At 68.1% G+C, this 113,663-nt stretch carries 111 protein-coding genes and 1 tRNA gene (1 of these 112 running past the window's edge); 43 read left to right on the forward strand and 69 right to left on the reverse strand.

Translation table 11 applies throughout. From position 1 onward, the window contains the following. The 4 genes from M1M07_RS04305 to M1M07_RS04320 form a co-directional block, all read right to left on the reverse strand. Positions 1-973, reverse strand: a 973-nt coding sequence (locus tag M1M07_RS04305) for an AMP-binding protein (protein ID WP_248673382.1), incomplete at its 3' end; no start/stop codon positions are given. A 2-nt stretch (positions 974-975) separates the two neighbouring features. Next, entirely contained in the window at positions 976-2,133 is a 1,158-nt protein-coding gene (locus M1M07_RS04310) for an acyl-CoA dehydrogenase family protein (protein WP_197252234.1), read from the reverse strand. Positions 2,134-2,170: 37 nt separating this feature from the next. After that, entirely contained in the window at positions 2,171-2,980 is an 810-nt protein-coding gene (locus tag M1M07_RS04315) for a crotonase/enoyl-CoA hydratase family protein (RefSeq protein WP_197252233.1), read from the reverse strand. Between the two features lie 93 nt (positions 2,981-3,073). Continuing rightward, the gene (locus M1M07_RS04320) at positions 3,074-4,408 is read right to left on the reverse strand and encodes an AarF/ABC1/UbiB kinase family protein (RefSeq protein ID WP_248673479.1); all 1,335 of its coding nucleotides are present in this window, start codon (positions 4,406-4,408) and stop codon (positions 3,074-3,076) included. 325 nt (positions 4,409-4,733) lie between these two features. Here M1M07_RS04320 and M1M07_RS04325 point away from each other — a divergent pair, with 325 nt between their 5' ends. Continuing rightward, positions 4,734-5,702, forward strand: a complete 969-nt coding sequence (locus M1M07_RS04325; protein WP_231610533.1) for a sigma-70 family RNA polymerase sigma factor — start codon at positions 4,734-4,736, stop codon at positions 5,700-5,702. 4 nt (positions 5,703-5,706) lie between these two features. Here the strand turns inward: M1M07_RS04325 and nrfD are convergent, their stop codons facing one another. The 4 genes from nrfD to selD form a co-directional block, all read right to left on the reverse strand. After that, positions 5,707-6,726 (reverse strand): NrfD/PsrC family molybdoenzyme membrane anchor subunit, encoded by a 1,020-nt coding sequence (nrfD, locus tag M1M07_RS04330; RefSeq protein WP_197252231.1) that lies wholly within the window; start codon positions 6,724-6,726, stop codon positions 5,707-5,709. Next, complete coding sequence (locus M1M07_RS04335; protein WP_197252230.1) at positions 6,723-7,637, reverse strand: 4Fe-4S dicluster domain-containing protein; 915 nt, start codon at positions 7,635-7,637, stop codon at positions 6,723-6,725. Before M1M07_RS04335 ends, nrfD begins: the two co-directional genes overlap by 4 nt. Continuing rightward, entirely contained in the window at positions 7,634-10,939 is a 3,306-nt protein-coding gene (gene fdh / locus M1M07_RS04340) for a formate dehydrogenase (protein ID WP_248673383.1), read from the reverse strand. Before fdh ends, M1M07_RS04335 begins: the two co-directional genes overlap by 4 nt. A gap of 100 nt (positions 10,940-11,039) precedes the next feature. Beyond that, positions 11,040-12,062 carry a selenide, water dikinase SelD gene (gene selD / locus M1M07_RS04345; RefSeq protein ID WP_197252227.1) on the reverse strand — a complete coding sequence of 341 codons (1,023 nt, stop codon included), beginning with the start codon at positions 12,060-12,062 and terminating at the stop codon, positions 11,040-11,042. A 58-nt stretch (positions 12,063-12,120) separates the two neighbouring features. On the opposite strand from selD, the gene M1M07_RS04350 reads away from it, so the two are divergent. The 3 genes from M1M07_RS04350 to M1M07_RS04360 all read left to right on the forward strand — a co-directional run bounded on the left by M1M07_RS04350 (position 12,121) and on the right by M1M07_RS04360 (position 15,291). Then, positions 12,121-12,215: transfer RNA gene (locus tag M1M07_RS04350), tRNA-Sec, on the forward strand. 29 nt (positions 12,216-12,244) lie between these two features. Then, a complete protein-coding gene (gene selA, locus M1M07_RS04355; protein WP_248673384.1) occupies positions 12,245-13,549 on the forward strand; it encodes an L-seryl-tRNA(Sec) selenium transferase in 1,305 nt (434 codons plus the stop codon). Next, a complete protein-coding gene (locus tag M1M07_RS04360; RefSeq protein WP_197252225.1) occupies positions 13,549-15,291 on the forward strand; it encodes a SelB C-terminal domain-containing protein in 1,743 nt (580 codons plus the stop codon). Before selA ends, M1M07_RS04360 begins: the two co-directional genes overlap by 1 nt. 39 nt (positions 15,292-15,330) lie before the next feature. Here the strand turns inward: M1M07_RS04360 and M1M07_RS04365 are convergent, their stop codons facing one another. From M1M07_RS04365 to M1M07_RS04380, 4 genes are all read right to left on the reverse strand, one after another. Beyond that, on the reverse strand, positions 15,331-15,468 hold the full coding sequence (locus M1M07_RS04365) for a hypothetical protein (protein ID WP_197252224.1): 138 nt from the start codon (positions 15,466-15,468) through the stop codon (positions 15,331-15,333). A gap of 54 nt (positions 15,469-15,522) precedes the next feature. Beyond that, a complete protein-coding gene (locus M1M07_RS04370) occupies positions 15,523-15,687 on the reverse strand; it encodes a hypothetical protein (RefSeq protein ID WP_248673385.1) in 165 nt (54 codons plus the stop codon). 60 nt (positions 15,688-15,747) lie between these two features. Beyond that, positions 15,748-15,978, reverse strand: coding sequence for a hypothetical protein (locus tag M1M07_RS04375; protein ID WP_248673386.1), 231 nt, complete (start codon positions 15,976-15,978; stop codon positions 15,748-15,750). Positions 15,979-16,536: 558 nt separating this feature from the next. After that, entirely contained in the window at positions 16,537-16,989 is a 453-nt protein-coding gene (locus M1M07_RS04380; RefSeq protein ID WP_197257616.1) for a VOC family protein, read from the reverse strand. 160 nt (positions 16,990-17,149) lie between these two features. Between M1M07_RS04380 and M1M07_RS04385 the strand changes: the two genes are divergently transcribed. The 4 genes from M1M07_RS04385 (at position 17,150) to M1M07_RS04400 (ending at position 21,033) form a co-directional block, all read left to right on the forward strand. Beyond that, positions 17,150-18,115 (forward strand): pirin family protein, encoded by a 966-nt coding sequence (locus M1M07_RS04385; RefSeq protein WP_248673387.1) that lies wholly within the window; start codon positions 17,150-17,152, stop codon positions 18,113-18,115. A 36-nt stretch (positions 18,116-18,151) separates the two neighbouring features. Further along, on the forward strand, positions 18,152-18,928 hold the full coding sequence (locus tag M1M07_RS04390; protein ID WP_248673388.1) for a pirin-like bicupin family protein: 777 nt from the start codon (positions 18,152-18,154) through the stop codon (positions 18,926-18,928). Between the two features lie 46 nt (positions 18,929-18,974). Continuing rightward, positions 18,975-19,907: a PaaI family thioesterase gene (locus M1M07_RS04395; protein ID WP_248673389.1), complete on the forward strand. Its 933-nt coding sequence runs from the start codon at positions 18,975-18,977 to the stop codon at positions 19,905-19,907. 91 nt (positions 19,908-19,998) lie between these two features. After that, positions 19,999-21,033, forward strand: coding sequence for a protocatechuate dioxygenase (locus M1M07_RS04400; protein ID WP_248673390.1), 1,035 nt, complete (start codon positions 19,999-20,001; stop codon positions 21,031-21,033). 28 nt (positions 21,034-21,061) lie between these two features. Here M1M07_RS04400 and M1M07_RS04405 read toward each other — a convergent pair whose 3' ends face one another. Next, complete coding sequence (locus M1M07_RS04405; RefSeq protein WP_248673391.1) at positions 21,062-22,249, reverse strand: serine hydrolase; 1,188 nt, start codon at positions 22,247-22,249, stop codon at positions 21,062-21,064. Positions 22,250-22,403: 154 nt separating this feature from the next. Here M1M07_RS04405 and M1M07_RS04410 point away from each other — a divergent pair, with 154 nt between their 5' ends. Next, entirely contained in the window at positions 22,404-24,377 is a 1,974-nt protein-coding gene (locus M1M07_RS04410; RefSeq protein WP_248673392.1) for a M13 family metallopeptidase, read from the forward strand. Between the two features lie 100 nt (positions 24,378-24,477). On the opposite strand, the gene M1M07_RS04415 is transcribed toward M1M07_RS04410, so the two are convergent. Beyond that, the gene (locus M1M07_RS04415; RefSeq protein ID WP_248673393.1) at positions 24,478-25,269 is read right to left on the reverse strand and encodes a M23 family metallopeptidase; all 792 of its coding nucleotides are present in this window, start codon (positions 25,267-25,269) and stop codon (positions 24,478-24,480) included. Between the two features lie 266 nt (positions 25,270-25,535). Next, positions 25,536-26,252 (reverse strand): enoyl-CoA hydratase/isomerase family protein, encoded by a 717-nt coding sequence (locus tag M1M07_RS04420; protein ID WP_197257602.1) that lies wholly within the window; start codon positions 26,250-26,252, stop codon positions 25,536-25,538. A gap of 142 nt (positions 26,253-26,394) precedes the next feature. Between M1M07_RS04420 and M1M07_RS04425 the strand changes: the two genes are divergently transcribed. The 4 genes from M1M07_RS04425 to M1M07_RS04440 all read left to right on the forward strand — a co-directional run bounded on the left by M1M07_RS04425 (position 26,395) and on the right by M1M07_RS04440 (position 30,929). Next, complete coding sequence (locus M1M07_RS04425; RefSeq protein WP_248673394.1) at positions 26,395-27,927, forward strand: AMP-binding protein; 1,533 nt, start codon at positions 26,395-26,397, stop codon at positions 27,925-27,927. A 78-nt stretch (positions 27,928-28,005) separates the two neighbouring features. Further along, a complete protein-coding gene (locus M1M07_RS04430) occupies positions 28,006-29,187 on the forward strand; it encodes an amidohydrolase family protein (RefSeq protein WP_248673395.1) in 1,182 nt (393 codons plus the stop codon). Beyond that, positions 29,184-30,611 carry a FadD3 family acyl-CoA ligase gene (locus M1M07_RS04435; protein WP_248673396.1) on the forward strand — a complete coding sequence of 476 codons (1,428 nt, stop codon included), beginning with the start codon at positions 29,184-29,186 and terminating at the stop codon, positions 30,609-30,611. The genes M1M07_RS04430 and M1M07_RS04435 overlap by 4 nt, the downstream gene beginning before the upstream one ends. A gap of 87 nt (positions 30,612-30,698) precedes the next feature. Continuing rightward, complete coding sequence (locus M1M07_RS04440; RefSeq protein WP_248673397.1) at positions 30,699-30,929, forward strand: DUF3263 domain-containing protein; 231 nt, start codon at positions 30,699-30,701, stop codon at positions 30,927-30,929. Between the two features lie 55 nt (positions 30,930-30,984). Here M1M07_RS04440 and M1M07_RS04445 read toward each other — a convergent pair whose 3' ends face one another. The 10 genes from M1M07_RS04445 to M1M07_RS04490 all read right to left on the reverse strand — a co-directional run bounded on the left by M1M07_RS04445 (position 30,985) and on the right by M1M07_RS04490 (position 42,716). Beyond that, entirely contained in the window at positions 30,985-31,803 is an 819-nt protein-coding gene (locus M1M07_RS04445) for a mycofactocin-coupled SDR family oxidoreductase (protein ID WP_248673398.1), read from the reverse strand. After that, positions 31,800-32,819 carry an ABC transporter ATP-binding protein gene (locus tag M1M07_RS04450; protein ID WP_248673399.1) on the reverse strand — a complete coding sequence of 340 codons (1,020 nt, stop codon included), beginning with the start codon at positions 32,817-32,819 and terminating at the stop codon, positions 31,800-31,802. The genes M1M07_RS04445 and M1M07_RS04450 overlap by 4 nt, the downstream gene beginning before the upstream one ends. Before the next feature lies 1 nt (position 32,820). After that, positions 32,821-33,822, reverse strand: coding sequence for an ABC transporter ATP-binding protein (locus M1M07_RS04455; protein ID WP_248673400.1), 1,002 nt, complete (start codon positions 33,820-33,822; stop codon positions 32,821-32,823). 58 nt (positions 33,823-33,880) lie between these two features. Continuing rightward, on the reverse strand, positions 33,881-35,422 hold the full coding sequence (locus M1M07_RS04460; RefSeq protein WP_308200766.1) for an ABC transporter substrate-binding protein: 1,542 nt from the start codon (positions 35,420-35,422) through the stop codon (positions 33,881-33,883). Positions 35,423-35,487: 65 nt separating this feature from the next. Continuing rightward, positions 35,488-36,393: an ABC transporter permease gene (locus M1M07_RS04465; RefSeq protein WP_197257584.1), complete on the reverse strand. Its 906-nt coding sequence runs from the start codon at positions 36,391-36,393 to the stop codon at positions 35,488-35,490. Further along, complete coding sequence (locus M1M07_RS04470) at positions 36,390-37,343, reverse strand: ABC transporter permease (RefSeq protein ID WP_282581809.1); 954 nt, start codon at positions 37,341-37,343, stop codon at positions 36,390-36,392. The genes M1M07_RS04465 and M1M07_RS04470 overlap by 4 nt, the downstream gene beginning before the upstream one ends. Before the next feature lie 326 nt (positions 37,344-37,669). Beyond that, positions 37,670-38,827 carry a thiolase family protein gene (locus M1M07_RS04475; protein WP_248673403.1) on the reverse strand — a complete coding sequence of 386 codons (1,158 nt, stop codon included), beginning with the start codon at positions 38,825-38,827 and terminating at the stop codon, positions 37,670-37,672. Continuing rightward, entirely contained in the window at positions 38,824-39,999 is a 1,176-nt protein-coding gene (locus M1M07_RS04480; protein WP_248673404.1) for an OB-fold domain-containing protein, read from the reverse strand. The genes M1M07_RS04475 and M1M07_RS04480 overlap by 4 nt, the downstream gene beginning before the upstream one ends. A 33-nt stretch (positions 40,000-40,032) precedes the next feature. Then, positions 40,033-41,238 (reverse strand): CoA transferase, encoded by a 1,206-nt coding sequence (locus M1M07_RS04485; protein ID WP_197257571.1) that lies wholly within the window; start codon positions 41,236-41,238, stop codon positions 40,033-40,035. Continuing rightward, complete coding sequence (locus tag M1M07_RS04490) at positions 41,235-42,716, reverse strand: aldehyde dehydrogenase family protein (protein WP_197257569.1); 1,482 nt, start codon at positions 42,714-42,716, stop codon at positions 41,235-41,237. Before M1M07_RS04490 ends, M1M07_RS04485 begins: the two co-directional genes overlap by 4 nt. A gap of 197 nt (positions 42,717-42,913) precedes the next feature. On the opposite strand from M1M07_RS04490, the gene M1M07_RS04495 reads away from it, so the two are divergent. From M1M07_RS04495 to M1M07_RS04540, 10 genes are all read left to right on the forward strand, one after another. Then, positions 42,914-43,723, forward strand: a complete 810-nt coding sequence (locus M1M07_RS04495; protein WP_197257567.1) for a TauD/TfdA family dioxygenase — start codon at positions 42,914-42,916, stop codon at positions 43,721-43,723. Beyond that, complete coding sequence (locus tag M1M07_RS04500) at positions 43,720-44,451, forward strand: 3-oxoacyl-ACP reductase FabG (RefSeq protein WP_197257637.1); 732 nt, start codon at positions 43,720-43,722, stop codon at positions 44,449-44,451. Before M1M07_RS04495 ends, M1M07_RS04500 begins: the two co-directional genes overlap by 4 nt. A gap of 52 nt (positions 44,452-44,503) precedes the next feature. Continuing rightward, the gene (locus M1M07_RS04505) at positions 44,504-45,364 is read left to right on the forward strand and encodes a mycofactocin-coupled SDR family oxidoreductase (protein WP_197257565.1); all 861 of its coding nucleotides are present in this window, start codon (positions 44,504-44,506) and stop codon (positions 45,362-45,364) included. A gap of 91 nt (positions 45,365-45,455) precedes the next feature. Next, complete coding sequence (locus tag M1M07_RS04510; RefSeq protein ID WP_197257563.1) at positions 45,456-45,647, forward strand: ferredoxin; 192 nt, start codon at positions 45,456-45,458, stop codon at positions 45,645-45,647. A 53-nt stretch (positions 45,648-45,700) separates the two neighbouring features. After that, entirely contained in the window at positions 45,701-47,068 is a 1,368-nt protein-coding gene (locus M1M07_RS04515) for a cytochrome P450 (protein WP_197257561.1), read from the forward strand. Then, on the forward strand, positions 47,061-48,764 hold the full coding sequence (locus M1M07_RS04520; RefSeq protein WP_197257559.1) for an OB-fold domain-containing protein: 1,704 nt from the start codon (positions 47,061-47,063) through the stop codon (positions 48,762-48,764). The genes M1M07_RS04515 and M1M07_RS04520 overlap by 8 nt, the downstream gene beginning before the upstream one ends. Continuing rightward, on the forward strand, positions 48,761-49,684 hold the full coding sequence (locus tag M1M07_RS04525; protein WP_248673405.1) for an alpha/beta hydrolase: 924 nt from the start codon (positions 48,761-48,763) through the stop codon (positions 49,682-49,684). Before M1M07_RS04520 ends, M1M07_RS04525 begins: the two co-directional genes overlap by 4 nt. Before the next feature lie 36 nt (positions 49,685-49,720). Continuing rightward, positions 49,721-50,227, forward strand: coding sequence for a DoxX family protein (locus M1M07_RS04530; RefSeq protein ID WP_248673406.1), 507 nt, complete (start codon positions 49,721-49,723; stop codon positions 50,225-50,227). A gap of 46 nt (positions 50,228-50,273) precedes the next feature. After that, positions 50,274-51,092 (forward strand): NAD(P)-dependent oxidoreductase, encoded by an 819-nt coding sequence (locus tag M1M07_RS04535; protein WP_248673407.1) that lies wholly within the window; start codon positions 50,274-50,276, stop codon positions 51,090-51,092. Then, the gene (locus M1M07_RS04540; protein ID WP_248673408.1) at positions 51,089-51,880 is read left to right on the forward strand and encodes an NAD(P)-dependent oxidoreductase; all 792 of its coding nucleotides are present in this window, start codon (positions 51,089-51,091) and stop codon (positions 51,878-51,880) included. The genes M1M07_RS04535 and M1M07_RS04540 overlap by 4 nt, the downstream gene beginning before the upstream one ends. Positions 51,881-51,944: 64 nt before the next feature. Here the strand turns inward: M1M07_RS04540 and M1M07_RS04545 are convergent, their stop codons facing one another. From M1M07_RS04545 to M1M07_RS04575, 7 genes are read right to left on the reverse strand one after another with little or no spacing between them, the layout of a single operon-like run. Continuing rightward, positions 51,945-53,495 carry an acyl-CoA synthetase gene (locus tag M1M07_RS04545; protein WP_308200767.1) on the reverse strand — a complete coding sequence of 517 codons (1,551 nt, stop codon included), beginning with the start codon at positions 53,493-53,495 and terminating at the stop codon, positions 51,945-51,947. 43 nt (positions 53,496-53,538) lie between these two features. After that, positions 53,539-54,447 (reverse strand): NAD(P)-dependent oxidoreductase, encoded by a 909-nt coding sequence (locus M1M07_RS04550; protein ID WP_248673409.1) that lies wholly within the window; start codon positions 54,445-54,447, stop codon positions 53,539-53,541. After that, entirely contained in the window at positions 54,444-54,884 is a 441-nt protein-coding gene (locus tag M1M07_RS04555) for a carboxymuconolactone decarboxylase family protein (protein WP_248673410.1), read from the reverse strand. The genes M1M07_RS04550 and M1M07_RS04555 overlap by 4 nt, the downstream gene beginning before the upstream one ends. A 14-nt stretch (positions 54,885-54,898) precedes the next feature. Then, a complete protein-coding gene (locus M1M07_RS04560; RefSeq protein WP_248673411.1) occupies positions 54,899-56,338 on the reverse strand; it encodes an aldehyde dehydrogenase in 1,440 nt (479 codons plus the stop codon). A 23-nt stretch (positions 56,339-56,361) separates the two neighbouring features. Further along, positions 56,362-57,396, reverse strand: a complete 1,035-nt coding sequence (locus M1M07_RS04565) for an aldo/keto reductase (RefSeq protein ID WP_248673412.1) — start codon at positions 57,394-57,396, stop codon at positions 56,362-56,364. Next, positions 57,389-58,798 (reverse strand): acyl-CoA reductase, encoded by a 1,410-nt coding sequence (locus M1M07_RS04570; RefSeq protein WP_248673413.1) that lies wholly within the window; start codon positions 58,796-58,798, stop codon positions 57,389-57,391. Before M1M07_RS04570 ends, M1M07_RS04565 begins: the two co-directional genes overlap by 8 nt. A 7-nt stretch (positions 58,799-58,805) precedes the next feature. Beyond that, positions 58,806-60,101 carry a hypothetical protein gene (locus tag M1M07_RS04575; RefSeq protein WP_248673414.1) on the reverse strand — a complete coding sequence of 432 codons (1,296 nt, stop codon included), beginning with the start codon at positions 60,099-60,101 and terminating at the stop codon, positions 58,806-58,808. 94 nt (positions 60,102-60,195) lie between these two features. Here M1M07_RS04575 and M1M07_RS04580 point away from each other — a divergent pair, with 94 nt between their 5' ends. Then, entirely contained in the window at positions 60,196-60,870 is a 675-nt protein-coding gene (locus M1M07_RS04580; RefSeq protein WP_248673415.1) for a TetR/AcrR family transcriptional regulator, read from the forward strand. Between the two features lie 24 nt (positions 60,871-60,894). Here the strand turns inward: M1M07_RS04580 and M1M07_RS04585 are convergent, their stop codons facing one another. Genes M1M07_RS04585 through M1M07_RS04595 form a run of 3 tightly spaced genes read right to left on the reverse strand, consistent with a single transcriptional unit; the run spans position 60,895 to position 62,790 of the window. After that, positions 60,895-61,524: a TetR/AcrR family transcriptional regulator gene (locus M1M07_RS04585; protein WP_197257536.1), complete on the reverse strand. Its 630-nt coding sequence runs from the start codon at positions 61,522-61,524 to the stop codon at positions 60,895-60,897. Positions 61,525-61,537: 13 nt separating this feature from the next. Further along, the gene (locus M1M07_RS04590) at positions 61,538-62,350 is read right to left on the reverse strand and encodes an SDR family oxidoreductase (protein WP_248673416.1); all 813 of its coding nucleotides are present in this window, start codon (positions 62,348-62,350) and stop codon (positions 61,538-61,540) included. After that, positions 62,347-62,790, reverse strand: coding sequence for a VOC family protein (locus M1M07_RS04595; RefSeq protein ID WP_197257532.1), 444 nt, complete (start codon positions 62,788-62,790; stop codon positions 62,347-62,349). Before M1M07_RS04595 ends, M1M07_RS04590 begins: the two co-directional genes overlap by 4 nt. 100 nt (positions 62,791-62,890) lie before the next feature. Here M1M07_RS04595 and M1M07_RS04600 point away from each other — a divergent pair, with 100 nt between their 5' ends. Genes M1M07_RS04600 through M1M07_RS04615 form a run of 4 tightly spaced genes read left to right on the forward strand, consistent with a single transcriptional unit; the run spans position 62,891 to position 66,961 of the window. Then, entirely contained in the window at positions 62,891-64,192 is a 1,302-nt protein-coding gene (locus M1M07_RS04600) for an acyl-CoA dehydrogenase family protein (protein ID WP_248673417.1), read from the forward strand. Continuing rightward, a complete protein-coding gene (locus M1M07_RS04605) occupies positions 64,189-65,211 on the forward strand; it encodes a phosphotransferase family protein (protein WP_248673418.1) in 1,023 nt (340 codons plus the stop codon). Before M1M07_RS04600 ends, M1M07_RS04605 begins: the two co-directional genes overlap by 4 nt. Then, on the forward strand, positions 65,208-65,990 hold the full coding sequence (locus M1M07_RS04610; protein WP_248673419.1) for an enoyl-CoA hydratase/isomerase family protein: 783 nt from the start codon (positions 65,208-65,210) through the stop codon (positions 65,988-65,990). The genes M1M07_RS04605 and M1M07_RS04610 overlap by 4 nt, the downstream gene beginning before the upstream one ends. A 5-nt stretch (positions 65,991-65,995) precedes the next feature. Continuing rightward, positions 65,996-66,961, forward strand: coding sequence for an NADPH:quinone oxidoreductase family protein (locus M1M07_RS04615; protein WP_248673420.1), 966 nt, complete (start codon positions 65,996-65,998; stop codon positions 66,959-66,961). Between the two features lie 71 nt (positions 66,962-67,032). Here the strand turns inward: M1M07_RS04615 and M1M07_RS04620 are convergent, their stop codons facing one another. The 13 genes from M1M07_RS04620 to M1M07_RS04680 all read right to left on the reverse strand — a co-directional run bounded on the left by M1M07_RS04620 (position 67,033) and on the right by M1M07_RS04680 (position 79,059). Beyond that, on the reverse strand, positions 67,033-67,617 hold the full coding sequence (locus tag M1M07_RS04620; protein ID WP_308200768.1) for a hypothetical protein: 585 nt from the start codon (positions 67,615-67,617) through the stop codon (positions 67,033-67,035). Continuing rightward, a complete protein-coding gene (locus M1M07_RS04625) occupies positions 67,524-68,129 on the reverse strand; it encodes a TetR/AcrR family transcriptional regulator (RefSeq protein WP_248673421.1) in 606 nt (201 codons plus the stop codon). Before M1M07_RS04625 ends, M1M07_RS04620 begins: the two co-directional genes overlap by 94 nt. A gap of 135 nt (positions 68,130-68,264) precedes the next feature. Beyond that, positions 68,265-69,410, reverse strand: coding sequence for a thiolase family protein (locus M1M07_RS04630; protein WP_248673422.1), 1,146 nt, complete (start codon positions 69,408-69,410; stop codon positions 68,265-68,267). A 42-nt stretch (positions 69,411-69,452) separates the two neighbouring features. Further along, positions 69,453-70,262 carry an enoyl-CoA hydratase gene (locus M1M07_RS04635; RefSeq protein WP_248673423.1) on the reverse strand — a complete coding sequence of 270 codons (810 nt, stop codon included), beginning with the start codon at positions 70,260-70,262 and terminating at the stop codon, positions 69,453-69,455. Beyond that, positions 70,259-71,500 carry a CaiB/BaiF CoA-transferase family protein gene (locus tag M1M07_RS04640; protein WP_248673424.1) on the reverse strand — a complete coding sequence of 414 codons (1,242 nt, stop codon included), beginning with the start codon at positions 71,498-71,500 and terminating at the stop codon, positions 70,259-70,261. Before M1M07_RS04640 ends, M1M07_RS04635 begins: the two co-directional genes overlap by 4 nt. Next, a complete protein-coding gene (locus tag M1M07_RS04645; RefSeq protein ID WP_197257518.1) occupies positions 71,500-72,267 on the reverse strand; it encodes an SDR family NAD(P)-dependent oxidoreductase in 768 nt (255 codons plus the stop codon). The genes M1M07_RS04640 and M1M07_RS04645 overlap by 1 nt, the downstream gene beginning before the upstream one ends. After that, on the reverse strand, positions 72,267-73,433 hold the full coding sequence (locus M1M07_RS04650) for an acyl-CoA dehydrogenase family protein (RefSeq protein ID WP_197257624.1): 1,167 nt from the start codon (positions 73,431-73,433) through the stop codon (positions 72,267-72,269). The genes M1M07_RS04645 and M1M07_RS04650 overlap by 1 nt, the downstream gene beginning before the upstream one ends. A gap of 97 nt (positions 73,434-73,530) precedes the next feature. Next, positions 73,531-73,845: a hypothetical protein gene (locus tag M1M07_RS04655; protein WP_248673425.1), complete on the reverse strand. Its 315-nt coding sequence runs from the start codon at positions 73,843-73,845 to the stop codon at positions 73,531-73,533. Then, positions 73,842-74,195, reverse strand: a complete 354-nt coding sequence (locus M1M07_RS04660) for a hypothetical protein (RefSeq protein ID WP_197257516.1) — start codon at positions 74,193-74,195, stop codon at positions 73,842-73,844. Before M1M07_RS04660 ends, M1M07_RS04655 begins: the two co-directional genes overlap by 4 nt. After that, positions 74,192-74,899 (reverse strand): ABC transporter ATP-binding protein, encoded by a 708-nt coding sequence (locus M1M07_RS04665; protein WP_197257514.1) that lies wholly within the window; start codon positions 74,897-74,899, stop codon positions 74,192-74,194. Before M1M07_RS04665 ends, M1M07_RS04660 begins: the two co-directional genes overlap by 4 nt. Further along, a complete protein-coding gene (locus M1M07_RS04670) occupies positions 74,896-75,609 on the reverse strand; it encodes an ABC transporter ATP-binding protein (RefSeq protein ID WP_197257512.1) in 714 nt (237 codons plus the stop codon). Before M1M07_RS04670 ends, M1M07_RS04665 begins: the two co-directional genes overlap by 4 nt. Beyond that, positions 75,587-77,722: an ABC transporter permease gene (locus M1M07_RS04675; protein WP_248673426.1), complete on the reverse strand. Its 2,136-nt coding sequence runs from the start codon at positions 77,720-77,722 to the stop codon at positions 75,587-75,589. The genes M1M07_RS04670 and M1M07_RS04675 overlap by 23 nt, the downstream gene beginning before the upstream one ends. Continuing rightward, entirely contained in the window at positions 77,722-79,059 is a 1,338-nt protein-coding gene (locus tag M1M07_RS04680) for an ABC transporter substrate-binding protein (RefSeq protein WP_248673482.1), read from the reverse strand. The genes M1M07_RS04675 and M1M07_RS04680 overlap by 1 nt, the downstream gene beginning before the upstream one ends. A 437-nt stretch (positions 79,060-79,496) precedes the next feature. Between M1M07_RS04680 and M1M07_RS04685 the strand changes: the two genes are divergently transcribed. From M1M07_RS04685 to M1M07_RS04715, 7 genes are all read left to right on the forward strand, one after another. Next, the gene (locus tag M1M07_RS04685; RefSeq protein ID WP_197257506.1) at positions 79,497-80,048 is read left to right on the forward strand and encodes a carboxymuconolactone decarboxylase family protein; all 552 of its coding nucleotides are present in this window, start codon (positions 79,497-79,499) and stop codon (positions 80,046-80,048) included. Positions 80,049-80,052: 4 nt separating this feature from the next. Continuing rightward, on the forward strand, positions 80,053-81,336 hold the full coding sequence (locus M1M07_RS04690; protein WP_197257504.1) for an aromatic ring-hydroxylating dioxygenase subunit alpha: 1,284 nt from the start codon (positions 80,053-80,055) through the stop codon (positions 81,334-81,336). Next, the gene (locus tag M1M07_RS04695) at positions 81,317-81,646 is read left to right on the forward strand and encodes a hypothetical protein (protein WP_197257502.1); all 330 of its coding nucleotides are present in this window, start codon (positions 81,317-81,319) and stop codon (positions 81,644-81,646) included. The genes M1M07_RS04690 and M1M07_RS04695 overlap by 20 nt, the downstream gene beginning before the upstream one ends. A 299-nt stretch (positions 81,647-81,945) precedes the next feature. After that, complete coding sequence (locus M1M07_RS04700; protein ID WP_248673427.1) at positions 81,946-83,157, forward strand: amidohydrolase family protein; 1,212 nt, start codon at positions 81,946-81,948, stop codon at positions 83,155-83,157. After that, positions 83,144-83,557, forward strand: coding sequence for a nuclear transport factor 2 family protein (locus M1M07_RS04705; RefSeq protein WP_248673428.1), 414 nt, complete (start codon positions 83,144-83,146; stop codon positions 83,555-83,557). Before M1M07_RS04700 ends, M1M07_RS04705 begins: the two co-directional genes overlap by 14 nt. Further along, positions 83,554-84,645 (forward strand): acyl-CoA dehydrogenase family protein, encoded by a 1,092-nt coding sequence (locus M1M07_RS04710; RefSeq protein WP_248673429.1) that lies wholly within the window; start codon positions 83,554-83,556, stop codon positions 84,643-84,645. Before M1M07_RS04705 ends, M1M07_RS04710 begins: the two co-directional genes overlap by 4 nt. Then, positions 84,642-85,463 carry an acyl-CoA dehydrogenase family protein gene (locus tag M1M07_RS04715; RefSeq protein WP_248673430.1) on the forward strand — a complete coding sequence of 274 codons (822 nt, stop codon included), beginning with the start codon at positions 84,642-84,644 and terminating at the stop codon, positions 85,461-85,463. Before M1M07_RS04710 ends, M1M07_RS04715 begins: the two co-directional genes overlap by 4 nt. Positions 85,464-85,525: 62 nt before the next feature. Here the strand turns inward: M1M07_RS04715 and M1M07_RS04720 are convergent, their stop codons facing one another. The 4 genes from M1M07_RS04720 to M1M07_RS04735 all read right to left on the reverse strand — a co-directional run bounded on the left by M1M07_RS04720 (position 85,526) and on the right by M1M07_RS04735 (position 89,186). Then, positions 85,526-86,074 (reverse strand): hypothetical protein, encoded by a 549-nt coding sequence (locus M1M07_RS04720; protein WP_197257491.1) that lies wholly within the window; start codon positions 86,072-86,074, stop codon positions 85,526-85,528. 161 nt (positions 86,075-86,235) lie between these two features. Further along, entirely contained in the window at positions 86,236-87,018 is a 783-nt protein-coding gene (locus tag M1M07_RS04725) for an enoyl-CoA hydratase (protein ID WP_248673431.1), read from the reverse strand. A 10-nt stretch (positions 87,019-87,028) separates the two neighbouring features. Then, positions 87,029-88,204, reverse strand: coding sequence for an acyl-CoA dehydrogenase family protein (locus M1M07_RS04730; RefSeq protein ID WP_248673432.1), 1,176 nt, complete (start codon positions 88,202-88,204; stop codon positions 87,029-87,031). Beyond that, positions 88,188-89,186, reverse strand: a complete 999-nt coding sequence (locus M1M07_RS04735) for an acyl-CoA dehydrogenase family protein (protein WP_248673433.1) — start codon at positions 89,184-89,186, stop codon at positions 88,188-88,190. The genes M1M07_RS04730 and M1M07_RS04735 overlap by 17 nt, the downstream gene beginning before the upstream one ends. 183 nt (positions 89,187-89,369) lie before the next feature. Between M1M07_RS04735 and M1M07_RS04740 the strand changes: the two genes are divergently transcribed. The 3 genes from M1M07_RS04740 to M1M07_RS04750 are packed head-to-tail and all read left to right on the forward strand — an operon-like array spanning position 89,370 to position 92,013. Continuing rightward, positions 89,370-90,023: a TetR/AcrR family transcriptional regulator gene (locus tag M1M07_RS04740; RefSeq protein WP_197257483.1), complete on the forward strand. Its 654-nt coding sequence runs from the start codon at positions 89,370-89,372 to the stop codon at positions 90,021-90,023. 57 nt (positions 90,024-90,080) lie between these two features. Continuing rightward, complete coding sequence (locus M1M07_RS04745) at positions 90,081-90,917, forward strand: acyl-CoA thioesterase domain-containing protein (protein ID WP_197257480.1); 837 nt, start codon at positions 90,081-90,083, stop codon at positions 90,915-90,917. Positions 90,918-90,948: 31 nt separating this feature from the next. Continuing rightward, positions 90,949-92,013, forward strand: coding sequence for a dihydrodipicolinate reductase (locus tag M1M07_RS04750; protein ID WP_248673434.1), 1,065 nt, complete (start codon positions 90,949-90,951; stop codon positions 92,011-92,013). A 9-nt stretch (positions 92,014-92,022) separates the two neighbouring features. Here M1M07_RS04750 and meaB read toward each other — a convergent pair whose 3' ends face one another. The 3 genes from meaB to M1M07_RS04765 are packed head-to-tail and all read right to left on the reverse strand — an operon-like array spanning position 92,023 to position 95,492. Beyond that, positions 92,023-92,886, reverse strand: coding sequence for a methylmalonyl Co-A mutase-associated GTPase MeaB (gene meaB / locus M1M07_RS04755; protein ID WP_248673435.1), 864 nt, complete (start codon positions 92,884-92,886; stop codon positions 92,023-92,025). Positions 92,887-92,920: 34 nt separating this feature from the next. Then, on the reverse strand, positions 92,921-94,060 hold the full coding sequence (locus M1M07_RS04760; protein ID WP_197257475.1) for a thiolase family protein: 1,140 nt from the start codon (positions 94,058-94,060) through the stop codon (positions 92,921-92,923). After that, the gene (locus M1M07_RS04765) at positions 94,053-95,492 is read right to left on the reverse strand and encodes a class I adenylate-forming enzyme family protein (RefSeq protein ID WP_248673436.1); all 1,440 of its coding nucleotides are present in this window, start codon (positions 95,490-95,492) and stop codon (positions 94,053-94,055) included. Before M1M07_RS04765 ends, M1M07_RS04760 begins: the two co-directional genes overlap by 8 nt. A 53-nt stretch (positions 95,493-95,545) precedes the next feature. Here M1M07_RS04765 and M1M07_RS04770 point away from each other — a divergent pair, with 53 nt between their 5' ends. Together M1M07_RS04770 and M1M07_RS04775 are read left to right on the forward strand one after the other, a co-directional pair. Then, positions 95,546-96,310: an SDR family NAD(P)-dependent oxidoreductase gene (locus M1M07_RS04770; RefSeq protein WP_248673437.1), complete on the forward strand. Its 765-nt coding sequence runs from the start codon at positions 95,546-95,548 to the stop codon at positions 96,308-96,310. Then, positions 96,307-97,044 carry an SDR family NAD(P)-dependent oxidoreductase gene (locus M1M07_RS04775; RefSeq protein ID WP_248673438.1) on the forward strand — a complete coding sequence of 246 codons (738 nt, stop codon included), beginning with the start codon at positions 96,307-96,309 and terminating at the stop codon, positions 97,042-97,044. Before M1M07_RS04770 ends, M1M07_RS04775 begins: the two co-directional genes overlap by 4 nt. 59 nt (positions 97,045-97,103) lie before the next feature. Here M1M07_RS04775 and M1M07_RS04780 read toward each other — a convergent pair whose 3' ends face one another. The 4 genes from M1M07_RS04780 to M1M07_RS04795 are packed head-to-tail and all read right to left on the reverse strand — an operon-like array spanning position 97,104 to position 101,267. Continuing rightward, the gene (locus M1M07_RS04780; protein ID WP_197257466.1) at positions 97,104-97,868 is read right to left on the reverse strand and encodes an enoyl-CoA hydratase/isomerase family protein; all 765 of its coding nucleotides are present in this window, start codon (positions 97,866-97,868) and stop codon (positions 97,104-97,106) included. 1 nt (position 97,869) lies between these two features. Further along, the gene (locus M1M07_RS04785; RefSeq protein WP_197257464.1) at positions 97,870-98,958 is read right to left on the reverse strand and encodes an acyl-CoA dehydrogenase family protein; all 1,089 of its coding nucleotides are present in this window, start codon (positions 98,956-98,958) and stop codon (positions 97,870-97,872) included. After that, positions 98,945-99,853, reverse strand: coding sequence for an acyl-CoA dehydrogenase family protein (locus M1M07_RS04790; protein ID WP_197257462.1), 909 nt, complete (start codon positions 99,851-99,853; stop codon positions 98,945-98,947). The genes M1M07_RS04785 and M1M07_RS04790 overlap by 14 nt, the downstream gene beginning before the upstream one ends. Beyond that, on the reverse strand, positions 99,831-101,267 hold the full coding sequence (locus tag M1M07_RS04795) for a class I adenylate-forming enzyme family protein (RefSeq protein ID WP_231611729.1): 1,437 nt from the start codon (positions 101,265-101,267) through the stop codon (positions 99,831-99,833). The genes M1M07_RS04790 and M1M07_RS04795 overlap by 23 nt, the downstream gene beginning before the upstream one ends. A 105-nt stretch (positions 101,268-101,372) precedes the next feature. On the opposite strand from M1M07_RS04795, the gene M1M07_RS04800 reads away from it, so the two are divergent. After that, positions 101,373-102,392: a ferredoxin--NADP reductase gene (locus M1M07_RS04800; protein WP_197257460.1), complete on the forward strand. Its 1,020-nt coding sequence runs from the start codon at positions 101,373-101,375 to the stop codon at positions 102,390-102,392. 64 nt (positions 102,393-102,456) lie between these two features. Here M1M07_RS04800 and M1M07_RS04805 read toward each other — a convergent pair whose 3' ends face one another. The 4 genes from M1M07_RS04805 to M1M07_RS04820 all read right to left on the reverse strand — a co-directional run bounded on the left by M1M07_RS04805 (position 102,457) and on the right by M1M07_RS04820 (position 106,523). Beyond that, complete coding sequence (locus M1M07_RS04805) at positions 102,457-103,509, reverse strand: CoA transferase (RefSeq protein WP_248673439.1); 1,053 nt, start codon at positions 103,507-103,509, stop codon at positions 102,457-102,459. Continuing rightward, positions 103,506-104,462 carry an LLM class F420-dependent oxidoreductase gene (locus M1M07_RS04810; RefSeq protein ID WP_248673440.1) on the reverse strand — a complete coding sequence of 319 codons (957 nt, stop codon included), beginning with the start codon at positions 104,460-104,462 and terminating at the stop codon, positions 103,506-103,508. Before M1M07_RS04810 ends, M1M07_RS04805 begins: the two co-directional genes overlap by 4 nt. A gap of 82 nt (positions 104,463-104,544) precedes the next feature. Next, the gene (locus tag M1M07_RS04815) at positions 104,545-104,946 is read right to left on the reverse strand and encodes a cobalamin B12-binding domain-containing protein (protein ID WP_248673441.1); all 402 of its coding nucleotides are present in this window, start codon (positions 104,944-104,946) and stop codon (positions 104,545-104,547) included. After that, positions 104,946-106,523, reverse strand: coding sequence for a methylmalonyl-CoA mutase family protein (locus tag M1M07_RS04820; RefSeq protein WP_248673442.1), 1,578 nt, complete (start codon positions 106,521-106,523; stop codon positions 104,946-104,948). The genes M1M07_RS04815 and M1M07_RS04820 overlap by 1 nt, the downstream gene beginning before the upstream one ends. Positions 106,524-106,608: 85 nt before the next feature. Here M1M07_RS04820 and M1M07_RS04825 point away from each other — a divergent pair, with 85 nt between their 5' ends. Then, a complete protein-coding gene (locus tag M1M07_RS04825; protein WP_248673443.1) occupies positions 106,609-107,439 on the forward strand; it encodes an NAD(P)-dependent oxidoreductase in 831 nt (276 codons plus the stop codon). A gap of 11 nt (positions 107,440-107,450) precedes the next feature. Beyond that, positions 107,451-107,618: a bacterioferritin-associated ferredoxin gene (locus tag M1M07_RS04830; protein ID WP_248673444.1), complete on the forward strand. Its 168-nt coding sequence runs from the start codon at positions 107,451-107,453 to the stop codon at positions 107,616-107,618. Positions 107,619-107,699: 81 nt separating this feature from the next. On the opposite strand, the gene M1M07_RS04835 is transcribed toward M1M07_RS04830, so the two are convergent. From M1M07_RS04835 to M1M07_RS04860, 6 genes are all read right to left on the reverse strand, one after another. After that, on the reverse strand, positions 107,700-108,626 hold the full coding sequence (locus M1M07_RS04835; RefSeq protein WP_248673445.1) for an Ig-like domain-containing protein: 927 nt from the start codon (positions 108,624-108,626) through the stop codon (positions 107,700-107,702). Between the two features lie 155 nt (positions 108,627-108,781). Further along, complete coding sequence (locus M1M07_RS04840) at positions 108,782-110,461, reverse strand: FAD-dependent oxidoreductase (RefSeq protein ID WP_248673446.1); 1,680 nt, start codon at positions 110,459-110,461, stop codon at positions 108,782-108,784. A 149-nt stretch (positions 110,462-110,610) separates the two neighbouring features. Beyond that, positions 110,611-110,835, reverse strand: a complete 225-nt coding sequence (locus M1M07_RS04845; RefSeq protein WP_197257443.1) for a dodecin — start codon at positions 110,833-110,835, stop codon at positions 110,611-110,613. 191 nt (positions 110,836-111,026) lie between these two features. After that, positions 111,027-112,232, reverse strand: a complete 1,206-nt coding sequence (locus M1M07_RS04850) for a serine hydrolase domain-containing protein (RefSeq protein WP_197257618.1) — start codon at positions 112,230-112,232, stop codon at positions 111,027-111,029. Between the two features lie 99 nt (positions 112,233-112,331). Next, entirely contained in the window at positions 112,332-112,853 is a 522-nt protein-coding gene (locus M1M07_RS04855; protein ID WP_197257441.1) for a DUF6764 family protein, read from the reverse strand. Between the two features lie 127 nt (positions 112,854-112,980). Next, positions 112,981-113,663 carry the 3' portion of a DNA polymerase domain-containing protein gene (locus M1M07_RS04860; protein WP_197257439.1) on the reverse strand. It continues 379 nt past the right edge of the window, so 683 of the gene's 1,062 nt are visible here — the last part of the coding sequence; its start codon lies beyond the right edge, outside the window; the stop codon is at positions 112,981-112,983.

Consider the following 113,663-nt stretch of genomic DNA (forward strand, 5'->3'; position numbering starts at 1 on the left):
TGCGGAGCCACTCCTGCGGGGTGATCACCGTGCTGCCGATGGCCTCGGTGGACGAGAAGTACTCGTACACGATCTCACCCCACCAGCGGATGAGCGCCTGCTTGACGTCGACCGGGCACGGCGCCGCCGAGTGCAGCGCGTACTTCATCGACGACAGGTCGTATCGGTCCCGCACCTCCTGCGGAAGCCGCAGCATCCGAACGAAATGCGTGGGCACCCACTGGCTGTGGGTGACGCGGTACCGCTCGATGTACTCGAGGCAGCGCTCGGCGTCGAACCGGTCCGTGAGCACGACCGTTCCGCCGAGCGCCTGGGTCGACGCGCCGTAGCGCAGCGGCGCGGCGTGGTAGATCGGCGCCGGCGACAGGTAGACGGTGTTCTCGTCGAATCCGAAGCCCCGCACCGTGTTGAGCAGCGGGGGGCCCGGCTCGTCACCGACCTGTGCGCCGCTGAGGGGCGGCCGGATGCCCTTCGGGCGTCCGGTGGTTCCGGACGAGTACAGCATGTCGCTGCCGCGGGGCTGGTCGGCGGGCGGGACCGTCGGCAGGTCCGCCACCTCGTCCTCGTACACCAGGTGGCCGGGCACCGGACCTCCGAATGCCAGGCGGTGCGCCACCTTCGGCGTGAGCGGCACGATGTCGCGGGCGAGCTGCGCCAGCGGCGCGGACACGACGAGCACCTTCGCGTCGCAGTCGTCGACGATGTACGCCGCCTCGGCGGGTGCGAGGTGCGTGTTGACCAGGGTGATATACACACCCGAACGCACTGCGCCCCAGTACAGTTCGAACACCGTGGCGTCGTTGACGGTGAGGACGGCGATGTGGTCGCCGACCCCGACGCCGTGCCGGCGCAGCCAGTGCGCGAACCGTACCGACGCGTCCTCGAGCTCGCGATAGGTGATCACGCGTCCGGTCGCGGCCTCGTGTACCGCCGGACGGTCCGGGGTGGTGGCGGCGTAGCGACCCGGATACATTCCTACAGCCCCAGATCCTTGGAGATGATCGTCTTCATGACCTCGCTGGTGCCGCCGTAGATGCGGGTGACGCGGGTGTCCGCGTACAGGCGGGCGATGGGGTACTCGGTGATGTAGCCGTATCCGCCGTGCAGCTGCAGGCACTTGTCGATGACCCGCCCGGCGATCTCGGTGCACACGAGCTTCGCGCGCGCCGCGTCGGCGACCGTCAGCTCCTTGCGGTCGAGCAGTTCGAGGCAGTGGTCGACGTAGACGCGGGCCATCTGGGTCTCGGCCGAGCACTCGGCGAGAACGAACTTGGTGTTCTGGAACGCGGCGACGGGCTTGCCGAACACCTTGCGGTCCGAGGTGTAGGCGATCGCGTGCGCGATCGCGGCCTCGGCGAACCCGACCTGGTTCAGGGCGATGCTCAGGCGTTCCTGCGGCAGGTTGTGGGTCAGGTACGAGAAGCCCTTGCCCTCCTCGCCGAGGAGGTTCTCGACAGGAACCTTGACGTCGTTGTACGACAGCTCGGCGGTGTCCTGCTGGTGCAGCCCGATCTTGTTGAGCTTGCGTCCGACCGAAAAGCCTTCGTTCGCAGTCGGAACCGCGATGATGGAGAGGCCGCCGCGCCGGTTCTCGGGGTCGAACGGCGAGGTGCGGCACACGGTGAGGATCAGGTCGGCGGTGGCGCCGCCGGTGATGAACGTCTTGGCGCCGTTGATGATGTAGTGGCTGCCGTCCTCGGACAGCTTCGCGGTGGTCGCGATGTTCGCCAGGTCGGACCCGGTGCCGGGTTCGGTCATCGCGATGGCGGTCATGATCGAGCCGTCCGCGAAGCCCGGGAGCCAGCGCTTCTTCTGCTCCTCGGTGGCGTATTCGAGCAGGTACGGCAGGATCAGGCAGGCGTGAACGGTGTAGCCGCCGAAGGAGACTCCCGCGCGCGCGACCTCCTCGAACACGATGGTGTTGTAGACGAAGCTGGATTCGCCGCCGCCACCGAATTCTTCGGGGACCTGGATGCCGAGGATGCCGAGTTCGCCGAGGCGCTTGAAGAATTCGCGGGGCGGGTGGCCGATCTCGTCCCATTCCTCGCGGTGCGGTGCGACTTCACGTTCGATGAAGTCGCGCACCATCTTCCGGAACTGTTCGTGCTCTTCGGTGAGGATTGTGCGCTTCATGTGATCGTCCTTGTCGAAAGTGTGGGCGGTGCCGGGGTCACTCGCCGGTGAAGTTCCCGGTGCGGCGTTCGAGGAAGGCGGACAACGCTTCCCGGTGATCGGCGGTGTGGTGGGACAGTGCCTGCAGCGAGGCGGAGAGCTCGAGCAGCGTGTCGAGGTCGACGCGCTGGCCTTCGCGCAGGAGCTTCTTGGTCATACGCAGGGCGTTCGGCGGGTTGACGGCGACACGCTCGGCGAGTTCGTGGGCGGCGTCGAGCAGGTTCTCCGGCTCGACGACACGCGAAACCATGCCCCAGTCGAGGGCGGTGGCCGCGTCGACGCGGTCCCCGGTGAACGCCATCTCGGCGGCCCGGGCCGCACCGATCGCGCGCGGAAGCAACCAGGCGCCGCCGTCACCGGGGATGATGCCGAGCTTGACGAAGCTCTCGGCGAAGAACGCGGTGTTCGAGGCAATCCGCATGTCGCACATCATCGCCAGGTCGCAGCCGGCTCCGACCGCGGGGCCGTTGACGGCCGCGATGATCGGGACCTCACAGTGGTAGATGGCCTTCGGCAGGCGCTGGATGCCGCGGCGGTAGCCCTCGCGCAGCGCGTGCGGTGCGCCGGCGAACATGCCGGCGCGGTCGACCATGTCCTTGACGTTGCCGCCGGCGGAGAACGCGCTGCCGGCGCCGGTCAGGATCACCACGCGGGTCTCGATGTCGGCGTTCGCCTCGTCGACGAGTTCGACGAGGCGTTCGACGACGTCGTCGCCGGAGATTGGATTGCGCAGGTCCGGGAGGTTGATCGTCCAGGTGACGACGTTGCCTTTGCGGGTGCTGAGTACGACGTCGTTCGCGGTGCTCATGGCGAGGAGATCCCTTCCCGAAAAGTTTGAGTCGAACGATCGTTAAAATTAGGGTAGCCGGCGCGACCTGTAAAGAGCCGCGAGCGTTGTTGATCAGTCGGGCAGGCTAATGCCCGATTCGGCCGCGCCTATCGCAACGTCCTCCGGGAAGATGTTGCGGAACAGGTACAGGTCCTGGCCGAGTACCCAGCCCGGCGCCAGCGCCCGCGCATAACGCTCGAAGTACCCGAGCTGCTTGCCGAACAGCACCATTTCCTCCGGGCTCGCGACACCCCACCGTTTGCCGAGCCGGATCAACGCCATGATCAGGTCGCTCAGCCGCAGTTCCCCCAGCTCCCGCCCCAGGAGCGGTGCGAGCGCCTCGGCGACCTCCAACCCCAGCGTCTCGTCGTCGAGATCCGTCCCGGTTCCGTAACCGAGTTCGCGGATCCCGCGCGCCACGCCGGCGAAATCGCCGTCGACGGCGGTGGCATGGAACAGATCCCGGAGGATTATCCGCCAGGGCTCGGGCAGCTCACCGACGATCCCGAAATCGAGGAGCGCGAGCCGGCCGTCGTCGAGCAGCCACAGGTTTCCGGCGTGGACGTCGCCGTGGAACGGGCCGTGCAGCACGACCGATTCGATCCACACCTTGACCCCGCGCCGGATCAGCAGCCGCGTGTCGACGCCACTGTCCGGATCGGCGGCGACGCGGTCCATCGGAATCCCGTACAGGCGTTCCATGCAGATCACCCGCGGACCGCAGTAGTCCCAGTACGCCTCGGGGGTGGTGACACCCTTGTTGTCACCGAACGCACCGATCCGGTCCCGGAACCGCGATTGCCGGTCCGCTTCGACGGCACTGTTCAGTTCGGTCATGGTCGCGGAGTAGAGGTCCCGGATGATCGCCGGTGCATTCGCGATCCGGAAGAACTCGAAGACCTGCAACAGCCGCGCACCCGCATACGCGGCGCGCAGATCGACGAGCATGCGGTGACGGATGCCCGGCCGCTGGATCTTCACCACCGCGTGGCGCCCGTCCCGCAACACACACGCGTGCACCTGCGCGACCGAGGCCGCAGCGAGCGGGGTGTCGTCGAACTCGGCGAACAACTCGTCGATGCGGTGTCCGAGATCCTCCTCGAGCACCGCGCGAGCTTTCGCGGCCGGGACGGGCGGAACGTCGTCGAGACAACGCAGGCACGCGTCGGCGAGGGGCTTGGGGAACAGGCCCGACGACGACGCGACGAGCTGACCGAGCTTCACGAACGTCGGCCCGAGTGTCTCGAACGCGTCGACGACACCCTCGGCGGCCGCGTCGACGATCCCGCGACCGTCCGGCCGCATCGGCCAGGCCAGCACCTTCGTCAGCACGGCGACGACGATGACGACGACGACGACGACCGCGCGGCCGAGTTCGGCCGGGCCGAGCCTGTCGAGCGGCGGCATGGCCACCTGCAGTGCCTCGGGCGGCGGTCCGCCGGCGTACGGGCCGACGGGATGCTGCTGCCCGTCACCGACGTGCGCTGCAACGTGCACGAAATCCCCCTCGTGTCCGGCGCCGGCGTCTTCGTAGTCCTGCGCAAGGTGCGACGGTACCCGGCGTGCACAGATACTTCGAGAGGCTGTTTCTGTCGGTGCCGCCGACTACCCTCGGTCGGGTAGCCGAGAACATTCGTGTCGACCGAGGCGGGCAGGGGCCATGACCGAACAGGCGCTCGACGTAGTACAGGACATTCCGGAGTCGGTGGACGGTGCCGACGAGACCGACTTCATGAGCCGCGCGGATCCGTATCGCCGGGAGCTGCTGGCGCACTGCTATCGGATGAGCGGGTCGATCCACGACGCCGAGGACCTCGTGCAGGAGACCTATCTGCGCGCGTGGCGCGGTTACGAGAACTTCGGGGAGCGGGCGTCACTGCGGACGTGGCTGCACCGGATCGCGACCAACGTCTGCCTCACGGCGCTGGAGGGCCGTTCACGCCGTCCGCTGCCCACCGGCCTGGGTGCACCCAGCTCGGATCCCACGGAGGATCTGGTCCAGCGCCCCGAGGTGCCGTGGCTCGAACCGATACCGGGCACCTTCACCGACGACGGCCACTCCGACGATCCGTCCGATCCGGCCGTGATCGTCACGTCGCGGGATTCGATCCGGCTGGCGTTCATCGCCGCGCTGCAGCACCTGTCGGCGCGGCAACGCGCGGTGTTGCTGCTGCGGGAGGTGCTGCAGTGGCGGGCGTCCGAGGTCGCCGCAGCGCTCGGCACGACGACCGCTGCGGTCAACAGCCTGCTGCAGCGTGCTCGCGCACAACTCAACGAAGCCGAGGTCACGCGGGACGAACTCGCCGAACCGGACAGCGCCGAGACCCGCGAACTGGTCCAGCGATGGGTGGACGGTTTCGAGAACTACGACATCGACTCGATCGTCAAGATGCTCACCGAGCAGGCGGTCTGGGAGATGCCGCCGTTCGAGGGCTGGTATCAGGGTGCGGAGAACATCGGCACGCTGATCCGGGTCAACTGCCCGGCGAAGGGTCCCGGCGACCAGATCCTGATCCCGACGGTCGCGAACGGGCAACCGGCGCTCGGGTTGTACATGCGCGGCGAGGACGGACAGCACCGTCCGTTCCAGTTACAGGTCCTCGACATCGTCGACGGCCGGGTCGTGCACGTGACCGTGTTCTTCGACGTCGATCTGTTCGAGAAGTTCGGGCTGCCGCCGACGCCGCCGGCACGCGACTGATACCTCAGCCCCGGTAGCGCACCGGTTCCCCGCGATCGACCCGCTCCCGTTGGGGCACGACGGTGTACTTCGGATCCTTCGCCGAGGCGATGCCGGCCTCGTAGACGCCGAGGCGAGTGCACAGCGAGCCAGCCATGAGCGCGGCACCGGAGACCATCGAGAGCACCCGACTGCGGTGTCCGGCAAGGGCACCCACGGCCCCTGCCGCAGTAAGGGCCTTGGCGGCCCCCATCAGCCGTCCTGCCCTCCCCCGGTGAAGCGTCTCGGCCGCAAGTCCCATCGACCGCTCCATCCGGTGCTCCGTCGCCAGTTCGACGAGCGCGCCGCCGACGGCGAAGGCGCGTGCAGGCCCGGCTTCGGCGACCGGTGCACCCAGAAGACCGAGACCGCCGGACGCTGCGGCAGCCGATCCGCAGAAGACGAACGGCAGCTCTTTGTAAGCGGAATGCCATGCAGGAGTAGCAGTGTCGGAAAGAAGTACCGCGGTGTAGGCGGCCACGGGCGGCGCGGTCACGGCCCCCACGATCCCGGCGGGCCGGCCGAGGGCGAGCAGAAGCCGGACCGGCCCCCGCTTCCACCGGGTGGGCAGCACTGCGGCCAGTTCCGCCGCGGCAGCGATACCGGCGAACGGACCGTGCAGAGACAGGATCCAGGTGCCCACCGACATCGGCGAGGTCGGCTTGGCCACCCGCAGCATGTTGAGGAAACGAGCCGGTTTGCCCAGGTCGCGAACGAGGGCGACGATGCTGACGAGCAGGGAGGCGAGCGAACCGAACCGGGCGACCCGGCGCAGCGCAGGGCGGCCGGTGAGATCCGCGCCCGCGGCCAGCAGCGAACTCCCGGCCGCCACGCCTCCGGAGAACAGGTAGACGGCGATGTCGTGTTCCCAGGGCGCCGGCTTCACGACCTGCCGCCCGTAGTAGGACTCGAAGGCGGCTTCCGGCACCATCACCCGGTCGCCGCCGCCTCCGGCTCCCGATCGGCGTGGGTTGCCTGGGCTGCCGCCGTGCTGCGTCTGCGTCACCCGCGCCTCCTCAGGAACGACACGGCCGCGCCAGTCAGCATCGCGACCGCCGCGACGGCGGCCCGGGTCCACATTTCCGGCAGGTCCTTGGTGGTCACCACCGGGTCCGGAGGCAGACCGTAGACCTCGGGCTCGTCGAGGAGCAGGAAGAAGGCACCGGTTCCGCCGACCCCGTCCTCGGGGTCGTTGCCGTAGAGCCGGGCGTCCGTGACGCCTCGCTCGTGCAACGACGCCAGCCGTTCCTCGGCCCGCGCGCGCAACTCCTCGACGTCGCCGAACTGGATCGACTGTGTGGGGCATGCCTGCGCGCACGAGGGGGTCTGCCCGTCGGTGAGCCGGTCGTAGCAGAGTGTGCACTTCTGGGCGATACCGACTTTCGGGTTCCCCTCCGGTCCCTTGCGGCGGTCGATGACGCCGTACGGGCAGGCGGCGACGCAGTAGCCGCAGCCGTTGCAGATGTCGTCCTGCACGACCACGGTGCCGAATTCGCTGCGGAACAGGGAACCGGTCGGGCAGACGTCGAGGCAGGCGGCGTGGGTGCAGTGCTTGCACACGTCCGAGGACATCAGCCACCGGAAGTCGGGTTTCTCCTCGTCCGGTCGGTCACCGGGCGCGGCTCCGACGGTGGGCATGCCCAGAGAAACCGGTTCCCGCTTCTGCGCCGGTCGCTCGATGAACGCGACGTGACGCCACTGGTTGGCGTTGAGCGAATGGCTGTTGTCGTAGGACGTGCCCAGCATCGCGAACACGTTCTCGGGGACGTCGTTCCACTCCTTGCAGGCGACCTCACACGCCTTGCAGCCGATACACACGCTGGTGTCGGTGAAGAAACCCTTCCGCGCCGGCGAATCCTCGTAACCGGCGTCGGGTGCGGGGTCGAGCGGTCCGAAGAAACTGTTGCGGCCGATCACTCGTCGTCCTCCTCGGGGGTGGATGCGCCGTCCGTGCCGGTGACGGTGACGATGGGCGGGTAGGTGCCGGTTACCCCGGCCCGGCGCGCGTACCCCTCGACGTACTTGCGCAGCGCCGCGCCGGTCGGCCGACGTCCGGCGCGGACGTCGCAGGTACCGACCTTGGTCTCCTGGATGAGCACGTTGGGGTCCAACGTGATCCCGAACAGGTCGTTCGCCGAATCGCCCTTCACCTTGCCGCCTGCGCCCCAGTGATACGGCAGCCAGATCTGGTGGACGGTCCTGCCCTCGACCTTCAGCGGACGCAACCGGTCGGTCACCAGCACCCGGCCCTCGACCACCGAGCGGGCGGTGACCACGTGGCACCAGCCCATGTGCTCGAGTCCGCGCTCGGCCGCCAGAACGGGCGAGACCTCCACGAACATCTCCGGTTGCAGTTCGGCGAGGTGCTCGAGATAGCGGCTCATCGCGCCCGCCGTGTGGTGCTCGGTGAGCCGGCTGGTCGTGAACACGAACGGGAAGACGTCGACGTGTTCCTCCGGCGGCGCGGGATTCATCCGGTTGTCGTCGCGGCGGTATTCCACGCGCGTCGGATTGGCCTGCTGCCCGTAGAGCAGGTTCCGGAACGGCGATTCGACCGGTTCGTAGTGGGTCGGCATCGGGCCGTCGACGAGTCCCTGCGGCGCGTACAGGGCACCCTTGCCGTCGCCCTGCATGATGAACGGATCGTTGCCCTCGATCGCCTCGACGCCCTGGGCACCGACCGGCGACCGGTAACTCGGTGGCTTGGTCTTCTCGAAGTCCGGCACGTCCTCGCCGGTCCACCGGCCGGTGTCGGCGTCCCACCACACGTAGGCCTTGCGTTCGCTCCACGGCCTGCCCTCGGGGTCGGCGGAAGCCCGGTTGTAGAGGATGCGACGGTTCAACGGCCACGCCCAACCCCACTCCGGCGCAACGAAAGACTGATCGTGGCGTGATTTTCGGCGGTTTGCCTGGTTGACGCCGTCGGCGAACACACCGGTGTAGATCCAGCAGCCACCAAGTGTGGAGCCGTCCGCCTTCATCTCGGTAAACGACGACAGCGGCCGGCGCGTCGCCACGCCGTAACCGTTGATCTCCATCAGCACCGCCTCGGCGCTGGGCTCGTCGTGCGTGCCGTGCACGGGGTAATCCCATGCCAGGTCGAGCAGTGGGCGGTCGCGCTCGTCGGTCGACCCGGCCAGCCGCTCCCGCATCATGCGCCCGAGATGGTAGAAGAACCACATCTCCGAGCGGCAGTCCTCCGGCGGCTCGACCGCCTTCTCACGCCACTGCAGCATCCGCTGGGTCTGCGTGAAGGTGCCTTCCTTCTCCGTGTAGGCGGCGGCGGGGAACAGGAACACCTCGGTACCGCACTCCTCGGGCACGATCTCACCGGTCTCGACCTCCGGTGAGTCCTTCCAGAAGCTCGCGCTCTCGATCTCGAACAGGTCGCGCACCACGAGCCAGTCGAGGTTCGCCATCCCGAGCCGCTGCGCCCGGCCGTGGGCGGACCCCACGGCGGGGTTCTGGCCGAGGAGGAAGTAGCCCTTGACCTTTCCGTCGATCATGTCGAGCACCGTGCGGTAGGTGCCGTGGTCTCCGGTGATCCTGGGCAGGTAGTCGAAGCAGAAGTCGTTGTCCGCGGTGGCAGCGTCGCCCCAGTAGGCCGCGAGCAGGCTGACGGCATACGCATCGGCCTTCGACCAGAAGCCCTTGCTGCCCGGGTTGCGGACGCTGTCGATCCAGTCCGACAGCGACCGGTGCCGGTCGGCGTCGGGCATCGGCAGGTAGCCGGGGAGGAGATTGAACAAGGTCGGGATGTCGGTGGAGCCCTGGATGCTGGCGTGCCCGCGGAGGGCCATGATGCCCCCACCGGGGCGGCCCATGTTGCCCAGCAGCAGCTGCAGGATCGCGCCGGTGCGGATGTACTGCACGCCCACGCTGTGCTGGGTCCAGCCCACGCTGTAGACGAGGGCGGTCGTCCGCTCCCGCCCGGAGTTCTCCGTCCACGCCCGGCAGACGTCGAGGAAATCCTCCTGCGAGACGCCGCACACCTGCTCGACCACCTCGGGGGTGTAGCGGGCGAAGTGCCGTTTGAGCACCTGATAGACGCAGCGCGGGTGCTGCAGGGTCTCGTCGCGCCTGGGATGCCCGGCGATCGGGATGCCGTGCGCCTCGTGCTGCAGACCCGCGGCGGTATCCCGATGCTTCGCGTGCTCCGCGGAGTCCGCGGCCTGGGACCGGTGCAGATCGCCCGGCTCGTCCTCCACGTCGTACTGCCAGCTGGTCGGGTCGTACGTCCGGGACTTGGGGTCGAAGCCCGAGAAGAGCCCGTCGAGGTCGTCGGTGTCAACGAACTTGTCGCTGACGAGCACAGGGGCGTTGGTGTAGTTGACGACGTACTCGCGGAAGTCCAGCTCGTTGCTCAGCACGTAGTTGACGATGCCGCCGAGGAAAGCGATGTCGCTGCCGACCCGGATGGGCACGTGTTTGTCCGCGACAGCGCTGGTGCGGGTGAATCGGGGATCCACGTGGATGACGCGTGCGCCACGCTTCTGGGCCTCCACGACCCACTGGAAGCCCACCGGGTGGGCCTCGGCCATGTTGGAGCCCTGGATGACGATGCAGTCAGCGTTGGCCAGGTCGGCTGTGTAACCGGTGGCGCCGCCGCGCCCGAAGCTGGTCCCCAGACCGGGGACGGTGGCGGAGTGTCATATGCGGGCCTGGTTCTCGATCTGGACCGCCCCCATCGCCGTGAACAGCTTCTTGATGAGGTAGTTCTCCTCGTTGTCCAGCGTCGCGCCGCCGAGACTGGCGATGCCCATCGTGCGCCGGACACGGCGGCCCTTCTCGTCGAGTTCCTGCCAGGTATCGCGCCGGGTCCGCAGCACGCGGTCGACGACCATCTCCATGGCGGTATCGAGGTCGAGGTCCTCCCATTCGGTGCCGTAGGGGCGCCGATACCGGACCCGGGTCTCGCGCAGATCGCTGGTGACGAGATTCTTGCTCGCCGAGCCCTTGGGGCAGAGCCGACCGCGGTTGACCGGGCTGTCTGGGTCCCCCTCGATTTGGACGATCCGCTCGTCCTTGACGAAGATCCGCTGGCCACATCCGACGGCACAGTAGGGACACACACTGCGCGCGACACGATCGGCGGTCGAGGTACGCGGTTCGACTGCGTCGGTACGCCGGGAGCGGACTGCCTTCCCGCGCCCGAGCGGATCCTTGCCGACGAGTTGGCGCAGCACGGGCCAGGGCAGGGAGGATCTCTTCTCCGCCATCGGGCCTCCAGGTGTGCGGTGCCGCCCGCCGGCACAGCGTCGTGCCGCGTGTTTCGAGCCTAGGTCAGGCCGTTCGGGTCGTCCACCGGCATGCACGGTCTCAGCGCACCCGAATCGCGTGCGCCGCCGCCGGAACCACCTCGCCGATCACCGGGTGGCCCGGCAACTCCCCTACGACCAGGAGGCCGCCGGACGTCTGTGCGTCGGCGAGCAGAAGCAGCTCGTCGTCGTCCACCGCGGACTCCACGTGGTCGCGGACCCACTCGAGGTTGCGCCGGCTCCCGCCCGGCACGAACCCCTCGGCAAGCGATTCCCTCGCCCCGCCGACATAGGGCACTCTCGCGGCGTCGATCACCGCAGTCGTCCCGCTGGCCCGCATCATCTTCATCAGGTGCCCGAGCAGACCGAATCCCGTCACGTCGGTGGCGGCACGGACCCCTGCTTCGTGGGCGAGCCGCGCCGCGTCACGGTTGAGGGTCGTCATCACCGCGATCGCCTCCTCGAACCGCTCGCCGGTCGACTTGTGGCGATTGTTGAGGATGCCGAGACCGAGAGGCTTGGTGAGGGTGAGCGGTAGGCCGGGTTCGGCAGAGTCGTTGCGCAGCAATCGATCCGGATCTCCGAGCCCGGTAACTGCGAGCCCGTACTTCGGCTCCCGGTCGTCGATACTGTGCCCGCCGGCGAGGTAGGCGCCGGCCTCGGCGCATACGTCGGCACCGCCCCGCATCACCTCGGCGGCCAGCTCGAACGGGATGATCTCCCGCGGCCAGCCGAGCAGGTTCACGGCAACCACGGGCGTGCCGCCCATCGCGTATACGTCGGACATCGCGTTGGTGGCGGCGATCCGCCCCCAGTCGTAGGGGTCGTCGACGACCGGGGTGAAGAAGTCGGCGGTCACGATCAGAGCCCGGCCGCTCCCGTCGGGCGCCGAGTCGATCCGGACCGCGGCACCGTCGTCACCGTTCTCCACACCGACCAGCAGCTCCCCCGCCGCGCGGCCTCCCGGCAGGCCGCCGAGCACGCGTTCGAGCTCGCCGGGCGGGACCTTGCAGGCGCAGCCGCCACCGGCCGCGTACTGGGTGAGCCGGTAGGCGCGACCGGGCTGATCGACGTGTGCGGTCATGGCGCCAACATACGGCCGAGCCGCGACCTCGGGCGTGACTTCCGGTTAAGGTGGGCGCGGAGGCGGTTCTCGTCTGGTGACGGACGCGGTCTTCAAAACCGTTGTGGCCCAGCATCTGGGTCAGGCGGGTTCGATTCCCGTCCGCCTCCGCCAGATCGGTCACTCCGGGGACGAGGAGGCGCGTGCCGGATCCGAGACGGGACACTCCCCGCACCGACCAGATCCTCGCGGACCCACGGCTGCGTGAGGCCCGCGATCGGCTCGGCGCCCGCCTGGTCAAGGAGGCGGTGGCGGCGGCCCAGCAGCGGTGCCGCGCGGGTGAGATCGGTCCGGCGGACGTCGCCGACGAGGCGGTCGCGTCGCTGCCCGCCCGGGCGACCACCCTTCGGCGCGTAGTCAACGCCACCGGCGTGCTGGTACACACCAACCTCGGCCGCGCACCTCTTTCCCGGGCGGCGGTGGACGCCGTGAGCACGGCGGCGGGCGCGACCGACGTCGAGCTGGATCTGGACACCGGCCGGCGCGGCCGACGTGGGCGCGGCGCGCTCGAGGCACTCGCCGCGCAGGTGCCCGACGCCGGCGCCGTCCACCTGGTCAACAACGGCGCGGCCGCCCTCGCATTGGTCACCCGGGTGCTCGCGCGTGGTGGTCGCTCGATCGTCATCGCGCGCGGCGAGCTGGTCGAGATCGGCGACGGCTTCCGGATTCCCGAGTTGCTGGAGTCGGTGGGGGCCAGGTTGCGGGAGGTCGGTACCACCAATCGAGTGCGTCCGAGCGACTATGCCGCGGCGATCGACTCCGACACCGCATTCGTCCTCAAGGTGCACCCCTCGAACTTCACGGTCAGTGGCTTCACGTCGTCGGTATCGGTCCGGGAGCTGAAGGAACTGGGCGCTCCGGTCGTGGTCGACATCGGGTCGGGACTGCTGGCCCCTCATCCGCGCCTGCCGAACGAGCCCGACGCCACGAGTGTGCTGCGCGACGGCGCCGACCTCGTGACCGCCTCCGGCGACAAGCTGCTGGGTGGTCCACAGGCCGGCCTGATGCTCGGGGAGGCCCGGCTGGTGGAGCGGTTGCGACGCGACCCGTTCGCCCGCGCGCTGCGCGTCGACAAACTCACCCTGGCGGCGCTCGAGGCGACGCTGACCGGGCCGACTCCTCCGGTGCCGGCCGCACTGACCGGTCGCACGGACGACCTCCGTATCCGGGCCCGGACGATCTGCGCCGCGCTCCCGGCCTGGTTGGAGCCCGAATCGGTCGACGCCGACGGCGTCGTGGGCGGCGGCGGCGCTCCCGACGTGATCCTGCCCAGTGTCGCGATCGCTCTGCCCGAGCGCCTCGCCGGTCCCTTGCGTCGCGGCGATCCCCCGGTGGTCGGCCGCCTCGAGTGCGGCCGACTGCTGCTCGACCTGCTGGCGGTCGCCCCCGACGAAGACGGTGTCCTGATCGAGGCCGTCACGCGCGCCGCCGGTCGCGAGGAACGCTGATGCACGTCGTCGCGACCGCCGGCCACGTCGACCACGGCAAGTCCACGCTGGTCGAGGCGCTGACCGGGACCGACCCCGATCGGCTGGCCGAGGAACGGCGGCGAGGACTGACCATCGAGCTGGGCTACTGCTGGACCTCCTGGCCGGAGGTGGGAGAGGTTGCCTTCGTCGACGTTCCCGGACACGAACGATTCCTGACCACGATGCTCGCCGGGGTGGGACCGGTCCCCGCCGCCTTGCTCGTGGTGGCCGCCGACGACCCGTGGATGCCGCAGGCCGCCGAACACCTGGCCGCGCTCGACGCGCTCGGCGTGCGGCACGCGGTCGTCGCGGTGACCCGAGCCGATCTCGCCGACCCCGGCGCGGCCGCCGCACGAGCCGCCGCGGAGGTCGCCCGCACCGGTCTGACGGGGGCTCCCGTCGTCATTGTCAGCGGCCGTACCGGAGCGGGCCTCGACGATCTCCGCGCCGCCTTGACGACGATGGTCGCCGGCCTGCCGGACCCGGACCCGGACGCCGACGTCCGGCTCTGGGTGGACCGCCGGTTCACCGTGCGCGGGGCCGGGACCGTCGTCACCGGCACGCTGACCGCCGGGACGGTCCGGACCGGCGACACCCTGGCCCTGGGCGAAACACCGCTGCGGGTGCGCGGCATCCAGGCGCTCGGGCGCGACCGGGCGGCGGTGAGCGGCGTGGCCAGGGTCGCGCTCAATCTCACCGGCCCAATCGACGACGTGACCCGGGGCAGTGTGCTCGTGACACCCGGCGCATGGCATCACACCTCCGTGGTGGACGTCCGGCTCACCGGCGCGGACCGACCCCCGTCCTGTCCCGTACTGCACGTGGGGGCGGCGGACGTCGACGTCCACTGCCGGCCGTTCGGAGACGATCTCGTCCGGCTCACCCTCGCCCGCCCGCTGCCCCTACGAATCGGTGATCGCGCTCTGCTGCGCGACCCGGGCCGCCGGACGATCTGGCGCGTCGACGTACTCGATCCGGACCCGCCGCGATTCCGGCGCCGCGGCGCCGCGAAACACCGCGCCCTCCAACTCGCGAGTGCCGACGGTGTTCCACGGCTGGCCGACGAACTCGGCCGCCGCGGGATCCTGCACCGGGAGCGGTTGCGCCGGTTGGGTATTCCCTACGAGGAGGGCGACCACCTGACCGTCGGGCCGTGGCTCGTCTCACCGGCCTTCGCGGAGGCGGTCGGTGACCGGCTGCCCGCACTGGTCGAGGAGCACGCTCGCGCGCATCCGCTGGATCCCGCAGTCCCGCTGGGGGTCCTGGCCTCCCAGCTTCGGCTCCCCTCGCCGGACCTGATCCGGGCACTGGTGCGCCCGCCCTTGCGAGTGGCCGGAGGGCGGGTCGTCGATCCCGGGACCGACGCACTGCCGAACGACGTCCGGAAGGCCGTCGACGTGGTACGTCGCGAGCTTCTCGCAGCTCCGTTCGCCGCCCCGACCGCCGACCGGCTCCGCGAGCTCGGCCTCGATGACCGGGCACTGGGCGCTGCCGACCGCAGCGGGCAGCTGTGGCGGGTCGGCCCGGGGATCGTCCTGCTCCCCGACGCGGCCGACGAAGCGGTAGCACGGCTCCGCGAACTGGAGCAACCGTTCACGACCAGTGCTGCGCGCGAACGGCTGAAGACGAGTCGACGGGTGGCGCTCGCACTGCTCGGCCGGCTCGACCGAGCCGGCCGCACGCGACGACTCGCCGACGACCGGCGCGAGGTCACCCGGTAGGGGCATGTTCGAACACCGGGATCGGTGTGACGCCCGAGGTCAGCCGTTGTAGTGGAACAGTGCGCCCGGGGTCGGTCGGCGCCGACGACCGCGACGGTTCAGTGCAGCCTGCAGGGTCACGGTGCCGCCGACACCCCCGGCGAGAACGAGCAGCAGCGAGGCGACATTGAGGTTCACGGGCACTCCTTCGACGAAAAGTGACTGAGGCGAGAAAGCCTGGTGCGGCACAGATCAGCGCGTCGTCCTCGAACGAGAGCGGCGTCCATCCGAGTCCTCCGCGTCGGTGTCACCGAACATGGCCGCGATTCGCGCCTTGATTTCCGCGGTGCTGATGGCACCCGGACGGGCGATGCTGCCGGTCGTCGAGGACGTCCTGGAGCCGGTGGCGATGGTCATTGTGCAGATTCCTGCTTTCTCGGTTCTCGTTGGAATTCTGTGTAGGTGAAAACTGTTGGGTCAGATCATGATCCAGGCGGTGGCGACCGTGAACAGGATCGCCAGCGTCGCTGCGAGAGCCACGCCCATCGATCCGGTGACGGCCCAGGAGGGAACGACCACACACGCGGCGGCGACGGTGCCGGCACGTGCACCCGATCCAAGCCGTCCGGCTTCGGATCGAGCCCGTGACCGGTTGCCGTCGCGGCCCGAGGCGCCGCCGGGGCGAACACCGCCGGTCGTGCGACGCACACCGGACGGTTCTACGGTGCTCCCGCCACGGACGATGCTCCCGGCACGGACAGCGAATCGATCGGCGACATCGGCAACAGCTTCAGCACGCAAACCTTCCGAACCCCTTCTGCTCCCGAGCGGCCGTCGGCAAGATTCCCCTGCCCGAACGGCGGCATCAAACGAAATAACCGCAAATCACTCCACAAACGCTGTGATGTGAATCACGGCAACTCGCGTGGACGTTCTTTCTACATGACAACGACCCGCCTCGGCCACTCGGACAGTCGTCCAACTTCATTGATGCACCCGGTGCCACCTGCGGCAACGTCCGGAACGAGGTCGTCGCGATCGGATATTTCCTGCGAATTCTCCAGTACCTACAAATTGCACGTAATTTTCCGAAGTCGGGAAAGTTATTCGTGACAAGCCGCGTCGACATCGAACAATCGGCCCGACGCCGAGGTGGCCCCCAGGCAAAATACCGACGCGAGTAATCGAAGGTCCGGAACCCGCCGACGAGGCCACCGGGATCCGGAAGAACCGAACCCTCGGCAGCCTCGTCCAACGATCAACCGCCTAGGACTGCGCGGCGCCTTCCGCCTGCGGCCCCATCGCCACTGCCGCCGCTTCGACGTTCATCCACGACACCTCCCACACGTGGTTGTCGAGGTCGCGGAACGCCCGGCCGTACATGAAATCGACGTCCATCTCCGCCGACCCCGGCGTGGTCCAGTCGGATCCACCCGCGGCGATCGCGGCGTCGACGAGGCGGTCGACGTCGGCGCGGCTGTCGGCGGAGACGGCGAGCAGCACCTCCCGGGCCTTGCCGGTGTCGCAGATGTCGTCGTTGATGAAGTTCCGGAACCGCGGTTCCTCGAGGAACATGATGTAGGTCTGCTCGTTGATCTCCATGCACGCGGTGTTCGCGTCACAGAACATCTCGTTGAACGTGAACCCGAGAGTGTCGAAGAAGGCACGGGTCGCGGCGACGTCCTTGACGGGGAGGTTGGCGAAGAGCATGCGGGACATGTGAGCTCCTGAGGTTCACGGCCGCGCTGGGGCCGGTCGGTGCGGTCACAGGGTTCGACTCGCCGGTGCGGAGAAACTCATCACGCAAGGCCCGGGAACATTCTGCCCACCGCCCGGGTTAGAGTAGTTGCACAGTCAATTACTTCGGGAGGAGCCCGCAATGCCTGCGGTCACCGTCGACAACATCCTGACCCTGCCCCGGATCGAGGCCGCGGCACCCGATCGTCCCGCGCGCCCGGTCCTCGGGGTACGTACCGCTCCCGTCGGCTTCGAGGGCGAGGGCTTCCCTGTCCGCCGCGCGTTCGCGGGGATCGACCAGCGTTTCCTCGATCCGTTCATCCACATGGACCAGATGGGCGAGGTCGAGTACGCGCCGGGCGAGCCGAAAGGGACCCCTTGGCATCCGCACCGCGGCTTCGAAACCGTGACGTACATGATCGACGGCATCCTCGAGCACAAGGACTCGAACGGCGGTGGCGGCACGATCACCGGTGGTGACACCCAGTGGATGACCGCCGGCGCCGGCATCCTGCACATCGAGGCGCCGCCCGAGCACGTGGTCGTGAGCGGTGGTTTGTTCCACGGCGTGCAGTTGTGGGTGAACCTGCCCCGCGACAACAAGATGGCCCAGCCCCGCTACCAGGACATCGCCGGCAGCAACGTCGCGCTCGCGTCGTCGCCCGACGGCGGCACGTTGATCCGCGTGGTCGCCGGTGAGATCGGTGGTGTGCACGGTCCGGGCGTCACTCACACCCCGATCGCACTCGCCCACCTCACGATCGCGCCCGGTGCCTCGGTGACGCTGCCGTGGAACCCCGGGTACAACGCGCTCGCCTACATCCTGGCCGGCGACGGCACCGTCGGTGCCGAGCAGGCGACGGTTCACACCGGCCAGACCGTGGTGTTCGGCCCGAAGGGCGACTCGATCACGCTGACCGCTTCCGCGACCCAGGATTCCCGCACCGATTCCCTCGAGGTGTTCCTCCTGGGAGGCAAGCCCATCCGCGAGCCGGTCGCGATGTACGGGCCGTTCGTCATGAACACGAAGGCCGAGATCATCCAGGCCTTCGAGGACTACCAGGCCGGTCGCCTCGGCTCGATCCCCGCCGAGCACGAGCAGCACTAGTAACTACGCTGAAGCTCGCACCCCGAGAGGAACACCATGTCCCAGACCCCGCTGATCGACGTCCGGCGCGCAGCCGACCGGATGAAGACGAAGATCGACTGGCTGGATTCGAAACACTCCTTCTCGTTCGGCCATCACTACGATCCGGACAACACCCACCACGGTCTGCTCCTCGTCAACAACGACGACATCGTCACGGCCGGAAAGGGTTTCGACACCCACCCGCATCGCGACATGGAGATCGTGACGTGGGTGCTGCGCGGCAGCCTGGTGCACCAGGATTCGATCGGCCACTCCGGCGTCATCTATCCCGGCCTGGCCCAGCGGATGAGCGCCGGCACCGGGATCCTGCATTCGGAGAAGAACGACTCGTGGCGTCTCGACGGCGTCACCGGCACGCACGCCGCCGAACACGCGACACCCGTGCGGTTCGTCCAGATGTGGGTGATGCCCGACGAGGCCGGCGTCACCCCCGGCTACGAGCAGCTCGAGATCGACGACGAACTGATGCGCGGCGGTCTGGTGCCCGTCGCGTCCGGGATGGCGAAGGACCGCGACCACGCGGCGATCCGGATCCACAACAAGTACGCGGGCCTGTCGGTCGCGCGACTGCAGCCGGACAAGGCGGTGACCCTGCCCGAGGCGCCGTATCTGCACGTCTTCGTCGCCGAGGGCAGCGCCGAGCTCGAGGGTGTCGGTCCGCTCGCCGAGGGCGACGCGGTGCGGCTGACGAACTCCGGCGGGCAGCGTCTGAGCACCACCACCGGAGCCGAGGTCCTCGTCTGGGAGATGCACGCGACGATCGGTCGCTGAGGGCCGCAACCCGGCCCTCCCCGCTCACCCGTGATAGAGAGAACGGGTGAGCATCAGCACCCAGACCCTTCCGATCGACCGGCCCGTGACTGTCCTGGGCATCACGCGGGAAAGCTTCTCATCCGATCCCATGCGGATCGCCCAGACGCTCGGCCCGCGACTGCTCGATCATCGCGGTGAAATCACGATCGGGTCGCTGGGTGTGTTCACCGACGTCGTGGTGGGTGCCCCGGCCGCCGCCGCGCTGCGGGATCGGGCGGGCGAGCCGGTCGGTACCGTCCTCGCACAGTTGAGTGTGTCGGCGGCGAACCCCTTCCCCGCCGGCGGCACGATCGTCGGGACCGGCCGGGCCCTGCACACCGACGACGCAACGTCGCTGGCCGCGGCCGAGATCGTGGACGAATCGGGCAGTCTCGTCGCGCACGTCGTCGGCCGGGCCATGGCGGTCGGACGCGCAAGCATCGACGATCCGGAGACCCCGCCCACGGCAGTCGCACAGAGCATGCCGGAACCCGAGCCGTGGGACGGTCCGGAGTCCCTCGCCGGGCGGTCCGGGCTCGGCATCGTCGAGGGCATCGCCGACGGCACGATCGCCCGGGGACCGCTGGCCGTACTCCTCGGCCTCCGCGTGCAGCAATCCGAGCGCGGACGCGTCGACGCCCTCGTCACCCCGGCCGAGTGGATGGCCAACCGGTACGGCTCGATCCACGGCGGCGTGCTCGTGTCCATCGCCGACACGATCGCCGGACTCGCCGCGCAGACCCTTCCCGAACAGGGCGGGCAGTACCGGATCCTCAACCTCGGTATCGACTATCTGCGCTCCCCCGACGCTCCGGGGCCCGACGTGCAGGCCCAGGCCGAGGTGGTCCGGGCCGGGCGTCGGATGGCCACGATCGAAGCGCGGCTGATCGGTGAGGACGGCACGGTGTTCTTCCGTGCCCACGCGAACGCTCAACTGTTCGCCGCAAGCTCCGACTGAACCCGCACACAGGAACCTCCCAGGAATCTCACGACCGGCGTCCAGGACCGCGCGCCACGATGGAGTCGAGATTTCGATATCGGGAGGAAGCGTGAACAAAGACGTGGAGCTCAGCCGCAAACGGGTGAGCCGCCGCCGGGCATTGGCGCTCGGCGGAACCATCAGCCTCGGCGGCCTGCTCGCGGTCGCGTGCGGCACCGACAACGGCAGCAGCACCGCGACGACCACGGCCGGCTCCGCGACGACGGACGCGACCGCGGCCGCCTCGGGCAGCATCGAGGAACAGCTCAGAGCGCTCCTCGACCAGGCCCCGAACTGCGTGATGACCAGCGAGGAGACGCAGGGTCCGTACTGGTTCGACGTCGACTCCATCCGCCGTGACATCCGGGAGGACCGTCCCGGCCTGGAACTGCAGCTCGCGCTCCGCGTGCAGGACCTGCAGAACTGCAGCGCCGACGGCTCCGCGAGCGCGGTCGCGAACGCGGTCGTCGAGATCTGGCACTGCGACGCCGGTGGCGGGTATTCGGGCTTCGAATCCGGGTCGATCGCAGCCAACCAGGGCGGCGGGCAGGGTCCGGGAGGCCCCGGCGGCACACCGCCGCCCGGTGGACCGGGTGGTCCCGGCGGACCGGGCGGACCGGGTGGGATGGCTCCACCCGAGGGCATGGAGTTCCCGGAAGGCATGGAACCACCGGAAGGCATGACCCCACCGAACGGTGGACCCGGTGGCACGGAAGGTTCGGGAGAGACCTCGGACGGTTCGTACAGCGTCGGCGACCAGGAAGCCACGACGACCGACGACGGCACCTATCTGCGGGGCGCCCAGGTGACCGATGCCGACGGCATCGCGTACTTCACGACCATCTTCCCGGGCTGGTACGTGGGGCGCACGGTGCACATTCATGTCAAGGTTCACATCGACAAGTCGACCGTGCTCACCACGCAGTTGTACTTCGACGATGCGCTCAACGACGAGATCTTCTCCACCGTCGACCCGTACACCGACCACACCGGGCGCGACACCCGCAACGACAACGACAACATCTTCGACGAGTCCGGCATGACGACCGTGTCGCAGCAGCCGGACCGGATCCTCGCTGCCGTCAATCTCGGTATCGATACCTGATTCGTCGGATCGCGCGGCGCGTCGGCAGTCAGGCGACGCGCCGCGCGATCGACACCGCCTCGGCGCCGAGTCGCGGGAATCGCGCGTCGGAGATCGTCGTCGTGAGGTTGCTGCCGAGCCGGTTCGTGACGAATGCGACGGACAAACCGGTGTCGGGGTCCGCGAACGCGCCCGACCCACCGAAACCGTAGTGCCCGACGGATCGTAAAGGCTGCTCCCGCAAGGCAACCCAGCCCGGGTGATAGCCGAGCCGCCAGTTCGGCCGGATGCCGAGCACGTAGTCGCGACGACGCGTCTGCACCTCGACGATCTGTTCGATCGTGTCTTCCTTGAGAAGCCGAACCCCTTCGAGCGCACCGCCGTTCGCGAGCGCGCCGTACATGCGGGCGAGCGCGCGGGCACTGAACACACCGTTCCAGCCGGGCATCACGGCGTCGTGCGCCGACGGGCTGCGCATCAACTCGTCGAAGCCTTCTGCCATGCCCGCTTCCGCGATGCCCCGGATTCCCGGCATCCGCGACATCACCCTTGCGGTGGTGCTCCACGACGAGGGCAGCGGGTTCACCTTGGGGAACACCGGGGCCAGGCGGCGCCGTTCGCTCTGCGGAACCCGGAACCAGAATTCGCGCAGGCCCAGCGGTCCGGCGAGTTCCTGCTCCACCAGTTCCGGGAATGTCCGATTCGTGACGCGGCAGGCGATCTCCGCGACGAGGTTGCCGTAGGTGACCGCGTGATATCCGGGCCCGGACAGTCTGCGCCGGTCGGGTGGGGTGGCGGCGAGCGCCTTCGCGACGGCCTCCGAATCCAGCAGGTCGAGGGGTCCGGGCACGAGTCCGCGAACGCGGTGCAGCCCCGCACGGTGCGACATCAGTTCGCGGATCGTGATCGTTTCCTTGCCGGCGGCACCGAACTCCGGCCAGTACGTGGCGACCGGGTCGTCGTATTTCACGAGGCCGCGTTCGGCGAGGCGGTGCAGCACCGTGCTGGCCACGCCCTTGCCGGTAGAGAAGGACAACGCAATCGTGTCGTGCGCCCACCGGCGGTCGCGGCTCGCCCACCCGGCCCAGATGTCGAGGACCGGCTCCCCGTACAGATAGACGGCCAGGGCGCCACCGCCCTGCGGCCGTGTACGGAACATCCGGAAGAATCGATCGGCGACCTGCAGGAATCGGGGATCGACGATCATCTCCGTCGACGGTACTGCATCCGCGGTCATGGCCGTGCTCTCCAGATCCTGCTCGTGTCGATGGCCCGTCCACGATCGTACGACCGGTATGCAACCGCCATCGGCGCCTTCGGTGCATCAACAGCCGCCGGTTGTGACAGCACCCGTCTGCACCGGTCCGCATTTCGGTGTAAGGATGAAGCTCATGAGCATCGCCCAGCACTCGGAGGCACGGCACTCCGGCATCGACCTCAGCCACGTCGACGAGGGCACCCGCGCCCAGGACGACCTGTTCGAGCACGTCAACGGCCGTTGGCTCGCCACCCACGAGATCCCCGCCGATCGCGCGCTCGACGGCGCCTTCCGCACGCTCGCCGACAAGGCCGAGGTCGACGTGCGGACGATCATCGAGGAGGCCGCCGCATCCGATGCCCCGGCCGGTACCGACGCCCGGAAGATCGGCGACCTGTTCACCAGCTTCATGGACACCGAGCGAATCGAGGCGCTGGGCCTCACCCCGATCGCCACCGAACTCGACGCGATCACCGGCGCGGCGGACCGGGCGGCCCTGGCCGCGGTCCTCGGACAGTTGCAGCGGGTCGGTGTGGGCGGCGCCGTCGGACACTACGTCGACACCGACTCGAAGAATTCCGAGCGCTATCTCATGCACGTCGCCCAGTCCGGCATCGGGCTGCCCGACGAGTCCTACTACCGCGAGGACCGCTACGCCGAGATCCGCGACGAATACGTCGCCCACATCGGCCGCATGTTCGCGCTCGCCGGTCTGGACCACGATCCGCAGCGGGTTCTCGCACTCGAGACGAAGCTCGCCGGCGGGCACTGGGACGTCGTCAAGCGCCGCGATGCCGACCTGACGTACAACCTGACCACGCTCGACGCGCTGCTCACCGAGCACGCCGGTTTCGACTGGTCCAGCTGGATCGCCGGCCTCGGTTCGACGCCCGCGCAGTGGGCCGAGATCGTGGTCCGGCAGCCGAGCTTCCTGGACGTGTTCACCCGGGTGTGGACCGAGGAGTCGCTCGACGACTGGAAGACCTGGGCGACCTGGAAGGTGCTGCGGGCCCGGGCCCCCTATCTCACCGAAGCGCTGGTGGACGAGAACTTCGCGTTCTCCGGACGCACCATGACCGGCGCGCAGGAGAACCGCGAACGCTGGAAGCGCGGCGTCTCGCTCGTGCAGGATCTGCTCGGCGAGGCCGTCGGCAAGCTGTACGTCGAGCGGCACTTCCCGGCCGAGGCGAAGGCACGCATGCAGGTGCTCGTGGAGAACCTGCAGGAGGCGTACCGGCGCAGCATCACCGATCTCGAGTGGATGAGCCCCGAGACGCGGACCGCCGCACTGAAGAAGCTCGACAAGTTCACGCCCAAGATCGGCTACCCGGACGTCTGGCGCGACTATTCGGCCGTCACCATCGACCCCACCGATCTCGTCGGGAACTACCGCAGCGGTTACGCCGCCGAGTACGACCGGGATCTCGCGAAACTCGGTGGCCCGGTGGACCGCAACGAGTGGTTCATGACGCCGCAGACCGTCAACGCGTACTACAACCCAGGAATGAACGAGATCGTGTTCCCCGCCGCGATCCTGCAGCCGCCGTTCTTCGACCTGCACGCGGACGACGCCGCCAACTACGGCGGGATCGGCGCGGTCATCGGTCACGAGATCGGCCACGGCTTCGACGATCAGGGCGCCAAGTACGACGGCGACGGCAACCTCGAGAACTGGTGGACCGATTCGGATCGTGAGGAATTCGGGAAGCGGACCGCCGCGTTGATCGCGCAGTACGACGAGTTCGAGCCGAAAGCCCTTCCGGGACAGCGGGTCAACGGCAGCTTCACGATCGGCGAGAACATCGGCGACCTGGGCGGTCTGTCGATCGCCTTGAAGGCCTACGAGATCGCGTTGGACGGCGAACCGGCGCCGATGATCGACGGACTGACCGGTCTCCAGCGGGTGTTCTTCGGGTGGGCCCAGGTGTGGCGCACCAAGGTTCGCAACGAGGAGGCGATCCGCCGGCTCGCCGTCGACCCGCACTCGCCGCCGGAATTCCGGTGCAACGGCGTGGTGCGGAACATCGACGCCTTCTACGAGGCGTTCGACGTGAATCCGGGAGACACGCTGTATCTGGAACCGGAAGCGCGCGTGAAGATCTGGTGACATACGAACGACGACCGCCCCTCCTGTTGTGGAGGGGCGGTCGTCGTCTGTCCGGTCCGTGGATTCGCATTACCGCGAACACGGGATCATGGTGCGACGCTCAGCCGCGATTCGCTCCGGGGATCGGGATTCCGCGTGCAGCGAGCCACGGCGCGGGGTCGATCTTGGTGCCGTTGGCCTGCCACACCTCGTAGTGCAGGTGCGGGCCGGTGGACTGGCCGCGGTTGCCCATGGTGGCGATCTGCTCGCCGGCGCGGACCGGCTGCCCGGCCCGGACGAGCGACTGGTCGATGTGGCCGTAGACGCCGATCGTGCCGTCGTCCTGCTGGACGCGCACCCACAGTCCGAAGCCGGACGCGGGGCCGCTCTCGATCACGGTGCCGTCGGTGACGGCCCGGATCGGGGTTCCGATCGCGTTGGCGATGTCGACACCGTTGTGGTTGGTTCCCCAGCGGGGGCCGAAGCCGGACGTGAAGGTGCCGTCGGCCGGGAAGGACACTGCCGGACGACGCGCGGCCTCCTCGCGGGCGATGCGTTCGGCCTCTTCCCGCGCGTGGCGTTCCGCTTCCTCGCGGGCGATGCGTTCAGCTTCGGCCTTCTCCTGGGCGAGGCGCTCGGCTTCGCGCTGCGCGGCCTGCCCGAGCTGCTCGACGTAGACGGACAGATCGGTGCGGGGCACGGCGAGCACCTGCGGTGCGGTGACGCTCGCTGCAGCCGTCGGGCTCCATCCCGCAGCTTCGACGGAGGCGGCCTTCGGGGTTGCGTTCGCCGCGACGGTCCCGGCGCCGAGGAAGGCACCGACGGCCAGCGGTATCGCGACGAGCCCCCCGGCGACGCGGCCCTTCCGGGAACGGGCGGAGCAGGACTGGGTGTTGCTCGGGTTGTAACGCAAAACGGATTCCTTGTGTCGAACGCCGATCTGGTAACAAACAGATCACGGTTTCGTCACAGGCTACAACGACTCCTGCGTTTTCCGCGTGGCGAGCTTGACAGGAGCGCATTTCGGAGTCCGATTTACCCGAAGCTCGGCGCCTCGTCGGTCACACTTGTCCCCTGCTGGTCACAGAAGCAACACGAGATCACCCTCAATTGTGGTCGACGTCACAGTCGAATTGCAGCCGATTGCGAGCCTTTCGTCCCGAAGCAGGCGAGACCTGCTCACTTGCTCCGATTCAGAACCTTGTCGGCAGCCGCCCAGTGCTCGTCCTTCACCCACAGGTGCGCGAAGGCGGAGATCGCCTCCTCCGCCGACACCCCGGCCAGCACCCGCTTGATCTCGCCCGCCGGGTCGTTGGCGAGCGCGCGGGCGAGGGAACGCCAGCCCTCGTCGAACGCCGCGCGCGGCAGCACCCGGTCCAGCAGACCCAGCCGCTCGGCCTCGAAGGCGTCGAGCACGGTGCCCGAGCCGGCCAGCATGAGCGCCCGCCCGCGGCCGACCAACGCGGAGAGCCGCTCGGCGCCGCCCCACGCGGGCATGATCGCGAGCGACACCTGATTGAAGCCGATCTTGATGTCGTCGGCCGCGATCCGAATGTCGGCGGCCACCGCCACCTCGGCGCCACCGCCGAGCGCGTGACCGTTGAGCGCGGCGACGACCGGGGCCGGGAAGGTCGCGATCCGATCGCACACCGTCCGCATCTGCCGGGCCATCTCGGCGGCCTGCTCCACGGTCCGGAGCTTGCTCAGCTCCTTGAGGTCCCCGCCGGAGACGAACGCGCGGTCGCCACCACCGCGGATCACGAGCGCCTTCGCGCCCTCGGCCTCGTCGAGGGCCTTCTCCAGCTGTTCCATCGTCTCCGGCGCGATCGCGTTGCGTGCCTCCGGCCGGTCGATGGTGATGACCGCCAGGCCCTGTTCAAGCTCGAGATCGACCATGCGCTGCTCTCCGTTGCGATATTGGCATTCTGATTTTCGGAGAATAACATGCTCGCACAGCTGAAAATCGATCGGACCGACGCCCGCCGAGGCTCCGTGCAGCCCTCGGCGCGGCCCTGTCCCCGGGCATTGGAGCTCTCGCATGCGGCATATCCCCACCGAACTGGTCACGCGCTACGAGCAGGAGGGGTGGTGGACGAACGACACGCTCGGGGACATGCTCGGCCGAGGTCTCGCGGCCGCCTCCGATGTCGAGTTCCGGGTGCACTCGGCCGTGCGGCCGTGGTCGGGAACCTTCCGGGACGTCGAACTGGTCGCACGCCGGCTCGCCGCCGGACTCCGGGCCCGCGGGGTCGGTCCGGGTGACGTGATCGCCTTCCAGTTGCCCAACTGGATGGAAGCCGCCGCGGTATTCTGGGCCTCGTCCTTCCTCGGCGCCACGGTGGTCCCCATCGTCCACTTCTACGGACGCAAGGAAGTCGGCTACATCCTCGAGCAGACGAATCCCAAGGTGTTCGTCGCCGTGGAACGGTTCGGGCGGGCCGAGTTCCAGCCCGACCTCTGTAAGCACGTCCCGATCGTCGGCGTCGTGGGCCGCGACTTCGACGACTTGCTGAGCGACGAACCGATGGAGGGCATCGTCGCGGCCGACCCGGACGGAGCCGCGCTGATCGCGTTCACGTCCGGCACCACGAGCGCCCCCAAGGGCGTGGTGCACAGTCACCGCACGCTCGGTTGCGAGACGCGCCAGCTCTCGGCCCGCTACCCCGCCGACCGCGGCAAGCAGCTCACGGCGGCACCGGTCGGTCACTTCATCGGCATGGTCAACGCCTTCCTCATTCCCGTGCTCGACGGGTCGCCCGTCAATCTCGCCGACGTCTGGGACCCTGGGCAGGCCCTGGCACTGATGAAGTCCGACGGACTGACCGTCGGCGGTGGCGCAACGTATTTCGTCACGAGCCTGATCGACCATCCCGACTTCGGCGAGGAGCACCTGCCGTTCATGCGGTATGCGGGCCTGGGTGGATCGTCCGTCCCGGCGGCCGTGACCACCCGGCTCGCGAAGATGGGCATCTGTGTCTTCCGCGCGTACGGGAGCAGCGAGCACCCGTCGATCACGAGTTCGCTCTCCACAGCCCCGGAGGACAAGCGCCTGTTCACCGACGGCACGCCGGCGCCCGGCGTGGAGATCCGTCTGGCCGAGGACGGTGAGATCCTCAGCCGCGGACCGGATCTGTGCGTCGGATACACCGACCCCCAGCTCACCGCCGCCGCGTTCGACGAGGACGGGTGGTACCACACCGGCGACATCGGGGTGCTCGACGACGACGGTTATCTGACGATCACGGATCGCAAGTCCGACATGATCATTCGCGGCGGAGAGAACATCGCGGCCCTCGAGGTCGAGGAAGTACTGCTCACGGTCCCGGGTGTCGCCGAGGCCGCGGTGGTCGCGGTGCCGGACGACCGCCTCGGCGAACGCGCCGCCGCCGTCCTCCGCCTGCACGAGGGCGGGACGATGCCGACGATGGACGAGATCCGCGCCCACTTCGACCGCTCCGGAATGGCCAAGCAGAAGTGGCCCGAACAGTTGCACCGGGTCGACGAGTTTCCGCGCACCGCGAGCGGGAAGGTGCAGAAGTACCTCGTGCGCCAGGGCCTGAGGACCTCGTGAACAGGACCTCGCGAGTCTGGGCATTGCCACACCTCAAGAATGAGAATAGGATTCTCATACAAAGAAAGGGAGGATTCCATGGCACCGAAAGAGCTGCCGTATCAGCTGTTCGACGCTGACAACCACCTGTACGAGACCGAGGAGGCCCTGACCAAGTTCCTCCCCGACAAGTACAAGGACGCGATCAAGTACGTGCAGGTCGACGGCCGCACGAAGATCGCGATCCGCGGCCAGATCAGCGAGTACATCCCCAACCCCACCTTCGAGGTGGTCGCGCGACCGGGCGCGATGGAGGACTACTTCAAGAACGGCAATCCCGAGGGCAAGAGCAAGCGGGAGATCTTCGGCAAGTCGATGAAGTCGATCCCGGCGTTCCGCGAGCCGGCGGCCCGCCTGGAGCTGATGGACGAGCTCCAGATCGAGCGCACCCTGATGTTCCCGACGCTCGCGAGCCTCGTCGAGGAGCGCATGCGTGACGATCCGGACCTGATCCACGCGGTCGTGCACTCGCTGAACGAGTGGCTGTACGAGACCTGGGGATTCAACTACAAGGACCGCATCTTCACCGTTCCGGTCATCAGCCTCCCGATCGTCGAGAAGGCCATCGAGGAGCTCGAGTGGTGTGTCGAGCGCGGCGCGAAGGCCATCCTGGTCCGCCCGGCGCCGGTCCCCGGCTTCCGTGGCCCGCGGTCGTTCGCCCTGCCCGAGTTCGACCCGTTCTGGAAGCGTGTCGTCGAGCTCGACGTGCTCGTCACCCAGCACTCCTCGGACAGCGGTTACGCCCGCTACAACCAGGAATGGGACGGCACCGGCTCCGAGATGCTCCCGTTCGTGACGAATGCCTTCCGCATGGTCAGCGAGTGGCGTCCGATCCAGGATGCGGTCGCGTCCTGGGTGTGCCACGGCGCGCTGTTCCGTTTCCCGGAGCTGAAGATCGCGGTCATCGAGAACGGCGCCTCCTGGCTCCCGCACGTGCTGGAAACCCTCCGGGACGTCTACAAGAAGGCCCCCGAGGGCTTCGGCATGCAGGATCCGGTCGAGGCGATCAAGCGCAGCATCCACGTCAGCCCGTTCTGGGAAGAGGACTTCAGCAAGCTCACCGCCCTCATCGGCGCCGAGCGCGTGCTGTTCGGTTCCGACTACCCGCACCCGGAGGGCCTGGCCCAGCCGACGACGTACATCGACCACATCCAGCATCTGCCCTTCGAGGACCAGAAGCTGGTCATGGGCGGCAACCTCGCGAGGCTGCTCGGGGTATGACCTTCAGGACCATCCCCGAGATGGTCCTGAGCGTCGGCGACCGCTTCGGTAATGCCGAAGCGGTCGTCGACGGGGACCTCCGGATCACCTTCACCGAGCTCGTCGACCGGGTGCGGCGCGCCGCCGGAGCACTCGCCTCCATCGGTATCGACAAGGGCGACCGCGTCGCGATCTGGGCACCGAACTCTGCGGAATGGATCGTCGCGGCATTCGGAATCCTCACCGCAGGAGGCATTCTCGTCCCGGTCAACACCCGGTACAAGACGCAGGAAGCGGACGACATCATCCGTCGCAGCGGCGCGAAGGCGGTCCTGGTCCAGAAGGGGTTCCTCGGCCTGGAGTTCCAGGCTCCGGAAGACATCCCCGTGATCGATCTGAAATCCGGGTTCCTTTCCGGCGGAGCACCGTACGAATGCGCGGTCGACGGTGAGGACATCGCGGACATCATGTACACGTCCGGCACCACCGGACGACCCAAGGGCGTCATGATGAACCACGCCCAGACGCTCCGGATGTTCTCGGAGTGGTGCGATCTGGCCGACCTGCGCGAAGGCGACCGGTATCTGATCGTCAACCCGTTCTTCCACATGTTCGGGTACAAAGCAGGTTTGATCGCATCCATGATCCGGGGCGCGACCGTTCTGCCGGTGCCGGTCCTCGACATCGACGAGGTACTGGCACTGGTGGAACGGGAGAAGGTCACCATGCTCCCCGGTCCGCCCACGCTCTACCAGTCGCTGCTGTCCGCGCCGAGAGGACACGACCTGTCGTCCCTGCGCGCCGCGGTGACCGGATCCGCCGACATCCCCGTCGAACTGATCCGGCGGATCCGCGACGAACTGCCCTTCGAAACGATCATGACGGGGTACGGACTCAGCGAGGGCGGTACCGCAACAGCATCGCGCTGCGGTGACAGCTTCGAGCAGATCGCGACGACCGTCGGCCTGCCGTGCGACGGCATCGAGGTGCGCATCGCCGAGGACGGCGAGGTGCTCATGCGCGGATACAACGTCATGCAGGGTTATTTCGAGGATCCTCGTGCCACCGCCGAGGCGATCGATGCGGACGGCTGGCTGCACACCGGCGATCTCGGGGAGATCGACGACACGGGCCGGCTCCGCATCATCGGCCGCAAGAAGGACATGTTCATCGTCGGCGGGTTCAATGCCTATCCCGCCGAGATCGAAGGTTTCCTGCTCACCCATCCGGCCGTCGACCAGGTGGCGGTCATCGGTGTCCCGGACGACCGTCTGGGGCAGGTGGGCAAGGCCTTCGTGGTTCCGAAAACGACTGTGGCAGCGGAAGATCTGATTTCCTGGAGCCGTGAGCGCATGGCCGGCTTCAAGGTGCCGAGATTCGTCGAGTTCCTCGACGCCCTTCCCCTCAACGCCACCGGCAAGGTGATGAAGGACCAGCTGCGCTGACGCGCTCCCCTACACACGTCGGCCGGGTGCGGTGACACCCGTCCCCCGCACCCGGCCGATCCCTAACCCCGCGAAGGAGGGACCCCCATGACCGACGAAACCGCGATTCTCGCGTTCGCCACGAAATGGCGCCACTGGGACGGCGGCCCCGACGAGGACATCTTCGTCGAGTTCGGGGTCAGCCCCACCGTCTTCTTCCACCGGCTGCGAGCGATCCTGAACAGCCCGCGCTGGAGCCAGCTCTCACCGTCCCTCGCGCAGCAACTCCGCGAGATCTGCGACAACCGGTTGCGCAGCCCCGAGACCCGCGCGAGCTGACCCGACCGGCCGGCCCCCGCATCGTCGCGGGAGCCGGCCGGCAGGGAACGATCGGTCAGTACTCCGTCACGCCCGCGTCGGGCGCAAGCTCGTGCGCGGTAATGTACCTCGACTCGTCGGACGCGAGGAACAGCACGGTGTCCGCAACGTCCTCGGGCTGCACGATATCGACCGGCATCATGTTGATCATCATGGCGCCGAGCCGGGTGTTGCCCTCCAGCGCACGCGAGATCTGCCCGCCGAGGGCACCGTCGTTCACCATCGGCGTGTTGACACCCGTGGGATGCACGCTGTTGACCCGGATGTGGTGCTGGGCGAGTTCGGCGGCGAACGCCTTGGCCATCCCCCGCACCGCGAACTTGCTCGTGGTGTACGGAATCGCGAACGGCTGCACCTTGATTCCCGCGGCCGAGCTGATCAGGACGATCGAGCCGCCGCCGGCTTCGACGAGGTGCGGCGCACCGGCCATGACCGTGTTCCACACTCCCGTGACGTTGGTGCCGATCGTGTCCTCGAAGATCTGCGGGGTCATTTCGTTCCACGGCGCGGCCGAGCAGATGGCCGCATTCGCGACGACCACGTCCAGGCGACCCAACTGCCGGACCGCATCGTCGACGATCCCGCGCAGCGCATCCAGGTCGCGCACATCCACGATCCCGGACACGACGCGGCGTCCGGTCTTCTCCACCAGCCGGACCGTCTCCTCGAGATCCTCGGGTGTCGCCGGTGCGTAGGCGACGTCCCCGACCTCGGCGCACACGTCCACGACGACGACGTCGGCGCCTTCCTCCGCGAGCCGGACCGCATACGCGCGGCCCTGCCCCCGCGCCGCGCCCGTGATCAACGCGACCTTGCCCGCTACCCGTCCGCTCATGCGACCGACACCTTCTCCTTCGAATTCGCCTCGGCTCCGCCGAGGGGGAAATGACATGCGACGAACCGACCGGTCCGCACCTCCCGCATCTCGGGTTCTTCGTCGGCGCACCGGTCCTGCACGATCGGGCACCGGGTCCGGAACCGGCACCCGGTGGGCGGCGCCAACGGCGACGGCACGTCCCCTTCCAGAGCCGGCCCGGCGAATGCCTTCTCCGGGTCGGTCAACGGAACCGAATCGAGCAAGGCCCGAGTGTACGGGTGTGCCGGGTCGTCGTACACCTCGACGGAATCCCCGAATTCGCACACCTTCCCGAGGTACATCACCATTACGTTGTCGCTGACCGTGCGGACGACGCCGAGGTCGTGTGCGATGAACACGACGGTCAGATCGAACTCCGCCTTGAGTTCCTCGAGGAGATTCAGAATCTGCGCCTGCACGGACACATCGAGAGCGGAGACGGGTTCGTCGCAGATGAGCAGGCGCGGATTCAGCGCCAGCGCGCGGGCGATCGCGACGCGCTGTGCCTGCCCACCGGACAACTGCCGCGGAAGCATGCCGGCGAAACGGTCGCTTCCGAGCCCCACCTGGCCGAGAACGGACGCAGACGTCGCGGCCCGCTCGTCCTTCGGGACACCCGCGACCGCGAGCCCTTCCACGACGATGTCCCCGACGCTGCGCCGCGGATTCAGCGAGGCCACCGGGTCCTGGAAGATCATCTGCATGTCGCGCCGCAGCGCGCGCATCTGTTTCTCGCCGGCCTCCTCGATCCAGTCGTCACCGAACCGGATACGTCCGGACGTCAACCGGTCCAGGCGCAGGACGGCTCGCCCCGTCGTGGACTTCCCGCAGCCGGATTCGCCCACGATGCCGAGGGTTTCGCCCGGCAGAACGTCGAAGCTGATCTTCGAGACCGCCTGCACCGTCCCGGACGCGGTCGGGTATTCGACGACGAGATCCTGCACGCTCAGCAGCGCCTGCTCACCGCGCAGGTGCGCGGAACCACTACCGGCCATGTCAGCGACCTCCCGAAAGTGCCGGTGCCGCAAGGGCAACCGGGTTCAGACACGCAACCAGATGATCCGCTCCCACGGATTCGAGATCCGGGCCGGCGGTGTCGCACTCGTCGAGGCGGTGTGCGCACCGGGGAGCGAATCGGCATCCTCCCGGTGGCGCCGTGGGGTCGGGCAACGAACCGTCGATCAACTGCAGCGGTGCGTGCCGGGTGTGGTCGATGGTCGGGGTCGCTCCCAGCAACGCGTGTGTGTAGCGATGCCGGGGCGCCTCGAACACCTCCCGGGTCGATCCGACCTCCGCGAGGCGACCGGCGTACATCACCGAGACCCGGTCGGTGCGACCGGCCACCACCGCCAGGTCGTGGCTGATGAGCATCATCGACATGCCGCGTTCGCGTTGCACGCGGCGCAGCAGATCGAGGATCTGGCGCTGAATCGTCACGTCCAGGGCGGTGGTGGGTTCGTCCGCGATGAGCAGGTCCGGTTCGCATGCGAGCGCGATCGCGATCATCACGCGTTGCCGCATGCCGCCGGACATCTCGTGCGGATAGTTGCGCAGCCGCCGCTCGGGGTCGGGCACCCCGACCTCCTTCAGGAGGTCGAGGGCCCGGCCCCGAGCCTCGGAGCTGCCGATTCCCAGATGCTTGCGCATGCCTTCGGTGAGCTGGCGCTCGACCCGCACCACCGGATTGAGCGAGCGCCCCGGGTCCTGGAAGACCATCGCGATCTGTTTGCCCCAGACCTCACGCTGCTCCTTCTTGCCCAGCGCGAGCAGGTCGCGGCCGCGGAAGATCACTTCGCCGGACCGCGCGGACCGGGGCGGCATCAGACCCATGACGGCCTTGGCCATCACGGACTTGCCGGAACCGGACTCGCCGACGACGCCCAGTGCCCGGCCTTCGTCCAGGTCCAGGGACACGCCGTCCACGGCCCGGACGGTCCCTCGTGGTGTGCCGATGTAGGCACGCAGATTCCTCACCTGGAGGAGCGGCTGAGTGGTCATGGCACTCCGGCCCTTTCGCTGTCGTCGGCTGGTCGTTCCTCGCTGCGGCGGTCAGTGCCTAGGCGATCCACAGTTCCTCGGGCAGCGGCGAACCGAGCGTGTACAGCACGACGCCGTGCAGCTTCTTCCCGGACACGATCGCCGGGACCGCGCGGTAGTACCAGATGCCCGGGGTCACCTCCGCGAGTCGCTGCTGCACGATCTCGTAGGCCGCGGTCCGCTCCTCGGCCGACTGCGCGGACCGTCCGGCGTCGAGCGCCTCGCTGAGCTGCTGGTCCTGGATGCCGGTGAAGTTGCCGGGCGACTGGGCATGGAACGCCATCCACAGCGCGTAGTCCGGGTCCTGGACCACGGCGGACGAGATGACCATGTCGAAATCGCGCGCCCCGGTCCGTGCGGTCGCTGCGGCGTAGTCGACGACCTCGACCTTCGCCTCGACGTTGTCGTACGCGCTGAGCTGCGCCTGCAGTGCCTCACCGAGTGTCTTCGACTCGGTGGTGGGGTAGGACATGAAGCTGAACGAGACGGGCTTGCCTTCGGCGGCGAGCTCGTCGAACAACCGCTGGGCCTCCTCGGGGTCGTGGCGGTCGAGAGCGACATCCGCGTAGTAGGGCGATCCCTCTTCGAACAGTGTCCGCGGGATCTCACCGGCGCCGTTGTAGACGGCGACGTTGATGGCGTCCAGGTCCACGGCAAGCGAGACGGCGCGGCGGGCACGCTCGTCGTCGAACGGTGCGCGCCGCACGTTCATGCCCATGAACTGCCCGCCGCCGGTCGGAACGACCTCGTACGAGTAGCCGGCGGCCTCGATCTTGTTCAGGCTCTCCCAGTTGGTCTCCGACGCGAGGTCGGCGCCGCCGGTGGTCATGGTGTTGACGCGCTGGTTGGTGTCGGAGACGGTGCGGATCGTGATGCCGTCCAGGTACGGTTTCGGTGCGTCCCAGTATCCGGGGTTGCGCTGGAGTTCGATGGAGTCCTGGCGCTTCCAGTCGACGAGCGTGAACGGCCCTGCTCCGATGGGATTCTCGTCGAACGCCGCCTGGCCCTGCTGCAGCGCCGCGGGCGAGGCGATCCAGTTGAGGGCGCCCGCGACGATGGCCTGTGCGAAGTGCGGGTTCGGTGCGGTCATCGTGACCCGGAGTGTGGTGGGATCGACAACCTCGGACTGCGCGATCTGCACGGCCTGCCGGATCGTCGTGGAACCGAGAGCGGGGTCCCTGAGACGGTCCCAGTTGAACTTCACGGCGGCGGCGTCGAGCGGTGTGCCGTCGCTGAACTTCAGGTCCGGCCGCAGTTTCAGGGTGAAGGTCGAGCCCCCGTCGGTGCTGGAGAAGTCGGTGGCCATCTTGTATTCGATCTCGAACGTGTCGAGGTCGTTGATCATCAATGTTCCGTACAGCGCATTGGCCAGCACCGGCTGGTGCGCCCACGTGTTCGACAACGCTGCCGGGTCGAGGGACCGCGGTTCGCCGGTCTGCAGGACACGGGCTACACCACCGGACACCGGTTCGCCGGCATCGGCGGATCCTCCGTCACCGCCTCCCGAGCCCGAGCCACAGGCGGCGAGGAACATCGCCGCCGTACACACGGCGGCGGCCAAGCGCGGAAATCGTTTGCGTCGAAGCATCGTCGACCTTTCCAGGATGGGGGGGCGATTGCGGACGATCAGTCCTGCAGCGTGCGGTCGTACTTGGTCCGCAGGTGGTCGCCGACCTGATTGAGAGCGAACACCGTGAAGAAGATGACGAGGGCGGGAACGAACACCAGGTGCGGATAGGTGGCGATGGCGTCCTTGCCGTCGCTGATCATTCCGCCCCAGCTGGGTTGCGGCGGAGGAATTCCCAGGCCGAGGAAGCTCAGGGAACCCTCGGCCACGATGAGCGCCGCCATGACGATCGGCAGGAACGCCGCCAGCGGAGCCAGAACGTTCGGGAGGATCTCGCGGAACACGATCCGGCCGTGGCCGGCGCCCATGTTCCTTGCGGCACGGACGAATTCACGCGACGACCACGCCATGGTGTTCGCCCGCGCGAGCCGGATGAACGACGGGACGACCATCACGGTGAGGCCGAGCAGCATCGTCGGGACACTGGGCGTCAGGATCGACGCCAGCGCGAGCAGCAGGATCAAGGGCGGGAAGGCAAGCATCGCGTCTGCGACGAGCGTGACGATCGAGTCGAGACGGCCCCTGAAGTAGCCTGCGAGCAGGCCTGCCAGGGAACCGATTACGAATCCGATGAGCCCGGCGACCGCTCCTACCACCAGCGAGACACGGGCGCCGTAGACGATACGGGAGAGCATCGACCGGCCGAGAGTGTCGGTGCCGAGCAGCAGGTCGAGGGAGCCCAGCTGGGGCCCGGTGCGCGGGGTGCCCACGGGGGTGGCATAGGAGGCGAGAGGAAGGAGGTCGGCGAACACTGCGGCGGTGATCAGCACGACCAGCCACACGACCGACAGGTACACCAGGATCGGACGCTTCTTCTTGGGCGCCGGGACCACCGGCACCGTGTCCACCGCCGCATCGACCGCGTGTTTCGTGAGGACGGTGTTCTTCGTCGCGATCTCGGTCATGCGGTCGCCACCTTTCCGACCCGCGGGTCGATCACCTGATAGCCGAGGTCCACGAGGGTGTTGATGCACACGTAGACCACGGCGATGAAGACGACGATCCCCTGCACCATGATCACGTCACGGGACGTGATCGACGACGCGACGAGCTGCCCCAGACCCGGTAGCCCGAAAAGGGTTTCGACGATGACGGTGCCGCCGATGAGCCGTCCGAGATTGATTCCCGCGAGCGTGATGAGCGAGAACGACGACGGGCGCAGCGCGTGCCGGAACATGACGTACCGCGCCGAGAGCCCCTTGGCGCGGGCCGCCGCGACGAAGTCCTCGCGCAGCGTGCCGAGCAGATCCGTGCGCAGGAGCCGGTGGAATGCCGCGATCTCGGTGAGCGCGATCGCGATCGCCGGGAGCAGGGCGGTGCGCAGGTTCTCCCCCAGCCCCTCACTGATCCGGGACCATCCCATCACCGGGAATATCTGCAGCTTGATGGCGAAGAAGTAGATCAGGATCGGGCCGGCGATGAAGGCCGGGACGGACAGGAACACCGCGGAGACCGCATTGATCGTACGGTCCAGCGCGCTGCCCGGACGCGACGCCGACGCGATGCCCATGCCGATCGCGACGATCAGCGCGATCGTCAGCCCCATGACGGCGAGCTGGAGGGTCACCGGAAGTCGCTCGGCGATCGCCTCGCTCACGGATTGTCCGGTGAGCGGGGAGGTTCCGAGATCTCCTCGTACGGCGTTGCCCAGCCAGGTGAGGTACTGCGACCAGAACGGCGCGTCCAGGCCCAGTTCGGCATTCATGGCCGCGACAGCTTCCGGGGTCGCGTTCTCCCCCAGGATCACCTGGGCGACCGAGCCGGGGGCCAGGCCGAGCAGCGCGACCACCGCGACCGTCACCAACAGGATGACGAGGATACTGCGACCGATTCGGTTCACGACAGTGAGAATCATCCAACTCGACTTTCATCGGGGGATCGGATGTCGACGTCGACCGTGTGTACGAGCGAGCGCCTGTGTGCACGAACGAGCAAGAGCTACAAGAAATTACGATGACTCGGTTCACATCGAAGGTTCGATTGTGACCTACGCAATATATGCGACTGCGGCGGTTGTGACAAGAACCTGACTCGCGAGTCTTGTTTTTTCGAATTATCCCGGCGTACACCGACTTCGGACACGCCGACGCCCGCGTCGCGTGGTGCGACGCGGGCGTCGGCGCTGCCTGCAGGCGTATGCGGTGGTAGGCAGTGGTGGACGAAACCGGGCGGACTGGACCGTCAGGAACCGGAGCCCTCGAGGATCGTCACCGCCGATACGGCAGTCGGTCCACCGATATTGTGTGCCAAGCCGATTCGTGCACCGTCGACCTGGTTGACGGCGTTGCCGCGCAACTGCTCGAACAGCTCGACACACTGGGCGACACCGGTGGCACCCGGCGGATGCCCCTTGGAGATCATGCCGCCGCTGGGATTCACCGGGAGGGTCCCACCGATGGCGGTGGCCCCGGATTCGATCAGCTTGTAGGCCTCGAACCGGTTCGCGAAGCCGAGATCCTCGTAGCTGATCAGTTCGATGCCGGTGAAGAAGTCGTGGACCTCCGCGACATCGACATCGGAGGGCGTCAGGCCGGCCATCCCGAACGCCTGCTTCGCAGCCCGGACGGTCGCCGGGAAGCTGGTCATGTCCTTCTTGTGCTGGTGCATCACCGAATCCAGGCCGATACCGACACCGCGGATCCACACCGGGCGATCGGTGTAGCGGTCCACGACGTCCTCGGCGGCGAGCACCAGCCCGGCGGCACCGTCGCTCTGCGGCGCGCAGTCGTAGACACCGAACGGCGTCACCACGGTCTGCGCGTTCAGCGCCTCCTCCACGGTGATCTCGAAGCGCCGGAACGCCTTCGGATTGTTCAGACCGTTCAGATGGTTCTTCACCGCGACCATGGCCATGTGCTCGCGGGTCGCCGGCGACTCGTGCAGGTAGCGTCGCACGTGCAGCGCGAAACCGGCCTGCGCGAGACCGAGCGGGTAGTCCCACGCCATGTCACGCGTGAGAGCTTCCCATTCCCAGATCATGTCCTTCGACGCGGTCTCGCGGACCTTGTCGGCGCCCATCACCAGCGCCACGTCGAACGCTCCGGAAGCGATCCCGAACAGGGCGTTCCGGATGGCGTCGTGCCCGGTGGCACAGGAGTTCTCGACGCGTGTCACCGGAATCTCCGGGAGACCGAGGGTGTCGGCGAGGATCCCGGCGGGGAACCCGTCGGTGGTCCCCATCGCACCGAACCACGCGGCCTGCAGGTCCGACGTGCGGATGCCCTTGTCGACCGTCGCCGCACATTCGGCGTACGCCATCGGCAGCAACTCGCGGATGCCGAGGGAGAAATGTTCGGCGAAGGGCGTCATTCCCGCACCGACGATCGCGACTTTCCTCATGACGCCTCACTTTCGGGATGGAACGCGTAGCCGTAGTCCGGAACCCCGGACCGCACCGCGACGCGGCGCAGCACCATGCGGCCGCGATCGCCGATGTCGACGGTGCCCGGCTCCACACCGGTCACCTTGACCAGTGCCCGCACGTCGACGTCGTCGAGTTCGACGAGGACGAGCGAGTACGGGGTGTCCAGACCGGGGACCGGAACACGGACGGTGACCTCGGTGTAGACGCTCCCGGTTCGCGGCAAGGGAACGAACTCGTAACTGCTGCCCAGTGTTCCGTCCTCCCCCACCCGATATCTCGGTGGGAAGTCCAGGTCGTCGGAGCCGGGATGGCGGCCCGCTTCCCAGCGGACCTTGGCTTCGAACGCCCGCTCGTATGCCGCGAGCGAGATCGGGATGTCCGGGCCGGGCACGTGAACCGGCGCGGTGCGCTCCCGCGCCGGCGGTTCGTGACGACGGATCTCGGTGACGCCGTCGGCGACGGTGATCGCCGACAGGCTCGCCTGTTCCACTCCCACCAGTGGACCCTTCGTCTCCGATTCGGCCATCGCCGCGAGCGCGAACAACGGCGAACTCGCGCCCGTGGTGGGAAGTTCCACCGGCGGGGCGGCGCACAGGTCCGCCGCGTATCGGGGTTCGACGCCGGCGACGGTCACCGGGTCGTCGACCCACGACGAGGCAAGGGACGCAAGGAAACCGCGCTGTTTGACCAGGCGCGGATCCCCGTAGTCGTGCACCATTCCGTTCTCGGTGCGGGTGCGGACCGGGAGGCTGCGGGAGACGCGCGCCGCGGTGCGCACCTGCAGGCCCTGGTCCGCGGTGAGCGCCGCCGCCGCCCCGGCGGGGGCAAGGTCCACGCCGATCACCAGGGTCCGCGGTCGCGCGGAACCGAGCGCATCGAGTGTTGCCGGTGCACCGCCGAGGCGTTCGGTGACCTCGATCTCCGGATCGAGTCCGAGTCCCGCGAGCAGCACTGCGGCGTTGCTGCTCTCGAGCAGTGGCAGGTCCCGGCTGACCAGGACCACGTACTGAACCGAACCCGTCTCGGCCACGGCGGCGCGGCCCGCTTCGACAGCGAGTGTGATCGCGTCCTCGTCGTCACCGGGCACGCGGGCCCCGGGTGATCCCCAGCACGGCAGGTAGGTACCTATCGAAGCGATGTATGGCATGAGATTCTCCGGTGTTCTCTCGCGGTCGCAGTCCTAGGTGACTGCGCCCGCCGTCTTCAGCGCGATGATGCGATCCCAGTCGAGACCGAGTTCGAGCAGCACCTCCTCGGTCTGCGCAGCGAATTCGGGTGCGGGACCGGTCTCCGGTGCGGTGACGTCGAACTGGACCGGGTTGGCGACCAGCTCGAGTTCGCCTGCCTTGACGATGTATTCGTTCGCGCGGATCTGCGCGTCGTCGGAGACCTGGAGCGAGTCCTGCACCGGCGCCCACGGGCCGGCGAGAGTCGCGAACCGTTCGGTCCACTCGGCGAGGGTCCGCTTCCCGATGGCCTCGCGCAGAATCGCCACCGCTTCTTCGGTATTGGCGGCAATCTGCTGGGCATCGGCGAACCGCGGATCGTCGATGAGGTCGGGCCGGTCGATGTGACGGCACACATCCGCCCAGAACTTGCCGGGCTGGAGCATCACGAACGACAGGTAGCGGTTGTCCGACGTCGCGTACAGGCCCGACAGCGGATTCGTCGGTGCGCCATGGGCTCCCGGCACGGGGGCGACCATGTGCTCGTCGAGATGCAGCGACAGTGCGACGCCGTGCCCCATCGCCCAGAGGCCGCTGCCGAGCAGCGACACGTCCACCACCGACGTCTCCCCGGTGCGTTCGCGCTTGAAGAGCGCGGCCGCGATGCCGCCGGCGAGGTTGGTGCCGGAGATAGTGTCGCCGAACGCCGGTCCGGGCGGAGCGATCATGCCCTCGACGCCGGGCGGGGTGATGGTCGCGGCGATGCCGCCGCGCGCCCAGAACGCGGTCATGTCGTAACCGCCGCGGTCGGATTCGACGCCGCGCGGGCCGAGTGCACTGCCGCGCGCGTAGACGATCGACGGGTTGACGGCGCGGATGTCGTCCACGTCGATCCCGAACTTGGTGCGGGCCTGCGGCAGGAAGCTGGTCAGGAACACGTCCGAGCGGCGGGCCAGCTCGAGCAGGACCTCCCGGCCCTCCTCGCTTCCCATGTCGAGACCGATGCTGCGCTTGCCACGGTTGGCGTGTTCGACGTTCGGGTTCGGATCGCCCTCGACCCGCATCCGGCCGACCTGCCGCAGTCCGCGTTGCGGGTCGCCGGTGACCGAATGCTCGACCTTGACGACGTCGGCGCCCCACTCGGCGAGCACGGCGCCCGCCGACGGGACGAAGCCGTACATCGCGACCTCGAGGACGCGGATCCCTTCGAGGGGCTTCACTTGACGACCGCCGCGAAGGACTTGATCTGCTGGAACTCGTGCAGACCGGCGACGCCCATCTCGCGGCCGATGCCGGACTGCTTGTATCCGCCGAACGGCACCTCGGGCGTGAAGTAGTTGCCGCCGTTGATGCTGAACGTGCCGGTGCGGATCCGGCGGCCGATCGCCGTGGCGCGCTCGTCGTCGGCGCTGAGCACACCGCCGGACAGGCCGTAGATGGAGTTGTTGGCGATGCGCACGGCATCGTCGTCGTCGTCGAACGGGATGACGGCGAGGACCGGGCCGAAGACCTCTTCCTGCGCGATCTCGCTGTCCGGGTCGACGTTCGCGAGCAGCGTCGGCTTGTAGAAGAAGCCGGGGTCGACCTTCTCGCCGCCGGTGACGAGGGTCGCGCCCGCCTCGACGGCCCGCTTGACCATGCCGTCGATCTTCTCGCGCGACTTCTCGTTGATGACCGGGCCCATGTAGATCTTCGGGTCGGACGGATCACCGAACGGGACGTTGCTCATCATCGCGCCGACCGCGGCGACGATCTCGTCGTGCTTCTCCCGGGGCACGAGCAGGCGCGTGGTGAGGGCGCAGCCCTGGCCGGCGTGTGAGCAGATGCTGAACGCCGCGAACTGTGCGGCGGTCGGGATGTCGGCGTCGTCGAGCACGATGAGCGCGGACTTGCCGCCGAGCTCGAGGAAGACGCGCTTGAGGGACTCGGAGGCCGCGGCCATGATCTTGCGGCCGACGACGGTGGAGCCGGTGAAGGTGACGACGTCGACGTCGGGGTGGGTCGTCATGATCTCGCCGGTCGACACCTGGGTGGAGGAGAGAATGTTGACGACGCCGGCGGGGATGTCGGTGTGGTTGGCGATGATCTCGCCGAGCGCCTGCGTGACGAGCGGGGTGTCGGGCGCGCCCTTGAGGACGATCGTGCAGCCGGCGGCGAGCGACGGTGCGAGCTTCGCGAGCGCGAGCTGCGTCGGGTAGTTGTAGGCGACGATCGCGGCGACGACGCCCGCGGCCTCGCGCTCGATCCAGCGGCGGTGCTTCTGCCCGCGGATCTCGACCTCGCCGAGGTCCTCGGTCAGCGGGTACTTGCGGAGGAGGTCCGCGTAGTAGCGGACGATGTTGATCGGGGCGTCGAGCTGGTTGCCGTAGGTGAGAAGGCGCGGTGCGCCGACCTCGGCGATGGTGAGTTCGCGCAGTTCTTCGGCGTTGTCGAGCAGTGCCTGGTGGAGCTGGTCGAGGCACTTGATGCGGAATTCGACGTCGGTGGACCACGTCGTGGTGTCGAAAGCGCGGCGCGCGGCCTCGATGGCGGTTTCCGCCTCGGCGACACCGGCATCCGGGGCGTAGCCGACGAGCTCACCCGTCGCGGGGTTGAACGACGGGAAGGTCTGCTCGGTCGTGACGAGCTGCCCGTCGATGAGCAGGCGCTTGTGCACCTCGGTCCCGGCCTCGGCCTGCACGGTCTCCTGCGTTGACATCCGGTTCTCCTCACTGTGTGGAAATACGATTCTCACTATCGAGAATTCAGTCCCCGTATTGGTGTGAATGTAGCAATCAGAGCCTGGTTCGCATACCCCGAATCGAAGCCTGAATTGTCCCGACCAGCGGCTGATCCGGCCTTGCGGGCAACTCGACGCGGAGAGTATGGTTCTCGAAAACTGGAAGGGAGCTTCTTGTGATCAAGACTACAGCAATCACCCCGGCACTGGGAGTAGAGGTCAGCGGAGATGTCGACCTCGAGAACCCCGAGGTGATCGGCAAGCTGACCGAGGCGCTGAAGTGGCGCGGCGTGCTGCTGTTCCGCGGCCTGAACCTCGACGACGAAGGTCAGCTCGCCTTCAGCCGCAAGCTCGGGCAGCTCGTCCAGCCGGTCCCCGGCCAGGAGATCTTCACCGTCTCGCTCGACCCGGCGAAGTCGCCGTCGGCCGAATACCTCAAGGGCACCTTCAGCTGGCACATCGACGACACCACCAACGACATCCCGGCCAAGGCCACGGTGCTCAGCTGCCGCCATGTCGCCGCCGTCGGCGGTGGCACCGAGTTCGCGAACACCTACGCCGCCTACGAGAACCTCTCCGAGGCGGAACGCAAGCGCTACGACGGCCTGCGCGTCGTCCACAGCTTCGAGGCCGCGCAGCGCAAGGTCTACCCGGACCCGACCGAGGACCAGGTCGCGCGCTGGCGTCAGCTCCCGACGCACGAGTCCTCGCTCGTGTGGGAACGACGCGACGGCCGTCGCTCGCTGGTCATCGGCGCCACCGCCGACCACATCGTCGGCATGGAGCCCGACGAGAGCCGCGCGCTCATCGACGAACTGCAGGACTGGGCCACGCAAGAGCGCTTCTGCTACGCCCACGACTGGGAAATCGGCGACCTGGTCGTGTGGGACAACACCGGCATGCTGCACCGGGCACTGCCCTACGACCCGTCGTCCGAGCGCCTCATGCGCCGCGTGACCATCGTCGGGGACGAGGCGTGGCAGTGACAGCAGGAACAGCAGCTTCCACCGCCCGGACCGCCGTCGTCACCGGGGGCGGTTCGGGAATCGGCGCGGCCATCGCCGAGCGCTTGCGCAACGACGGCCACCGGGTCGCGATCCTGGACATCAATCCGTCCGACGCCAAGTTCTCCTATGTCGCGGACGTGTCCGATCGCGCCTCGGTCGACGCCGCGCTCGAGGAGGTCCGAAAGGAACTCGGCCCGATCACGATTCTGGTGAATGCGGCGGGCCGGGAACTGTACAAGCGCTTCCACAACATCGACATCGAGACCTGGAACCAGATCATCGCGGTCAACTTGAACGGTGTCTTCCACTGCGTCCAGGCGGTGCTCCCCGACATGCGCGAGGCGCAGTGGGGCCGCATCGTGAACATCTCGTCGTCGAGTGCGCAGTCCGGGCAGCAGTTCATGACCGCCTACGTCTCGTCCAAGTCCGGTGTCAACGGGCTCACCAAGTCGCTCGCCCTCGAATACGGCCCCGACGGAATCACCGTCAACGCCGTCCCGCCCGGATTCGTCGATACCCCGATGCTGCGCAACTCCGAAAGCAAGGGCCTGCTCGGCGGAACCATCGAAGAACACATCCAGCGGACCCCGGTACGCCGGGTGGGCCGCCCGGAGGACATCGCCGCGGCATGCGCATTCCTCGTTTCGGAGGAAGCCGGCTACATCACCGGCCAGATCCTCGGCGTCAACGGCGGACGCAACACCTGACCCGACCGTCCGCGAATCTCCCGACAGCGAAAGTTAGCGAAAGGAAACAACAGTGGGGCGTGTAGAAGGCAAGGTCGCGTTCGTCACCGGTGCCGCTCGCGGGCAGGGCCGCAGCCACGCGGTCCGTCTGGCCGAGGAAGGCGCGGACATCATCGCGATCGACCTGTGCGAGGACATCCCGTCCATCGGATACCCGATGGCCACCCCCGAGGACCTCGAGGAGACGGTGCGCCTCGTCGAGAAGCAGGGCCGCCGCATCGTCGCGGTCAAGGCCGACGTGCGTGTGGCCTCGGAGGTGCGCGCCGCTCTCGAGCAGGGTCTCGCCGAGTTCGGCAAGCTGGATGTCGTTGTCGCACAGGCCGGTGTCGCCGGAATGAAGGGCGAACCACAAACTCAGGCGTGGTCCGATGTGGTCAATACCAATCTCGTCGGCACGATCAACGCCGTGCAGGAAGCGTTGCCGCACCTGACCGCCGGCGCATCGATCATCGCGACGGGCTCGACCGCGGCCCTGATGGACGTCGCCAAGGTCGACCAGCCGGGCAAGGACCTCGGTGGTGTCGCGTACGTGTACTCGAAGCGTGCGTTGTCACAGTTCATCCACGAACTCGCAACGCATCTGGCGCCCCGCAGCATTCGCGCCAACGTGCTGCACCCGACCAACTGCAACACCGACATGCTGCAGAGCGAGCCGATGTACCGCTCCTTCCGCCCCGACCTCGAACACCCCACCCGCCAGGACGCGGAGCCGGCATTCGGTGTGCAGCAGGCCATGCCGATTCCGTACATCGAGCCCCAGGACTCCAGCAACATGGTGCTTTTCCTGGCTTCCGACGAATCACGGTACGTCACCGGCATGCAGATGCGCGTCGACGGAGGCGGCTACCTGAAGTGGTACGACTACCACATCTGATCCCGAATCCTGTCGCTGCTACCGTCCCCGGAGGATTCCGGCGAAAGGGATCCGAACCACCCCGGCTACAACGGAAGTCTGGAGGAGAATTTTGAAGGTCCGCGTCGATCCCGACAAGTGCCAGGGCCACACGCTCTGCGCCATGGCCGCACCGGACGTCTTCGAGCTCAGTGAGATCGACGGTCACGCGTCGGTCGCGAACGAAGAGGTGCCCGCCGACCAGGAGGAAGCGGTGAAGGAGGCCGCCCGCTCGTGCCCCGAGCAGGCGATCACCATTTTCTGATCTGCCGTTTCGAACAGCCCCCCAAAGCTCGACGTGCAAGAGAGGACAACGCCGTGAGCGTTGACGACGTCGTCACCGACGACAGCCGCAAGGCGAACAGATTCGATTTCGACCGCCATGCCGCCGACTACCGAGACAACTTCCTGCCGATCACGCAGGAGATGCACGCCAAGTGTCCGATGGCGTGGTCCGAGACCCACGGTGGCCACTGGGTGGCCGCCGGCAGCAAGGAGGTGTTCGCGCTCGCCCGCTCGGCAGACGTGTCCACCGACCACGACATCCACGGAAAACGCCGTGGCTACAAGGGAATCGCGATCCCGACGATGGAACGTGCGTCGGGCGTGCGCGGCGGCATCCTGGAGATGGACGACCCCGAGCACCACGAGTTCCGCGCCCTGCTCAACCCCTACCTGTCCCCCGCTGCGGTCAAGCGGTGGACGCCGTTCATCGACGAGATCGTGCGGGCCAGCATCGACGAGAAGATCGAGACCGGCCGCATCGACTTCGTCGACGACCTGGCGAACATCGTGCCCGCCGTGCTCACCCTGGCGATGATGGGCATCCCCATCGCCAAGTGGACCATCTACAACGAACCGGTCCACGCCGCGGTCTACACGCCGCCGGACTCGCCGGACATCCCGCGCATCGCCGAGATGCACCGGACGATGGGCATCGACCTGCTCACCAACCTGTTCGAGATCCGGGAGAATCCCCGTCCCGGCCTGATCAACGCGCTCGCCCAGGCCACCGTGCTCGGCGAGAAGCCCGACGACATGGAGTTGCTCGGCATCCTGAGCCTGCTCATCGGCGGCGGCTTCGACACCACGACGGCGCTGACCGCCCACTCGCTCGAATGGCTCGCGCACAATCCCGACAAGCGCACGATCCTCAGCGAACAGCGTGACACGCTGCTCGATTCGGCGACCGAGGAGTTCCTGCGGTACTTCACACCCGCACCGGGTGACGGCCGCACGTTCTCGGCGGACTGCTCGTTCGACGGCACCGAATTCAAGGAAGGCGAGCGCCTCTGGCTGTCCTGGGCGATGGCCAACCGCGACCCGGAACTGTTCGACGATCCGAACGAGGTCGACCTGGAGCGTCGCGGAAACCGGCACTTCAGCTTCGGACTCGGCATCCACCGGTGCATCGGCTCGAACATGGCCCGCCAGGTGTTCAAGCGCATGCTCGTCGCCGTGCTCGACCGCATACCGGACTACAAGTGCGATCCGGCGGAAGCAGTGCACTACGACTCGATCGGCGTCATCCAGGGCATGCGGCATCTGCCGGCCACGTTCACGCCCGGACCGCGCCTCGGCGCGGGTCTCGACGAGACGCTCGAGAAGCTCCAGAAGATCTGCGACGAGCAGCGTCTCGCGGAGCCCATCACGGTGAAGAGGTCGGAGGCACAGATCGGTGACTGATTCAGCGGTGGTCGACCCCGAGGACACGGAGAAGGGCAAGGCGCCGAAATCGGGTCGTCCCCTTCCCCAGGTGACCGAGCAGAACCGGTTCTTCTGGACCGCCGGTGCGGACGGGATCCTGCGCATCCAGGAATGCGAATCCTGTTCTGCGCTGATCCATCCGCCGCAACCGGTGTGCCGGTACTGCCGCGGTCACCGGATGGGCGTGCGCGAAGTGTCGGGCACTGCCACGCTCGCCGGCTTCACGGTCAACCACCGATTCGGTCTCCCCGGCCTGCCGCCGCCCTATGTGGTAGCGCAGGTCGCGATCGACGAGGATCCCCGGGTGCGGTTGACGACCAACATCGTCGACTGCGATCCGGAGACCCTCGAACTCGGCCAGCGGATGGAGGTCGTCTTCCAGCAGGACGACGACGTCTGGCTGCCGCTGTTCCGTCCGGCAGCCGAGCAGGTCGCGCCTGCTCGGCTGCCGGCCGACGGGATCGAACCCGAGGACTTCCGGAAGCACGTGCGGCCCATGGCTTCTCGTGAGAAGTTCGAGGACCGGGTGGCGCTCACCGGAGTCGGGATGTCCGAGATCGGGCGTCGGCTCATGCGCTCCCCACTGGGCCTGACGATCGAGGCGTGCGAACGCGCCGTCGCCGACGCCGGTCTCACGCTCGACGACATCGACGGGATCGCCAGCTACCCCGGTGCCGGCCAGGTCGGCGGCTTCGGCGAGGGCGGTGTCCTGACCGTCGAGGCCGCACTCGGGCTCAACCCGACCTGGCACAACGGCGGCATCGAAACCTTCGGCCCCGGTGGCTCGGTCATCGCCGCGATGATCGCGGTCTCCAGCGGACTCGCGCGGCACGTGCTGTGCTACCGCACCCTGTGGGAAGCGACCCACGGAGAACTGATGAAGCGCGGCGAGATCCGCCCGTCGGGCGGACGCACCACGAGCTGGATGATGCCGTTCGGTGGTATCTCCGCCGCGCACACCCTCGCCCAGAACGCCCAGCGTCATTTCCATCGCTACGGCACCACCCGCGAGACCCTCGGCTGGATCGCGCTCAACCAGCGCGCCAACGCCGCGCTGAATCCGACGGCGATCTACCGCGATCCGCTGACGATGGACGACTACCTGAACGCGCGGGCAATCACGACCCCGTTCGGCCTGTACGACTGCGACGTTCCGTGCGACGGTTCGGTCGCGGTGATCGTCTCGGCGGTCGACGCGGCCCGCGATCTGGCCAAGCCACCCGTGCTCGTCGAGGCGGTGGGTACCCAGATCATCGAGCGGATCGAATGGGACCAGAGCACCCTCACCCACGAACCGCAGGTGCTCGGCCCCGCCGCCCACCTGTGGTCGCGCACCGACCTGCGGCCCGAGGACGTCGACGTCGCCGAACTCTACGACGGATTCACGTTCAACTGCCTGTCGTGGATCGAGGCCCTCGGCTTCTGCGGTATCGGCGAGGCCAAGGACTTCCTCGACGGCGGCCACAACATCGCCCGCGACGGCGTGTTGCCGCTCAACACCCACGGCGGTCAGCTCTCGCACGGCCGCACCCACGGCATGGGACTGATCCACGAGGCCGTCGTGCAGTTGCGCGGTGAAGCCGGAGACCGGCAGGTGGCCGGCGCCCGCGTCGCGGTCGCCGCGACCGGTGGCCTGTCCCCCGGCGGTGCCATGCTCCTGCGGGCCGACTCGTGACGACGATCGAATCCGCACCCGCCGCCCGCGTCGCCGAGATCGACGGTGTTCCGATGTCGGGGCTGCTCGCGGTCGCCGAGCAGCCGCGCGCCGTTGTCGTCGCGCTGCACGGCGGCGCAACGGACTCCGCGTACTTCGACTGCCCGGGCCATCCCGAACTGTCCCTGCTGCGAACCGGTCCCGCGCGCGGATTCACCGTCCTCGCGCTCGACCGTCCCGGGTACGGCGCCTCCCGCCCGCACGTGGACGAATTCACCCGGCCCGAGCGGCGGGTCGACGCCGCCCTCGCCGCGATCGACGCGCACCTGGACTCGCTCGATCTCGGTGCCGGGATCTTCCTGTGGGGCCATTCGCTCGGATGCGAACTCACGATGCGCCTGGCCGTCGAGCCACGCGAACGGTGGCGTCGCGCGGCTCGCCGCGACAGGGGCCTGCTCGGGATCGCGTTGGCCGGCACCGGCCGCGAGCATCACGCCGACGCCTGCGGAATCCTCGGCACGGAAGCGCAATACGCCGACCCCAAGGGCGTCTACGGGCTGATCTGGGCGCATCCTGAGATCTATCCGCCGGAACTGGTCGGCGGCGCGCCGATCGCCTCACGCACCCCCTCCTACGAGGCGACGGTGACCGCGTCGTGGCCGCACACCGAATTCCCGCAGCTCGCCGCACGAGTCGAGGTCCCGGTGCACTTCACCGCCGCCGAACACGAGAGGGTGTGGCGCGGCGACCCGGAGGCCCTCGACGACATCGCGGCGATCTTCACCGCCGCGCCCCGCGTCGAGCTGCACACGCAACCGGACGCCGGGCACAATCTCGCCCTCGGCTACGCGGCCGCGTCGTACCACGCGACCGTGCTGTCGTTCGTGCAGGAATGCATCGACAATCGTTCGGCTGACCGAATATCCGATACCACAAAATGATTCGACGGAGCCGCACAGCGGCAAGGAGGTGAAGCGATGGACCCCACCGATGTTGCGCTACTCCTGGTGCGTCTGGTGCTCGGTGCGACGATGATCGCGCACGGCGTCAACCACTGGGTGGGCGGCGGCCGTATCGCCGGTACCGCACGCTGGTTCAGCGGACTGGGCCTGCGCAACGGCACGTTGCAGGCATGGATCAGCGTCGTCGTGGAGATCGGCGCCGGCGTGCTCGTGATTCTCGGCCTGCTCACTCCCCTCGCATGTGCCGCGGTCATCTCGATCATGCTCGTCGCCGGCCTGCTCGCGCACCGCCCCAACGGCTTCTTCGTGTTCAAGGAAGGCTACGAATACGTCCTCGTGCTCGGCGTGGTCGCACTGGCGCTGGCCATGATCGGACCCGGCGAGATCTCGATCGATTCGGCCACCGACATCGCGATCGTCGGCTGGTCCGGCGGCGCGATCGCGCTCGGCGTCGGCGTCGTCGCGACCGCGGGTCTGCTCGCCACGTTCTGGCGGCCGCAGAAGCAGGAAGCCGCAGCATGACGATCGCACCACTCGGAGTCGTACTGATCGGATCGGAGGAGCACTGATGCGTGTCGGTTTCATCGGGCTCGGCAGCCAGGGCGGGCCCATGGCGCGCCGGATCGTCGAGTCGGGATACGAGCTGACCCTGTGGGCGCGGCGACCCGAGTCGCTCGAGCCGTACGCGGACACCGCGGCGAAGACCGCACAGACGCCCGCCGAACTCGCCGCCGCGAGCGACCTCGTCTGCATCTGCGTCGTCGCCGATGACGACGTGCGACAGGTCGTCACCGGCGAGAACGGCGTGCTGTCGGGCCTGCAGCCCGGCGGAATCATCGCGATCCACAGCACCGTCCATCCCGACACGGTTCGGGAACTCGCCGAGCAGGCGCGCGAGTCCGGGGTCGCGGTCGTCGATGCCCCGGTCAGCGGCGGCGGCATGGGAGCCGCTGCGGGTACCCTGCTGGTCATGGTCGGGGGCGATACCGAGATCGTCGAGAAGATCCGGCCGGTCTTCGAGACCTATGCGAATCCCGTGATCCACCTGGGCGACGTCGGAGCCGGGCAGGTTGCCAAGCTCCTCAACAATCTGCTGTTCACCGCGAATCTCGCAACCTCCGTGACCACGCTGCAACTCGGTGAGTCGCTCGGTGTCGATCCCGCGAAGCTCGGCGAGGTCATCACGCACGGATCGGCGAACAGCTTCGCGCTCGGCCGGGTCGTGGCGGGCGGCGGCACACTCGACAGCATCGCGAAGCATGCCGGTCCCCTGCTGCGCAAGGACGTCGGACACGTGGCGGGTCTCGCGGACGCGGCGGGCGCGACGCCCGGCGTGGTGCTCACCGCGGCCGACTCCACCCTCGCCCTGATGGAGCACCCGCGGTGACCCGGGTCGGATTCATCGGGGCCGGCCGTATGGGCCTGCCTATGGTGCGCAAGCTTGCCGAGGCCGGACACGAGGTCCGCGCGCTGGGCCGATCGTCGGAAACCCGTGCCGCCCTGACGGGTGCGGGCGTCACCGCGGTGACGGAGGCGTCCGAGACCGGCGTCGGCGCCGAGCTCGTCCTCGTCTGCGTGTTCACCGACGACCAGGTCCGCGAGGTGTGCCTGAAGAGCGCCCTTCTCGAGAAGATGCCGCGCGGCTCCGTGCTGGCGATCCACACGACCATCAGCCCCCGGACGATCGAACAGATCCGGGACGACGCGGCGGGCCACGGCATCGACGTGATCGACGCTGCGGTCAGCGGCGGCCCGCACGACATCGCGGCCGGAAGTCTCACGCTGTTCCTCGGAGGCGACGCCGACGCCGTCGAGCGCGCCACACCCGTACTGCGTAGCTACGGCGATCCGGTACTCCACGTCGGAAAGGCCGGCAACGGGCAACGCGTCAAGCTGGTCAACAACGCTTTGTTCGCGGCACAGATCGGCCTGATCTCCGAGGCCGTGGCCCTCGGTGCGCAACTCGGCGTCGAGGAATCGGCTCTGCTCCAGGCGCTTCCGCACGGCAGCTCTGCCAGCAAGGTGATGGGTAACATCGCCGCCCGCGGATCCGTCGCCGGATTCACCAGCGCGGTAAAGGAATTCCTCACCAAGGACGTCGCCGTGGTGCGAGATACCGTCGCCGAACTCGGGGGCGATCTCGGAGCCCTCGACGTCGCCATCGACGCAGGCTGAGGGGGCCTTCGGCCCCGGTGTGCCTTTGTGGCGGCCCTGACCGCCACAAAGGCACACCGGGGCGTCAGCCCACTTCGGTCCAATACTGTTCGCGCAGCAGTCTCTTGTGCAGTTTGCCGCTCGGGTCGCGGGGCAGTGAATCGACGAAGTCGACCCTGCGGGGGCACTTGTAGGACGCCAGTTCCGATCGGCAGTAGGCGATGAGTTCCGCCTCGAGGTCCGCCGAGGCGCAGGCAGGTTCCACGAGCTGGACGACCGCCCGGACCGACTCCCCCATCTCGTCGTCGGGCACACCGATGACAGCGACGTCCGCGACGGCGGGATGCCCGGACAGGACGTTCTCCGCCTCCTGTGGGTAGATGTTGACGCCGCCCGAGATGATCATGAACGCCAGCCGGTCGGTCAGGTACAGGTAGCCGTCCTCGTCGAGATAGCCCATGTCGCCGAGGGTTCTCCAGCCCTTGGCGTTCGCGGCCGCGGCCGTCTTGGCCGGGTCGTTGTGGTACTCGAAGGGGCGACCACCCGCGAAGTACACGACGCCGACCTTCCCCCGGGGCACTTCCTCGCCGTCCTCTCCGACGATGTGGCATTCCTGCATCGGACGGCCGACCGAACCGGGATGCGCCAGCCACTCCTGCGGCGTGATGGAGGCGGTGCCGATGTCCTCGGTGCCGGAATAGTATTCGTGGATGATCGGGCCCCACCAGCTCATCATCTCCCGTTTCACCGGGACCGGGCACGGCGCGGCACCGTGGATGACCTCGCGCAGACTCGACAGATCGTAGCGTCGCCGCACCTCCTCCGGCAGACGCAACATACGCACGAACATCGTCGGCACGAACTGGGCGTCGGTCACGCCGTGCCGCTCGATCAACTGCAGGCACAGCTTGGCATCGAAGGACTCCATGACCACGACCGTGGCACCGAGCCGCTGCCACGACATCGAGAACACCAGCGGGGAACCGTGATACAGGGGTGCCGGCGACAGGTAGACGGCGTCGTCGAGCGCGCCGCGCATCTCCAGGCCCTTCGCAATGAGCACCGGAGGCGCGGCGGGATCCCCGAACGGCACGGCGACGAGCGGCTTACGAACACCCTTGGGCTGTCCGGTGGTTCCGGACGAGTACAGCATCTCGCGGCCCTCGCGTGCCTGGTCCTCCGGCATCGGTTCGCTCGCGGCCAGCACGTCGTCGTACCGTTCGAATCCGTCGACATCACCGGACGCACTGATGCGCACGGTGATTCGGGACAGATCGAGACCTGCGACGACGTCGGCCATCGCCGCACTCGTCACGAGCGCGACGGCGCCGCAGTCGTCGAGGATGTACTGCACCTCCGCCGACCGCAGATGCTTGTTGATCGCGGTGTAGTACAGACCCGATCGCTGCGCCGCCCACGTCACCTCGAGGTACGCGCGGTTGTTCTCCATGAGAATCGCGATCTGGTCGCCCTCGCCGATACCCCGGTCTCTCAGCGCCTGCGCCAGGCGCGCGGACCGGTCGTCGAGCTGCGCGTAGGTCACCACCTCACCGCCGGCGCCCATGATGATCGCCGGTTTGTCCGGCGTGCGCCGGGCGTGTTCGGCGGGAGTGGTCAGAACGGCGGGCAGCGCCACGGAATCCTCACTCTCTCGGGATCTTCGGGTCACCTACGAGGTTCTACGGACTCTCGAGTCCGTAGGCCTCTTCCAGATAGCGCACGATCTCGGTCTGATCGGCGCCGGGTTCGAGGGCGTCGGTCGCGTCGTTCCAGATCCGGCCGAGTTCCTCACCGAGACCGATCTTCACGCCCTGTTCGCGCGCGAGATCCAGTGCGATGCCCACGTCCTTGCGCATGAGTTCCGCGGTGAACCCCGACGCGAACGAGCGTGACAGCACGAACTTCTCGTACTTGGTCTCGGTCGTGTTGTTCCGTCCACTGCCGGCGTTGATCACCGCGAGCAGCGTCGCCGGGTCGATCCCGAACTTGGCTCCCACCAGCATGGTTTCGGCGGCGGCGACGAGACCGGACGCAGACAGCAGATTGTTGAGGGACTTGGCGGCGTGCCCGGAGCCGGCCGGGCCCACGACGATCACCTCGCGGGCGGTGGCCTCGAGCAGCGGACGCACCCGTTCCACGGCCTCGGTGTCGCCGCCGACCATCACCGCGAGGTCGGCTTGTTTCGCTCGCGCGACACCACCGCTGACCGGGGCGTCGACGATCGCGATGCCCTTCTCGGCGGCTCGTTCGGCCAGGGCCTGGGTGCGGGCCGGCACGCTCGAGCCCATGTCCACGACGATCGACCCGGGACGCAGGTGGCCGAGCAACCCGTCGGGTCCCAGGAGCACCGTGTCGACGATGTCGCTGGTGGGCAGGCTGAGCATCACGACGTCGCAGTCCGCGAGGTCGGCGAGGCTACCGGCCCGCACGGACGACGGGTTCTCGGCGGCGAACCGGTCCAGCGCGCCCGGGTTCGCGTCGAACACCCGCAGTCCCGGCACCGCGTTCGAGAAGTTCTGTGCGATGGGTGAACCCATCGCGCCGAGTCCGACGAATCCGGCCCGGGTGGGTGCCGCGGCGGCGCTCATGCGTCGCCCTCCCCACCGAGGGGCCCGAGTTCGGCGGTCAGCGTGTCCTGGACGACACGCATCGCCGCGACACCGGCGGGGCATCCGACGTACGCGGTCGCGTGGACGACGGCTTCGGTGATCTCCTCGCGGGTCAGCCCGTTACCGAGCCCGGCCCGCACGTGCACCGCGAGTTCGGTGTGCTGGCTCAGCGCGATGAGGATGCCGAGGTTGAGCAGGGACCGGCTGCGACGGTCGAGACCCGGTCGCGTCCACACCGATCCCCACACGGATTCGGTGACGTAGTGCTGCAACGCTTCACCGTCGGTGCCGATGCCCCGTTCGAGTGCCGCGTCGACATAGGCGTCGCCGAGCACTTCCCTGCGGACGGCCAGTCCCGCGCCGAAGAGCGCCGTGTGCGCGTCCTCGACCGTCGATGCCGTGAGTTCGTCTGCCATTTCGGATGTTCCCTTCACGCCGACGGTCCGGCGGAATCGAGCTTGATGGTCACGCATTTGACCTGGCTGTAGTGGTGCAGCGCCTCGACGCCCTTCTCGCGGCCATATCCGCTGTGCTTCCAGCCGCCGAAGGGGGTTTGCACCGATCCGGTGGACCACGTGTTCACGAATACCTGCCCGGCACACAATTGTTCGCTGACGGTGACGGCGCGGCTCACGTCGCGGGTCCAGAGTCCCGCGACGAGCCCGTACTCCGAGTCGTTCGCGATCGTTATCGCCTCGTCGTCGGTGTCGAACGGGATGGCGACGAGGACCGGGCCGAAGATCTCCTCGCGGGCGATGCGCGCCTGGTTGCTGACCCCGGTGTAGACGGTGGGTTCGACGTAGAAGCCGCCGGTCTCGGCGGCGAGTGCCGCGACCGCACCGCCCGTGACCGCCCGGGCGCCTTCCGATTCGGCGATCTTGAAATATTCCTGGACGCGCTCGAACTGGGCGCGCGTGACGAGCGGTCCCATGTCCTCGCCGATCCTGATCGCGGAGGCGCGTTCGGCGACCGCGTCGAGGACCCGGTCGAAGACCGACCGGTGCACGAGCAGCCGGGTACCCGACGAACACACCTGCCCGGCGTTCGACGTGAACGCCTGCACCGCACCGGCGACCGCGGCGTCGAGATCCGCGTCCGCGAACACGATGTTCGCGGACTTGCCGCCCAGTTCGAGGGTGAGCGGGATGATCCGGTCCGCGGCGATCGCACCGATGGCCCGTCCGGTGCGGACCGATCCGGTGAACGCGACCTTCGCGACCGAGGGGTGTTCGACGAGCGCGGCACCTGTGACGTCGCCGGTGCCGAGCACGACGTTGAACACCCCGTCCGGGAACCCGACCTCGGTCCCGAGTTGCGCGAGCCGCACCGACGACGAGGACGTGAACTCGGACGGCTTGACGACCACGGTGTTCCCGGCGGCGAGCGCGGGCGCAACCGCCCGGCACGCCTGGTTGAGCGGCAGGTTCCACGGGGTGACGATCCCGACGACCCCGAACGGTTCACGCCGCGTGTAGACGTGCTGGTCGGGTTCGACGTCGAGGATCTCCCCGGCCGGTCCACCGGTGAGCCCGCCGTAGAACTCGAAGTACTGCGCCGAGTTCTCCACCTCGGCGAGCGCGACCTTCTCGGGTTTACCGGTCTCACCGATCTCGAGGGCCGCCAACGTCTTCGCATCCGCACGCATCACCCGCGCCAGTTCGGCGAACAATCTGCCCCGGGCGAGTGCACCGGTGCGGCGCCATCCGGGCGCGGCGCCTTCGGCGGCGCTGACGGCCGCGTCGACGTCGGCGCCGGTGCCGCGGGCGATGCGGTGCGTGACGCGCCCGGTCGTCGGGTCGGTGACCGGCAGGGTGTCACCGGTCGACGCCGCGGCCGGTGCCCCGGCGATCCAGTGGTCGAGTGTGTCCATCGAGCTCACAGCCCTTCGTGACGTCAGGTTCGGAGCCGCGCGGGTCCCGGGGTTGCCGGGGTGTCGCGCGGGGCGACCGGCGGGGGCAGAGTGCGCCTCTCGTACAGGCCGTCCAGGAAGTCGTGGGGGTAGCCTAGACGGATCCGGGTGGCGTCGTCGAGACGGGTGAGATGGTCGTCCTCGAGATCGACGGCGAGCGCTCCGATGTTGTCCCGCAACTGTTCCACGGTGCGTGCCCCGATCGACGGGAGCAGTCCGCGGCTGCGCACCCAGGCGATTGCGACGCGTGCCGGGGTGGTGCCCAGTTCCGCGGCGATCTCCCGTGCCGTGTCGCGGGCGCGGCGCACGACCGGCGCGAGCTTCTCCTCCCGTTCGGGAGTGAGTTCCCGGGCGAGCAGTCCCCGCGCGAGAGGGCTCCACGCACACATCGCGAGGTCGTGGGACTGCGCCATGGGGAGCAGTTCCCGTTCGGCTGTCCTTGTGACGAGGGAGTATTCGACCTGCAGGGCGCAGAACGAGGTCCACCCGCGCAGCTCCGCGATCGCTGCGGACCGCGCGACCACCCATGCCGGCGTGTTGGTCACCCCGATCGCGAGAACCTTGCCGGAACGCACCAGATCATCGAGCGCGCGCAGTGTCTCGTCGACGGGGGTGAACCGGTCCCACGCGTGCACCCACAGCAGGTCGATGTAGTCGGTGCCGAGTCGCCGCAGGCTGGTCTCGACGCTGCGGCGCAGGCTCTTCCGATGGTTGCCACCGGAGTTCGGGTCGTCCGGATCCGTGCACAGCGTGTATTTCGTACTCAGGACGACGGAGTCGCGCTCCCCGGCGACGAGCCGACCGAGGATCTCCTCGCTCGCTCCGTCGGTGTAGTTGTTCGCGGTGTCGACGAAGTTCCCGCCGGCCTCCCGGTATTCCCGGTAGACCGCGCGGGAGGTCTCCTCGTCGGCACCGAAACCCCAGTCGGTTCCGAAGGTCATCGCGCCCAGGCAGAATTCGCTCACGCGGATTCCGGATCGGCCCAGGACCCGCAACGCCATAGGCTTGGGTTCAAGCATCGTCGTCCACCACCCAGTTCACGAAGCGGTGCAGCGGGTACATGCCGTCGTGGGGGCTGCCCATGCTGCCGGTGAGTGCGCTGCCGAGGCGGACGATGCGCTGGACGCCGGCTGTGGCGAGCAGGTCGCGCACCTCGGTCTTGCGGTGGGCCGGGTAGACGCCGACCGTCTGGGTGGCGACCGTCGCATAGGATGCGGCGTCGCGCATGTCCTGGACCGGAATGACGTTGACGGTCTTGTTCGTCGGGTGGAAGTCCACCATTTCCGGCGAGCGGACCACGAGTCCGCTGCCGTCGAACGTGCCCCACACGCGGTAGTCCGGTTCGAGGAATCGCATTCCCTCGACCGCGTCCCGGATCTCCGCGTTGGGTTTCGGACCGACGGCTTCCGCGAAATCGCGGTCCACACCGAGCCGCTCGTGCAGCAGGGCGCAGAAGCGGTCCGTCTGTTCGACGTCGCCCTCGACGCAGATGTGCCGGGCCGCGAGGCACGCGTCCTGGTTGAAGATCGTGGCGTCGCGGGCCGCCAGTTCGGCGACCTCGCGCAGCGTCTCGTCGGATTCGAAGGCCTCGCGGCCGACGATCGACATCGACACCTTGGGGTCGAACGAGATCAGCTGGAATCCCGGTCCCGCGTACTTGGCGGCGTTCTCGATCGCGGAACCGCCACCCCAGGCGACGAGTTTGTCGAAGTACTGGGAGCGGTAGAGGATGTTCTCGACCTTCTCGTCGCCGCCGCGCCAGTACACCGCCGACATCGACCGCAGCACCGGATGGCCGGGCGCGATGTCGGCCATGGTGCGGAGCACGGCGACGGTGGTGAACGGGTCGGCCGAGGGCATCTTGAACAGGTTGACGCCCTTGGTCAGTGCGGCATCGGCGATGGTGGTCATCGCGGCGCTCGGCGAGTTGCCGGCCATCATGTGGACCAGTCGCGGCGGGAACGCCCGCACCCGGCTGACGTTGCCGTTCGGGTCGGTGCGTTCGGACCAGCCGTCGAGGACGTCGAGGCTGCCGAAGGTGCGCTCGAGCCGGTATTCGAGTGCCTGCCTCGTCAGGAACTGACCCGGACGCGCGAAGGTGTTCTCGATGATGCGCCGCGGAAGCGCACTGACCTGCACGGTCATCTCGAGTGATTCCTGCAGGTATTCGTTCTTGTCGAGGGTCAGGTACTGCGCGGTTTCGACGAGGAAGTCGATGATCTCCGAGATCGGGACGTCGAACGCGGGGCCGATCTCCGATCGCGGGGCGAACAGGCCGTTGTATTCGAGTTTCGGTGTCACGAACGGAACACCGAAGTCGCGGGAGAGGTATTCGCTGTCCTCGCCCCAGACGAGTTCGCCCCGGACGAAGTGGGGCACCCGGATCTTGGACGTGGCAGGCGCGGAAGTGGTTGCGGTCATGGTCGTCTCATTCCTCGATGAACCCGCGGACGTAGGCGTCCATGGTGCCGGCGCACGTGATCTTGTCGTCGTCGCCGAGGTCCGTGAAGCGGGCGATGTCGTGCTGGACGGTCGGGCCGCTGCGTCCGCACGGGCAGTCGCGGAGGTCGACGGTGATGCGGTCACCGGAGATCGTTCCGCCCCAGCGTCCGTCGACCGTCGTGTCGAAGAATGCGGCGCGACCGGTGACGGTGTCGCCGTCCGGTTCGGCGAGCTTCGTGCCGTCCTTGTCGAGCACGAACAGAACGATCTCGTCGGGTACGTGGTAGCGCCCGCCGAGGCACCGCGGCATGCGGAGGTTGAGTTCCTGCATCGAGTAGTAGTGGAAGAAGCGTTCCGGGGCGATGTTCAGCATCCGGAAGATCTGTTCCTGGTAGTCGTCGGGCAGGGTGTTGCCCTTGAGTCCGCCGCCGACGGTCAGCGCGTTCGCCCCGGTGATGTCGCCGTCCCGGGCGCCCTTCTCCCGCAGGATCTCGACGAGCCGGAACAGCTGGGTGAACTGGGAGTTGAAGAAGACTCGCTCGTCGGGACGGGCCAGGATGTGGTCGGCCCAGTGGTGCAACCGGCGTTCCTGTTCCGCTGCGCGCGCCTGTGCCTCGGCCTCGAACGCGGCGATCTCGTCGGGTGCGGCGGTGCCGTCCGCCATGGCCCGGCGCATCGCCTGCAGCCGTGCCATGTAGCGGTGATGGCCGGTCGGCGGGGTGCCCTCGAACAGGGGGATGCCGTCGGGCCGGCGGTACTTGTCGAGGATCATGTCGCGCATCGCGACGTGCGCGCTCTGACCGGTGTCGGGGCCGACGGGGATGACGTGCCAGGTCCGCTCCGGCGGCAGTCCCATCTCGGTCAGGCCGTCGATCATGTTCTGCATGTTGGCTTCACGGTCACGCCGGGACTTGTTGAGGAACGATCCTTTTCCGCTGGTGCCGCTCGAGCTGGACACGAGGTGGCCGGCGGCTTCGAGTGCCTCGATCCAGCCGTCCACGTCCGTGACGCCCGAGACGTCGACGTCGGTGACCCGGTGGGCCGACACGGAGTCGAGCCACCGATTCATGGTGGCCCACTGTCCTTTCGCGATCAGGGATTCCGGGTAGCTCTTGTACGTCGTGTGGGGGAAGAGCAGCGGGACCATGTCCTCACGGGAGGTGATCTGCGTGATGCCCTCCGCCTCGGCGCGCTGCGCCAGCAACGGGACCTGCTGCTTGCGCTGCTGGAAATGGGAATCGAGCGTGGCGATGACGTCCCGCTGCATGGTCGTCTCGGACATGTGGGCCTCCGGCCGTTGGGGGATTCGCTGCGGTAACTTTACCCGCCGGTCAAGTTAAATGTCCATAGCGGAATCGCCTGGCACACTTCGTTTCATGACATCGCAGAAGCCCGACGGTTCCGCCGCACCACGACGCGGCGGGCGCCCCACCCGAGAGCAGGCATCCCAGCTCGACCAGGCCGTCCGCGAAGCGGCGCTGAAGCTGTTCCTCGAACACGGCTACGAGGGCACGTCCATGAACGCCATCGCCGCCGAGGCCGGCACCACCAAGCCGACACTGTACGCCCGGTTCCCTACCAAGGAGGACGTCTTCCGGTCCGTACTCGGATGGGCGATCCAGCGGCCGAACTGGCCCGTCCCCGAACCGGAAGACCCGGACCTGGACGACCTTCCGGGCGCGCTGACCGCGATCGCCCAGGCTGCGCTGCGCCGCGCGCTCGATCCCTCGATGATCAAGCTCGAGCAGATCGCCATCGCGCACGCGTCGCGCTATCCCGACCTCGCCCGGCGCACGTACGGCACGGGATTCTGGCCGCGCCGGCAACTCGTCGCCGACCTGCTGCGACGGCATGCCGCGACCGGCGCGATCCAGGCCGACGATCCGGACGTGCTCGCCGAGCACTTCCTCGGCATGGCGACCGGTGCGCCCTCCCGGCTCGCCTCGTTCGGCATTCTCCGCAGCGAGGAGGAACAGGAACGGCACACGGCGATGGCCGTGGAGATCTTCCTTCGCAGCCTGCGGCCGGACGCACCCTCCGATCCCGAGTAGGTCAGCGTCCGGACACTGTGTAGTTCAACGGCCGGAGGCCGCGGCCCGCAGGCAGAACGCGGTGATCCGCTCGATGTCATCGGGAGCCGGCACGACCCGTCGCCAGAGGTGATCGACGAGCACGCCGATCGTCGCGTGTGCGGCCAGGTTCGCATCGAACTGCGGGTCCGCACTGCCCAATTCGGCGAAGGGTGCGTGCAGCAGCCCCGCGAGTGGGCCGCTGGGCGAAGGCGGACCGGACTCGCTGTACTCCCCCAGGCCGGCCGTGTTCCACAGCACCGCCCGGGTGGCCGCTCCGACGTCGTCGGCGCCCTGCGACATCACGCCCTCGACCCAGCGCCGGACCTGCCCCTCCGGCGTGGTTTCCTTGCTCATCTGATGGGCGACATAGTCGCGCAGGCGCGCGGTGCCGTCCTCGAGGATCGCGGCGACGAGTGCGTCCTTCGACCGGAAGTGCCGGTAGAAGGCATCGTTCGACAGGCCGGATTCGGCGACGATGTCCGCGACCCGCGCACGCGAGGCGGTGCCGGACTTCTTCATCACCACCACGGCCGCGTCGAGGAGACTGCGAACCTCGTTGGCGTAGTTGTCCCCTCGTTTCGCGAGCGTGCGCTGCGCGATCCGGTGGGCAAGGTCGTCGGCCGGTTCCGTCATGGTCATCCCTGTTCTAGGTGCTCATCGCGGCGCACACGCCTCCGTCGACGAGAAGATCTGTGCCGCTCAGGAAGCCCGCGTCATCCGAGAGCGCGAACGCTACCACGGCCGCGACCTCGTCCGCACGACCCGTCCTGCCCAGCGGGGTCTGCTGCACGAATCCGCCCATCCGGGGGTTGTGCTCCGCTTCCTGCCGCCCCTGCGGGGTGTCGATGATGCCCGGCGAGACCGAGCAGATCCGGGCCCCGCGCGGACCGAGCCGCACCGCCTCGCGGCGCACGAACCGCTGCACGCCGAGCTTGGCCAGCGCGTATGCGGCGCCGCTGTGCTCGACGGTCGGACCCGCCGCGTCGCGGATCCGGTCCAGGAACCGGGCGCCGAGCGGATCGTCGAGCACCTCGGCGACCTCGGGTGTCAGTCCCGATTGCGCCATCGACCCCGCCATCGACGCGAAGCACACGGTCGCGGTCCCGGCCGTGGCGAACGGACGCAACGTTTCGGCCAGCATCGCGGTCGCGACGAGATCGACGGTGAAGATCTGCCGCCAGTCCGCCATCGTCGGCGAGATCCCCGCCGCGTGCGCCACCGCGCGCAGCGTGCCGAGTTCGGACACCCGATCGGCGAGGCGGGCGAGCGCATCGCCGTCGGTGATGTCGAGGACGATCGGCTCCACCGCACCCGCGGGGGCCAGTGCTTCGGCGGCGGTGGCAACGGTCGCGGCATCGCGGTCGGCGAGCAGCAGGACATCGACCGTCCCGGAAAGCCGTTGCGCGCAGGCGTACCCCATTCCCCGGCCCGCGCCGGTCACGACGCCCACCGTGGTCATGCGCCGGCCCCCCAGCACCGCTGCAGACCCTGCTCCGCGACGCGGGTGACGAGTTCGATCCGCAGTCCGGTCGTTCCGCGGAGGAACGCGAAGAACAGGCCTCCGTCGGACCCGGCGCGGGTGGCCTCGGTGACGAATCCCCGCGCGACCAGCGCCGCGGCGTCGGCCGCGACGTCGTCGGACCAGTATCCGGCGTGATGGATTCCGCCGCCGGCCTCCCACAACGTTCCCGGGACGCTGCGCACGACCTCGAGGCGGGGTTCGGTGATCGAGTAGGCGCACCGCAGCTCGACCGTGCGGTCGCCGGCGGGAAGCGTCACGGGCACCGCGCCGCCGACCTCCGGTCCCCACTCGTATCCGAGGAGCGCCGTGAACTCCTCGCGGGTCGCCTCCGGGTCGTCCGCCACGATGCCCAGGTGGAACAGGTCTTCGGCCTTCATCGCTCGCCTTTCCGCACACCGTCTGTGCAGTGCTGTTCCCGTCTCAGAATTGCATTCTTGATTGCAAGAGTCATATTCTCACTCGTGGAGAGGAGACGCAATGGCATGGGATTTCGAAACCGACCCCGAGTACCAGGCGAAACTCGACTGGGCCGACGCGTTCGTGCGTGAAGAGGTCGAACCCCTCGATCTGGTGTGGGAACACGAACAGTTCGTTCCGCTCGACGGCGCCCGGCGCAAGGCGATCGATCCGCTGAAACAGGAGGTCCGGAAACAGGGTCTGTGGGCGACGCACCTCGGGCCGGAACTCGGCGGTCAGGGCTACGGCCAGCTGAAGCTCGCGCTGCTCAACGAGATCCTCGGCCGATCGAGCTGGGCGCCGATCGTGTTCGGCTGCCAGGCACCGGACACCGGCAACGCCGAGATCATCGCTCACTACGGCACTCCCGAGCAGAAGGAGCGCTACCTGCAGCCGCTGCTCGACGGCGAGGTGTTCTCCTCGTACTCGATGACCGAACCGCAGGGCGGGGCCGACCCGGCACAGTTCCGGACCCGGGCCGTCAAGGATGGCGACCACTGGGTGATCAACGGCTGGAAGTACTTCTCCTCCAACGCCCGGACCGCCGAGTTCCTCATCGTGATGGTCGTGACGGATCCCGACGTCCCGGTGCACAAGGGAACGTCGATGTTCCTCGTCCCCACGGACACCCCGGGTGTCGAGATCGTCCGCAACGTCGGGCTGTACGGCGAACCGATGAACGAGGGCACCCACGCACTGATCCACTACAACAACGTGCGGGTCCCCGCCGACGCGATGCTCGGCGAGGAGGGCGGGGCGTTCGCGGCCGCTCAGGTGCGCCTCGGCGGCGGCCGTATCCACCACGCCATGCGCACGATCGGCTTGGCACAGAAGGCGATCGACATGATGTGCGAGCGCGCCCTGAGCCGCGAGACGGCCGGTAGCCGCCTCGCCGACAAGCAGACCGTGCAGGGTTACATCGCCGATTCCTACGCGCAGCTCACCCAGTTCCGGCTGTTCGTGCTCAACACTGCGTGGAAGATCGACAAGTACAACGACTACAAGAAGGTACGCAAGGACATCGCGACCGCGAAGATCGTGATGCCGACCGTGCTGCACGACATCGCTTGGCGCGCAATGCAGGTGCACGGTGCACTCGGCGTCACCAACGAGATGCCGTTCTTCCGGATGATCCACGGCGCCGCGGTGATGGGTCTGGCCGACGGACCGACCGAGGTGCACAAGACGACCGTCGCCAAGCAGGTTCTGCGCGACTACAAGCCGATCGACGAAATGTGGCCGTCGGAGTGGATCCCGAAGAAGCAAGAAGCCGCCCGGGCGAAATTCGCCGACTACCTCGAACTCGAAGTGGGGAACCTGTGATCGACACCGAACGCCTCGCCGCATGGATGGACGAGCAGGGCCTGCCCGGCAAGGGAGCCCCGCTCGAGGCCAAGTATCTGTCCGGCGGAACCCAGAACGAGATCTACAAGCTCACACGTGACGACTTCACGTGCGTCATCCGGATCCCACCGGCCGGCGCGCCCGCCGACCGCGACAACGGAATCATGCGCGAGTGGCGCATCATCCAGGCGCTGGACGGCACCGACGTCCCGCACACGAAAGCTGTAGCCGCGTGCGAGGACACGTCGGTGCTCGGCCGTTCCTTCTATCTCATGGGATTCGTCGACGGCTGGTCCCCGATGGACCACCGCGGCACCTGGCCCGCACCGTTCGACACCGACGTCGAGGCACGAAAAGGACTGGCCTACCAACTCGCCGAGGGCATCGCCCTGCTCTCGAAGGTCGACTGGAAAGCGCAGGGGCTGCAGGATCTCGGCCGGCCCGAAGGCTTCCACGATCGGCAGGTCGACCGCTGGACCCGATTCTTCGAACGGATCAAGGCGCGCGAGATCGAAGGCATGGATGTCGCCACCAAGTGGCTGCAGACCCACCGTCCGCTCGACTACGTCCCGGGTCTGATGCACGGTGACTACCAGTTCGCGAACGTGATGTACCGCAACGGTGCACCCGCGAAGCTCGCGGCACTCGTCGACTGGGAGATGGGCACAGTCGGTGATCCCAAGCTCGACCTCGGCTGGATGCTCATGAACTGGCCCGAGGACACGAACGCCATCGAGGACAGCGCGGTCAGCTACGTCGATTTGACCGGGATGCCGAACCGCTCGCAGATGCTCGCGCACTACGCCGACGTCTCCGGCCGTCAGGTCGACGACCTCGACTACTACCTCGTGCTGGCGAAGTGGAAGCTCGCGATCGTCCTCGAACAGGGCTTCCAGCGGGCGGGCGACGACGTCAAACTGCAGTCGTACGGTCCGGTCATCGTCAACCTCATGAAGTCGGCGGCGGAACTCGCCGAATCGACGGACTACAAGGGATGACCGGCGGATACGACGGCCTCGTCACGGAGAGGCGCGGGCAGATCCTTGTCCTGCGCCTCGACCGTCCCGAGGCCCGCAACGCCCTGACCGGTCCGATGATGCGCGGCCTCGGCGCCGCCGCGCGCGAGGCCGAGAACGATCCGGAGATCCGGGCGATCGTCCTCACCGGCTCCGGCGACCGCGCGTTCTGCTCCGGCATGGATCTGCGTGTGTTCGCCGAGGGAGGCTCGGTCGGGTTCGACAACCCGGACGACGCCGACGCCTACCGTCGGCTGTCCGCCGGGGAACTCGCCGTCCCGGTGGTGGGCGCCGCCAACGGCACCGCCGTCGGGGGTGGGCTCGAACTGCTCCTCGGGTGTGACATCATCGTCGCGTCCACCGAGGCGAAGTTCGGTCTCCCCGAGGTGAAGCGGGGCCTGTTCCCGGGCGGTGGAGGCACGACGATCGGGACACGTATCCCCGTCGGCGCCGCACTCGAGATGACGTTGACGGGGGATCCGATCACCGCGACCCGAGGCTACGAACTCGGACTCGTCAATGCGGTGGTCGCCCAGGAGAAGGTGCTGGACACCGCGCTCGGATACGCGGAGCGGATCGCGGCGAACGCGCCGCTCGGGCTCGCCGCGTGCAAGGAGTTGGTCCGGCTGTCCGTGTCCGACTCCGCGCTCGCCGCGTCCCGACTGAAGGAATGGCAGAGCACCGTCTTCTCCAGTGCGGACGCCAAAGAGGGCGCGGCGGCGTTCGTCGAGAAGCGTGCCCCCGTATGGCAGGGCAGGTGATCCGCATGCGTGCAGCGATCTGCCCCGAATACGGATCCATCGACGTCGTTCGCGTCGGCACCCTCGATCCGCCCGCACTCGAGCCGGGCAAGGTCCGGGTGCGCGTCGCCGCGGCCGCGGTGAACTTCCCGGATGTCCTGCTCGTCGCCGACAAGTATCAGATCAGCGTTCCGCCGCCGTTCGTTCCCGGTAGCGAATTCGCCGGTGTCGTAGAGGAATTGGGCGACGGTGTCGACAGCTTCACGGTCGGTGACCGGGTCGTCGGCACCGGCATCGTCGGGGCGTTCGCGGAACAGGTCGTCGCCCCGGCACGGAACTTGACACCGATCCCGGACGGCGTCGACGCCCACGTCGCCGCCGCGTTCGGTGTCGCGCATCGGACCGCCTACCACAGTCTGCGATCGGTGGCCGGGGTCCGCCCCGGCGACGAGGTGATCGTGCTCGGCGCCGGCGGTGGGGTGGGGCTCGCGGCGGTCCAGCTCGCCGTGGCCATGGGAGCGACCGTCACCGCGGTCGCGTCCATCCCCGACAAGCTGGAGGTCGCTGCGTCCTACGGGGCACGTCACCTCGTCGACCACCGCACCGTGGATGTGAGGGCGGCGCTGCGGGAGGCGCTGCCCGGTGGCGCCGACGTGGTGCTGGACCCGGTCGGCGGCGGCCTGTCCGAGGTCGCGTTGCGGACGCTACGACGCGGCGGCCGGTTCGTCACGATCGGCTTCGCCTCCGGCGAGATTCCGCGGATCCCGCTGAATCTCGTGCTCGTCAAGGGCGTTCGGATTCTGGGATTCCAATTTCAGGACCTCGATCCGGACGAGATGCGGCGCAACGAAATCGAGTTGCGCGAGCTGCTCGCGACCGGACGGGTCGTCCCGCACATCGGCGCGCGCCTGACTCTCGACGACACCGTCGAGGCGCTGCGCATGGTCGCCGACGGCCGGGCGATCGGCAAGATCGTCATCGACGTGGCGTAACCGCCCGGTGTGCCTTTGTGGCGGCCCTGACCGCCAGAAAGGCACACCGGCGGCGAAGCCGCACTGCGTGCTTATCCCACCGAAGCCAGGTCGCGCACCGAAGAGGTTCCGCTGCTGCGGAACGTTTCTGTGGTGCCCGGCGAATCCGCCGGAGCCGCTGCAGCCGCGAGCGCGTGGGACTTGAAGGCGCGTGCCGCCACGCTCAGCCGATGCTGGATCGAATCGAACTTCCGGTCCAGATCCGACGGCAGCGCATCGCCCCACACCGCGATGCGGGTGAGGCCGCTGTCGAGCGCGTCGAGCATGCCTTCACGGATTCGGCTGTCCGACTCGTACAGATTCACCGATACCGCAATGGATTCGGGCATCGGACCGATGGGCGAGGACAGCGCCGCCTCCAGATCGACGGTGGTTGCACCGAGGATCCGGATCGGGCGCACATCCTGGGGATCGGCCACGGCGACCGTGACATCCCAGCCGGCCATCACGTGATCGAAGAGCCAGCCTCCCGCGAACTGGACGGCGTCGGCGACATTCGGTGCGACGACGGCCAGCCGCCTTCTCAGGTGGTGGCGTCGGGCATGAGCTGTCGAGTAAGCGACTGTATGTACTCCCGGAACACCGCGGTAAGAGGAATCGATGGATCGAGCAGCCATGAGGTTTCCATTCCGTTGAGAAAGGCGACGATCTCTACAGCCTTGGTCGCGGGGTCCACGTCGGCGCGATACCGCCCTGCGCTCTGGCCGCGCCGGATGCCGTCCTCGACGGTGTCCAGCGCGGCCCGGTATCGATCGAGCAGGCGACCGTGCAGGGGTGCCGCCGGATCGAGGTTCTCGATCACCAGCGTGGCGAACATCCCCACCAGTTCAGGTGAGCGTTCGAATCGTTCCGGCACCCTCCCGAGCTGTTCGAGCAGGTCGCCGGACCGATCCGCGTGTGCATCGTCGTCGCGGTCGCGGGCATCGAGCACCGCATGCAACAACTGGTCCTTGGACTCGAAGTGATGCAGCAGCCCCGCGGTGGTGACACCGGCCTCTCCAGCGATCTGGGCGAGGGTCGTGTTCCGCCAGCCGTTTCGCGCCAGCAGTCGCTGCGCAACGGAAAGAATGAGCTGACGGCGATCCTCGCCCTTGGAGAGGAGTGTGTCGTACGGCCTCGGTGCTGACACCTCACTCCTTTCGGACCAACCTACCTAGTACACAGTAGGTTGGTTTTCCGGATGTGACAAGGGTCTCATATCGAGCAGTTCCGTGCAGCAGCTCACACGGATTCCAAGTGCCCTTGCCTACAATTCGCCCGGCCTTCAGTCCACGAGTTCGACGACGGTCGCGTTGGCCGTACCACCGCCCTCGCACATGGTCTGCAGTCCGTACCGGAGCCCGTTGTCGCGCATGTGGTGGATCATCCGCGTCATGAGGATGGCTCCGGAACCTCCGAGCGGATGCCCCAGCGCGATCGCGCCACCGAGAGGATTCACCCGCGCGGGATCGGCACCCGTCTCTTCGAGCCAGGCCAGCGGCACCGACGCGAACGCCTCGTTCACCTCGAACACCCCGATGTCACCGATTCCCAGCCCCGCCTTCCGCAGCACCTTCTCTGTCGCCGGGATCGGACCGGTCAGCATGAGCACCGGATCGGAGCCGGCGACCACACCGGCGCGGTACCGCACGATCGGGGTGAGACCCAGTTCGCGCGCCTTCTCCGGCGTGGTGACCAGCAGCGCCGCGGCGCCGTCGGCGATCTGCGAGGAGTTCCCCGCGTGGATCACCCCGTCCTCCTTGAACACCGGCTTCAGGCCCGCGAGCTTCTCGACGGTCGTCCCGCGCCGCAGACCCTCGTCGCGCGCGACCGTCCCGTCCTCGGTCTCGACCGGCACGATCTGGGCGTCGAACGCACCCCGGTCGATCGCCGCCGCCGCCCACTCGTGGGACTGCGCCGACAGTTCGTCGAGCCGGGTCCGCGAGAACCCCCACTTCTCGGCGATCATCTCGGCGCCGATGCCCTGGTTGAACTGGAAATTGTCGTAGCGGGCGAGCGCGCGCGGCCCGTACGGCATGCCGTCGGCCCTCGCCGCGCCGAGCGGCACCCGGCTCATCGACTCGACACCGCCGGCGACCACGACGTCCTGCTGCCCGGACATGACCGCGTGCACGGCGAAGTCGAGGGCCTGCTGGCTCGACCCGCACGCCCGGTTCACCGATGTGCCGGGAATGCTCTCCGGCCAGCCCGCCGCGAGCACCGAGTACCGGCCGATGTTGCTGGACTGGTCGCCGACCTGGGACACACAACCCCACACCACGTCGTCGACGATCACCGGGTCGATCCCGGTGCGCTCCGCGAGGGCCGTGAGCACCACCGCCGACAGGTCCGCCGGGTGCACACCCGCCAGCCCGCCGTTGCGCTTGCCGACCGGTGTCCGGACCGCCTCCGCGATCACCACTTCACGCATCTACTTCTCCCAATTCGTCATCCGAGGACACGTCCCGCGGCGCTACTGTGCGCGGCTGACCGTCCACTGTCCCGTGAATCGCGGTTCCCGCTTCTCGACGAACGCCGAGAACGCCTCCGGCGCGTCGGCCGTCGCGAAATTCATTGCCTGCGCCCGCGTCTCGTTCGCGAGGGCGTCGCGCAGAGTCCGGTCGGCCCCCTCGTTGAGCAGTGCCTTGGTCTGGGCGAGCGCAATCGGTGGCCCCGCGACGAGCTTGCAGGCGAGTTCGTCGACGAACGCGTCGATTTCGTCGCCCGGCACCACCCACGTCACGAGATTCATCGCGTGTGCCTGCTCGGCATCGACCGTCTCCGCGAGCAATGTCAGGCGCTTCGCCTGCTGAAGGCCGACGAGCTTCGGCAACAGCCACGATCCGCCGAGATCCAGTGACAGACCCCGCTTCGTGAAGATCTGCGAGAACGTGGATTCCGGGGTGGCCACCACCAGGTCGCACCCGAGCGCCAGATTCCAGCCCGCACCCACCGCGACACCGTTGACCTTGGCCACGGTCGGCACCGGCAGTTCGTGCAACAGCAGGGCGACGTCGGTCAGCACCCGCATCTTGCGCATCGGGTGGGCGGTACCGGGATTCGCGATGTCCGCACCCGAGCAGAACGCGCCGGCAGCACCGGTGATCACGACGGCACGCACGTCCGGATCGGTCCCGGCGTCGTCGAGTGCGTCGCGCAGGCACCCCCACAGTTCGGTGTCGATCGCGTTCTTCCGACGCGGACGGTTCAACGTCAGTGTCCGCACGCCGTCGCGGTCGTCACGCAACAGCACCGGCCCCTCGGACCGGGAATCGCCGGTCACCGCCGGTACTCCGGGCCGATTGCGCCCCGCCGGCGCAGTTCCTCGATCTCGGACGGCGAGTATCCGAAGTCGGCCAGCACGCGGTCGGTGTGCTCACCGAGGCCGGGGACCTGGTCCATCCTCAGTTCGCGCCCGGCGACGATCGGCGGTGGCAGGATCGCCTGGATCGAACCGGCAGGCGTGTCGATCGTCCGCCACCGGTCGCGCTCGCTCAACTGGGGATGAGCAAGCACCTCACTCGGAATGTTGTAGCGCGAGTTGCCGATTCCCGCTTCGTCGGCCGTCTTCTGTACGTGGGCGAGATCGTGGCGGGCGCACCACTCGCCGATCGCCTCGTCGAGCACGGCACGGTTTCGGACACGGTCGGAGTTGGTCCGGAACCGTTCGTCGTCCGCCAGATCGTCGCGCTGCAGGATCTCCCGGGCGAGCCGTTGCCATTCCCGGTCGTTCGTCGTGCCCAGAACCACCGTCTGCTCGTCCGCCGTGCGGTAGGCGCCGTAGGGTGCGACCGCGGGCGAACTCATCCCGAGCGGCTGCTGGTTCACGCCCGAATGCTGGGTGTAGGTCAGGGGGTAGCCCATCATGTCGGTCATCGTGTCGAACAGACTCACCGACACCGCCTCGAGACCGCGGTTGCTTTCGGGATTCCGCGCCTTGCCGAGCAACAACGCCAGAATCGACAGGGCCGAGTACAGGCCGGTCGAGATGTCCGCGAAGGGCGGGCCCGGTTTCGCCGGCTCACCCGGGAAGCCGGTCACCGCACACGATCCCGCTTCCGCCTGCACGAGAAGGTCGTACGCACGCTTGTGCGACAGCGGTCCCCCGGAGCCGTAGCCGTCGATCTCGACGACGATCAGCTCGGGGTAACGCTTCTCGAGTTCCGCGGCGGTCAATCCGAGGCGCGCGGTCGCACCGGGCGCGAGGTTGGACACGAGCGCGTCCGCCGACGCCAGCAGCCGGTGCAGCACGTCCAGTCCGGCATGGGACTTCAGGTCGAGCGTGATCGATTCCTTGCCCCGGTTCGCCCACACGAAATGAGCGGCGAGACCGTTGACGACGTCGTCGTAGTCGCGGGCGAAGTCCCCGCCCTTCGGGTTCTCCACCTTGATGACGCGGGCACCGAAGTCGGCGAGCACCCGCGTGGCCATCGGCGCCGAGACCGCCTGTTCGAGGGTGACGACGGTGACCCCGTCGAGCGGACCGGCCGCGGCACCGGCGGATGCCGGTTCCGGTGTCATCACATCACCATTCCACCGTCCACCGGCAGCACCTGGCCGGTGACGAAGGAGGCGGCATCGGACGCGAGGAACACGAAGGCTCCCGCAACCTCCGACGGTTCTGCCCATCGGCGCAGCGGAATTCGGTTGAGCATCTGCTCGGCGAACTTCGCGTCGGTGCGGATGGTGTTCGTCATCGGGGTGGCCGCGAGCGGTGCAATGGCGTTGACGAGGATGTTCTTGCGGGCCAGTTCGCGCGCCAGGGACTTGGTGATACCGATGATGCCGGCCTTCGCCGCGGAATAGTTCACCTGACCGAGCGTTCCCGTGATTCCGGCGGACGACGTGACGTTGATGATCCGGCCGGTGCCGTCGGTCGGGAGGAACGGCAGCGCTGCCTTGGCGCAGTTGAACGCGCCCAGCAGGTGGATGTCGAGCATCTTCTGGACACTCTCGGTCTCGAGGTCCTTGAACATCGCCGGTTCGGTGACCCCGGCGTTGTTCACCAGGATGTGCAGCGCGCCCTGGCCGAACCCGGCGGCACGGGCCGCGGCGGCGTCGGCGGCGGCGCGGTCGCGCACGTCGAGTCCGACGCTGTCGGCCTTGCCGCCGTTCGCGGTGATGCGCTCGGCGACGGCGGCCGCGGCGTCGGGGTCGATGTCGGTCACCATCACCGAGGCACCGGCTGCGGCGAGCGCCTCGGCGACCGCGGCGCCGATACCACCGGCGGCACCGGTCACCAGCGCCGACCGGCCGGTCAGGTCGAACAACGGATTGTTTCCTGCCATCAGTAGCTCCTCGGCATTCCCAAAGTGTGTGATCCCAGATAGTTCAAAATCATTTCCTGGCTGATCGGGGCGATGCGCATGACCCGAGCCTCACGGAAGTAGCGGGCGACGTTGTACTCCTCCGAGTACCCCATCCCGCCGTGCGTCTGCAGCGCGCGGTCGGCAGCGGTGAAACCTGCTTCGGCACAGAGATATTTGGCGGTGTTCGCCTCACGTCCGCAGGGCTTGCCGTTGTCGTAGAGCCAGGTTGCCTTGCGCAACACCAGTTCTGCGGCGTCGAGATGCGCCAGCGAGTCCGCGAGCGGGAACTGGATTCCCTGGTTCATGCCGATCGGCCGGCCGAACACCTCACGTTCGTTGCCGTACTTGACGGCTCGGTCCAGAGCGACCCTTCCGATGCCGAGAGCCTCGGCTGCGATGAGCATACGCTCCGGATTCAGACCGTCCAAAAGATACTGGAATCCCTTGCCTTCCTCGCCGACCCGGTCCTCGACGGGGACCCGGAGATCGTCGATGAACAGCTCGTTGGAGGACACCGCGTTGCGCCCCATCTTCCGGATCGGCCGGACCTCGACGCGGCTTCGATCCAGATCGGTGAGGAACAGCGTCATGCCGTCGGTCTTCTTCTCGACCTCGTCGTAACGCTGGGTTCGGGTCAGGAGGAGGATCTTCTCTGACTCCATCGCCTTGGAGATCCACACCTTGCGCCCGTTGACGATGTAGTGGTCGCCCTCGCGGCGAGCGAAGGTGGTGATGCGCGAGGTGTCCAGTCCCGCACCGGGTTCGGTGACACCGAAGCACACGTGCAGATCGCCGCTGGCGACCCGCGGCAGGGTCCGCTGCTTCAACTCGTCGGATCCGTGCACCACGACCGGATGCATCCCGAAGATGGACAGGTGGATCGCGGTCGCGGCGTTCATGCCACCGCCGGATCGCGCGACCTCTTCGAGAAGAATGGACGCCTCGGTGATGCCGAGGCCGTGCCCGCCGTACTCCTCCGGTGTGGTGATGCCGAGCCACCCGCCGTCGGCGAGCGCCTTGTAGTACTCCGTCGGAAATTCGTGCGCGAGGTCCTTTTCCATCCAGTACTGGTCGCCGAAGTTCTTCATCAGCTCGGCGACCGACTTGCGGATCAGTTCCTGGTCCTCGGTCAGCTCGAAACTCATGCCACCGGGCACAGCCATGTTCTCAACTTCTTTCGTCGGTTTCTCGTGGGGCCGCCGGATCGGGTCCGGCGACCCCACGGGACGTGATCGTCGGTACTCAGTCGGAGGCGGGAAGGGCCTTGGCCGCCTTGACGGTCAGCGGAACTCCGTTGTAGGTCAGTTCGCCCACACCCGGCGAGGTGCACAGGACCTCGAGGGTGTCGTTCTCGTCGACGTACCGCTTGCCGATGAGGGTGACGAGATCGGTGATGCCGGCGGTCGAGGGGCGGCCGCCGGTCGCCGGGACCATCGGGCTCCCACCGCACGCCAGCACTCCCCCGGCGTCGGCCGGTGCCCGGACCACGACGACACGGACCGTGCATTCGGCACTGGCGAGTTGTTCTCCGGCGCGGAGCGGAGTCGAGGTGGTCATGCTTCAACCTCACTTTCGGACGTACGCTCGGCGAGCATGCCGAGATCGAAGGACTGGCGTGCCATCCAGAACCGGAGGAAGCCGGTGAGCGAGTAGCGCAGGTACAGCGCCGCGCCGACGATCGCGACGGCGACGCCGAGAATCGAGACCACGATCGCGTCGCGCTGCACGAGCGCGTCGGACGTGTTGTGCGACATGAAGTATGCCACCACTCCGAGGATCGGGCCGATCACCATGAGGGCGATGCCGAGGCGCAGCCACAGCGACGACCGGCCGGCGGCGGGATCGGGGATCTTCAGCTCGGACAGTTCACGGGTGAATCGGTCCGCTCGGGATTCGGTCGAGGTCATGAGGAACTCCCTAGGTAGAGTGCTGCGAGCTCGGATCGGAGACCGCTGTCGGGATGGCCTTGCTTCTGGATGCGTCCGCGCACGAGAACCGCTGCGTGGTCTGCGAAGTCGAGCACGGCATTCGCGAACTGCTCGACGACGAGGACCGCCACCCCGCTGCGGGCGATCTCGGCGACCTCGTCGTAGAGCCGGCCGACGACCAGCGGCGCCAGACCCATCGACAGTTCGTCGAGCAGCAGGACCGCGGGATCGGTGGCCAGTCCACGGGCGAGTGCGAGCATCTGCTGCTCGCCGCCGGAGAGTGTCCCGGCGGTCTGCGACGCACGCTTGGCGAGGATCGGGAAGCGCGAGAACGCGACCTCCTCGATCTGCTCGCGGGGTGTGCCCGTGAACGTCATCATCAGCAGGTTGTCGCGGACGGACATGTTGGGGAACACGCCGCGACCTTCCGGGATCAGGCAGACCCCGGCCCGTGCCAGGTCGCGCGGTGCCACTCCGGTGACGTCGCGCCCACCGAGCACGAGCTGCCCGGAACGCAACGGGTGGACGCCGGCGGCGGCCTTGAGCGTGGTGGTCTTGCCGGCGCCGTTCGGGCCGAGCAGGGCCACCACCTGCCCGGCGGAGACGCTCAGGTCGATTCCGTGCAGCACGGTGATCTCGTCGTAGGCGGCGCGGGCGTCGCGCAACTCGAGGATGGCTGTCATGCTTCCCCCAGGTAGGCCGCGAGTACCTTCTCGTCCTTGCGGATCACGTCGGGTGGTCCGACGGAGATGATCCGGCCGAGGTCGAGAACGTAGACCTGATCGCACACGTTCATGACCAGTTCCATGTCGTGTTCGACGAGCAGAACCGCGGTTCCGTCGTCGGCGAGTGCCCGCAGCAGACCGGCGAACAGCTCGGTCTCCTGCGGGTCCTGTCCCGCGGCGGGTTCGTCGAGCAGGATCAGGCTCGGGTGGACCGCGAGCGCCCGCGCGACCTCGACGAGCCTGCCCATGCCGGTGGACAGCGCGTCGGCCGTCGTGTCGGCGAGGTGGTGCAGGTCGAGGCGGTCGATGATCTCGTCCGCGACCTGATGCGCTCGGCGACGTTCCGGGCCGAGTTCTGCTGCGACGAGCAGATTGTCGCGGACGCTGAGCCGGCCGAACAGTTCCAGTCGCTGGAACGTGCGGGCGAGGCCGTGCCGGGCGCGGCGTGCCGGGCCGGCTCGCGTGACGTCGTGTCCGTCGAGGTACACGCGTCCCGCCACGGGCCGGCGCAGCCCGGTGATGACGTCGAACAGGGTGCTCTTGCCGGCCCCGTTGGGGCCGATGAGCCCGGTGACCTGTCCGCGTTCGGCTTTCAACCCGACCCCGTCGAGGGCGCGGTGGCCCCCGAACGCGACGGCGATGTCGTCAACCTCGAGTTGCGACGGCACGATCGAGCACCTCCTGATCCTCCGGAGTCCACGGGCGTTTCACGCCCCACCACTCGACGGGTATCTCCTCGACGGAGCCGTCCGGTCCCGGCGGTACCTTGCGCCGCGAGTTCGACCAGACGCGGGCGGCGATCACACCGGCGACGATGCCGGCGAAGAACACGTACCCATTGATCACGTCGCCGAGGCGCAGCAGCCACAGCAGGACGATCCATCCCACGAGCGTCGAGACGACGAGAGTGTCGCGGAACGTCGCTTCCCATTCCTTGCGCATCGAGGGCACGACGCCGTCGTCGACGGCCCCGGACCCGTAGGCGAGTCCGGCCGCGGCGGGCAGGGTCTGCACGAGGTTCTGCGCGCCGGGCCACAGCGCGACGATCGCGTTGAGTGGTCCGGCGATCATCGTGCCGGTGAACAGACCGTTGCCGACGACACCGAGACCACCGACGACAGCGATGAGGAAGATACCCAGTCCGGCAATGAAATTGAACTGCTCCGGGGCGACGGACTGCAGTTGCATCCCGTAGAGCGCGCCGCCGAGTCCGGCGATGCCGGCGGAGATCGCGAACACCACCGTCTTCATCAGCAGCAGGCTGCCGCCGAGGGTCGCGTACGCGGCTTCGCTGTCGCGCAGCGCGATCAGTTGCCGGCCGAGCCGGCCGCGGCGCAGCGCCGCGACCCCGATGGTGACGAGGGCGAGGCAGATCGCCGCGAACACGGTCAGTTCCGCCGGGGTGTCGACCTGGAAGCCGAACAGGCTCGGCCCGACCAGATCGATCGAACCCTGGTTGAAGAACGCGATCTCCATCCCGAACACCTCGAAGGAGGGCATCGAGAAGATCCACCGGTCCAGCACGACCGCGATCGCCGCAGTGCCGAGCGCGAGATACACACCCGACAACCGCAGCGCCGGGATCGCGACGATCGCACCGGCGACGCCGGAGACGACCATCACGGCGAGCAGTGCCCACCACTGTCCGTCCGCCCCCAGATGCGCGCACACGATCGCACCGATCCCCGCCATGCTCAGCTGGGCGAGAGAGATCTGCCCGGCGTAGCCGACCAGCGGCACGAAGGACATCGCGATTACACCGAACGCGAAGATCTGCCCGTAGGTGATGAGATCGCCCTCGCCGAGCACGGTGGCGAGGATGATGCCGAACGCGACGATCACACCCGCGAACGCGAATGTCCCTCGCACCGTGGGCACCGGCACCTGGCTGAGGTTCCGGTCGCGGCCCCGCAGACGGCCGTGCGGGAACAGCAGCAGCGCGAGCAGCAGGAGGATCGCCGGTGCGGCCAGACGCAGGCCCGGCAGGTAGTCGTTCTGCGGCAGGTAGCCGGCCATGTAGGCCTCCATGCAGCCGACCACGACCGCGCCGACGAACGTCATCGGCAGGCTCTTCAGGCGCCCGAAGATCGCCGCCGCGTAGGCGCTGACGATCAGCAACGACAGCTGGGTGGCCTCGAGCGCGACCATCGGGGCGATGAGCACGCCGCCGAGGGCCGCCAGCACGGTTCCGAGGATCCAGGCGACGCGGTTGGCGCGGACCGGGTCCGCGCCGGTGAGACCGACGAGCGCGCGGTCGTCGACCGTCGCCCGCATCTCGGCGCCGGTGCGCGTGTTGAACATCAGCACGCGCAGGCCCAGCGCCACCGCGACCGCGACGATCATCGTCAGTGCCTGGTGCCAGGTGATCGTCGCCGAGCCGATGTGGAACGCCTGCTGCTCGTTGAAGAACGTCGGCAGCGATCGGGCTTTGATGGGGTTCCAGATCCAGCGGGCCAGCGCGATCAGACCACTGAGCATCGCGATGGTCATGACGAGCTTCTCGGCCTCGCCGAGTCTCTGAACCGGACGCAGCAACCGTTCGACCAGAAGACCGAACGCCGGCGCCAGCACCAGCAGCACGACGGCGACCGAGAGCCACACAGGCCAGCCCCAGCCGACGCTGAGCTGCCAATAGGCGAAGGCCGCCATCATGCCCGTGGCCCCGTGCGCGAAGTTGAACACGCCGGTGGTCGTGTACGTGACGACCAGGCCACTGCTGATGATCGCGTAGACCGCGGCCGTGGTGAGGCCGACGATCCCGAAGGTGATGAATTGTTCCATTATTGGACGTCGCTCATGCTCTTGCCGACTTCCGCGAGCGTCAGCGGCGCTCCGAAGTCCTGCGTGATCTTGCGCGGCGGGAGGTCACACCGGTACAGACCGTTGTCCGGGTTGAAATCGGCGGGCTCCCAACCGTCCGGGGTTGCCTTTTCGACGTTGAAACACGCCTTCGGCGGCAGCGGCGTCTGCAGATCCGACGGCGCGTGCAGTCCGCCACCCGTCCACGCGGTCTCCTGACGCGCGGTCTCGTACACACATGCACGGGTGAGTTCGTCACCGCAGGCGGCTGCGGCCTTGGCGAACAGCAACCAGGACGACCAGGCGCGCATCGCGGGCAGGGTGATCTGCGCGTCGGGCGCGTACTTGGCGTAGAGCTCCTTCAGCTGCTCGACGGCGGGCTCGTCGCTTTCGAGCGGTGCCATGCCGCCGAGGTCGACGAGGTTGTTCTGGTACTCCGTGGAGCGGCCGAGGAGGTCGATGAACTGCGCGTTGTAGGCGTTGTTGTTCGCGTCGATCCAGTCGAGCTTGTAGTCCATGTTGGTCAGGACCTCTTCGAGCTTGGCGAGCTGGTCGAAGCTGCCCATGAAGACCAGGCCCTTGACGCCCTTGCTCTTGATGGCCTGCGCGTAGGGGGTCCAGTCCGAGACACCCATCGCCGGGTACAACTCGTTGTAGACCATGGTCGCGCCCAGCGCTTCGAAGGTCTCCTGGGTGATCGCGCCGACGACCTTGGTGACGGCCGAGTCGCCGTTGATCGCGCCGATCGCGGACTTGGACTCGGGGTAGGCCTCGTTGATCACCCACTCGCGGAATCCGGCGTAGTTGTCGTATCCGGGGATCTTCGCCGGCGAGGCGCTGATCTCGAGGTCGGCGCCGGCGGCACCTTCCTGCACGGTCTGGGCCGTGAAGGTGGGAAGCAGGCAGTTCAGGCGCTCCTTGACGCCGAGGGCGTCGAGCGCAGCACCGCCGCCCACGAGGGCGAAGTCCTCACGGCACGCCTCGATCATGCGCTGGCGCGGTTCCATCAGCTTGGCGTCGCGGGTGTTGGCGACGAGGGTGCGGCCGTTGATGCCGCCGTTGTCGTTGCACCAGGAGGTGAACACCTTTGCCGCATCGACGAATTCGGGGTTCTTGGTGAACCCCATGTCGGTGAAGACGCCGACCTCGATCTGCTCGGCGGTGACGCCCTGTGCGGAGGCCGTCGAGGCGTCACCCTCCTGGCACACCTCGGTCAGGTCACCGAAGTCCGCGGAGAGCGCCGACGATCCGCCACCGCTGCGGTCGTCGCCTCCACCAGTCTCGGATCCGGTGCGGCCGCCGCACCCGGCGACGAGCACCGCGATCGCGGCCAGCGCCACGGCGGCCCGTCCGGTGCCCGCGACAATTCGTCGACGCACCTCGGGTACCGGAGTCTGCTGTAGTTTCACGTTCTTCCTCCCCCTGCAGGCCCGTTCGGGCCGACCGGTAGTTGACAGGAGAGCGACGCCGTCCGCAGGGCCGCGGTTGCGCCGGGAATTCCCGAGGCCATAGTGCTCTCGCCTGATAGGGAAACTAGCCTCTCGCTGTAGGAGAATCAACATATTCTACTGGTCCGGAGCGGGGAGGAGATTCGCGGACCTCACCCTCGGGATCATCCGGACGAGATGCCGGAGCGCTCCGGCGGCAGGCCGCCTACCTGCGTCTTCAGACCGGACGTTGACTATCCGGCAAAAGCCTGGAAACCTACTGAGCAGAAATGAGAATGTAATTCTCGCCGACGAGAGGAGGTTGGTGCATGGCCCTGCTTCCACCGCTGCCCGCCGAGGAGTGGGACGACAAGACGCGAGCGGCGTTCATCGGGATGCTCGCGCGGGATCGCCAGAATCCGGAAGGAGCCGGCACGGCCCTGTCCGCGCTCGCGCACCACCCGGACCTGACCAAGGCGTTCCTGGGCTTCAGCGTCTATCTGCTGTGGCGGTCGACGCTGCCGCCGCGGTTGCGGGAGCTCGTGATCCTGCGGGTCGCGCACCGCCGCGACTGCGAGTACGAATCGCAGCACCACGTCCCGATCGCGCAGGAAGCCGGGCTGACCCTCGACGAGATCGAGGCAGCACGCATCGGTGAGGCCACCGACGAGTTCGAACGCACCCTGCTCGCCGCGGTCGACGAACTCGAGGACAAGAACCGGCTCTCCGAGCAGACGTGGAACGCGCTCGGCGAGCGGCTCGACAAGCGGCAGCGAATGGACTTCATCTTCACGGTCGGTGGCTACGGCCTCATGGCCATGGCTTTCAACACATTCGGTATCGGACTCGGACACGACACCGAGCCCGGACAGGAAAGGTAGATCCGTGCCCCATTTCCCGAAACCAGCCGAAGGCAGCTGGACCGAACACTGGCCCGAACTCGGCACCGCACCGGTCGACTACACCGACTCGTACGATCCGCAGTTCTTCGAGGACGAGCGCAACGCGATCTTCAAGCGCACCTGGCTCAACGTCGGCCGTGTCGAGAAGCTCCCCCGCAAGGGCAGCTACTTCACCAAGGAACTGCCCTCCGCCGGCCCCGGCACCTCGCTGATCATCGTCAAGGGCAACGACGGTGAGATCCGCGCCTTCCACAACCTGTGCCGCCACCGCGGAAACAAGCTGGTCTGGAACGACTTTCCCGGTGAGGAGGTCGCCGGCAGCTGCAAGCAGTTCACCTGCAAGTACCACGCCTGGCGCTACAGCCTCGAAGGCGATCTGACCTTCGTCCAGCAGGAGGGCGAGTTCTTCGACCTCGACAAGCAGGACTACGGACTCAAGTCCGTGCGCTGCGAGATCTGGCAGGGCTTCATCTTCATCAACCTCGACGACAACGCCCAGCCCCTCGACGAATACCTCGGCCCGCTGGCCAAGGGCATCGAAGGCTACCCGTTCGACAAGATGACCGAGGTCTACAGCTACCGGGCCGAGATCGGCTCCAACTGGAAGCTGTTCATCGACGCCTTCGCCGAGTTCTACCACGCCCCGATCCTGCACATGAAGCAGGCGACCAAGGACGAAGCCGAGAAGCTCGCCGGCTACGGCTACGAGGCGCTGCACTACGACATCCAGTCGCCGCACTCGATGATCTCCTCCTGGGGCGGCATGGCCCCGCCCAAGGACCTGAACATGGTCAAGCCCATCGAACGCGTCCTGCGCTCGGGCCTGTTCGGACCCTGGGACCGCCCCGACATCCCCGGCATCTCCGGCGACGAGCTGCCCGAAGGCATCAACCCCGGCAAGTACCCGGTCTGGGGCCAGGACTCCTGGGAGTTCTTCCCCAACATGACCCTGCTCATCTGGGCACCGGGCTGGTACCTGACCTACCACTACTGGCCCACCGCCCCGGACCGCCACATCTTCGAGGCCAACCTCTACTTCGTGCCCCCGAAGAACGTCCGCGAGCGCCTCGCCCACGAACTGGCCGCGGTCACCTTCAAGGAGTACGCACTGCAGGACGCCAACACCCTCGAAGCGACGCAGACGATGATCGGCACCCGCACCGTCACCGACTTCCCGCTCTGCGATCAGGAAATCCTCCTCCGCCACCTGCACAAGACCGTCGGAGACTACGTCAAGGAGTACCGTGATGGCGCTGCTGCCAACTGAATTCGCCGACCTCGAACCCTTCGCTGCCGACTGGGTCCTGGCCACCGAACCCGAGCGCTACGCAAAGCGCCTGGCCTCTACCATGCCCGAGATGCAGAAGTTCTACGACGCCGCATTCCCGCGCATCGAGGACGCCATCACCTACTGCGACAAATTCGACTACGACGACCTGCCCGACGACGCCCGCGCCCTCGTGCACCTGATGCAGTCGCTCATCATGGTCTCCTTCCCCGTCGAAGTCTGGAAGCAGCCCCGCGTCCCCGACAGCGGCGCGGCCTGGGCCGAAATCATCCACGAACCGGTGGTCTGACGCCCGACGCACGACGAACCGTCCCCCCGCAGCCGATGCGCCGCGGGGGGACGGTTCCGTTCGTCCGGGACCTTTCGGCCGACACCTTCACCGGACACATTCCCCGGACGTTGACGCCCCCCGACAACTGTGGAAATCTGATAGTCAATGAATGAGAGTGCCATTCTCATGAATGAGATTGGCTGAGCTCGGGTTCGCCGAGGCGACGAGCTCGGACAGGAAGGTGGACCCGTGCCCCATTTCCCGAAACCAGCCGAAGGCAGCCGGGCCGAAGTCATCCGAGAACCGGTGGTGTAGCGGTGATTACACTCAAGGCCGCCGGCCTTCTCGATGTCGACAGCGGAAAGATCGTGCGCCCCGGCATCATCCGCGTCGAAGACGACAAGATCGTCGGGATCGGCGGTGAACCCGAAGGCGAGGTCGTCGATCTCGGCGACCAGATCCTCCTGCCCGGCCTGATGGACATGGAAGTCAACCTGCTCATGGGCGGGCGCGGCGAGAAACCCGTCTACTCCACGGTTCAGGACGATCCCCCGCTGCGTATGCTCCGCGCGGTCGGCAACGCCCGGCGCACCCTCCGCGCCGGTTTCACCACGGTCCGCAACCTGGGCCTGTTCGTGAAGACCGGCGGCTACCTGCTCGACGTCGCGCTGGGCAAGGCCATCGACGCGGGCTGGGTGGACGGCCCGCGGGTCGTCCCGGCCGGTCACGCGATCACCCCGACCGGTGGTCACCTCGATCCGACGATGTTCGCGGCGTTCGCCCCCGGCGTGCTGGACCTGACCATCGAGGAAGGCATCGCCAACGGTGTCGACGAGGTCCGCAAGGCGGTTCGCTACCAGATCAAGCACGGGGCCAAGCTCATCAAAGTCTGTGTCTCGGGTGGCGTCATGTCGCACACCGGAACACCGGGCGCACAGCACTATTCCGACGAGGAGCTGCGCGCGATCGTCGACGAGGCGCACCGGCGCGGTCTGCGCGTCGCGTCGCACACCCACGGCGCGGACGCCGTCCGCGCGGCCGTCGCCGCCGGAATCGACTGCATCGAACACGGATTCCTCATCGACGACGACGCGATCGACAAGATGGTCGCCGCCGGCACCTATCTCGTTCCCACCACCCGGCTCGCCGACGCGATGGACGTCTCGCACGCGCCGCCGGATCTGCAGGCCAAGGCCGCCGAGATGTTCCCCAAGGCCCGCACCTCGGTCAAGGCGGCCTACGAGGCGGGCGTGAAGATCGCGCTCGGCACCGACGCACCGGCCATCCCCCACGGCAAGAACGCGGACGAACTCGTCGCGCTGGTCGAACGCGGCATGTCCGCACTGGACGCGCTGCGCGCCGCGACGATCACGGCCGCCGAACTGATCGATGTCACCGACCGCGGCCGGCTGGCCGAGGGCCTGCTCGCCGACATCGTCGGCGTCCCGGGCAACCCGCTCGAGGACATCACCGTCACGCAGAACGTGCAGTTCGTCATGAAAGGCGGAAAAGTCTATGTCAACAACTGACGACCTCGTCGAGATCAACCAGCTCCTTGCGCGGTACGCGGTCAACATGACCAAGAACGACGTCGAGGGTGTCATGGCGGTCTTCACCCCCGACGGCACCTACAGTGCCTTCGGCGATGCCTTCACGCTCGACCAGTTCCCCGAGTTGGTCGCCGCGGCACCGAAGGGCCTGTTCATGACGGGCACCGCCCTCGTCGAGCTCGACGGCGACACCGCGACCGGAACCCAGCCGCTGTGCTTCGTCGACCAGACGACCCACAACATGCGCATCGGGTACTACAGCGACACCTACGTCCGCACCGAGGACGGCTGGCGTCTGAAGACCCGGTCCATGACCTTCCAGCGTCGCAGCGGAGCCCACGACTCGGGTATCCCGCACGCCTTCGAGCCGTCGGCATGAACGTCGACGAGTTCCGGTCCGCCCTGCGCGCCTGGCTCGACGAGAACGACCTGACCCCGCCGCCGGACCATTCGCTCGACGGTCAGGTGGCGCAACTGGGCCGGGTGCGCAGGGCACTGTTCGACGCGGACTGGATGCGGTACGGCTGGCCCGTCGAGGTCGGCGGTCTCGGGGGCGACGCGGTGCTGCGGGCCGTGCTCGGCGAGGAGGTCGCCACCCGCGACCTGGCCGAACCGGGGATCTACTCGATGATCGAGGTCCTCGCGCCGACGATGATCTCCTACGCCCGACCCGAACTCGCCGCCGAGATGGTTCCGCTGTTGCTCAGCGGTCGCGAACAGTGGTGCCAGGGCTTCTCCGAGCCCGGCTCGGGCAGCGACCTCGCGTCGCTGAGCACCCGCGCCGTGCAACGCGGCGACGAGTGGGTGATCAACGGCCAGAAGGTCTGGACGAGCCTGGCGCAGTATGCATCCCGCTGTGTGCTCCTCACCCGCACCGCGCCCGGCCACGACGGGATCACCGCGTTCTTCGTCGACATGGACACCCCCGGCATCACCGTCAAGCCGCTGCGCACGATGCACGGCATCGACGAGTTCGCCGAGGTGTACTTCGACGACGTCGTGGTGCCCGCGGACCGCATGCTCGGCCGGCCGGGCGACGGTTGGCGGGTCGCGATGGATCTGCTTCCGCACGAACGCTCGACGTGTTTCTGGCACCGGATCGCGTACCTGTTCACGCGTCTGGACAAGTTGCTCGACGAGACCGAACTCGATGCCGACGACGATCTCGGCTCGGCGTATCTGGCGCTGCACACGGTGCGCTGCCGGTCGCGCCTGACCCAGCAGCGACTCGCCGAGGGAGCCGCGCTCGGACCGGAGACCTCGATCGACAAGGTGCTGCTGGCAACGGCCGAACAGCAGTTGTTCGACACCGTGCGCGATCTGCTGCCGGGTGTCCTCGAACTCGAGGACACCCTGTGGCGACCGGAATTCCTGTACTCGAGGGCCGCCACGATCTACGGCGGCACGGCCGAGATCCAGCGCAACATCATCGCGCGCCGCCTGCTCGATCTGGGGAGGGATCGATGACCGACGCCACCACCGTCTCCGACACCACGCAGGCCGAGGAACTGGCACTGCTGGGCGACGCCCTGCGCGGGACCATGACCTCCACACCCGCGCACGAACTCGATTCGGCGCTGGCCGATCTCGGCTGGGGCGACATGCTCACCGAGATGCCCGACGTCGCGATCCCACTGGTGTTCCGACTACTCGGCGAGACGGGCGCGCATGCCCCGGTGATCAACGACGTCGTACTGCACGCGGCCGGACTTCCCATCGCCGGAACCCTCCCGTTGCCGTTCGCGGGCGGCAGATGGATCGTGTGGGACCGCACCGGCACCGCCGGTACCGCTCTCGACGAGGAGATCCCGCTCCACACCGCCGACGCGGGCGAGGAACTCGACCCCGCGGCGATCGCCGCCGGCCGGCGTGCGCTCGGCTGGTGGCTGGTGGGGACGAGCCGTACCATGTTGTCGCTCGCGCGAACCCACGCCCTCGACCGCACCCAGTTCGGCACGCCGGTCGCGGCGTTCCAGGCGGTGCGGCACCGGCTCGCCGAGACCCTCGTCGCGATCGAGGGTGCCGAGGCGACGCTGCTCGCCGCGACCGACGACCTCGGATCGCTGCTCGCGAAGGCCGCGGCCGGGAAGGCCGCGCTGACGGCGGCCCGCCACTGCCAGCAGGTGTTGGGCGGGATTGGATTCACCGCCGAACACGACCTGCACCGGCACATCCGCCGGGCGCTGGTCCTCGACGGATTGCTCGGCAGTGCACGCGAACTCACCCGCGAAGCCGGTGCTTTCATCCGGTCGACGGGTTCGGCTCCGCGTCTCGTCCACCTGTAGAACCTCGGAAGCACGAAGGAGGGGCGCCCGCGGTGCGGGCGCCCCTCCTTCGTGTTGCGGAATCAGCAGCCCGGGACGGGAGCGCCGCCGCCCTGGATCGCGAGCAGCGTGCAGAAGGTGGTCGCGCTGACCTTCCACGTGCCGTCCTGCTGGATGGCGTTGCCGGACTGGTCCGGAAGCACGGGAGCACCGTTCATGAGCAGCGTCCACTTGACGTCGGCGTTCTCCGGGTCGGAGAGGGTCACGCCCTCGACCGTCGCGGTCGTGGCCATGGCCTGCGGGTTCGATGTCATCGCTTCGAGCGTCGGCAGGAACACGTCGCCGTTCTCGACGAGCGCGGCACGCTCGGCCGGCGGGGTGGCGCCGTTGAAGAACGTGACGTAGGCGTTCGTGACGGCCTCGGTCGTCGCCGGATCCGCCGCTTCACCGGCTGCAGCCGCCGTGGTCGTCTCGGTGGCGGTGGCCTCGGTCGTCTCGGTCGTGGTGGTCGCCGTGGTCGTGGTGCTGTCGCTGGAGCTGTCGTCGTCGCTGCTGCAGCCCACGAGGGTGACGGCCGCAACCGCCACCATCCCGAAGGTGGCGACAGCACGACGGATGTTCGAAACGCGCATGACGGATCCTCTCCGGTGGACGAACCGGTTTCGTCCACCACTGTGTTGGAACTTCCCCCCAGGTCCCTGCGAGAGTACGTTGCCGACTCGCCCCGGGAAGGCCTTTTCGCCCCTCGAATTCCGTTGCCGTCCAGATGGTCCGGCAGCGGATGCGGGCGACGTTACTCGATCTTCGACTTCATCTCGTCCAGGTTCACCAGGATCGGGAATCCACCGACGCTCAGCGCGTTGCCGTGACCGGTCTGGTGGACGTCGAACACCGACTGGATGGCCGCGTAGAAGCCCTGCACGTCCAGGGTCTGATTGACGGCACGCTTGGCCTGCCGCAGCCCGAACGGAGGCATCGACGCGATCTTCGTCGCGAGTGCGCGGGTCTCCTCGTCGAGACGGTCGCGGGGCACGACCTTGTTGACCATCCCGGTCTGCTCGGCTTCGTGCGCGGTGACCGGGCGGCCCGTGAACAGGATCTCCTTGGCCTTGCGTGGACCGAGTTCCCATGTGTGCCCGTGGTATTCGACCCCGCCGATTCCCATCAGGACGACGGGATCGGAGAAGGACGCGTCCTCGGACGCGATGATGAGGTCGCACGGCCAGCACAGCAGCAGCCCGCCGGCGATGCAGCGGCCCTGGACGGCGGCGATCGACGGCTTCGGGATGTTCCGCCAGCGCAACGAGTACTCGAGATAGCGGCGACTCTCGTTGGAGTAGATCAGTTCGAGCGTGATCTTCAGATCGTCGGGAACCTTGGTGCCGAGATCGTGTCCGGCGGAGAAGTGTTTGCCCTCCGCCCGCAAAACGATGACGGAGACGTCCGGGTCGGCGGCGGCACGCATCCAGGCGGCGTCGAGTTCGTCGAGCAACTCCGCGTTCTGGGCGTTGGCCGCCTCGGGACGGTTGAGCGTGATCGTGGCGATCTTGTCGGCTACCTCGTACAGGATGTACACGGCTGCAACCTCACCCCCGGGGAAGGCCGAGCACACGCTCGGCGACGATGGTCCTCTGAATCTCCGACGTACCACCGGCGATGGTGCCCGCGAAACTGCGGACGTAACGCTCGAACCAGCCGGTCGAGAAGTGGTCGTTGTTCCAGGGATTGAACGGTGCCGTCCAGTTCGGGTGGACGAGACCGTCCTCCCCCGCCGCGTCGAGTGCGTGTTCGGATGCGGACTGCACCGCTTCGGATCCGAGCAGCTTGAGCACCGACAGGGCCGCGACGTCCTGTTCACCGCGGGCGGCCCGCGCCAGCGCGGCCGAACCCAGCAGCCGCAGGCTCTGCAGATCCATCGCGAGGGTCGCGTACCGATCGCGGTCGAGCACCGTGACCGGCCGGAAGTCCTCGACCAGATCCTGGAGGCGGTCCGCGAAACTGAGCCAGAGCAGCGTACGTTCGTGCCCCAGCGCGCCGTTCGCGACACCCCAGCCCCCGTTGAGTTCGCCGATCAGATTCTCCGCGGGCACCCGCACGTCCGTGAAGAAGACCTCGTTGAAGTCGAAGTCATCCGACGACGCGACCGAGGCGAACGGGCGCCGCACGACACCGGGTGTGTCCGTCGGAATCAACAGCACGCTGATTCCCTTGTGCTTGGGCGCATCCGGATCCGTCCGCACGAAGGTGAGGAGCACGTCCGCGTCGTGTGCGCCGGACGTCCAGACCTTCTGCCCGTTGACGACGAAGTGATCACCGTCGAGCACCGCCCTGGTGCGCAAACCCGCGAGATCGGATCCGGCGCCGGGTTCGCTCATGCCCAGTGCTGCGGTGATCTCCGCGCGCAGGATCGGAACGGCCCAGCGCTGCTTCTGTTCCGGCGTGCCGAACGACAGGATCGACGCGGCGATGATCCCGAGTCCCTGCGGGTTGAAGCTGTGGTAGATCCGGCGGCGGGACAGTTCCTCGAGGTGCACGTACTGCTGCAGGATCGTGGCGTTGCGTCCACCGAACTCGGGCGGGTTGCCCGGCAGCAGCCAGCCGTTGTCGAACTGCAGCCGCTGCCACGGGCGGGCCCAGTCCGGCACATCCGCGCTCGAGCCGGGGCGGACGCCGGTGACGGCGCCGTCGGGCAGGTTCTCCTCGAGGAAGGCCACGAACTCGGCGCGGAAGTCCTCGACGTCGGCATCAAAGGTGAGTTGCACGGTACTCCTCGGCGATCAGCGCCCGATGCTCTGCCGCACCCCCGAGCAGATGCTCGCCGGCCTTGGCGCGCTTGAGCGCGAACTGAAGGTCGTTCTCCCAGGTGAATCCCATGGCACCGAACAGTTGGATGCCGTTGCGGAACACCACGGATTGGCATTCGCCCGCGGCGGCCTTGGCCATCGACGCGGCCACGCGCCGGCGGGGATCGTTCTCCGCGATCGTCAGGGCCGCGTAGTAGGCCAGCGCGCGTGCCCGTTCGATCGCAACGTGCATGTCGACGGCCTTGTGCTTGACCGCCTGGAACGAGCCGATCGGAACTCCGAACTGCTGACGTTCCCGGACGTGCCCGAGCACCATGTCGAGGATCCGTTGGCACGCACCGACGACGGTCAGCGCGAGCCCGGTCAGTGCCAGGTGGCGGGCCGGCTCCACGTCCACGTCGACGCGCCGGTCCTCGGAGATCCGGACTCCCCGGAACGCCACCTCGGCGAGGTGCAGCACCGGGTCGAAGACCGGGCTCCGTGCGACGACGGCCTGCTCGGCCGGCACGACGAACACCCCCGCCTCGGTGACGACGGCCAGCCGGTCGGCACGGTCGCCGTCGAGGACGTGGTGCGCGGTGCCGTCGAGGATCCACTCGTCGCCCTCGCGGCGCACGCCCACACCCTTGTAGATCGCGGCACCGGCGAGTCCGGCATCGTCGAACCCCGGTGCAAGAGGAGCGAACTGGGTCATCGTCGCGAGATAGGGAGTGGGGTCGGTCGCCCGGCCCAGCTCCTCGAGGACGATGGCGAGTTCGACCGTGGTGTCCGGGTCCGTCAGTTCGGTCCATCCGAGGTCGATGTAGGTCTTCCACAGAGGGGACGGGTCGGCGCCGCTGTCGACGATGTTGCGGACCAGCGTGGGCGAGCATTCCTTGGCCGTGACCTCACGTACGGTCTTCTGCCATAGCCGCTGATCGGAGTCGAACTCGAAGAGCATCCCGGCCTGCCTCCTTGGCTGAGCTGTGGTGCACGATGTCGATGCGAGAATAACATTCTCGCTTGACGAAAGTAATAGTCTCTATTTATCGGCGACACAGGTGCAGTCGGCGCACTGCGCAAGGAAACTCTCCGGTACAGTTGCTCGCATGTTCGGTACACGTGTCACAGAACAGAGCCGGTGGTGACCGGCCCCAGCGAAGAGCCGGCCTGGAAGCAGCGCGCAGTCGAGCGCTCCATCAGGACCGCCAAGATCCGGGCCGAACAGCGAGTGCAGCGCTTCCTCGACGCGGCTCAGTCGATCATCGCCGAAAAGGGCAGCACGGATTTCACCGTGCAGGAGGTCGTGGACCGGTCCAAGCAGTCGCTGCGCAGCTTCTACCTGCAGTTCGACGGCAAGCACGAGCTGCTGCTCGCGCTCTTCGAGGACGCCCTCAGCCGCTCCGCCGACCAGATCCGCGCCGCGGCGTCCGGCCAGGACGCGCCGCTCGACCAGCTCCGCGTCGCGGTCGAGCTGCTGTTCGAGTTCTGCCGGCCCGACCCGAGCGCGCAGCGTCCGCTGTTCACCGACTTCGCCCCGCAGCTGCTGCTCACGCATCCCGCCGAGGTCAAGGTCGCGCACTCCTCGATGCTCGCGCTGTTCACCGAGCTGATGGAGAAGGTCGCCGCCTCCGGCGAGCTGCGCCCGGGCGCCAACCCGCGCCGACTGGCCGCGATGACGATGCAGACCGTCATGTTCATCGCACAGTCCGCGGGCGCCCCCGACGACGCGACCATCAAGCCGATCTCGGCCGAGGAAGTCTGGACCTTCTGCTCCCGCGGATTCGCCGGTAACTGAGGAATCGTCGGCGAGAATCGTATTCTCAATCGGGGATAGTTCGCTTACACTGGCGGCGTGCCCGATCTCTGGAACGACCTTCTGGCCTGCCTCGAGCTGCGCGCCGACGCCTCGGCAGACCTTCCCGACAGCGACACCCCCGCGACATCGGCGGTGTTCGAGGGAACGAACCAGCAACTCGAATACCACCGTTTGTTCGGCGGTCAACTCCTCGGCCAGTTCGTCCGCGCCGCGGAGGCCGCGTGCCCGACGAAGCGCATCAAGTCGCTGCACGCCCTGTTCCCCCGCGAGGGCAAGGCGTCGGAACCCGTCCGCTACGAGGTCACCCGCCAGCACGAGGGACGTTCGTTCGCCACGCTGAGCATCGTCGCGAGCCAGTCGTCGGGTGTCATCGGCACCGCGTCGGTCTCGATGCACGTGGGCGAGGACGGCCCCGAACTGCAGACCGTCGAGTCCGTTCCGCCGGTGCTCGGCGAGAACGACCGTGCCCGCGTCGACCTCATCCCGTGGGAGATCCGGACGACCGAGGATCTCAACTCGTACGAGTCCTCGCCGCCCGAGTACGAAATGTGGATGCGCACACCGGAAGTCGATCCCGCGCTGGCCCCGGCCCTGACCGCGTACGCAACCGATCTGACCCTCATCGGAACCGCCCTGCGACCGCTCGAGGGCCTGGCCCAGACCGGCAACGGCACCGTCTTCACCTCGGCCGTCACCTCCCACACCCTGTGGTTCCATCGTCCGTTCCGCACCGACGAATGGCTGCTGGTGCGTCAGCACAGCCCGCTCATCGCCCACGGCCGGTGCTTCGGCCGGGGCGACGTGCTCGACGAGAAGGGGACGCTCGTCGCCTCCTTCGCACAGGAAGCCCTGCTCCGCCTGCCCCGCCCCTGACTCGATCGAGGTTCCGTTGGATCCGAAAGCCTTGTCCGACACCGCTGTCGGCGTATCCGTGCCGGAACACACGTACCGGGTGGTCCAGTGGGCCACCGGCAACATCGGCACGCGTGCCCTGCGCGGGGTCATCGGGCATCCGAACCTGGAATTAGCCGGGCTGTACGTCCACACACCGGAGAAGGCCGGTCGCGACGCCGGCGACCTCTGCGGCACGGACCCGACCGGCATCACCGCGACCACGGACATCGACGACGTTCTCGCACTCGGCGCGGACTGTGTGCTGTACATGCCGCGCCTGTTCGATCTCGACGAGGTGTGCCGAATCCTCGCCTCCGGCAGCAACATCGTCACCACCCGCGGCGAGTTCCACCATCCGACGGCGATGGATCCGTCGGCCCGCGCCGAGGTCGAAGACGCGTGCGCGCTCGGCGGCACGTCGATCCACAGCACCGGAAGCAGCCCGGGATTCGTCACCGAGGCACTGCCGTTCGTACTCACCTCGATCCAGCGCAAGCTCGACCGGCTCGCGATCGACGAGTACGCCGACCTCTCGCAGCGCAATTCACCCGGAATCCTGTTCGATATCATGGGTTTCGGTCGCGAGCCCGCCACCTTCGAGGACTACCGCATCGACCACATCCGGTCGAACTTCGGCCCGTCGCTGCACTCGGTCGCCGACGCACTCGGGCTGCGGTTCGATTCCGTCGAAGCCCACGGCGAATTCGCCACGGCACGCACGCAGGTCATCATCGCGGCGGGCACAGTCGAGCCGGGTACCGTTGCCGCACAGCGGATCACGGTCGCAGGTATGCGCGACGGACGAGCGCTCCTCCGGTTCCGCGCGACCTGGTACTGCACCACCGACGTCGACGTCGACTGGGACATCCGTCCGACGGGATGGCACATCGACGTCGCCGGCGATGCACCGCTCGACATCGACATCCGCTTCCCGATCCCCTTGGAGCGGATGAGCGCCGTGTCCCCCTCCTACACCGCGAACCGGGCGGTGAACGCCGTGCCGGTGGTGTGCGCGGCGGCGCCGGGCATCCGCACCACCGCCGAGCTGCCGCAGGTGCTCGCCGCCCTGGGGTGAGCGAAAACCTCAGGGACGGCCGAGCAGCCGCGCGGCCGCGCTGTACGGATCGGTGCTCCCGTCCGCGACCGCGGCGGCCAGATCGTCGAGTTCCGGCAGCGAACGCAGCTGCGACAGGGCCAGGGACAGGATCTGGGACCGTGCCCGGGCGGCGCGGCGTTCCCCGCTGTCGGCGCGCTGATGCAGTTCGATCGCATCCATCAGCGCGTCGACGCCCTCGCCCTTCGACGCGACGAGCATGAGGATCGGAACGTCCGTCTCCGCCTTCAGATCCCGGACCGTCCGATCGGCGCCCTCGCGGTCCGCCTTGTTCACCACGAGCAGGTCGGCGACCTCGAGCAGACCGGCCTTCGCGGCCTGGATCGCGTCGCCGCCACCGGGGTTGAGGAGCACGACCGTCGGATCGGCGACCGCCGCGATCTCGATCTCGGACTGTCCGACCCCGACGCTCTCGAGCAGCACCACGTCGTAGCCGAGTGCGGCGAGCAAGCGGATCGCGGCGGGTACCGCGGCGGACAGGCCGCCGAGATGGCCGCGCGCCGCGAGCGAACGGATCAGCACATCGGGGTCGTTGACGTGGGCGGCCATGCGGATCCGGTCGCCGAGCAGCGCTCCCCCGCTGTACGGGGAGGACGGGTCGACGGCGAGCACCGCGACCCGGAACCCGCGCTCGCGGTATGCGGTGACGAGCACACCGACGGTCGTCGACTTGCCGGCGCCGGGTGGTCCGGTCACCCCGACCACCCGCACGGGCACCGGGTCGATGGCGGCGAGCACCTCGTCGCGCCGGTCGTCCTCGACCATCGTCAGCAGCCGTCCCGCCGCGCGCACGGACCCGGTGCGCGCGGCGGCGAGAAGATCGTCGATCGTCACGGCGCACCGGACCCGTTGCTCGTTGCTGCGGCTGTCACGGAGCGGGCACCTCGATGACCGTGGCCGAGCCCATACCTCCGCCCGCGCACATCGCGGCCACGCCGACTCCGCCGCCGCGGCGGCGCAGTTCGTGCACCAGGGTCACGAGCATGCGCGCCCCGGTCGCGGCGACCGGGTGCCCGAGACCGCAGCCGCTGCCGCTGACGTTGACCTTGTCGGGATCGATGTCGAGGAGCTTGATGGTCGCCACGCACATCGCGGCGAACGCCTCGTTGATCTCGAACAGGTCGACGTCGCAGAAGGTCATGCCGGCGCGACGCAGCGCCTTCGGGATCGCTTGCACCGGAGCGAGTCCGGTGCGGGCGGGATCGACCGCGACCGACGCCCACGACCGGATGTAGCCGAGTGCGGGCAGGCCGAGGCTGTCGCTCGCGATCGCGAGGGCCGCGGCGGCGTCGTTCGCGCCGCACGCGTTGCCGGCGGTGATGCTGAAACCTTCGATCTCCGGGTGCAGGACCTTGAGGGAGGCAAGCTTCTCGAGGGTGGTGTCGCGGCGCGGATGCTCGTCGACGGCGAACAACCCGTGCGGGGTCTCGATCGGGACGATCTCCTCCTTGAACCGGCCCTCGTCGATGGCGGCGATCGCGTTGCGGTGCGAGCGCAGCGCCCACGCGTCCATCTCCTCGCGGGTCACACCGGCCTCGACGGCCGCGTTCCAGCCGACGGTGATGGACATGTCGCGGTTGGGGGCGTCCGGGCGGTCCGGGTGGGTCGGCGAGTTCCACGGCACCCAGTCCTCACCGGAGCGCATCAGGGAGCGCGGCGACGTGGAGGCCGAGTTCACGCCACCGGCGATGATCAGCTGGTCCATGCCCGCCTTGATGCTCGCCGCGGCGGTCTGGACCGCGGACTGCCCGGCCGCGCAGTGCCGGTTCAGTGCCAGACCCGGCACGTCGGTCAGTCCCGCCGTGATCGCGGCGTGGCGGGCGATCACGCCGCCGCCGTAGAGCCCTTCGCCGAGGATGACGTCGTCGATCGCCTTCGGGTCGAGGTCCTTCGCGGTCTCGGCCACGATGTGGTTCGCGAGGTCGAACGCGCTGGTGTCGCGGAGCGTGCCCTTGACGGCCGTACCGATCGGGGTGCGCAGCGCGGAGACGATGACGGCTTCAGGCATTGGTGTTCTCCAGTTCGGTCAGTAGGGTCCGGCGCAGGAGTTTTCCTGTTTCGGTCTTGGGGAGTTCGTCGCGGAACACCACGGTGTCCGGCGTCTTGGAGGACCGCAGCCGGTCCTTGACCCACGCGGTGATCTCGTCCGGATCCGCATCGCCCACGAGTACCGCGACGATCCGCTGACCCCATTCGGGGTCGGCGACACCGACGACCGCGGCCTCGGTGATCCCGGGGTGCTCGAGCAGGACGTCCTCGATCTCGGCGGGGGCGATGTTCTCGCCGCCGCGGATGATGGTGTCGTCCGCGCGCCCCTCGATGAACAGGTAGCCCTCGTCGTCGACGTGGCCGAGGTCGCGGGTGGCGAACCAGCCCTGTTCGTCGAGGACGCTGCGCCCGCCGTACTCCCCGGAGATCTGCTCGCCGCGGACGAACACCAGCCCGGTCTCTCCCTGGACGACGAGTTCGCCTGCCTCGGTGCGGATTTCGATCTCGATGCCCGGCAGCGGGCGGCCGACGGAGCCGAGCCGGTCGCGGACGGCCGCGTCGTCGGACGCGAGAGCCGTCCGGTGGTCGTCGGGTCCGAGCACCGCGATCGAGGACGCGGTCTCGGTGAGACCGTAGGCGTTCACGAACCCGGTGTCCGAGAAGGCACGCAGGGCGTGCTCGAGGACCGGACGCGGGGTGCGCGATCCGCCGTAGGCGAGGCTCTGCAGCGACGGCACGTCGGCCGGCGCGTCGCCGAGCACGGCGACGATCCGCGCCAGCATGGTCGGCACGAGCATCGCGTGGGTGACCTTCTCCCTGCGGACGGTGCCGAGCCAGGTCTCGGGATCGAAGGCGTCGAGGTAGACCACGCGACGGCCCGTGTACAGGTTCGACAGCAGATTCGTCAGGCCCGCAATGTGATACGGCGGGACGGACACGAGCGAGGCGTCGGTCTCCTCGGCGGAGGCGAACTCCATCGTGTTGAGCACGTACGCCAGCAGGTGGCGGTGCCGCAGGACCGCGGGCTTGGGATCCGAGGTGGTGCCGCTGGTGTAGATGATCGCCGCGACGGCGTCGCCGTCCCATTCGGGCACGGCTTCGTCGTCGGCGTCCTCGGGGGTGACGGTGGAGTCGACGAACGCGTCGAGGTCGCCGGGAGCGAGTTCGAGCGCCCCGGGGTGCCGATCCCGCAGCGCCGTCAGCTGGGCTTCACCGAGCCGGTAGTTCAGTGCCACGAACGGCACCCCGGCGAGCGCGGCACCGAACAGCGCCACGGGATAGGCCAGATGGTTCGTGCCCAGGTACAGCACGGCCGGATACCCGCGGAAACGGTTCGCGGCGACGCGGGCCCGGTCGTGGAGTTCGGGGCCCGTGAGGGAGCGGCCGTCGTAGGTCACGACAGCTCGATCGCCGTTGCTTGCGGCCATTTCTAGAATCATGCTGATGTTCATGAGAACATTATTCTCTCAAGCAGAGAGCTGTAGTTGCAAGAAGGGAAACCAACATGCAGATCACCGGTAGTTCAGCGATCGTCGTCGGCGGAACCGGCGGCCTCGGCGAGGCCACCGTGCGCCGTCTCCACGCCGGCGGAGCGAAGGTCGTCGTGGCCGACGTCAACGACGACAAGGGCAAGGCACTCGAGGAGGAGCTGGGCGTGCGCTACGTCCGCACCGACGCCGGCAGCGAGGAATCGGTGCTCGCCGCGATCGCCGAAGCCGAATCGCTCGGACCGCTGCGCGTGTCGGTGGACTGCCACGGTGGCCCGGCCGGCGGCGGGCGGCTCGTCGGCAAGGACGGCAGCCCGATGCCGCTCGAGAACTTCACCAACACCATCGAGTCGTACCTGGTCTCGGTGTTCAACGTGATGCGCCTGGCCGCCGCCGCCATCGCCCGGCAGGAGCCGCTCGAGGACGGGCAGCGCGGTGTCATCGTCAACACGGCGTCGATCGCCGCGTACGAGGGCCAGATCGGTCAGCTCCCCTACTCGGCCGCGAAGGGCGGCGTCGTCGGCATGACCCTGGTCGCGGCGCGCGACCTGTCGCCGCTCGGCGTCCGCGTCGTCACGATCGCGCCCGGCACGTTCCTCACGCCCGCCTACGGCAAGGCCGGCGACCAGCTCGAGGCGTACTGGGGTCCGCAGGTGCCGCATCCCAAGCGCATGGGCCGCTCCCCCGAATACGCGACCCTCGTCGCGTCGATCGTCGAGAACGACTACCTCAACGGCGAGGTCATCCGCCTCGACGGCGCACTGCGGTTCCCGCCGAAGTGACCGCTCTCGACGGCAAGGTCGCGTTCGTCGCCGGTGCCAGCCGTGGCATCGGCGCCGCGGTGGCCGCCGCGCTCGCCGAAGCGGGTGCGGCGGTCGCGGTCGCGGCACGCTCGGAGAACGAGGGCCGGCTGCCCGGCACGATCCATTCGGTCGCGGACCGGATCGTCGCGGCGGGCGGTCGCGCCCTGCCGGTGCCGTGCGACGTCACCGACGAGGAGTCCGTCGAGGCGGCGATCGGCGCGACGGTCGCCGAGTTCGGTGGCCTCGACATCGTCGTCGCCAACGCCGGGGTGCTGTGGCAGGGCCCGATCGAGACGACGCCGCTGAAGCGGTGGCAGCTGTGCCTCGACGTCAACACCACCGGCGTGTTCCTGGTGACCAAGGCGGCGATTCCGCATCTGCGCGCGCGTGGCGGCGGATCGCTGATCGCGGTGACCACCACCGGCGTGACGATGACCGACCGCGGATCCAACGCGTACTGGGTGTCGAAGGCCGCGGTCGAACGGCTCTATCTGGGACTCGCGTCGGACCTGCGCGGCGACAACATCGCCGTGAACTGTCTGAGCCCGTCCCGGGTCGTTCTCACCGAGGGCTGGACCGCCGGCGGCAGCGGCATCGAGATTCCGCCGGAGATGGTCGAGCCACCGGAGACGATGGGCGCGGCGGCGGTGCTGCTGGCCGCGCAGGACGCCTCCGGGATCACCGGCACCGTTCAGCGGTCGGAAACGCTCTAGCGCTACGCGCCGGTGTGCCTTTGTGGCGGCTCCCACCGCCACAAAGGCACACCGGGCCGTCAGGCCTTTTTCGTGAGCCTGGCAATGTTCGCGCGGAAGTCGTCGCTCTGGAACGTCAGGTCCTCCGCGGTCATCGCGTAGTCCAGGCTCGCGAGGATCGCGCGCTCGAGGTGGATGTTCACCAGCCGCTTCGTGCTCTCGACCGCCTTCTGCGGAAGCTCGGAGATCTTCTTCGCCGCGGCGAGGGCCTCGGTGAGCGGATCGGCGACGACGTGGTTGGCCAGACCGAGCGCGAGCGCCCGCTCCGCCGGGATCCGCGTGCCGAGGAGCGCGAACTCCTTGGTCTGCAGCAGGCTGATCTGCAGCGGCCACGTGAGGGGCCCGCCGTCGGCCGCGACCAGGCCGACCTGCACGTGCGGATCGGCGAGGTACGCATGCTCCGCCATGTAGACGACGTCGCTGAGCGCCACCAGGCTGCAGCCCAGGCCGACGGCCGGGCCGTTGACGGCGGCGATCACCGGAATCCGGCAGCGCGCCATCCCGATCACCAGCTCGCGGCCGTCCGCGATGGTCTTCGCACGCAGATCCGCGTCCTCGGCCAGCTCCGCGAGGTACGCGAAATCGCCGCCCGCGGAGAACGCCTTGCCGGCACCGGTGATCACCGCGGCGCGCGCGGTGCGGTCGGCGGACAGTTGCGGCCACAGCTGCGCGAGCCCGTGGTGCAGGTCGTCGTTGACCGCGTTGAGCGCATCCGGGCGGTTCAGCGTGATGATGCGCAGCGGACCGTCCGCGCGAACGTCGATCTCTTCCGGCATGTCGTACATGTCAAACTCCCAATCCGAGGATGCGCGAGGCCACGATGTTCTTCTGGATCTGCGACGTTCCACCCATGACGGACTGCGCGCGGCTGTACATGTACGTGCCGAGCATCTCCGCGTCGCGGGTGCCGGCCTCCGACAGGGCCGCGTGACCGACGGATTGCTCGACCCAGGTCATGAGCAGCTTGTCGAGCGAGCCCTCCGAGCCGTGGGTCAGACCGTCGAGCTGCTCGGACAACCGGCGGCGCACGTGCAGCCGCAGCATCTCCGATTGCACTGCCGCCCAAGCGAGTTCGTCGGACGGCGGGCCGTCGGACCGGGCCGCGAGTTCGCGGACGGTCTTCGCATAGCGGGCCGCGAACCCGAGTGTCGACGGTTCGCGCTCGTGCCCGACCACCGTCATGGCCAGCTTCCAGCCCTCACCGGGGTTGCCGACCATCCGCGACGCCGGGACACGCGCACCGTCGAACAGCACCTGCCCGAACTCCTTGGTGACGCCGCTGATCATCTTCAGCGGTCGCTGTTCGATCCCGTCCTGGTGCATGTTCACGATGAACGCCGAGATGCCCTTGTGCCGCGGCTTGTCCGGTTCGGTGCGGGCGAGCAGCAGGCACCAGTCGGCGACGTCGGAATAGCTCGTCCAGATCTTGTGCCCGTGGATGACGTACTCGTCGCCGTCGCGGGTCGCGGTGGTCGTGAGCGAGGCCAGGTCCGATCCGGCGCCCGGTTCGCTGAAGCCCTGGCACCAGCGTTCGGTGCCGTTGATCATGCCGGGCAGGAACTCCTGCTGCAGTTCCTTGCTGCCGTGGTGACCGAGACCGATCACCAGATAGCCGAGGCTCGGCCGGGCCGGTGCACCGGCGATCGCGAGTTCCTCGTCGAGGATCACGTCGTAGACGGGCGGCAGGTCCTGTCCCCCGAATTCCTTCGGCCAGGACAGCCCGAAGAATCCGGCGTTGTACAGCGCCCGATGCCACTCGGGCTGTTTCGCCCAGTACTCGTCGCCCGATGTCGGGAATTGCTTGGCCGTGGTCGCGAGCCAGGACCTCAGACGGTCGCGGAACGCGGCTTCCTCCGGCGAATCACGAAACTCCAAGGTCGATCTCCTTCAGGCTCACGGGGAACAGTTCGGTGGACGCGAGCGCCCGCCGCAGGTAGACGTGCGCGAGGCATTCCCAGGTGTTGCCGATGCCACCGTGCACCTGGATCGAGGTCTCGCAGATCGTGAAAGCGGCTCGCGCGCAGTAGATCTTCGCGACCCGGGAAGCCTGGATCGCCTCGGCGGTGTCGAGTTCGTCGACCGCCCACGCCGCGTGCCGCAGCACGCTGATCGACCCTTCGATCAGCGCCTGGCTCTCGGCGAGCATGTGCGCGACCGCCTGGTACGACCCGATGGTGTGGCCGTACTGCTCGCGCATCTTCGCGTAGTCGACGGCGAGGTCCTGCGCACCGCGGGATACGCCGACGAGGTCGGCGGTGGTCGCGACGAGAGCGAGCGCGTACCAGCGGTCCGCGTCGGCGGCGGACAGTTCGCCGAGCGGCTCGCCCGGCTCGCCGAGTTCCGCGAAACAGCGGGTCAGGTCCGCGGCGGCGGCGATGTCGGCACCGACGGGCGCCGAAAGGATCTGCCTGTCCCGCAGGATCACCGCATCGGTGAGGCCGCGCGCGTCGACCGCTTCGGAGCCGACACCGATCGCCCACGGCGACTGGTCGTCGCCGAGGTGACGCCGCAGGTCGTCTGCGAGGACGGGACCGAGGAAGGGTACGTCGACGAGACCGCGACCGAACTCCTCGGCGACGATCGCGACCTCGACACCGGACGCGCCGTCGGAGCGCAGGGCGCGCCAGCCGGTCGTGTCGACCGCCTTCTCGAGCCGGGCGACCCGGCTGTCGTCGTCGAGATCCTGGACCGATCCAGGACCGAGGTCGTCGGCGAGTTTCGCTGCCGCATCACGTAATTGTCGTTGTTCACTCGTCAGACGGACGTCCATAGCGCTCCTTGAGTACTCGGCGCAACACCTTGCCGGAGGGCAGGCGAGGGATTTCGGGGACGAACAGGACCCGGCTCGGGCGTTTGTAAGACGCCAGCCGGTCGCCGACCAGGGCGATCAGTTCGGCTTCGGTGACCGGCCCGCCGGTCGTGACCGCGGCGAGGACGGCCTCGCCGGTCACCGGGTCGGGCACGCCGAACACCGCGCAATCGGTGACCTCGGGATGTCCGTGCAGCACGCTTTCGACCTCGGCGGGCGCGACCTGGAATCCCTTGACCTTGATCATTTCCTTCGACCGGTCGGTGATCCGCAGCCAGCCGTCCTCGTCGAGGTAGCCGACGTCGCCGGTGCGGTACCAGCCGTCGGCGAAGGCGTCGGGGTTCGCATCGGCCGGAAGGTAACCGGCCATGAGGGAGTCGGCGCGGGCCTGGATTTCGCCGACACCGCCCGCCGGCAGCACCTCCCCGGTGTCCAGTGACACCACGCGCACCGTCACGCCGGGGACGGGACGCCCGACGCTGTCCAGCCGCGCACCGGCGACCGGATTGCAGGCGATGACCGGGAGTTCGCTCGCGCCGTAGGCAGGCAACCACCCGACGCCGGTGCGGCGGGTGACGGTGTCGGCGACGCTCGCCGTGACCGGGGTGGCGCCCCACATGATGTAGCGCAGCGACGACAGGTCGTACGACTCGAGATGCGGATGCTGCGCGATCGCCAGCGCGATCGGCGCGACGGCCATCTCGACGGTGATCCGGTCGCGTTCGATGTGCCGGAGCATCACGTCGATGTCGAAGCGGCGATGCAGCCGGAACCACGCGCCGACCTCGAGGGCGGTGACGATGTTGAGGATCCCGAGGATGTGAGACGGCGGCGTGAGCACCTGCATCCGGTCCGCGGACGTCAGTTGCAGCGCGTCGCGCCAGTGCGCGACGGCGGCGGCGAGGGAGCCGTGGGTGTGCCGGACGGCCTTGGGCAGCCCGGTCGTGCCCGAACTGAACACCAGTACCGCCTCGACGTCCGGGTCGTGGGCGGTTGTCGTGCCGTCACCGATCGCGGGTGGGATCGGCTCGTCGAGGTGCAGCATGTCGGCGTGCTCGGCGAGGACCGGATTGTCGCCGACCGCGGCAACCGGCCGCGTCACCTCGAGGGCGTGCACGACCTCGTCGTGCTTGTAGGCCGGGCTGAGCAGCACGACGGACGCCCCGAGGCGCCAGATCGCCTGCACGGCCACGACGAACTCGGGCCGGTTCGACGACATCAAGGCGACCCGGTCGCCGGCGCCGACGCCACGTTCGGCGAGCCGGACCGCCAGGCCCGCCGCGAGCGCGTCGAGCTCGACGCGGCTGTAGGCACGGTCCTCGAACACCAGGGCGGTGGTGGTGTTCCGCGTCCGGTCGATCGTGGGGTCCGACAACTGCGCCTCGTCTCGGGTGGGTGTTCGACGTTGAGAAGATCCTATATCGTAGGTGAGAATATAATTCTCCAGGCAGTAGAACAATCCCCGAGGAGGAGACGATCCATGGCGAGACCCCCTATGTTCCAGCGGGCGCGGGTGACCCGGATCGTGAAGGAGACCTCCGACGCCCGGTCGTTCGTCCTGGCGCCCGTGGACGGCCCGTTCACCTACCGGGCGGGGCAGTTCCTGAACTTCAAGGTCACCGTCGACGGCACCGAGCTGTACCGGTCGTACTCGATGTCCAGCGCACCCGAAAGCGACGACGAACTCACGGTCACCGTCAAGCGCGTACCCGGCGGCAAGGTGTCGAACTGGCTGCTCGACAACGTCTCCGAGGGCGACGAGGTGGAGATCAGCCGCCCCACCGGCACCTTCCTGCTGCGGGAGAGCGACAAGCCGCTCCTCGGATTCAGCGGCGGCAGCGGCATCACCCCGATCCTGTCGCTCGCCAAGTCCACCCTGGCCACCACCGATCGCCCCGTCCGGTTGCTGTGCGCCGACCGCGACCAGCCGTCGGCGATCTTCGAATCCGTTCTCGAGGCGCTGGTTGAGCAGTACCCGGACCGGCTGACGGTCGTGCGCCATCTCGACGACGAGAAGGGCCTGCTCGACGCCGAGGCCATCCGCGCGTTCGTCGGCAGCGACGTGGACGCGGACAGCTACCTGTGTGGCCCCGAACCGTTCATGGATCTGATCGAGTCGACGCTGCCCGGCCCGGGCGGCGTGTTCAGCGAGCGCTTCGGCATCCCGCCGGCACCGGCTTCCACCGAACAGCCCGCCGCCCCCGCCGCCGAGGAATCCGGCGAGCTCGAGGGGACCGTGACGATCTTCGTCGGACGCAAGAAGGGATCGGTACCGCGCCACGCCGGCGAAACCATCCTCGAAAGCGCCCGCCGCGCCGGATTGACCCCGCCGTTCTTCTGCGAGATGGGCAACTGCGGCACCTGCATGGCGCTGGTGACCGAGGGTTGCGCGACGATGCGCACCAACGAGGCACTTTCGGACGACGAGGTCGAGGAAGGCTACGTGCTCACGTGCCAGGCCGTGCCGGACACCCCGTCGATCAAGGTCAAGTACGAGTGACCGAAACCCCTCGTGCGTGGTTTCGGTAGCACCGGCTACCGAAACCACGCACGAGGGGGAAGGGTCAGGTGTGCGCAGGAAGTGCGCCGTGCTCACCGAGCCGCGGCGGCGCGCCGTAGACCGGTTCGTAGCCGGCGACCTTGATGGGACTGCCGACGAGCCGGAAATCGCCCGCCGTGACCACGGCCTCGGGGGTCTGAGCGAGCGCCTCCGGCAACGACCGGACCGCCGCGGACGGCACGCCGAGCGGCCGCAGTCGCGCTTCCCACCCCGCGGCGGTGTCGGTCGCGAGCGCCGCGGTCACCGCGGCGAGCACCTCGTCGCGGTTCTGCGCCCGCTCGGCCATCGTCGCGAATCCGTCGATACCCGCTTCCTTCGCGAACGACCGCCAGAACCCGTCGTGCGTGACGAACAGCGCCAGATACCCCTCCGCGGTCGGAAAGAGTTGCGCCGGAACGTAGTACGAGTGTGCACCGTACGGCATGCGCCGCGGCTCGGTGCCCTCGTTGAGATAGGCGGACGCGCGGTAGTTGAGCTGCGAGAGCATGACGTCGCGCAACGACACGTCGACCTGCCCGCCGCGGCCGGAGACGATCTGGGCGAGCAGACCCAGCGCCGCGGTCAAGCCCGTGGAATTGTCCGCCGCCGAATAGCCGGGCAAGGTCGGCGGACCGTCCGGGTCGCCGGTGAGCGCGGCCACCCCGGTCTCCGCCTGGATGACGTAGTCGAACGCCGGGTCGTCGCCGGAGTCGAGACCGTAGCCGGTGAGCGCGACGCACACGATCTTGTCGTTGAACCTGCGCAGAGCGTCGTACGTCAGACCGTACTTGCGGATCGCCGACGGCTTGAGATTGACCAGCAGCGCATGGGATTCGGCGGCGAGCTCACCGAGCCGGCGTTGCCCCTCGTCGCTGCCGAGATCGAGGCAGATGCTGCGCTTGCCGCGATTGAGGCTCGCGAAGTAGGCGTCGCTGACCTGACGCGAGAGGTCGCCGGTCGGGGGTTCGACCTTGGTGACCTCCGCGCCGAGATCGGCCAGCATCATCGTCGCGTACGGCCCGGCGAGGATGTGGCCGACCTCGAGGATCTTGATTCCCGCGAGCGGACCCGCACTCACCGCAGTTCCTTGACGAGTTCCGAAACGACCTCGCGAGTACGGTATTTGGACGCGACGAGTTCGTCGCGGGTGTTGCCGATCGGCAGCAGCCGCATCGACAGGTCGGTCACCCCCGCCTCCTCGTACCGGCGGAACCCGGCGAGGATCGCGTCCTCGTCGCCGACGATGGCCATGTCGCCGATGTCCTTCGACTCGCCGTGTTCGAGGAGCCGCTGGTAGTTCGGGGAGATCTCGGCCTCGGCGAGGATCCGGTTGGCGCGTTCACGGGCGACGTCGACCTCCGACGGTGCGCACAGGCACACCGGCACACCCGCGATGATCCGCGGACTCGGTCGTCCGGCGTCCGCAGCGGCCTTGGTGATACGCGGTGCGATGTGCTCACCGATCGCGCGTTCGTCGGCCATCCAGAGCACGGTGCCGTCGGCGCGTTCCCCGGCGATCTTCAGCATGACCGGTCCGAGCGCGGCGACGAGCACCGGCATCGGGGCCACGGGTGCGATGTCGAGCGGATTGTGCACCGTGAACGTGTCGTTCTCGACGTCGATCGAGCCGGGCAGATCCTTGATCGCACCGAGCACCTCGAGGTAGTCCCGGGTGAACTTGGCGGGCTTGTCGTAGGGCAGACCCAGCATGTCCTGGACGATCCAGTGATGCGACGGGCCGACGCCCAGCGCGAGCCGGCCACCGAGCGCGGCGTGGGTCGACAGCGCCTGGCGCACCAGATGCACCGGGTGCTGCGCCTGCAGCGGCACCACGGCGGTGCCGATCTCGATCCGCGACGTGCGGGTACCCATCAGCGCGACCGCGGTCAATGCGTCGAAGTCCGTGGGAATCTGGGGAACCCACACGGTGTCGAGGCCGGCGGCCTCCGCCCACTCGACGTCCTTCAGCATCCGGTCGACCTTGCGAGCGGTGTCGCCCTGTTCGGGCCCGACCATCACTCCGATCCGCACGATTCCTCCACGTTTGTCGAGATCCGTTCCACTGCAACCCCCGTAGGGCGTCGCGGCGGTGTTGTTGTTGACGTTGCTGCGCTCAGGCCGGGGTGTCGGTACCGGTCAGCTTGCGGACCTCGGTCACCAGGACGTCCAGCGGTGTGCTGGTGGGGAACACGGCCGCAGCCCCCGCGGAGAGCAGCTTCGGTACGTCGCCCTGCGGGATGGTGCCACCGACGATCACGGCGATGTCGCCGGCGTCGGCGGCCTTGAGCGCCTCGATCGTGCGGGTGGTCAGCGCGATGTGCGCACCCGAGAGGATGCTCAGGCCGACGACCGCGACGTCCTCCTGCAGCGCGATGGACACGATGTCCTCGATCTTCTGGCGGATGCCGGTGTAGATGACCTCGAATCCGGCGTCGCGCAGTGCGCGCGCGACGATCTTGGCGCCCCGGTCGTGGCCGTCGAGTCCGGGCTTGGCGACGAGGATGCGGGCGGTCATCAGAACACCACCGGCTGCTGGAATTCGCCCCACACGGCCTTGAGCGCGGAGACCATTTCGCCGACGGTGCAGTACGCGTTGGCGCAGTCGATCAGTTTGTGCATGAGGTTGTCGGTTCCTTCCGCTGCGCGGGACAGGGCGGCGAGACTGGTCTTGACCAGCTCCGGATCGCGTTCGGCCTTGACCTTGGCGAGTCGCTTGAGCTGCAGCTCACGGCCTTCGGCGTCGAGCTCGTACGTGCCGATCTCCGGTGGCGGCTCGTTCGACGTGAGCTTGTTGACGCCGACGACGGTGCGCTCGCCCGCCTCGATCTGCAGGTGGAGCTTGTAGGCCTCGTCCGCGATGAGGCCCTGCAGGTAGCCGTCCTCGATCGCGCGCACCATGCCGCCGTGCTCTTCGAGATCGCTCATGATCTCGACGATCTTGGCTTCGGTCGCGTCGGTGAGCGCCTCGACGAAGTACGAGCCGCCCAGGGGATCGGCGACCCGCGCGACCCCGGTCTCGTACGCGAGGATCTGTTGCGTGCGCAGTGCGAGCGTCGCCGATTCCTCGCTGGGCAGCGCGAACGGCTCGTCCCACGCGGCGGTGAACATCGACTGGACACCACCGAGCACCGAGGCCATCGCCTCGTAGGCGACGCGCACCAGGTTGTTCTGGGCCTGCGGGGCGTACAGCGACGCACCGCCGGCGACGCAGCCGAACCGGAACATCGACGCCTTCTCGGTCTTCGCGCCGTAGCGTTCGCGCACGATCGTCGCCCAACGGCGGCGTCCCGCACGGTATTTCGCGATCTCCTCGAAGAAGTCGCCGTGGGTGTAGAAGAAGAACGAGATCTGCGGGGCGAACTGATCGATCGTCATGCGTCCGCGTTCGACGACGGTGTCGCAGTAGGTGACGCCGTCGGCGAGGGTGAACGCCATCTCCTGCACGGCGTTCGCACCGGCGTCGCGGAAGTGCGCGCCCGCCACCGAGATCGCGTTGAACCGCGGAACTTCCGCGGCGCAGAACTCGATGGTGTCGGCGATCAGCCGCAGCGACGGTTCGGGCGGCCAGATCCAGGTGCCGCGCGAGGCGTATTCCTTGAGGATGTCGTTCTGGATCGTGCCGGTGAGCTTTTCGCGGGGCACGCCGGATTTCTCCGCGGCGGCGACGTAGAACGCGAGCAGGATCGCGGCCGTGCCGTTGATGGTGAAGCTGGTGCTGATCTTGTCGAGCGGGATGCCGTCGAACAGGATCTCGGCGTCGGCGAGGGTGTCGACGGCGACGCCGACACGTCCGACCTCCTCACCGTATTCCGGGTCGTCGGAGTCGTAGCCGCACTGGGTGGGCAGGTCGAGCGCGACGGACAACCCGGTGCCGCCCTGGTCGAGGAGATACCGGTAGCGCCGGTTGGATTCCTCGGCGGTCCCGAATCCGGAGTACTGGCGGAACGTCCACAGCCGACCGCGATAGCCGGTCGCGAAGTTGCCGCGGGTGAAGGGGAATTCGCCCGGTGCAGGCGGTTCGCCGACTCTGTCGGCCGGTCCGTACACCGCATCCAGGGGGATTCCCGACGAGGTCTCAGCGAAATCGGTCACGCCGGATACGATACTTGCAGAAAATGAGAATGCCAATATCATCAGCGAGAACGCTGCGTGTGAACCACCGATTGCAGGGAGAACGATGTCGAGCCAGCCGAATCCACTGTCCGACCGCACCATGGTGATCTCCGGTGCCAGCCGCGGGATCGGCCTGGCCATCGCGGTCGCCGCGGCGAGACAGGGCGCCAACGTCGTTCTGCTCGCCAAGACCGCCGAGCCCCACCCGAAACTCCAGGGCACCGTCCACACCGCCGTCGCGGACATCGAGGCGGCCGGCGGCAAGGCCGTGGCCGTGGTCGGCGACGTCCGAAACGAGGACGACGTCCAGCGGCTGATCGACACCGCGGTCGAGCGGTTCGGCGGCATCGACATCTGCGTGAACAACGCGAGCGCGATCGCGACGGGTGCAACCGAGGACCTGCCGGTCAAGCGGTACGACCTCATGCAGGAGATCAACTGCCGCGGCACGTTCCTCATGACGAAGGCCTCGGTTCCGCACCTCCGCAAGTCCGCGAACCCGCACATCCTGACCGTCTCACCGCCGGTCAACATGAACCCCTACTGGCTCGGAGTCCACCCGGCCTACACCCTGTCGAAGTACGGGATGTCGCTGCTGACATTGGGTTTCGCTGCCGAGTACGCCGGGGACGGGATCGCCGCGAACTGCCTGTGGCCGCAGACCTTCATCGCGACCTCCGCGGTCGCGAACATGAAGGACGGGGACACGCTCCTGTCGTCCTCGCGCAGCCCCGAGATCATGGCCGATGCCGCGGTCGAGATCCTCGGCCGTCCCGCGAGGGAGACCACCGGCCGGTGCTTCATCGACGCCGACGTGCTCACCGAGGCCGGGGTCACCGACCTGTCGCGCTACGGCGGCGGCGACAACCCCCAGATCGACCTGTTCCTGGACTGACGGAGCGTGCGATGTACATCTGCCTGTGCCACGGCGTCACCGGCGACACCGTGAGCGAAATCGTCGACCGGGGTGCGCACAGTTCGAAGGAGATCGCCGCGGCGTGCGGGGCGGGCTCCGATTGCGGGCGGTGCCGGCGGACCGTGCGGTCGATCATCGCGCAGCACAGCGCCACATAGCACCACACCGACGACAAACGCGCCCCCACCTCTCACGGAGGTGGCGGCGCGTTCTCGTTGCGTATCAGGAACTTTCGCGGATCAGAGGTTCCAGTCCCCGAGGCCGTCCCAGCCGTTCAGCACACCGCCGTCGGTGTTCTGCACGATGACCGGATCGCCCTTCTGGGCGTTCTCGAAGAACCACTTGCCGTCCTCGGTGCTCACGTTGAGGCAACCGTGGCTGACGTTGGTATTGCCCTGCGCCCACTCCGACCACGGCGCGGCGTGAACGAAGATGCCGCTGTTGGAGATTCGCGTCGCGTACTCGACGTAGGTGCGGTAGCCCTCCGGGGAGTCCACGGGCACCCCGTAGGTGGACGAGTCCATGTACATGTCCCGGAAACGCTCGCCGACGATGTACGTGCCGTTGGGCGTTTCGTGGCCGGGCTTGCCGAACGACGTCGGCATCGTCCGCACGACCTCGCCGTTGCGGGTCACCGTGACGGTCTTGGTGTTGTCGTCCGCCACGGTGATCTGCGCGTCACCGATCGTGAACGACGAGTGGGTGTCGCCGGCGGCGACCGTGACCTGCGTGTGGGCGGGCCAGAACTCGAACGGACGCCACCGCACCTGGCGATCGGAGGCCCAGTAGAAGTGGCCGCCGACGGCGGGGCTGGTCGTGATCGAGATGGCGCGCTCCGCGGCCGCGCGGTCGCTGATCGGCTCGTTGAAGCGGATGATGATCGGCTGGGCGACACCGACCGTCTCACCGTTGGTCGGGTTCACCGACGGCGCCGAGAACGGCGCCACCACGGGAGCCGGCGGCGCCGTGGGCACCTGCCCGCCCAGTCCGGGGAAGACCTCTTGAATGCTCGGCAGCTCCGGGCCCCCGGGCCACAGCGGCGCTGCGCCGGCGGGACCGACGAGCGTGAGTGTGGCGGCGGTGGTACCGATCAGTGCGGTGGCAACTCGCCCGGACCATCGTCCGGCCCGGTTCCCACCGGTCACCCGAACCTGCTTCAAGGACATGCTCCAACCCATCGTGTAGACCGTGCGCTGCCTCTCTGCCTGCCCCGATCGCAGCGCTTCGTGCCCACCCATTAGACACAGCGCCATGCCGGACCGCCAATCGAGCGGCCCGGCTCACACTCGCTTTTCGGTGCGTTCGTGCAGGTCGGAGGGTGTCAGGATTCCAGCCGCGAGGCCTCGAGCATCTCGGCGACGGACACGAACTTCTGCCGTGCCTTCCCCGCTGCAGCACCACGGGAACGTTCCTGCTTGTCGATCCTCTGCCAACCGCTGTAGTCGACGAACCCGGGCCGGCGCTCGGCGACGAGCGTCGCGAGCTTCTCCCGGTCCTCGGCCGGGGTGGCGAGCCGGCCGGCGACGAAGTCGTCGATGAGCCGCTCGACGGTCTGCGCCGAGCACTGCTTGTTGGTTCCGATCACACCGCTCGGGCCACGCTTGATCCAGCCGGCGGTGTAGACGCCCGTGAGCGGCTCCCCGGTCTGCGGGTCGACGACGCGACCCTCCTTGTTGGGGATCACGCCGCGACGCTCGTCGAAGGGAAGATCCGCCAGCGGCGTGCCGCGGTAGCCGATCGACCGGAGCACCAGACCGGTTTCGATCGTCTCGCGTTCACCGGTGGGCCGGGCCTCGAGGCGTCCGTCGACCTCGACGAGTTCGTTGCGTTCGAGGGTGATCGACTCGACCTTGCCGTCGCCGTTGATCTCCACCGGCGAGGCGAGGTAGCGCAGCACGATGCGCTTGTTGCCCTCGGTGGGCGTGCGTCGTGCGAATCCTTCGGCCTGCTCGACCTTCAGGGCGATGCGCGGTTCGCAGTCGGGATCGTCGAGAAGCGCACGGCTGGCCGGATCGAGCTCGACCTCGGCGGGATCGACGATCACGTCGATGCCGCGAAGTTGCCCGAGCGCGAGCAGTTCCGGATTCGTGTAGGCGGCCTGGGCGGGACCACGACGGCCCACGATGACGACCTCGCGGATGTTCGAATTACGCAGGGCCTCCACGGCGTGGTCGGCCATGTCGGTGCGGGCGAAGATCTCCGGATCCATCACGAGTGCGCGGGCGACGTCGAGCGCGACGTTGCCGTTGCCGATGATCACCGCGCGCTCGCCGGACAGGTCGAACTGCCGGTCCGCGTAGTCGGGGTGCCCGTTGTACCAGGAAACGAACTCCGTTGCGGCGTGCGAACCGGGCAGCTCCTCACCCGGGACGTCCAGATGCCGGTCCCCGGCGGCCCCGACCGCGTAGATCACGGCGTGGTGGTGGGCGAGCAGTTCGTCGTGGCTGATGTGGGTGCCGACCTCGACGTCGAAGTAGCACTGGGTGTTCTTGTGGCCGATGGCGCTGCGGAACAGGTCGCCGACCGCCTTGGTGCTCTTGTGATCCGGCGCGACACCCGCACGGACGAGACCGTACGGGGTGGGAAGCCGATCGAAGATGTCGACCTCGACGCGCGGGCGGGACGTCAGTTCCATCGCGGCGTAGCAGGCGGCAGGTCCGGACCCGACGATCGCGACCCGCAGGGTGCCGAGCTCGGCAGGAATCTTCCTGCGCTCACGCAGTTCCGGCCAGTCCGGGCCGATCGGGTACCGCTCGTAGTAGTCCGCGGCGATCTTCAGGTAGGGCTCGTGTTCGGCGGCCAGCTCGTTGTCCGCGGAGATGGCGTCGACCGGGCATTCGTCCACGCAGGCACCGCAGTCGATGCACGTTTCCGGATCGATGTAGAGCAGTTCGGTGGTGGCGAACTGCGGCTCGTCGGGTGTCGGGTGAATGCAGTTGACCGGACAGACCTCGACGCACGACGCATCGTTACAACACGCCTGGGTGATTACATAAGCCACGGGTATACCTGCCTGAGAGTGCCGGTGTGATACGACGTTTCACATCCAGACTATAACGTGTTGCAGTTATGGTCGAGAATTGCCGATCACCGGCGATGCGTAGGTTTCCCGAGGGGTTCCGGTGCGGAACCGGAAGCCGAACCCGCAGTCTAATCCGCGAACTCGTCGCCCGATTCGATCCGGAAACCGATCTTGAGGGTGACCTGCGTATGCGCGACCGCACCGTCGTCTATGTGGCCGCGCACGTTCACCACTTCGAACCATTCCAGGTGCCGCGTCGTTTCGGCGGCCCTTGCCACTGCTCTCGCGATGGCATCGTCGACACCTTCGGTCGACGACCCGACCACCTCGATGACTCGGTAGACATGGCTCATTGTGGTGCCTCCCTTTCATACCAGACACAGCACCTGTATCCAATAGTGCGAGTGCACCCCGGCCACCGTCTTCGAAACGCGCGAAACCACAAATGTCGCAAGGCGACAGCGCGCAATATCGCAACGCGACAGTGACCGAATTGTCCGCCCGCGAAGGGGCGGGACGGGAGCCCGGACGATGGGCCCGTGCGTCAGGCCTTCCGAGCCAATTCGCGCGCCACCGGACCGAGCCGCGCCAGACGCAGATCACCGAGCGGCATCGCACCGGCCCCGAGCCGATTGGTGGTGAACGCCAACGACAATCCGTTGTCGAGGTCCGCGAACGCACCCGACCCGCCGACGCCGTAGTGACCCAGTGCCCCACGCGGCCGCTCCCGGCTCGCGAACAACGGCTGGTGGTAACCCAGCCGCCAGGCCATCGGCACCCCGAGCACGTAGTCACGGCCACGCACCCGGACCTCGTTCATCGCCTCGATCGTCTCCGGCTTCAGGAAGCACACACCGTCGATCGTGCCGCCGGCCGCGATCGCGCCGTACATCCGTGCCAGGGACCGTGCCGTGAACACCCCGTTCCACCCGGGCATCACCGAGTCGTGCACGGCGGGGTTACGAACGAGATCGTCGAACCCGTCGGGCATCGCGGCCTCCGCCAGGCCGCGCGTCGGCGCGATCTTCGACAGCACCGACGCGCTGATCTCCCAATGGAGCCCGGCCGGGTTGATGCGGGGGAACAGCTTGGCGATCCGGTGCCGCTCCGAGGTCGGAACGCGATACCAGAAGTCGGGATTTCCGAGGGGTTCGGCGATCTCCCGCCGGACCACGTCCTCGAAGGGCAGTCCCGTTGCCCGCCGGACGATCTCCGCGACCAGCCACCCGTAGGTGACCGCGTGATAGCCGGTGCCCCGGAGACGGCGACGGGACGGGCGGGCAGCGGCGAGCGCGGCGACCGTCGTGTCGTAGTCGAGGATTCCGTCGCGGCCGGGAACCAGTCCCCGAACCCGGTGCAGACCGGCGCGGTGCGTCATCACGTCCGCGACGGTGATCGATTCCTTGCCGGCCGCGGCGAACTCCGGCCAGTACTGCGCGACCGGAGCGAAGTAGTCGATGATTCCACGTTCCGCGAGCCGGTGCACGACCGTCGAGGCCACGCCCTTGCCCGTCGAGAAGGACAGCGACATGGTGTCGCGGTTCCAGCGCCGGTCCGGACCCGACCACCCGGCCCAGATGTCCAGGACCTTCTCGCCGTGGAGGTAGGCGGACAGAGCGCCGCCGCCGTCCTGGGGCTGCCGGTACATCGCGAAGAAGCGGTCGGCGAGCGGCAGGAACCGCGGGTCCACATGCATCTCGGTCGGTGGCCGCTGGTCGGCCTCGTACTCGAGCTGGACATCCGTCAGCATCGTCATGGAACTCTCCCCATCCCGGCAATTCCGACAGACTATGTGTCGGATTGCATCCACGAAAGGGTTGATTCCGCTGAACGGAAGGGATAAAAGCGCTCAGGGTGCCGCGTATCGGAACGACTCGACGACGACACAGCTCCGGCCCGTCGTGAGATTCACCGCCGCCGCCGCCGAGCCCTCACACAGCATCGGATCGGCGCCGTCGCCGACATACGCCTGCGACTGCGGTCCGGCCAGTACGACCGCGGTCGCCGGATCGTCGAGAACGCCCAGGGCGAGGGCCCCGTCGCCGAAACCGAGCGCCGCGAGCTGTCCCCCGCGGCTCTCCCCCGCGCCGACCCCACCGGACAGGCCGGCCCCGACCACGAGCGCACCACCGCTGGCGTCCGCGAAGCCGACACCGCCGTCGGTGTAGCCCCACGCACCGCTGGTCGCATCCGTGTTGGCGCCGCACCCGGTGGTGCCCTCGATCTCGACGATCGATGCCGGGGTTCCCGGGGGCGCCGCGCACGTCAGAGCCTGCGCGGATGCGGCGGAAAGAAGGGGGACGGTGATGGCGGCGGCAACGACCGCGACCGCACCGCCGAGTGTGCGTAGTCGAATCCGGGGGCACGTCACCGCGGTAGTCCTCCTCGGAACCGGTCGGCGAGCTGTTCTCCCGAACAGTTTACGGAGGCTCCTACAGGTGCCGCTCACAGCAGAGGTAACAACCGGAACGCGATTTCGGGAACAGCAGGGATCGCGGTCATCCCCGCGCGCGGTCCTTCCGGTCGGTGTCGCGCGACGGCTGCACCCGCTTGGGTTCACCGGGCATCTTCGGATGCGTGGGCGGATACGGCAGATCACCGAGGCCGGCGGCCGCGTCACGCTCGGCCATCTCGAGCAACACGTCGAGCGTGTGCGCGGTGTCGTCGAGCCCGGCCATCGGGTCGCCGCGGCGGGCCACCAGATCCGGCACCGTCGCGATCGTGAAGTCGTCGGGATCCGCGTCGGCCAGCTCGTCCCAGGTCAACGGCGTCGACACCGTCGCGATCGGCGTGCGGCGCACCGAATACGCGGAGGCGATGGTCTTGTCGCGGGCGTTCTGGTTGTAGTCGAGGAAGATCCGCTCACCGCGTTCCTCCTTCCACCACGCGGTCGTCGCACGACCACCGCTGCGGCGTTCGATCTCGCGCATCAGTGCGATCCCGGCCCGGCGCACCCCGACGAAGTCCCAGTCGGGAACGATCCGCAGATACACGTGCAGACCACGGCCCCCGGACGTCTTCGGAAATCCGGTGAACCCCAGTTCGTCGAGCAGGGGCCGCACGACCTCGAGCGCGATCGCCCGCGCGTCATCGAAATCGGTGCCGGGTTGTGGGTCCAGGTCGATGCGCAATTCGTCGGGACGGTCGGCGTCGGAGCACCGCACGGCCCACGGATGGAACG

Source organism: Rhodococcus sp. HM1, assembly GCF_023218075.1.
Lineage (GTDB): Bacteria > Actinomycetota > Actinomycetes > Mycobacteriales > Mycobacteriaceae > Rhodococcus.

What these genes read in the sequence shown, in the direction of transcription:
- M1M07_RS04735 (WP_248673433.1), bottom strand. Translation starts at nt 89,186, where the DNA reads ATGCTCTTCGAGTTCGACTCCGATCAGCGGCTATGGCAGAAGACCGTA.
- M1M07_RS04800 (WP_197257460.1), top strand. Translation starts at nt 101,373, where the DNA reads ATGGCGAGACCCCCTATGTTCCAGCGGGCGCGGGTGACCCGGATCGTG.
- M1M07_RS04555 (WP_248673410.1), bottom strand. Translation starts at nt 54,884, where the DNA reads ATGGCAGACGAACTCACGGCATCGACGGTCGAGGACGCGCACACGGCG.
- M1M07_RS04420 (WP_197257602.1), bottom strand. Translation starts at nt 26,252, where the DNA reads ATGGTCGATCTCGAGCTTGAACAGGGCCTGGCGGTCATCACCATCGAC.
- M1M07_RS04445 (WP_248673398.1), bottom strand. Translation starts at nt 31,803, where the DNA reads ATGAGCGGACGGGTAGCGGGCAAGGTCGCGTTGATCACGGGCGCGGCG.
- M1M07_RS04765 (WP_248673436.1), bottom strand. Translation starts at nt 95,492, where the DNA reads ATGAACATCAGCATGATTCTAGAAATGGCCGCAAGCAACGGCGATCGA.
- M1M07_RS04720 (WP_197257491.1), bottom strand. Translation starts at nt 86,074, where the DNA reads ATGCGCGTTTCGAACATCCGTCGTGCTGTCGCCACCTTCGGGATGGTG.
- M1M07_RS04570 (WP_248673413.1), bottom strand. Translation starts at nt 58,798, where the DNA reads ATGACCGCAACCACTTCCGCGCCTGCCACGTCCAAGATCCGGGTGCCC.
- M1M07_RS04660 (WP_197257516.1), bottom strand. Translation starts at nt 74,195, where the DNA reads ATGACCTCGACCGAATCCCGAGCGGACCGATTCACCCGTGAACTGTCC.
- M1M07_RS04685 (WP_197257506.1), top strand. Translation starts at nt 79,497, where the DNA reads ATGGCCCTGCTTCCACCGCTGCCCGCCGAGGAGTGGGACGACAAGACG.
- M1M07_RS04790 (WP_197257462.1), bottom strand. Translation starts at nt 99,853, where the DNA reads ATGGACGTCCGTCTGACGAGTGAACAACGACAATTACGTGATGCGGCA.
- M1M07_RS04590 (WP_248673416.1), bottom strand. Translation starts at nt 62,350, where the DNA reads ATGACCACGGTGGGCGTCGTGACCGGCGCGGGCCGGGGAATGGGGTAC.
- M1M07_RS04655 (WP_248673425.1), bottom strand. Translation starts at nt 73,845, where the DNA reads ATGACCACCTCGACTCCGCTCCGCGCCGGAGAACAACTCGCCAGTGCC.
- M1M07_RS04535 (WP_248673407.1), top strand. Translation starts at nt 50,274, where the DNA reads ATGCGTGTCGGTTTCATCGGGCTCGGCAGCCAGGGCGGGCCCATGGCG.
- M1M07_RS04760 (WP_197257475.1), bottom strand. Translation starts at nt 94,060, where the DNA reads ATGCCTGAAGCCGTCATCGTCTCCGCGCTGCGCACCCCGATCGGTACG.
- M1M07_RS04360 (WP_197252225.1), top strand. Translation starts at nt 13,549, where the DNA reads ATGCACGTCGTCGCGACCGCCGGCCACGTCGACCACGGCAAGTCCACG.
- M1M07_RS04410 (WP_248673392.1), top strand. Translation starts at nt 22,404, where the DNA reads ATGAGCATCGCCCAGCACTCGGAGGCACGGCACTCCGGCATCGACCTC.
- M1M07_RS04610 (WP_248673419.1), top strand. Translation starts at nt 65,208, where the DNA reads ATGACCGGCGGATACGACGGCCTCGTCACGGAGAGGCGCGGGCAGATC.
- M1M07_RS04405 (WP_248673391.1), bottom strand. Translation starts at nt 22,249, where the DNA reads ATGACCGCGGATGCAGTACCGTCGACGGAGATGATCGTCGATCCCCGA.
- M1M07_RS04470 (WP_282581809.1), bottom strand. Translation starts at nt 37,343, where the DNA reads ATGATTCTCACTGTCGTGAACCGAATCGGTCGCAGTATCCTCGTCATC.
- M1M07_RS04315 (WP_197252233.1), bottom strand. Translation starts at nt 2,980, where the DNA reads ATGAGCACCGCGAACGACGTCGTACTCAGCACCCGCAAAGGCAACGTC.
- M1M07_RS04595 (WP_197257532.1), bottom strand. Translation starts at nt 62,790, where the DNA reads ATGAAGGCCGAAGACCTGTTCCACCTGGGCATCGTGGCGGACGACCCG.
- M1M07_RS04650 (WP_197257624.1), bottom strand. Translation starts at nt 73,433, where the DNA reads ATGAGTTTCGAGCTGACCGAGGACCAGGAACTGATCCGCAAGTCGGTC.
- M1M07_RS04665 (WP_197257514.1), bottom strand. Translation starts at nt 74,899, where the DNA reads ATGACAGCCATCCTCGAGTTGCGCGACGCCCGCGCCGCCTACGACGAG.
- M1M07_RS04560 (WP_248673411.1), bottom strand. Translation starts at nt 56,338, where the DNA reads ATGGACACACTCGACCACTGGATCGCCGGGGCACCGGCCGCGGCGTCG.
- M1M07_RS04710 (WP_248673429.1), top strand. Translation starts at nt 83,554, where the DNA reads ATGAACGTCGACGAGTTCCGGTCCGCCCTGCGCGCCTGGCTCGACGAG.
- M1M07_RS04835 (WP_248673445.1), bottom strand. Translation starts at nt 108,626, where the DNA reads ATGTCCTTGAAGCAGGTTCGGGTGACCGGTGGGAACCGGGCCGGACGA.
- M1M07_RS04695 (WP_197257502.1), top strand. Translation starts at nt 81,317, where the DNA reads ATGGCGCTGCTGCCAACTGAATTCGCCGACCTCGAACCCTTCGCTGCC.
- M1M07_RS04530 (WP_248673406.1), top strand. Translation starts at nt 49,721, where the DNA reads ATGGACCCCACCGATGTTGCGCTACTCCTGGTGCGTCTGGTGCTCGGT.
- selD (WP_197252227.1), bottom strand. Translation starts at nt 12,062, where the DNA reads ATGACCGCACACGTCGATCAGCCCGGTCGCGCCTACCGGCTCACCCAG.
- M1M07_RS04370 (WP_248673385.1), bottom strand. Translation starts at nt 15,687, where the DNA reads ATGACCATCGCCACCGGCTCCAGGACGTCCTCGACGACCGGCAGCATC.
- M1M07_RS04425 (WP_248673394.1), top strand. Translation starts at nt 26,395, where the DNA reads ATGCGGCATATCCCCACCGAACTGGTCACGCGCTACGAGCAGGAGGGG.
- M1M07_RS04780 (WP_197257466.1), bottom strand. Translation starts at nt 97,868, where the DNA reads ATGTACGACATGCCGGAAGAGATCGACGTTCGCGCGGACGGTCCGCTG.
- M1M07_RS04620 (WP_308200768.1), bottom strand. Translation starts at nt 67,617, where the DNA reads ATGGCTGCTCGATCCATCGATTCCTCTTACCGCGGTGTTCCGGGAGTA.
- M1M07_RS04715 (WP_248673430.1), top strand. Translation starts at nt 84,642, where the DNA reads ATGACCGACGCCACCACCGTCTCCGACACCACGCAGGCCGAGGAACTG.
- M1M07_RS04580 (WP_248673415.1), top strand. Translation starts at nt 60,196, where the DNA reads ATGACATCGCAGAAGCCCGACGGTTCCGCCGCACCACGACGCGGCGGG.
- M1M07_RS04465 (WP_197257584.1), bottom strand. Translation starts at nt 36,393, where the DNA reads ATGACCGAGATCGCGACGAAGAACACCGTCCTCACGAAACACGCGGTC.
- M1M07_RS04390 (WP_248673388.1), top strand. Translation starts at nt 18,152, where the DNA reads ATGTCCCAGACCCCGCTGATCGACGTCCGGCGCGCAGCCGACCGGATG.
- M1M07_RS04675 (WP_248673426.1), bottom strand. Translation starts at nt 77,722, where the DNA reads ATGGAACAATTCATCACCTTCGGGATCGTCGGCCTCACCACGGCCGCG.
- M1M07_RS04615 (WP_248673420.1), top strand. Translation starts at nt 65,996, where the DNA reads ATGCGTGCAGCGATCTGCCCCGAATACGGATCCATCGACGTCGTTCGC.
- M1M07_RS04815 (WP_248673441.1), bottom strand. Translation starts at nt 104,946, where the DNA reads ATGACCGCCCGCATCCTCGTCGCCAAGCCCGGACTCGACGGCCACGAC.
- M1M07_RS04600 (WP_248673417.1), top strand. Translation starts at nt 62,891, where the DNA reads ATGGCATGGGATTTCGAAACCGACCCCGAGTACCAGGCGAAACTCGAC.
- M1M07_RS04435 (WP_248673396.1), top strand. Translation starts at nt 29,184, where the DNA reads ATGACCTTCAGGACCATCCCCGAGATGGTCCTGAGCGTCGGCGACCGC.
- M1M07_RS04565 (WP_248673412.1), bottom strand. Translation starts at nt 57,396, where the DNA reads ATGCTTGAACCCAAGCCTATGGCGTTGCGGGTCCTGGGCCGATCCGGA.
- M1M07_RS04320 (WP_248673479.1), bottom strand. Translation starts at nt 4,408, where the DNA reads ATGCCGCCGCTCGACAGGCTCGGCCCGGCCGAACTCGGCCGCGCGGTC.
- M1M07_RS04385 (WP_248673387.1), top strand. Translation starts at nt 17,150, where the DNA reads ATGCCTGCGGTCACCGTCGACAACATCCTGACCCTGCCCCGGATCGAG.
- M1M07_RS04550 (WP_248673409.1), bottom strand. Translation starts at nt 54,447, where the DNA reads ATGAGCGCCGCCGCGGCACCCACCCGGGCCGGATTCGTCGGACTCGGC.
- M1M07_RS04430 (WP_248673395.1), top strand. Translation starts at nt 28,006, where the DNA reads ATGGCACCGAAAGAGCTGCCGTATCAGCTGTTCGACGCTGACAACCAC.
- M1M07_RS04585 (WP_197257536.1), bottom strand. Translation starts at nt 61,524, where the DNA reads ATGACGGAACCGGCCGACGACCTTGCCCACCGGATCGCGCAGCGCACG.
- M1M07_RS04310 (WP_197252234.1), bottom strand. Translation starts at nt 2,133, where the DNA reads ATGAAGCGCACAATCCTCACCGAAGAGCACGAACAGTTCCGGAAGATG.
- M1M07_RS04325 (WP_231610533.1), top strand. Translation starts at nt 4,734, where the DNA reads ATGAGCCGCGCGGATCCGTATCGCCGGGAGCTGCTGGCGCACTGCTAT.
- M1M07_RS04440 (WP_248673397.1), top strand. Translation starts at nt 30,699, where the DNA reads ATGACCGACGAAACCGCGATTCTCGCGTTCGCCACGAAATGGCGCCAC.
- M1M07_RS04850 (WP_197257618.1), bottom strand. Translation starts at nt 112,232, where the DNA reads ATGCTGACGGATGTCCAGCTCGAGTACGAGGCCGACCAGCGGCCACCG.
- M1M07_RS04645 (WP_197257518.1), bottom strand. Translation starts at nt 72,267, where the DNA reads ATGGCAGGAAACAATCCGTTGTTCGACCTGACCGGCCGGTCGGCGCTG.
- M1M07_RS04845 (WP_197257443.1), bottom strand. Translation starts at nt 110,835, where the DNA reads ATGAGCCATGTCTACCGAGTCATCGAGGTGGTCGGGTCGTCGACCGAA.
- M1M07_RS04705 (WP_248673428.1), top strand. Translation starts at nt 83,144, where the DNA reads ATGTCAACAACTGACGACCTCGTCGAGATCAACCAGCTCCTTGCGCGG.
- M1M07_RS04825 (WP_248673443.1), top strand. Translation starts at nt 106,609, where the DNA reads ATGTCGAGCCAGCCGAATCCACTGTCCGACCGCACCATGGTGATCTCC.
- M1M07_RS04830 (WP_248673444.1), top strand. Translation starts at nt 107,451, where the DNA reads ATGTACATCTGCCTGTGCCACGGCGTCACCGGCGACACCGTGAGCGAA.
- M1M07_RS04380 (WP_197257616.1), bottom strand. Translation starts at nt 16,989, where the DNA reads ATGTCCCGCATGCTCTTCGCCAACCTCCCCGTCAAGGACGTCGCCGCG.
- M1M07_RS04490 (WP_197257569.1), bottom strand. Translation starts at nt 42,716, where the DNA reads ATGTCAACGCAGGAGACCGTGCAGGCCGAGGCCGGGACCGAGGTGCAC.
- M1M07_RS04450 (WP_248673399.1), bottom strand. Translation starts at nt 32,819, where the DNA reads ATGGCCGGTAGTGGTTCCGCGCACCTGCGCGGTGAGCAGGCGCTGCTG.
- M1M07_RS04575 (WP_248673414.1), bottom strand. Translation starts at nt 60,101, where the DNA reads ATGTCCGAGACGACCATGCAGCGGGACGTCATCGCCACGCTCGATTCC.
- M1M07_RS04480 (WP_248673404.1), bottom strand. Translation starts at nt 39,999, where the DNA reads ATGCCATACATCGCTTCGATAGGTACCTACCTGCCGTGCTGGGGATCA.
- M1M07_RS04455 (WP_248673400.1), bottom strand. Translation starts at nt 33,822, where the DNA reads ATGACCACTCAGCCGCTCCTCCAGGTGAGGAATCTGCGTGCCTACATC.
- M1M07_RS04640 (WP_248673424.1), bottom strand. Translation starts at nt 71,500, where the DNA reads ATGACACCGGAACCGGCATCCGCCGGTGCCGCGGCCGGTCCGCTCGAC.
- M1M07_RS04475 (WP_248673403.1), bottom strand. Translation starts at nt 38,827, where the DNA reads ATGAGGAAAGTCGCGATCGTCGGTGCGGGAATGACGCCCTTCGCCGAA.
- M1M07_RS04630 (WP_248673422.1), bottom strand. Translation starts at nt 69,410, where the DNA reads ATGCGTGAAGTGGTGATCGCGGAGGCGGTCCGGACACCGGTCGGCAAG.
- M1M07_RS04770 (WP_248673437.1), top strand. Translation starts at nt 95,546, where the DNA reads ATGCAGATCACCGGTAGTTCAGCGATCGTCGTCGGCGGAACCGGCGGC.